The organism is Streptomyces sp. NTD107 (assembly GCF_059510435.1).
In genome coordinates, this window is record NZ_JCAJZV010000001.1 from 169,155 (window position 1) to 282,880 (window position 113,726).

The following is a 113,726-nucleotide window of genomic DNA, read 5'->3' on the forward strand; positions in this document are numbered from 1 at the left end:
GACGGTGCCCCGCCCGGCACGGAGGTGGACCTCACGGCCGGCACCGCCCGGGTCCGCCTCCCGGGCTGACCCCGCGCCGGAAATTCCCCGCGCGCGTGCCGTACGGCCGGTACGGTCGCGGGCATGGCCGCTGACAACGAGGTGGAGTGGGCCCGGATCAACCGGGACAACTGGAACGACCGGGTCGCCGTCCACGCGGCCAGCGCGTACTACGATCTGCCCGGCTTCCGGGACGGCGCCTGCACCCTGCGGGAGTACGAGCGCGCCGAGCTCGGCGAAGTGACCGGCAAGCGGCTGCTGCACCTCCAGTGCCATCTCGGCCTGGACACCCTCTCCTGGGCCCGGTACGGCGCCCACGTCACCGGCCTGGACTTCTCCGCCGAGGCGATCCGTACCGCCCGCTCACTCGCCGCCGACACCGGGCTCGCCGACCGGTCCCGCTTCGTGGTCTCCGATGTGTACGAGGCCCGGGCCGCCCTCGGCGAGGAGACCTACGACATCGTCTACACCGGCATCGGCTCGCTGGTGTGGCTGCCCGATCTGCCGCGCTGGGCCGCCGTGGTCGCCTCGCTGCTGCGCGACGGCGGGCGGCTGTATCTCGTGGAGTTCCATCCGCTCGGCGACACCCTCGGAGCCGACGGCCGGACCCTCACCCACGACTACTTCGCCACCGGCGGCGAGCTCTACGACGAGCCGCACACCTACACCGACGGCCCGCCGCTGACCAGCACCGCGAGCGTGCAGTGGCAGCACCCGCTGGGCAGCGTGATCACCGCTCTCGCCGCCGCCGGGCTGCGGATCGAACTGCTGACGGAGCGCGAGAACATCCTCTTCCGGCGCTATCCGGTGCTGGAGGAGGACGGGCACGGCGGGTACCGCTTCCCGGCCGGCCACCCCCGGCTGCCCCTCATGTACTCGCTGAGAGCCGTGAAGCAGCCGGTGCCCCGCTGACCTCCTCCAGCCGGGCGACCAGCCGGCCCAGCAGCTCGGCCAGCAACTCCCCGTCCCCACCGTCGCCCGGCAGTTCGGGGCCACCGGCGCTCACCAGGCCGTGCAGTTGCCGCCACCGCTCCGTACCGCGCGGGGTCAGCGCGGCCAGCACCCGGCGCCGGTCCAGCGGGTCCACCCGGCGGTGCACCAGGCCGTCGTCCACCAGCTGATCCACCAGCCGGGTCAGCGTGGCCGGCGGCAGCAGGACGCGGTCGGCGATCGCCGTCATGCCGTGGCCCGCGCCGTCCGCCAGCAGCGACAGCACCCGCCAGGCGTCCACCGTGCAGCCGGTGCCCTCCAGTACGGTACGCAGCCGGCGCACCGCGAGCCGTTCGGCACGGGTGAGCAGCGTGGCCAGATCATCAGCGGGCATCTCGCTCCTCGGGCCTGTGGAGCGACCATCCTACAAACCGCGCCATGATGGCCGGGTGACGTACCGGGAACCCCTCACCCCCGCCGCCACCGACACCCTCGGTGTCGCCCTCGTCGTGCCCCGCCAGGGCCCGGCCGGGATCTTCGGCCCCGGCTGCGAACTGTGCGCCGAACTCGCCGCCGAGGAGGTCAACGCGGCCGGCGGAGTCATGGGCCGCGCGCTGCGGCTGATCACCGTGGACGGCGGCGCGCCCCCGCACCGGGTCGCCGCCGAGGTGGGCGCCCTGGTCGGCGCGGGCGCCGTGCAGGGCGTCACCGGCTGGCACATCTCCTCGGTGCGCCAGGCCCTCGCCCCGCTGATCGCCCACCGGGTCCCGTACGTCTACACCGCGCTGTACGAGGGCGGCGAGAACACCACCGGCGTCTACCTCACCAGTGAGACCCCGGGCGGACAACTGCGCCCCGCCATGCGGCTGCTGGCCGCCGAGCACAAGGTGCGCCGCTGGTACGTGGTCGGCAACGACTACGTCTGGCCCCGGCGCACCGCCCGCGCCGCCCACCACTACGCCCGCACCTCGGGCGGGACCATCTGCGGCGAGAGCTATCTCCCGCTGGGTACCGACGACTTCGCCGCCACGCTGCGCCGGATCGAGCACAGCGAGGCGGACGCCGTGCTGATGCTGCTGGTCGGCAGCGACGCGGTCCGCTTCAACCGGGCCTTCGGCGCCGCCGCCCTGGACCAGCGGGCGCTGCGGCTCTCCACCCTCATGGACGAGAACATGCTGGTCGCCTCCGGAGTGGCCGGCACCCGGGGACTGCTGGCCACGGCCGGGTTCTTCGGCGCGCTGGCCACCGCCGACACCCTGGACTTCCACGGCCGGTACGCCGCCCGCTTCGGCCCGGCCGCGCCCGCGCCCAGCTCGCTGGGGGAGTCCTGCTACGAGGGCGTGCTGCTGCTGGCGGCGCTGATCGCCCGGGCCGGGTCCTGGGCGGTGCCGGCCATCGAGGGCACGGCGGACGAGGTCAGTTACGAGGGCGCCCGGGGCATCCTGCGGCTCACCGGCCGGCACGTACAGCAGCGGATCTATCTCGCCGAGGCGGCCGGCCTCGACTTCCGTGTGACGGCCGATCTGGACGCCTGGAGCAACTGACCGCCACCGACCGCGCATTAATACTTCCGGACGGAAGTATTAATGGAGGTGACATTCCCCGGAAACAGCCCCCTCCGAAGCTGTGGCATGCCCTCGCCGGGCGGCGCGGCCCGGCGACACCTTCCTGACCGTGCAGGCCCTGACACCGGGGCCGAGGAGGAACCGCGATGCCGACAGCCCGGGGATACCGCCTGGCCTCATCCGTACTGGCCCTGACCACCGCCGCCGCCCTCAGCGGCTGCGGCGCCCGCACCGGGGAGGAGAACGCGACCGGCCCGGCCACCGCCACCATCGACACCTCCGGCGACACCATCAAGGTCGGCCTGCTCAACTCGCTCTCCGGCACCATGGCCATCAGCGAGGTGACCGTACGCGACGCCCTGCTGCTCGCCATCGAGGAGATCAACGCCGATGGCGGCGTCCTCGGCAAGCGGATCGAGCCCATCGGCGAGGACGGCGCCTCCGACTGGCCCACCTTCGCCGAGAAGGCCGGCAAACTCATCCAGCAGGACCAGGTCGCCGCCGTCTTCGGCTGCTGGACCTCCGCCAGCCGCAAGGCCGTACTCCCGGTCTTCGAGCAGAACGGCTCACTCCTCTTCTACCCCGTGCAGTACGAGGGACTTGAGCAGTCGCCCAACATCTTCTACACCGGCGCCACCACCAACCAGCAGATCGTGCCCGCCCTGGACTATCTGCGCGAACAAGGCGTCGAATCCCTCTACCTCGTCGGCAGCGACTACGTCTTCCCGCGCACCGCCAACAAGATCATCGACGCCTACGCCGAAGCCCACGGCATCGAGATCCTCGGCGAGGACTACGCCCCACTGGGCTCCACCGAGTTCGCCACCATCGCCAACAAGGTCGAGGCGGCCGGCGCCGACGCCGTCTTCAACACCCTCAACGGCGACAGCAACGTCTCCTTCTTCAAGGAGTACGACGCGGCCGGGCTCACCGCCGACACCATGCCCGTGCTGTCCGTCTCCATCGCCGAGGAAGAGGTCAAGGGCATCGGCACCCAGTACCTCACCGGCCAACTGACCTCCTGGAACTACTACCAGACCACCGAAGGCGCCGCCAACGACACCTTCGTGGCCGCCTACCAGGACAAGTACGGCGCCGACAAGCCCACCTCCGACCCGATGGAGGCCGCCTACACCTCCGTGTACCTGTGGAAGGAAATGGTGGAGAAGGCCGGCTCCTTCGAGGTCGCCGACGTCCGCGCCGCCGCCGACGGCATCACCTTCGACGCCCCCGAGGGCACCGTCACCATCGACGGCGCCACCCAGCACCTCCACAAGACCAACCGCATCGGCCGCGTCGAGGCCGACGGCACCATCTCCGAGATCTGGACCTCCGAGCAGCCCATCAAGCCCGACCCCTACCTCAAGGAGTACGACTGGGCCGAGGGCCTGGCCCGATGACCGTCCTCCTCAGCCAGTCCTTCACCGGCATCAGCATCGGCGCCGTGCTGCTGCTGATCGCCCTCGGCCTCTCCCTGACCTTCGGTCAGATGGGGGTCGTCAATATGGCACACGGAGAATTCATCATGATCGGGGCGTATGTCACATACGTCCTGCAACAGCATCTCACCGACGCCGGCCTCTCCCTGCTGCTCGCCCTCCCGGCCGCCTTCGCGGTGGCCGGGGCCATGGGCGCACTCCTCGAATGGGCCCTGATCCGGCGGCTGTACGCCCGGCCGCTCGACACCCTGCTGGTCACCTGGGGCGTCTCGCTGCTGCTCCAGCAACTCGCCCGGGACATCTTCGGCGCCCCCAACGTCCAGACCAGGGCGCCCGAATGGCTCACCGGCCGGATCACCCTGTTCGGCGGCGCGCACCCGCTCACCCTCTCGCACGCCCGGCTGTTCATCCTCACCCTGGCCGTCGCCGCCGTCCTCGCGCTCGCCCTCACCCTGCGGCTCACCCCGCTCGGCCGCCGCATCCGCGCCGTCGTCCAGCACCGCGAACTCGCCGAAGCCTCCGGCATCGCCACCGCCCGCGTCGACCGGCTCACCTTCTTCATCGGCTCCGGCCTCGCCGGAGTCGCCGGCGTGGCGCTCACCCTGATCGGCCCCATCGGCCCCGCCATGGGCACCAACATCATCATCGACGCCTTCCTGGTGGTCGTCGTCGGCGGCATCGGCCGGCTGCGCGGCGCCGTCATCGCCGCCTTCGCCCTCGGCGTGCTGCAAGCGATCGTCGAATACTCCACCACCCTGTCCATCGCCAAGGTCACGGTGCTGATCGCCATCGTCGGCTTCCTCCAGTGGCGGCCCCAGGGCATCGCCACCGTACGCACCCGGAGCCTGGCATGACCGACACCCGAACCCGCCTGCTCACCCTGGCCGGCTTCACGCTCACCGCCGTGCTGCTGTTCGCCGTCGCCCCCGCCGTCCTCACCGACTTCCGGCTCTCCCTCCTCGCCCGCTACCTGTGCTTCGCCATCGTCGCCGTCGGCATCGCGCTGGCCTGGGGCCGCGGCGGCATGCTCACCCTCGGCCAGGGCCTGTTCTTCGGACTCGGCGGCTACGCGATGGCCATGCACCTCAAGCTCGCCGACGCCGGGCCCGGCGGACTCCCCGACTTCATGCTGCTGTACGGCACCGGCGGCGAACTCCCCTGGTGGTGGGAGCCCTTCCGCTCCCCGGTGTTCGCGCTGGCCGCCGTGCTGATCCTGCCCATGACGGTGGCCGCCCTCATCGGCTTCCTCGTCTTCCGCCGCCGGGTGCGCGGCGCCTACTTCGCCATCCTCAGCCAGGCGCTGGCCGCCGCCTTCGCCATCCTCCTGATCGGCCAGCAGGCCACCACCGGCGGCACCAACGGACTCACCAACTTCCAGGGCTTCTTCGGCTTCGCCCTCGCCGACCCGCTCAACAAGCGGATGGTGTACTTCGTCATCGCCGGCACGCTGCTGGCCGTCCTGCTGCTCACCCGCCAGCTGTTCCGGTCGCGATACGGGGAACTCCTGGTCGCGGTACGGGACTCCGAGGAGCGGGTCAGGTTCCTCGGCTACGACCCGGCGCTGGTCAAACTCGCCGCCTATGTCGGGTCCGCCGGACTGGCCGGGCTGGCCGGGGCGCTGTTCGTCCCGGCGGTCGGCATCATCTCCCCGGCGCTGATCGGCATCGTGCCCTCCATCCAGTTCGTCATCGGCGCCGCCATCGGCGGCCGGGCCTCACTCGCCGGGGCCGCGCTCGGCGCCGTCGCCGTGGCCTGGGCCCAGACCACCCTCTCCGAGGAATTCCCCGCCGCCTGGACCTACTTCCAGGCCGGACTGTTCATCCTCGTCATCGCCTTCCTCCCCGGGGGCCTCGCCTCCCTGCGGCACCACCTCACCCGCCGCCGTACCCGCACCCCGGCCCGAACCCCAGCAGCAGCGGAAGGAGCCCCCGCGTGACCGCGCTCACCATCCGGAACCTGCGGGTCACCTTCGACGGCTTCACCGCCGTCGACGGCGTCGACCTCGACATCGAAAGCGGCGATCTGCGCTTCCTCATCGGCCCCAACGGCGCCGGCAAGACCACCCTCGTCGACGCCGTCACCGGCCTCGCCCCCGCCACCGGCTCGGTCCGCTTCGCCGGCCGGGAACTCCTGGGCCGCCCCGTCCACCGCATCGCCCGGCTCGGCATCGGCCGCACCTTCCAGACCGCCACCGTCTTCGAACAGCTCACCGTCCTCCAGAACCTGGACATCGCGGCCGGCGCCACCCGCCCCGTACGCACCCTGCTGCGGCAGCGCCGGCACACCCCGGAGGCGGTGGCCGCCGCCCTGGAGACCACCGGCCTCACCGCCCACCGCGACCGGCCCGCCGGCGCCCTCGCCCACGGCCAGAAACAGTGGCTGGAGATCGGCATGCTGCTCGTCCAGAACGTCCAACTGCTCCTGCTGGACGAGCCGGTGGCCGGCATGAGCCACCCCGAACGCGAGGCCACCGGCGAACTCCTGCGCCGCGTCGCCACCGACCGCACCGTCGTCGTCATCGAACACGACATGGACTTCCTGCGCGCCGTCGCCCGCAGCGTCACCGTGCTGCACGCCGGCCGGGTCCTGAGCCAGGGCACCGTCGCCGAGGTCCAGGCCGACCCGAAGGTCCAAGAGGTCTACCTCGGCGAGCCGGTGGAGGCATGATGCTGCGCATCGACGACATCTCGGCCGGCTACGACCGCAGCCGCGTCCTGCACGGCGTCTCCCTCGACGTCCCGGACGACACGGTGACCGCCGTCCTCGGCCACAACGGGGCCGGCAAATCCACCCTGCTGCGCGCCGCGCTCGGCCTGCTCAAACCCCAGGCCGGCCGGGTGTGGTTCGACGGCGAGGACATCACCCGGCTCCCCGCCCACCAGCGGGTACGGCGTGGCATGGCGTACGTACCGCAGGGCCAGCAGAGCTTCCCGCAGCTGACCGCGCTGGAGAATCTGCGGCTGGTCGCCGACCGCCGCAAGGACGGCCGGGCGGCGCTCGCCGAGGCGCTGGACCTCTTCCCCGCGCTCCGCCCGCTGGCCACCCGCCGGGCCGGCCTGCTCTCCGGCGGCCAGCGCCAGCAACTCGCCATCGCCCGCGCGCTGATCACCCGCCCCCGGCTGCTGCTCCTGGACGAGCCCACGGAGGGCATCCAGCCCTCCGTGGTGGCGGAGATCCAGCGCACCGTCATCGAACTGAGCCGCCGGGGCGGCCTGTCCGTACTGCTGGTGGAGCAGCACATCGGCTTCGCCCTCCGCGCCGCCCACCACTACGCCGTCCTGGAGGCCGGCCGCATCACCTCTTCCGGCACCGGGCGGGACAACGCGGAGCAGACCGTACGGGAGGCCCTGCGGGTATGAGGGGGGTCAGCCCTCACACAGGACCTCGTCGCGCGGCACATACGTCGTCCGGTACGACTCGCGGCCGGCCTCCGTGCCGTCGTTGATGAAGATCCGGTTCACCTCCACGTCGAAGCCCTCCAGCGGGGGCTGCGGGACGCACTCGTCGCCCTCCGCGCCCTCGCGGCTGCCCGGCTCCTTGATGTTGGTGCGCGGGCCGGTCTCCGAACGGACCTCGTCGTAGCGCTTGGTGCCCAGGAAGGTGATGGTCACCGAGGAGTCGGTGGCGGAGGCCAGGATGTAGATGGTGTGGCCGGAGTCGTTGAGGAACCGCAGGTCCAGGCTGCCCCAGGCGACCGTGGCCTCGCGGCCCTCCGGATAGCGCTCGATGTAGAACGAGTGCGCCCCGTACTCCACCGGTTTGACCCCGGCGAAGAACATGGCGTTGAACATGGTGGTGGCCACCGCCGAGACCCCGCCGCCCTGGGCGGTGGTGTACTGGTCGTCGAGGATGATGATCCCCTCGACGAAGCCGTTCTCCTCGGTGCGCTCGCCGACCGTGCGGTTGAAGCTCCACTCCTGATCCGGCGCCACCACCGAGCTGTTGATCAGCTCGGCCGCCCGCCCGATGTTGGTGATGCGGTACGGGGCGGGCTCGAAGTTCACGGTGAAGGAGGACATCTCCTCCACGATCCCCAGGTCCTTGTAGGTGGCCGGGCTGATCGTGGGCCGCACCTCCTCGGTGGCCACCGCCGCCGTACGGGCCGCCTCGCCGGCCGCGAACAGCAGCGGCTCCACGGCCGGGCCGATCGCCTCGCGGTCCACCTTGCTGCCGACGCTGCCGGGGCTGGAAGCCACCACCTGGCCGCCGTCCAGCCGCAGCGTCGCCTCCACCGGCTCCGTCCCGGCGGCAGCCAGCTGCTCGTCGAGCCGCTCGTCCGCGCTCAGTGCGGCCCCGTCGAACTGAGGGGCCAGGGCGCCGCTGTCGTCGGCGGTCAGGGTGAGGTGGTCGCCGATGAGTGCGGTGGAGATGGTGAGGGTGTGCTCCCCGGCGGTCAGCAGCACCGGTCCCGACATCGCCGGCTCGGCGTACTCGCGCAGCGCCCGCTCGATCTCCCGCTCCCCGGTGAGCGGCTCGGCCCGCTCCACGGGCAGCGGCACCGGGTCCGGCTCGGCGCCGTCCGGCGCGGGGTAGCCCTCCCGCAGCCGGCCCAGTGAGCGTTCCACGTCCAGCGCCACCCCGGCGCGCGGTTCGGTGACCTCGGGTTCCCCGCCGGCGAAGGTGATGGCGCCCTCGCGGACGGTGCGGTCGGAGCCGTCCGCCAGTTCGGTGAGCGCCGCACGGCCCGCGTCCTCGTCCTGGTGGACCACCAGCTCGATCTCGCCGCCGCGCCGCCCCATGACGCGGTCCAGCAGCGACGGGTTGCCCGCCCGGGCGACGGTCGCCTCGAAGTCCAGCGACAGCCCGGCGGTGGCCGGATCCAGCTCGTGGACGTCGGCCCCGGCGCCGTCCACGTCCTCGCCGATGACGACGGTCAGCGGGGCGCTGCCCAGCGCCCCCAGCTCACGTTCCAGCTTCTCGCGGGCCTCCTGCGCGGAGAGCCCGCCGATCTCCACGCCCCGTACGGTGGTGCCCTCGGCGATGCCGTCGCCCACCAGCAGATACCCGGTGACCCCGGCCGCCGTCAGCGCCACGAAGGCGACACCGCTGATCAGCACCGGCCGGGGAATGGCCGCGAGCCGCCGCCCGATGCCCCGTCGGTGCACCGTGGGGGGCTGGGCCGGCGGCGGGGGTATGGAGTACGACACGGATCTCCCCGATGGCTGCGCTGACGGGCGCCCCGGATGGGGCCACTGACGCCAGGGACACTAGCAAAACGGCCCGGCCCCGGATCAGGGGGCGATTTCCGCCCAGACCGTACAGCCCGCTCCCTGGTCGGGGGAGATCACGCCCCACCGGGCGGCCATCGCGTCCAGCAGCAGCAGTCCGCGCCCGCCCTCGGCGTCCGGGTCGGCGGGGCCGGAGCGCGGGGTGCCGGCCGCGAGGCCCGGGCCCTGGTCGGCGACCTCGATGCGCAGCTGGCGGCCCCGGCGCTCGACGCGGCACACGATGCGATCGCTGTCGGTGTGCAGCAGGGCGTTGGTGACCAGCTCGGAGATGATCAGGCGCGCGGTGTCGACCAGGTCCCGCTCCACTCCCCAGCCGGTCAGCCGGTGCCGCACCACCTCGCGCGCGGCGGCGACCGAGGCCGGGCGGGACGGCAGCTCGAATCTCTCTCCCGGCGGGTCCGCCGGGGGCGCGGCGGGGGACGGGAGCGAGACCGGGAGCGGCGTCGTGCGGGGGGATGAAAACACGAGCGGATGCGCCTTCCGTGGATCCGAAGCCAGCGTGAGCCGGGTCACGTGTTCACTATGCGCGGTGATGTGCGCAGAGCGCAAGGGGAGTTCTGCGATTCGCAGAACGCGAAGCGATCTCTGTCGATGCCATTACCGCTGTGGCACACTTACGCCCAAAGGACCGGGACCGGTCGCGTTGCGTACAACAACAAGGCGTGGCAAACAGGGCGCTGAAGGAGAACACCGTGGCGGAAGCGCGCTCGGGGCCGACCGTGGGACAGATCGTCCTGGGTCTGCGCCTCCGGGACCTGCGTGAGCGAGCCGGCTGTTCCTTCGGCGACGCCGCCAAGGCGCTGAGCGTCAACACCACCACCGTGCGCCGCATGGAGAAGGCGGAGGTCGGCCTCAAGCCGCTGTACGTCAAGGCCCTGCTGGAGCGGTACGGGGTCGGCGGCGCGGAGGCGGACGCCTTTCTCGTCCTGGTGGAAGAGGCCAACCAGCCCGGCTGGTGGCACAACTTCCGCGATGTGCTGCCCGACTGGTTCAGCCTCTATGTCTCGCTGGAGGGCGAGGCCCGGCTCATCCGCTCCTACGAACCGCACTGTGTCCCCGGCCTGCTGCAAACGCCCGCATATGCCCGCGCGCTGCTGCGGACCGGCTTCCCGCACGGCAGCGAGGAGGAGCTGGACCGCCGGGTCGCGCTGCGCATGGAGCGCGCGGACCTGCTCACCCGGACCAGACCGCCGCTGCTGTGGGCCGTGATGGAGGAGCAGGTACTCCACCGGCGGCTGCCCGACCCCGCCGTGATGCGGGAACAGATCGACCATCTGCTGAAGATCACGTCCCTGCCGAACGTGACCCTCCAGATCATGCCGTTCAGCGCCGGCCCCCACCCCGGCATGTTCGGGCCCTTCCAGCTGTTCCGATTCGAGATCCCGGAGCTGCCGGACATCATCTACACCGAAAGCCTCACCGGCGCGGTGTACCACGATGAACGGCCCGACACCATCGCCTACCTGGAGGTGCTGGACCGCATGGGCGCGCAGGCCGCGTCTGTACAGGACACCGTGGCCATCCTCGGTGAGATTCGCAAGGAGCTGTGACTCATGGGTAAAACGCCCTCTCCTCACCCCCACATCTACAACGGGATGCCCGCCAAGGAGCTCGGCAACGCGGGCTGGCGGAAGCCCTGGAGCGGTACCAACGGCGGCAACTGCGTGGAAGCCATGAAGCTGGCCGACGGCCGGGTGGCGCTGCGCCAGTCCACCGACCCCGAGGGCCCGGCGCTGATCTACACCCCGCACGAGATAGAGACCTTCATCCGCGGCGCGAAGCACGGGGAAGCGGACTTCCTGCTGACCTGACGCGTACGGAACGGGGCGCGGCCGGCCGGCCGCGCCCCGTCGTCCCGGCGGCGGCAGGTGTCACCGCATGACGGAGCCGCCGGCGATGACCAGGGATTCGCCCGTCACATAGCCGCCGTGCACCAGGGCCCACACCCAGTCGGCGATCTCCTCCGGCCGCGCCACCCGCTTGAGCGGGATGCCCTCCGCCACGTGTGCCATCCGCCCGGTGGCCGCGTTGCCCGGGGTGTCCACCCAGCCGGGGGCCACCGCGTTGACCGTGATGTTGTCCGGGGCCAGCTCGATGGCGAGGGACTTGGTCAGCGAGACCACCGCCGCCTTCGACGCGCTGTACAGCAGCTGGCCCGGGGAGACCGCGAAGGCGTCCACCGAGGCGAAGTTCACCACCGCGCCGCCGCCGGCCGCCGCGAGCAGCGGGGTGGTCACCGCCGTCACGTTGAGCGTGCCGAGCACATTGACATCGAAGATCCGCCGGTACAGCTCCTCGGTGAAGTCATCGAGCCGGGTGGGCGGGTAGATGCCGGCCGCGTTCACCACCGCGCGCAGCGGGACGGCGCCCAGGGCGCCGATCAGCCCCTGCTGGAGCCCGGCCCGGTCGGTGACATCGGCGGTCAGCGGGCGGTACGACTCACCCACCTCCCGCGCCCCGGCGGCCAGCGCCGCCGCGTCCCGGTCCACCGCCAGCACCTGCCAGCCGCCGGCGGCGAACCGGCGGGCCACCGACTGCCCCATCCCGCTGGCGGCCCCGGTCACCAGTACGGCCTTGTCCACGGTTGTCTCCTTCATTTCGTTCATGTCGGCGATGTCGTCGCTCATCGGACGGCGCTGCTCTGCTCGGCCGGTGCGGCGATGCCGCGCGCGGCGGCGCCCCGTTCCAGCTCGTCCAGGAACCGGTTCGCCCGCCGCAACTGCTCGGTCCACACCGGCCGCAGGATGTCGATGCGGTCGTCGGCGCCGAACCGGCGCTCCAGTACGTCCGGCAGCGGCCGGGCCAGCCGGCCGCCGAGGCGCTGCGACAGCCCGATCAGCCGGGCGATCAGCTTCGACTGCGCCGAGAACACCGGGAACTGCGGCCCGCGCGGACTGGCGAGGCCGACGAAGTACAGTCCCGGCACCCCGGTCGGCACGGTCAGCGCGGCCGTGCGCGACGGTGCTCCACCCCGCCACTCCAGCAGCCCCTGCGGCAGGAACGGCAGGCTGACCCGGAACCCGGTGGCCCACAGCACCGTGTCGTAGGCGCGGCGGCTGCCGTCCGTGAAGAGCACGGTGCGGCCCTCGATCGCCTCGATGCCGGGGCGGACCGCGATCCGGCCGTGCTGGATCCAGTACAGCAGCAGCTCGTTGACCACCGGCAGTTGCTCGTTGAGGTTCTCGGTGGCCGGGGTGGGCAGCCCGGGGTAGCGGTCGGCGGTGCCCACCGAGATCTTCACCAGGGTGCGGGTCACCCGTTCGGCCAGCCGCCCCGGCAGCCTCGGCACCAGCGGCAGTTCGTTGCGCGGGCGGCCGAAGAAGGTCTTGGGCTGGAAGACATGCCCGTTGCGCACCGAGATGTCGGTGGCCAGCCGGGCGTTGGCGGCGTCCACGGCGAGATCGCAGCCCGAGTTGCCCGAGCCGACCACCAGGACCCGCTCGCCGTCGATGTCGCGGGTGTTGCGGTACTCGCTGGAGTGCAGTGAACGGCCCGCGAAGTCGGCCGCCGCCTTCGGAAGCCTGGGGTCCCAGTGGTGGCCGTTGGCGACCACGACGGCGTCGTACGTACGGTCCGTCCCGTCCGCCGTGCTCACCGTCCACCGCCCGCCGGCCTCGGCCGGCGCCTGCCGTACCCCGGTGATCTCGGTGTCGAGGCTGATGTGCGGGAGCAGCCCCTCGCGCTCGGCGAAGCCCTCCAGATAGTCCCGCACCTGGTCGCGGCTGGGGAAGAGCGGATAGTGGGCGGGCATCGGGGCGCCCTCGAAGCCGGAGCTGTCGCGCGGCGTGATCAGGTGCAGTGCCTCGTAGTCGGTGTGCCAGTGGCCGCCCACACGCCCGGTGCGCTCGAAGCAGTCCACCTCAAGGCCCTCGGCCCGCAGCACCCGCAGGGCCTCAAGCCCGGCGGCCCCGGCGCCGATGACGCACACCCGCTGTCGGTGAATAGTTCCCATGTGCGGAGTATCACGACAGCGTCCACCTCCGGTAAATACTTGATTCACAACACCACCGATAGCCTCAGCCTTGGGCCAGTCCCCGCCTGGCGCGCCGCTGGAGCGCCGCGATGTGCTTGTGCGCGATCTTCATGAACATCCGGGTCGCCGGGGACAGCGCGCCCCCGGACCGGGTGATGAACGCGAAGTGCTCCTCCACCGGCGGATCCAGCTGCGCCCAGTGCAGCCGCCGGGTGTACCCCTGGGAGCGGGCCACCAGATAGGACACGAGCGCGTCGCCGACCCCGTGCGCGGCCAGCTCCACCGCGTGCGTCTGGAACTCCACCTCGGCGTACGGGCGCAGCGTCACCCCGGCTCGCTGGGCCCGCTCGGTCAGCGCCCGGCGCAGCGGGTCCGCGTCCTCCCAGCGGGCCTCCGACAGCACCAGCGGGGCGGCGGCCAGCGCCTCGATGCCGACCGGGACGGCGGCCCGCCGGGGGTCGGCGCTCACGTACACCACGGTGTCGGTGAGCACCGGCTGTCCCACCGACAGTCCGTGGTCCTTGATCGGCAGTTGCACCAGGCCGGCCTCCAGTTCGCCGGCCCGCACCGCGTCGGCGACCTCGGAGGAGTTCAGCCCGACCACCCGCACCTGCACCTGCGGGTACTGCTCGTGGAAGTCGCGGATGAGCGGCGTGAGGAGATACAGGTGCGCGCTGTTGAAGGTGCCGAAGGAGACGGTGCCGCCGGACAGGGTGCGCACCTCCCGGACCGCCTGGCTCAGCTCGCGGACATCGGCGAGGGTGCGTTCGGCGTGCGGCAGCAGCGTACGGCCGGCGTCGGTGAGCTGGAGCCGGCGGTTGGTGCGGGTGAACAGCACGACGCCCAGGGTGTGTTCGAGTCGTCTGATCTGTTCGGACAGGCTCGGCTGGGCGATGTGCAGGGCATCGGCGGCGGCGGAGAAGGAGCCATGGCCGACGGCCGCCAGAAAGTAGCTCAACTGCATCAGGGTCGGCTGTGCCATAGGTGATCCCTTGAGGAAGCGCTGTGGATTGAGACTGTGCCGGGGGCCAGGCTGCCCGTAGCGTACCGGTCTATCAAAGTCACCCCACCCGTTAATTTGTTTGTAACCCACCCCCGGGTGCGGAAAGCGAAAGTGGTGCCTGTTATGAGTACGCAGACCTCCGGGGAACCGGCGACGGCGTCCACCGCGAAACAACCGGGATTCGGCTATGCGGCCTGCTCGGTGCTTATCGTGGTCGCAATACTTCTCGTCGGATCCCTGGGATTCGACGCGGATATCCAGCTGCTGCTGTTCATTTCCATGATCGCGCTGGTTCCGCTGGTGATGAGGCTGGGCCACAGCTTCGAGGAGACCGAGAATTTCGCTTTCCGTGCGATCCGCAGTGTGCTCGGCCTGATCATGATTCTGGTGGCGGTGGGTGCGCTCATCGGCGCCTGGGCGGAATCCGGCACCATCCCCGCTCTCGTTCATCTGGGCCTGTCGGTGCTCTCTCCGCAGCTGTTCCTGCCCACCACCCTGCTGCTCTGTATTCTCGCGTCGATGGCCACCGGCACCTCCTGGGGCACCATCGGCACGGTCGGCGTCGCGATGATGGGCGTGGGGGAGGGGATGGGTTACCCGGTGGCGATGACCGCCGGCGCCATCGTGTGCGGTGCCTACTTCGGCGACAAGATGTCCCCGTTCTCCGACTCCACCAACCTGAACGCCGCTCTGGTGGGCACCGACCTCACCAGCCACATCCGGCATCTGACCTGGACCACCATCCCCACCATCGTGCTGTGCGGCGGCATCTTCACGGTGCTGGGCCTGACCACCTCGCACGGCGCGGGATCCACCGCCGAGGCCGAGGCGATCAACGCCGCGCTCGCGGAGAACTTCCACCTCGGGCTGCCGGCGTTCCTGCCGATCATCGTGGTGCTCGTCCTGCTGCTGATGCGCAAACCGGCCTGGCCCTCGATCTTCATCGGAGCGCTGGCCGGCGCCCTGGTCGCCGTCCTCTACCAGGGCTCCTCGGTCAGCGACACGCTGTCCGTCCTCTACAACGGCTTCGTTCTGGAGACCGGCACCGCGACCGTGGACTCCCTGGTGTCCGGCGGCGGCATCATCTCGATGATGAGCATGGTGGCGCTGTTCCTGTTCGCCATCGGAATGGCCGGGCTGCTCACCGGCTCCGGCATGCTGCTGGCGCTGATCACCCCCGCGCTGCGCTGGATCACCACCCCGCGCCGGCTCATGGTGACCAGCATCTTCCTGGTGCCCGCACTGGTGGCGCTCGGCGGCTCGTTCAGCTTCGCCGCCGTGATGTCCGGCTCGCTGCTGCTGCCGCTGTACCACAGGTTCGGCCTGGACCCGAAGAACCTCTCCCGGATCCTGGAGGACTCCGGCACCGCCAACGACCCGGTGTTCCCCTGGTCCAGCGGCGGGGTCTTCGTCGCCGGGGTGCTGGGGGTGTCCACCCTGAGCTATCTGCCGTTCTACTTCTTCGTCTATCTGTCGATGGCGTTCTCGCTGCTGTACGCCCTCACCGGCTGGAAGGTCGCCCGCGCGGTGCGGACCCCGGCGGAGGAGAACGGCGGCGAGCCGGACGGGCAGCGGACGGCCCCCGCCGTACCCGCCACCGCCACCGCCACCGCCCGCTCCGCCGGCTGATTCCGACCCGGACCGCTTCCTCCCGGCACCCCGTCCGTCAGGAGGAGGCGGTCCCGCCGCCGCTCGGCGCGCTCTGGCTGCCGCGCAGCGCGACCTCCTTGATGAACACGGTGATCACCAGGGCGAGCACCGCCGCCGGGGCGCCGAAGAGGAACACATCCCCGACCCCGTGCCCGTACGCCGTCTCCAGCACCTCCCGCAGCGGATCCGGCAGCAGGCTCAGATCCGGGATTCCGCCGCCGCCGGCCGCCCCGTCGGCCGGGTCGACGCCGAGCCGCGCCATCCCGTCCAGCGTGTAGTGGCTGACCCGGTTGGCGAGCACCGCGCCCAGCGCCGAGACGCCCAGCGCGCCGCCGAAGGAGCGGAAGAAGGTCACCACCGAACTGGCCGCGCCCAGCTCGGCCGGCTGCACCTGGTTCTGCGAGACCAGCACCAGGTTCTGCATCATCATGCCGATGCCGAGCCCCAGCAGTGTCATGTAGAGCGCGACCTGACCGTACGCGGTGTCGTACCGGATGGTGCCAAGCAGCAGCATCCCGGCGCTGATCAGCAGCCCGCCCGCGATCAGCCAGCTCTTCCACCGCCCGGTGCGCGAGATCAGCCGCCCCGAGACGGTGGAGGAGACGGACAGACCCAGGATCATCGGGATCGTCATGATCCCGGACATGGTCGCGGACTCGCCGCGCGCCAGCTGGAAGTACTGGCTGAAGAACACCGTGCCGCTGAACATCGCGATCCCGACGAACAGCGAGGCCAGCGAGGACAGCGTGATCGTCCGGTCCCGGAACAGCCGCAGCGGCATGATCGGGTCACTCGCGCGCGACTCGGTCGCCACGAACAGCAGCGCCAGCACTACCGAGCCGCCGGTCATGACGGCCGTCTGCCACGAGGCCCACGCGTAGGAGTCGCCGGCCAGCGTGATCCAGATCAGCAGCAGCGACACCGCGCCGGAGAGCAGCAGCGCGCCCAGCCAGTCGATGCGCACCTTGCGGCGCACCACCGGCAGCTTGAGGGTGCGCTGGAGCACGACCAGCGCGATCGCCGCTATCGGCACCCCGATGTAGAAGCACCAGCGCCAGCCGAGCGCCGGGGTGTCGGTGATGACCCCGCCGATCAGCGGCCCGGAGACGGTGGCGGCGGCGAAGGTGGCACCGAAGTAGCCGCCGTACCGGCCACGCTCGCGCGGGCTGGTCATGGCCGCCATGATGATCTGCGCCAGCGCGGCGAGCCCGCCGACCCCGATGCCCTGAACCACCCGGACGGAGATCAGCATCGCCGGGTTCTGCGAGAGCCCGGCGATCACCGAGCCGCTGATGTAGATCACCAGGGCCAGCTGGATCAGCAGCTTCTTGTTGAAGAGGTCGGCCAGCTTGCCCCACAGCGGCATCGACGCCGTCATGGCCAGCAGGGTCGCGGTGATCACCCAGGTGTACGCGCTCTGGCCGCCGCCGAGGTCGGCGATGATGTGCGGCAGCGCGTTGGTGACGATGGTGGAGGACAGGATCGCGGCGAACATGCCGAGCAGCAGCCCGGACAGCGCCCGCATGATCTCCCGGTGCGTCATGGCGGCGCCGCCGGGCGCGGCCACGTCCGGGGCGGTGGCGGCGGGGGCGGCGTCGTCGGGACGCGCGGGGGCAGGAGGTGAGGAGGACATAACGCTTCGGGTGCTTCTTCCCTGGTCGGTCAGTCCGCCGGTTGGGAACGGCAGAGGTCAAAGCTCGTCCGCAGGCGGATCAGCAATGCGTTGAGGTGTCCGACGTCGGCGTCGGACCAGTCGGCGAGATAGCGGGTGAGGGCGTTGGTGTAGCGCTGCGACAGCTCGGCCAGCAGCGCCTCGCCGCCGGCGGTGACCCGCAGCAGCCGGGAGCGCTTGTCGTCCGGGTCGGGGGTACGTTCCACCCAGCCGCGCTCCACCGCGTGCGCCACCGAGCGGCTGGCGACCGAGATGTCCACGCCGAGCAGTTCGGCGAGCCCGCCGATGCGCAGTTCGCCCTTGCGGGCCAGGACCGAGATGAGTCCCAGCGTCGCCGGGGGACAGTCGTGCGGCAGGGAGCGCCCCATCTCCCGGTTGATCGCTCCCACGGCCCACAGCTGGCGGGCCAGCTCGCCGTAGGGAGCCGCCGGACGGTGCGGATCACACTCGCGTACCTCGGTCACGGATTCGACCGTACGACAAGTTGCTTGCTACATGTAAATGGTTTGGGAAAAGCTTGACCGGTGCTTCGTCAGCGCTTGGTGCCCAGCGGGGCGCGGACCAGCGCCTCGTCGATGAAGCACCACCGCCAGTCCTCGCCCGGCTGCGCCGACTGGATGATCGGATGATGGGCGCGCGCCGCGTGCGTGCTGGCGTGCCGGTGCGGGGAGTCGTCGCAGCACCCCACATAGCCGCAGGTCATGCACAGCCGCAGCGCCACCCAGTCGCTGCCGCGCGCCACACACTCCGGGCACTCCTCGGCGTCCGTCTCGGTGATCCGGATCTGATCCAGATGCGTACAGGACGTACTGATGGTCTCCTCACGCACGTACGTCCAGTCCCGGCGCAGCAGCCAGTCCGGCATCACCCGCGCCAGATAGCGGGAGTTCGCCGCCAGCAGCGGACTGAGTACCGCCAGCACCAGCACATACAGCGCCACGAACGGGCCGATCCGGGAGTTGAGCCCGGCCGCCAGCGCGAGGGTGGCCAGAATCAGCGAGAACTCGCCGCGCCCCAGCACCGTCAGCCCGATATTCGCCGCCCCACGCTGATTGAAGCCGAACAGCCGGGCGGTCACGACGCCCGCGCTGAGATTGGCCACCACGGTCACCGCGACCGCCACCGCCACCGGCACCACCACCGCCCCCAGATGGCCGGTGTCGATGCTCAGCCCGAACGCCACGAAGAACACCGCCGCGAACACGTCACGCAGCGGCGTCACCAGCCGCTCCACCCGCTCCCGCAGCCGGGTCCTGGACACCACCAGACCCGTCAGCAGCGCCCCGATCGCGTCCGAGACCCCGGCCTTCTGCGAGGTCCCCGCCACCAGCACCACCAGACCGACGGTGACCACGGCCAGCACCTCGTCCTCCCGGGAGTCCAGCAGCCGCCCCACCGCCCGGGCCCCGAACCGCGCCACCAGCAGCAGCGCCGCCAGCATCCCGAAGCTCAGCGCGATGTCCCGGGCGATCCGGCCCGGCGAGTCACCGGCCGACAGCACGGGGGACAGAAGCGCCAGATAGAAGGCGAGAAACAGATCCTCCAGCACGATGATCCCCAGGATCACCGGCGTCTCGGCGTTGGTCAGCCGGTGCAGTTCGATCAGCAGCTTGGTGACGATGGCGGACGAGGAGATGCCCAGCGCACCGGCGATGACCAGCGCCGAGGAGCCGCCCCAGCCCAGCGCGAAGCCGAAGATCAGCCCGGCCGTCATGTTCAGCCCGATGTAGCAGCCCGCCGCCACCACCAGCCGGCGCCCGCCGCCCAGCACCTCGTCCACCGGGAACTCCACGCCCAGATGGAACAGCAGCAGCACCAGGCCGAGCGCCGCCAGCAGCGCCAGATCGGCGGGGTGGGCGATCAGCACCGGGCCGGGCGTACCGGGCCCCAGCGCGATGCCCACCAGCATGTAGCAGGGCACCGACGGCAGTCCGTACCGGCGGGCGAGGCGCGCCAGCAGCCCGGCGATCAGGACGGCGGCGCCAAGACCCAGCAGATCAGCTTCCGGCACCCGTCCGCCGCCTCCTCACGACTCGAAGAAGGTTGCCGACAGCACCGCCCCCACCTTGCGGGCCTGCTCCTCCGTCAGCTCCAGGACGGCGGTCGGATCGGCCGAGCGGGAGGTGAAGACGTACAGATCACGGACCCCGCCGGACCGGATCACCACCGAGACCCGCTCGTCCTCGCGCTCCAGATCGATGTCGTACCGCTTGCCGACCCCTGGCAGATCGGTGACATGCACACCCTGACCCATGCCCGGCCTCCATGGAATTGCCCGGATTGTCCCCCGAGTATGGCCCAGCCGGGCAACCAGGAAGGGGTGTACGGGGTCCCTCCGGGTGATCGGTTAGCGTGGTGGACCCGCCGGCGGAAGGAACCCGTGTGCCCATGACCCCTCGTTGGCCAAGGCGACGCGGGCGGCTGCTCGCGGGCGCGGCGGCCCTCGCCGCGATACTCGTCGGCGCGGGCACCTGGTCGGTCGCCGCCGAGGACAGCGGGCCCGAAGTCCACCGCCAGGACCGCATGGCGCAGATGCCGGCACAGGACGGCACGGCCGTACGGATCGACACCTCGTACTTCACCGCCGGGGACACCGACACCCCCCGCCCCGCGATCCTCCTGGGCCACGGCTTCGGCGGCAGCAAGGACGACGTCCGCGAACAGGCCGAGGCACTGGCCCGCGACGGCTACGCCGTCCTCACCTGGTCGGCCCGCGGCTTCGGCGCCTCCACCGGACACATCGGCCTGAACGACCCCGAGCGCGAGGTCGCCGACGTCAGCCGCCTCATCGACTGGCTCGCGGAGCAGCCCGAGGTCCAGCTCGACGCGGAAGGCGACCCCCGGGTCGGCATCAGCGGCGAATCGTACGGCGGCGCCATCTCCCTGCTGGCCGCCGGGTACGACGAGCGGGTGGACGCCATCGCGCCCCGCATCACCTACTGGAACCTCGCCGACGCGCTCTTCCCGGACGGCGTCTTCAAGAAGCTGTGGGCCGGGATCTTCTTCACCACCGGAACCGGGGAGACCGGTACCCCCGGCTGCGGAAACTTCTCCGCCGAACTGTGCGCCATGTACGAACGCGTCGCCGTCGCCGGCGCACCCGACGCCGAGGCCACCGCACTGCTCGCCGACCGCAGCCCCTCCGCCGTCGCCGACCGCATCGACGTCCCCACCCTCATCGTCCAGGGCCAGCACGACTCGCTCTTCCCGCTGGACCACGCCGACGCCATGGCCACCGCCATCGAGGCCAACGGCGCCCCGGTCGCCGTCGACTGGACCTGGGCCGGCCACGACGGCGGCGTCTCGGAGAGCGGCCGGATCGAGGACCGCGTCACGCGCTGGTTCGACCACTACCTGAAGGGCGACGAGAGCGCCGACACCGGACCCGCGTTCCGCGTCACCCGCATCTCGGGCCTCGACACCACCAACGGCGACACCCTGCTGCGCGGAGCCGAGTCCGGCACATACCCCGGCCTGGCGGGCGACCCGCGACAGGTGGAACTGAGCGGCACCCCCCAGACCTTCAGCAACCCGGCCGGCGGCACACCCCCCTCGATCTCCGCCGTCCCCGGCCTGGGCGCCCTCAGCGGCCTGTCCACCCTGGGCATGGGCCTCGCCCTCGACTTCCCCGGCCAATACGGAAGCTTCGACAGCGCGCCACTCGACGAAACGATCCGGGTCACCGGCTCACCCACCGTCCGGCTGCACATCACCTCGGACGCGCCCGAGGCCGTGCTCTTCCTCAAGGTGTACGACGTCGCCCCGAACGGCACCAGCCAGTCGCTGCCCGCCCAACTGGTCACCCCGGCCCGGGTGACCGGCACGGACGGCGACGGCACCACCGTCGAACTGCCCCTCCCGGCCATCGACCACCCCTTCGAGGCCGGCCACCGCATGCGCCTGGTCGTCTCCACCACGGACCTCGGCTACGCCTCCCCCGACCGGCCCGCCGTCCACACGGTCGCCCTCGCCGGAGACCAGACCCTGACCATCCCCACCGCCCCCGGCGTCACCCTCCTCCCGACCTCCCTCACCTGGTGGACCTGGGCGCTCCCGCTGATCGCGGCGGCCATCGCGGCACTGCTCCTCCTGACCGGCCGCCACAAGCGCCGCGAGCCTGCGGCCGGTGCGCCGACCGAGCCCCCGGCACGGCACACGACCCCCGCGACACCCGCCGCCGGAGGCGGCCGGGAGGCGGTGGCCGACGCTCCGGTCGCGGGCGTGCCGGCGCGGGACGCCGCGCCTGCGGCGCGCGCCTACGAGGCCGGTGATGTCGAGGCCCCGGTCGTCGTTGGCGGTGCTTCGCCCCGGCCGCGTGGGGCTGACGGCCCGATGCCGGTCGGCGGTGGCCGGGAGGCGGTGGCCGATGCTCCGGTCGCGGGTGTGCCGGTGCGGGACGCCGCGCCTGCGGCGCGCGCCCGCCTGACGGGTGAGCTTTCGACGGCCCGTTCCGCCGGGGTCGGCGAGGCCGCAGAGCCGGCCACCGCCGGCCCGGCCGAGGCCGTCGCCGATCGTGCGGGGTCGTCCGCTGCCGGTGCCGGTGCGAGCCGGGAGGACCGTTCCGGGCCGGTCGGCGCACCCGCCGACGCCGCCGGGGACGCTCACGCGCACGACGCGCACGACGCGCACGACGCGCACGACGCGCACGACGCGCACGACGCGCACGACGCGTCGGCCACCGGCCGCCCCGCCCGGCGCGTGCCCGGGCCGATCACCGCCGCCGCCCAGCCGGCCGGCCCCGATCCGCTGAGGATCACCGGGCTCACCAAGCGGTACGCCGGCTCCGCCGACCGCTACGCCGTACGGGACCTCGGCTTCACCGTCGAGCGCGGCCAGGTGCTCGGGCTGCTCGGACCCAACGGGGCCGGGAAGACCACCACCCTGCGGATGCTCATGGGGCTGATCACCCCCGACGCCGGCGAGATCCGCGTCTTCGGACAGCGCATCACCCCCGGCGCCCCCGTACTCTCCCGGGTCGGCGCCTTCGTCGAAGGCGCGGGCTTCCTGCCCCACCTGTCCGGCCGCGCCAATCTGGAGCTGTACTGGCGCGCCACCGGCCGCCCCGCCGCCGACGCACATCTCGACGAGGCCCTGGAGATCGCCGGCCTCGGCGACGCCCTCGCCCGCGCCGTCCGCACCTACTCGCAGGGCATGCGGCAGCGCCTCGCCATCGCGCAGGCCATGCTCGGCCTGCCCGACCTGCTCATCCTCGACGAGCCCACCAACGGCCTCGACCCGCCACAGATCCGCGAGATGCGCGAGGTGATGATCCGCTACGCCGCCCAGGGCCGCACGGTGATCGTCTCCAGCCATCTGCTGGCCGAGGTCGAGCAGACCTGTACGCATCTGGTCGTCATGGACCGTGGCCGTCTGCTCCAGGCCGGCCCGGTCGCCGAGATCGCCGGCACCGGGGACACCCTGCTGGCGACGCTCGCCCATCCCGTTCCCGACACCGTTCTCGACAAGATCGCCGGCCTGCCCGGCGTCGCCGCCGTCGACCGCGCCACCGGCACCGACGAGGACGGCCTCCTGATCCGGCTGGACGGCACCACCCCCGCCGCCCTGCTTCCCGGCCTCGTCGGGCTGGCGGTCCCGGTCGCCACCATCGCCCCGTACCGGCGCCTCGAAGACGCCTTCCTCACCCTGATCGGAGGCGCGGCATGAGCGCTCCGAGTGCCCCGACCCAGACGAGCAACAGCACCGGCACCGGCATCGGCAGCGGCACCGTGGCCCCCGGCTACCGCCCGCGCCGTACCCTCCCGCTGCGGGTGGAGGCCGCCCGCCAGTTGCGCCGCCGCCGTACCCAGGTGGTGGCGGCCGTCCTGATCGCGCTGCCGTTCGTGGTGGCCGCCGCCTTCGCCATCGGCGGCGAGCGGGGCGGCCGGGACAGCGGCCCCAGCCTGATGGACGTGGCCACCGCCTCGGGACTCAACTTCGCCCTCACCTGTCTCTTCCTGTCCGCCGGCTTCCTGCTGGTCGTACCGGTCGCGCTGTTCTGCGGCGACACCGTGGCCTCCGAGGCCGGCTGGTCCTCGCTGCGCTATCTGCTGGCCGCACCCGTGCCCCGTACCCGGCTGCTCACCAGCAAGCTCACGATCGCGCTGGCGTTCAGCGCCGCCGCCATGGCCGTACTGCCGCTGGTCGCGCTCGGCGTCGGCACCGCGGCGTACGGCTGGGGCCCGCTCCAGCTGCCGACCGGCGGCAGTATCGCCGAGGCCGACGCGCTGGGCCGGATCGCGGTGATCACCGGCTACATCTTCGTCAGCCAACTGGTCACCGCGGCCCTCGCCTTCTGGCTGTCCACCCGCACCGACGCGCCGCTGGGCGCGGTCGGCGGCGCCATCGGGCTCACCATCGTCGGCAACATCCTGGACGCCATCACCGCCCTCGGCGACTGGCGCGAATTCCTGCCCGCCCACTGGGCGTTCGCCTGGCTGGACGCCCTCCAGCCGCAGCTGGAGTGGACCGGCATGCTCAAGGGCGCCTCGGTCTCGGTCTCGTTCGCGCTGGTGCTGTTCGCGCTCGCCTTCCGGGGTTTCCGCACCAAGGACATCGTGTCCTGAGCCGCCGGCCGGCTCCCCGCCCCGTCCCGGCTCCGCCCCGGATGCCTTGACGGGGTACGGGGACGCCCCCAGGATGCATTGGGAGCGCTCCCATGCGAGTGCTCTCCACCCCCCACCGATCCGTGGAAGGACAAGAGCCGTGTCCTCAGCACCTTCCGGACGCCGTCGCAGCCGCCGATGGCCCGCCATCGGCGCCGTCACCGCCCTGCTCGCCGGTTCTGTGGTCGCCGTCACCACGACCGCCACCGCCACCGCCACCGCCGCCGACGAGCCGCCCGAACTCATCGTCAACGGCGACTTCTCGGCCGGCACCGCCCCCTGGTGGTGGACCGCCGGGAGCCCCGCCGGCATCGTCGAGGGCCGGCTGTGCGCCGAGGTCCCGGGCGGCACCGTCAATGCCTGGGACGCCATCGTCGGCCAGGACGGCCTCCCGCTGACCGAGGGCGAGAGCTACACCCTCACCTACACCGCCACCGCCACCGTCCCGGTGACCATCCGCACCAACGTCCAGCTGGCCGCCGAGCCCTGGACCACCGAGCTGGCCGCTGCCGACCCGATCGGCACCGGCCCCGACCCCGAGCCGATCAGCCACGTCTTCACCGCCAAGGGCGACTACACCGCCGCCCAGCTCGCCTTCCAGATCGGCGGCAGCCCCGCCCCGTTCACCTTCTGCCTCGGCAATGTCTCACTGCGCGGCGGCGCCACCCCGCCCGTGTACGAGCCGGACACCGGATCGCCGGTACGCGTCAACCAGGTCGGCTATCTCACCGAGGGGCCCAAGCGCGGCACCCTGGTCAGCGACGTCACCTCACCGCTGACCTGGTCCCTGCGCGACGCCGCAGGCACCGAGCGGGCCACCGGCAGCACCACCCCCGGCGGCATCGACCCGACCTCCGCGCAGCACATCCACACCTTTGACCTGGGGGCGTTCGCCGAGCCGGGCGAGGGCTACACCGTGGCCGTGGACGGCGAGGTCAGTACGCCGTTCGCGATCGGCGACGACCTCTACCGCACGCTGCGCACCGACGCGCTGGCGTACTTCTACCACAACCGCAGCGGCATCGAGATCGAGGCGAGTTACGTGGGCCAGCAGTACGCGCGCCCGGCCGGGCATCTCAACGCGGGGGCCAATCAGGGCGACTTCGACGTCCCGTGCCGCCCCGGCCAGTGCGACTACCGGCTGGACGCGCACGGCGGCTGGTACGACGCGGGCGACCACGGCAAGTACGTCGTCAACGGCGGCATCTCGGTGGCCCAGCTGCTGTCCGCCTACGAGCGCACCCTGACCGCCGACGGCGCCGACGGTGACGCGCTCGGCGACGGTTCACTCGCCATCCCCGAGCAGGGCAACGGCGTCCCCGACATCCTGGACGAGGCGCGCTGGCAGCTGGAGTTCCTGCTGCGGATGCAGGTCCCGGCCGGTGAGCCGCTGGCCGGCATGGCGCACCACAAGCTGCACGACCGCGAGTGGACCGGTCTGCCGCTGCGCCCCGACCAGGACCCGCAGCCGAGGGAGCTGGCCCCGCCGTCCACCGCCGCCACCCTGAATCTGGCGGCTGCCGGCGCCCAGTGCGCCCGGCTGTACGCCCCGTACGACGCGGACTTCGCCGACCGGTGCGAGAGCGCCGCCCGCACCGCCTGGGACGCGGCGGTGGCCAACCCGGCGCGCTACGCCTCCCCGGCGGACGGCCAGGGCGGTGGCGCGTACGACGACTCCGATGTGCGGGACGAGTTCTACTGGGCGGCGGCCGAGCTCTTCATCACCACCGGCGAGGACGGCTACCGGCAGGCGCTGCTCGGCTCCGAACTGCATGGTGACATCGAGGCGGTCTTCCCGCGCGGTGGTCTGTCGTGGCAGTCCACGGCCGGTCTGGGCGCGCTGAGCCTGGCCACCGTGCCCAGCACGCTGCCGGCCGGCGAACTGGCGGCGATCCGTGCCCTGCTGTTCGAGGCGGCGGACGGCTTCGCCGCCGACTCGGCGGGTTCGGCGTACGGGGTGCCGTACAACCCGCCGGGCGGCGGCTACTTCTGGGGATCGAACAGTCAGATCCTCAACAACATGGTGGTGCTGGGCACCGCGCACGATCTGAGCGGCGATGTCCGTTACCGGGACGCGGTGCTGCGCGGCTTCGACTATCTGCTCGGTGCCAATCCGCTGAACCTGTCGTACGTCACGGGGTACGGCGAGCGGTACGCGCAGAATCAGCACCACCGGTTCTGGGCGAACCAGCTGAACTCCAGCCTGCCGCACCCGCCGCCCGGCTCGGTGGCGGGCGGTCCCAACCAGGAGCTCCAGGACCCGGTCGCGGCGGAGCGGCTGGCCGGCTGCGCCCCGGCGATGTGTTACATCGACCACATCGAGTCGTACGCCACGAATGAGGTCACCATCAACTGGAACGCCCCGTTGGCCTGGATCGCCTCCTACGCGGACGATCTGACCGCCTGACGGAGCGGGTTCGGGGTACGGGGCCGACGCCGCGTACCCCGAACCCCGGCACCGGGTGCCGGGGGTTACTCCTCGTCGCCGCCGAAGTCGTCGGCGGCCTCGAAGTCGCCGCCGTCGTCCCCGCCGTCCATCATCTCGCCGATGGCGTAGGCGCCGAGGGCGCCCGCCGCGACGCCGGCCGCCGCGCCCGCGATCACTCCGCCCATGCCGGGCCCGGAGCGCTGCGGCTGCTGCCCCGGGTAGCCGCCCTGCCCCGGGAAGCCGCCCTGCTGCGGGTAGCCGCCCTGCGCGAAGCCCGGCCCGCCGCCGTACCCCATGGCCGCCTGGCGCTGCTGCTGGCGGGCGGCCAACTGCTCCACCCAGCCGGTCACCTCGGCGGTCCAGTCACGCTGCTCCGCGTCGGCGTGCGGGGCCCCGAAGCGCAGGACGTCCTGCTGGCCCTGCCCGAAGAATCCGCCGCGCTTGTCGGCGTCCAGGATGACCTCCACGCCACCCGGAGTGGTGAGAATGGTCACCTCGATCTCCCGCATCACGTGCGCGTACTGGGGCGACGGCGTGAGGTGGATCTGCTGGTGGAACGGCAGGCTCTGGGCGCTGCCGGGGATCTGCCCCAACTCCAGGCCGGCGCCCCGGAAGCCGAAGCCGAGGGCGCCGAACGCCGCCAGGACCGCGTCCTGGAGCGGCACCGGCCTGACCCGCAGCGGGTCGAGGTCGCCCTTGTCCTTGCCGCCGGAGACGGACAGTTCGGTACGGACGCCCAGGACGACGCCGAGCGGCTGCCCGTTCAGCTCGGTGACCGGAGTCTCCCAGGGCAGATGGATGGTGAACGGAATGGCCTGTTGTTCCTCCTCGCGGAGCCGGAACCCGCCGCCGACGGTGACCCGGTCGAAGACGACGAAGCCCTCGCTGTCGCGCTCCACGGCGACGGCGCCGGGACCCTGGGCGTCCACCCGGGCGACCAGATGAAGGCTGATGTGGGAGATGTTCGTCTCGGTGGAGCCGCCGCGCAGTTCCACCCGTCCGGTCAGGGCGCCGCCCGGCAGTACGGCGATGCCCTGCGGCCCGCCGTCCAGGACCGTGTCCACCGTGGGGCCGCCCACTCCGAGGGCTCCGAGCAGCTTCTTGAACACCATCTCGGCGTTCTCTCCTTCGTGTTGTTCATGGGGTAGAGCGTTCGCGCCCGGGGGGCCTGCTCAGCCGGGCATGATCACAACTAACCTGCACCGCGTGGTGGTTCCCGTCCGTCCCGGCGCGCGGAAGTTTTCGGCCATGGTGTGTGTTTCCTCGTAGACGCGTGCCGGTTCGCCCACATCGGGGCATCCGGCGCACATAGGGTGCGATCCGCGGGCACGGTACGGTCGCCGGTTTCTCGCTGTGAGCGTCCGATGACCCGTGACGGAGGTCACGGGAAGAAAACCAGACCAAAAAATGGTTTGGTAAGCTAACTATTAACGCTTTCTTGACGCTCACTTGACCGAGACGTCCGGACGCCCAGGAGGAGACATCCACTTGACGACGCCCGCCCGCATCGGCTTCCGCCCGCTCCCGACCGTCACACCCCCCAGGTGACGGCCATGGGACATGCTGACACTCTGCTCGCCATGGGTGGCGCCTTCGTCGCCGCCGCGGTTCTGGCTCGCCTTGGCAGCCGTATCGGATTGCCGACCATTCCGCTTTTCATCCTCGCCGGCATACTCCTCGGACCGAACACCCCCGGCTTTGTCCTGCTCGACGACCCGCACGACCTGGAGATGCTCTCGGCCCTCGGGCTGGTCCTCCTGCTGTTCTACCTCGGCCTTGAGTTCCACATGGACGACCTCAAGACCGGTGGCAAAAAGATGGCCATCGCGGGGTGCACCTATCTCGCCCTGAACGTCGGAGCGGGGCTCGCCTTCGGCTTCATCATGGGCTGGGGCACCTCGGAGGCGTTTGTCTTCGCCGGTGTACTGGGGATCTCCTCCTCGGCGATCGTCACCAAGATCCTCGTGGACCTCGGGCGGATCGGAAACCCCGAGACCAAGCCGATCCTGGGCATCATCGTGGTGGAGGACATCTTCCTCGCCCTGTACCTGGCCGCGCTCCAGCCGATCATCTCCGGCGCCGACAACCTGGCGGAGACCGCCGGGCAGATCGGCAAGGCGTTCGGCTTCCTGCTGCTGCTGGCGCTCGCCGCCCGCTTCGGCACCAAGGTGGTTGGCAAGCTCTTCGCCATCAAGGACAACGAGCTGCTGGTCATCTCGTTCCTCGGCGCCGCCGTGCTGGTGGCGGGTATCTCCGAGAAGTTCGGGGTGGCCGACGCCATCGGCGCCTTCATGGTCGGCCTGATCCTCGGCAACACCGCGTCCGGCAGCCGGATCCGTGACCTGGTGCATCCGCTGCGGGACGCGTTCGCCGCGATCTTCTTCTTCGCCTTCGGTCTGTCCATCGACCCGGGCGACATGGGAGTCGTCATCGTCCCGGTGCTGATCGCGGTCGCCATCACCGTCGTGATGAACCTGATCGCCGGCATCGTCGCGGCCCGGATCTACGGATTCGGACCGCAACCCACGGCCAATGTGGGTACCACGCTGCTCGCCAGAGGAGAGTTCGCGCTCATCCTCGCCACCATGGCGGCGGCGGCGGGGCTGGATTCCCGGCTGGCACCGTTCATCGCCAGCTATGTGCTCATCCTGGCGGTGGTCGCACCCCTGGTGGCCGGCCGTTCGCACTGGGTGGCCCGGATACTGCCCGGCGGTCGCTCGGACCAGGACGAGACCGAGCGACAGCCGGAGCACGTGTCAGCGAGCCGCTGACCCGTGCGCGCGACGCTCAGCGTCTGGCATGGCGCCCCCGGCCATCGGCCGGGGGCGCGGTGCTGTCGGCACCGGCGGCCGGCGCGGCGCCGGCCGCGCGCTTGCCCGCCCGGCGGGCCCGCCAGAACTCGATCGCGATCGGCAGCACCGAGAGCGCGACGATGCCGACCAGCATGAACTCGATGTTGGCCCGTACGAACGCGATCTGCCCCAGCGCGGCCCCCAGCAGGGTGACCCCGGCGCCCCACAGCACACCGCCGATGACGTTGAAGACCACGAAGGTGCGGTACTCCATCTTCGCCACCCCGGCGATGATCGGGGTGAAGGTGCGCACAATCGGTACGAAGCGGGCGAGAATCAGGGATTTGGGGCCGTGCTTGGCGAAGAACTCGCTCGCCTTGGCCACGTTCTCCTGCTTGAACAGTCTGGAATCCGGCCGGTTGAAGAGCGCCGGCCCCACCTTTCTGCCGAAGAGATACCCGACCTGGTCACCGAGTACGGCGGCGATCACGATGAGTGCGCAGACCAGCCACAGCGGGTAATGGAGGTACTGGTCGGTCGCCACCAGCAGTCCAGTGGTGAACAGCAGAGAGTCACCGGGCAGAAAGAACCCGATGAGCAGCCCCGACTCGGCGAAGACGATCGTCAGGATGCCGATGAGGCCGAAGGTCGGGATGAGCCAGTCCGGGTCCAGCCACTGCGGCCCGAGAGCAAGAGAAACCATAGGAAGGAAACCCCTGAGGAGAAGCCCGGACACGACAGTCCAGGCACTCGCCCCAGGCTACCAACGCAATTCGGCAACGACCCGATTGAAGCCCCGCCCCACGGGGAAGGATGGGCGACCCCGTGGGGCGGGAACAGTGGTCAGGCGGTGGTTGGGGCGTTCACCTCGATCGAGAGGTCGTTGTCCACCGTGTAGTACGGGAAGACCCGCTGCCCGGCCACCTGGGTGTGGGGGTGGACGAACACCCTCTTGCGCTCCGCCACATCGTCCAGCAGCCGGGAGATCCGGATCCGGGGCGCGGTGGGGGAGGGGAGCAGGAACAGATCCCAGTACGCGGCGCGCGGCGGGTCCTCCTCCAGCAGATCGGCGAGGTCCACCGTGAACGAGAGCTCGCCCGACTCATCCGTGCGCGGCACCACCCGGTGCTCCGGGCCACCCTTGCCACGGCGGCGCAGCAGCACCTCGGCGTCCCCGTCCGCCGGCACCCCGGCCGTCCGCGCCGTCACCGTCAGTGAGCCGTTCGCGAGCCGCAGTGCGCCGGCCTCCACATGGCCGTCCCGCAGCCACGCCCGCAGTACCAGCCGGCCCTCCTTGTCCGCGTACGGCACCCGCACCGCCAGCGGTCCGGGGCCGGCCGGGGGAGTGCGGTCCACCAGAGCGCGCAGATCCCGGATCCCGGCCACCACCGGCTGCTCCGTGCCGCCGGCCCGCAGCAGCACCTCCCAGTGGCCCTCGGCCAGCACCTGCTCCACCGGCAGCCGCGCCCGTACCCGCCCCGCCGCCCCCGGCACCCCGGCCAGCGGCAGCGCGACCACCGTGGCCGCCGCGCCCGCCTTCGGCCGCAGCCGCAGCAGCAGCTCCGCCGTATCCGGAGCTTCGCCCGCGGACCCCTGGGGCAGATCGAGCGTCACGAGGAAGAGCCCCGCCTCGTCCACCGCGCAGTCCGCCACCGGGTACTCCGCCCCGTCCAGCCCGGTCTCACTCATCACCGCTCCCTCCGTACCGTCTTCAGCGTGGCGGCACCGGCCGCCAGGGTCAGATCCCGCACCGCCCAGCCACCACCGGCCACCGCCGCGCCGAGCCCCCGCAGCCCGCCGCTCCGGTGCCGAGGCGCGCCGGCGCGCTTGGCCGCCACCAGCTCCTCGAACAGTTCCTCTGCGCGCTCCACCACCGGCACCGGGTCGAACCGGGCCGCGTTCTTGAGCGCCTGCTGGCCCATCCGCTGCCGCAGTGCCGGGTCAGCCATCAGCGCCACCAGCCCGCCGGCCAGCGCGGCGGGATCCCCGACCGGCACCAGCCAGCCGTCCTCCCCGTCGTCGATGATCTCGCGCGGGCCGTTGGGGCAGTTGGTCGAGACCACCGGCAGGCCGCACCGCATGGCTTCCACGATGGTCATGCCGAACGACTCGAACTCCGAACTCATCACGGCGATCGACCCCTTGACCCACTCCGCCTCCAGCGGGGTGGCCGGGCCCATCAGAAACACCTGGTTGTGCAGCGCGAGTTCGTCGATCTTGTGCCGCAGCTTGTCGCGCTCCGGGCCGTGCCCGTAGATCCGCAGCTGCCAGTCGGGGAACCCCTCGGCGAGCACGGCCCACGCCTCGATCAGCTGGTCGTAGCGCTTGACCCGGTGCAGCCGCCCGGCCGCGATCACCACCCGGGCGCGCCCGTCGGCCGGCGGCAGCACCGGCTCGGGCACGCTGTTGGGCAGCGCCGCCACCCGTACCCCGGCCAGCCGCATCTTGCGGCGGTAGGAGGCGGCGTCGGCCTCGGTGACGGTGGTGATGCCATCCAGCCGGTGGTAGACGCGGCGCATGGAGTTCCGCATCCTGGCCGGGTGGCTGTCCAGCGTCAGATGTTCCTGGGCGACCTTCACCACCCGGTCGGGGGCCTGGGCCGCGAGATGGATGTTGAGCCCGGCCCGGGTGCCGACCACCACATCGGCGTCCACGCTGTCGAGCGCGGCGCCGATCCGCTCGTCGGTCAGCCGGCTGTACTGGGCGCGCCGCGAGTCCCCGGAGGGGAAGATCCGGGAGGGCTCGCTGTGCCGGGGGTCGTTCTGCTCGGTGGTCAGATCGACCAGGGGGCGCATCCGCACCCGGGGATCGAGCGGGAAGCGCGGCTGCTCCCGGTGCCGCAGCACCGAGATGATCTCGACGTCGTGCCGTGCCGCCAGTGCCTGTGCCAGGTTGAACGTGGTTCTGATGGTCCCTCCGATTCCATAGCCGTTATGGAGGAGGAAAGAGATCTTCATATCTTCAAAGACAGCCTGGACCTGGCAAAATGTTGCGTCCTTGACCAAAACTTGGTGCAAATGGACCGCAGGAACCGCCCGCTCAGGCGATGTCCGTCACCGTGACGGTCACCTTGACCCGGTTCGCCCCACCCTGCCCCAGCACCTCCGCCGCCGCCCCGGCGACCGCCGCCCGTACCGCCCGGGTCACCTCCACGGCCCGGTGCCCACGCTCCGCCGCCAGCTCCACCCGGACCTCCCAGCCGCCCGCCGCCCGGCCCGGCCGCACCCGTACCCCCGCCGGGACCCGGAGCGCCCCGCCCACCCCCGCGCCCCGCAGCACCTCCGCGAGCCCGGGACGCAGGAACGCCACCCCCTCGACCTCGCGCGCCGCCGCCGCGGCGGCCCGCCGCAGCCGGTCCGCGAGTTCACCGTTCACCATGATCCCCGCCCATTCCCGTGCCCGCGTCCGCCGGCCGGCTCCACGAGATCGACCACCACCACGTCCACGGAGTGCACATCGAGCCCCAGCCGTTCATCGGCCGCCCGGGCCACCTCGTCCCGTACGGTCGCCGCGAGCACCGGAATCGTCCACGACATGCCCGCCACCACCTCAAGCCGCACCCGCACCGGACCGCGCGTCGCCGAGTCCCGGCCGCCCGCGCCCAGCGGGGCGATCCGGCAGCTCCCGGCGGTGACCTCCGGCAGCGTGTCCACCACGGACCGGAACACCTTGGCCGCCGCCGCCTCCACGATCCAGCCGTCCTCGTCCGGTTCGCCCAGCGGCAGCGTACGCCCCGGACGCAGCTCCATCCGCACGATGTCCATCACCCGCGAGACCGACAGCTCGCGGCGCGGGGCCGCCGCCTCCGCCTCCCGGGAGCGGGTCACGAAGTCCTCCAGCGCGCGCAGCTCGGCGAGCGCCCCGGCACAGTGCGGGCAGTCCGCCGGGTGCCCGGCAGCCGGCGGTACGGTCCCGCTCTCGCTCCCGGCCTCGGCGTCGTCCCACAGCTCCATCAGCGACCGCCCGCAGGGCAGCAGCTCGTCCTCGGTCTCCTCCCCGGTCCCGTTGTTCAGCGCCATGCCGCCATCGCCTCCGTCAGAGCGCGTCTGGCCCGGAAGATCCGGCCGCGCACCGCCTGCGGGCTGATGCCGACCGCCCGCGCGATGTCCTCGTACGACTGATCGTGAAACTCCCGCAGTACCCAGCATGCCCGCTGCTCGGGCGAGAGGCCGGCCAGCGCGTCACGCAGCGCGTGCACCGCCGCGCCCGTCTCGGCCGCCCGCTCCGGTGAGGCCGTGCGCTCCGGTGCCGCCGGCTCCGCCACCGCCTCCAGCGGGGCGAGGGGCCGGCGGGCGCGCAGCACGTTCAGACAGCGGTTGGTGACGATCCGGTACATCCAACTGCCGAACGCGGCATCGCCCCGGAACTCGGGCAGCCGCCGCCACGCGCTCACCAGCGCCTCCTGAACCGCGTCCTCCGCCTCGGCGGCTCCGCCGAGCAACTGCTCCGCCAGCCGCAGAAGCACCGGACCGTGCCGCCGTACCAGCACCTCAAAGGCATCCTCGTCGCCCTCCCCTGCCCGCACCGCGAGCAGCGCGTCGTCGTGCCGAGCCAGGCCGTCCCCGGACACGCACCGCCCCCTTCCGAAAAAAATCCGCCGCGACCGCGTGACGATTCCGCGCCCGCCGTGTCCAACCAGTTGTCAGCACGACATCACCGCATGACGGGAAGGTACGCCATGGCAGCCAAGACAGGTTCCCCCACCACTGTTCCGGCCCCCGCGACGGAGGACGCGACCGCCGCGAACGCGGCGACGGACGGCGGCACCAGCCTCACCGAGGGCCGTACCGGTACGCAAGAGCCCGCCGCTAACCGCGGCCAGACCTCCATCGCCGGCGGCGTGGTCGAGAAGATCGCCGGCCTCGCCGCCCGCGAGGTCCCCGGGGTGGCCGCCCTGGGCGGCTCGCTCAGCCGCACCCTCGGCGCCGTCCGCGACCGGGTGCCGGGCGGGCGGTCCAGCGTCAGCCGTGGCGTGAAGGTGGAGGTCGGCCAGAAGCAGACCGCCGTCGACCTCGACGTGGTCGTCGAGTACGGCGTGCCGATCACGGATGTCGCGCACGAGGTGCGGGAGAACGTCATCGCGGCGGTGGAGCGGATGACCGGACTCGAAGTCGTCGAGGTCAATCTCTCCATCGTCGATGTGCGGCTGCCCGACGAAGAGGACCCGGAGGGCGAGGCAAGGGTGCGGTGAGCCGCGTCAACCGCCACTGGGCGCAACGGACGTCACCGGCCGTCGGCGTCATCGTGGCCGGGCTCGTGGTCTGGACCCTGCACATGGTCCAGGCGGCGGCCCGGCCCGCGCCGCCCGGCACAGAACAGCCGAGCGGAGGGGTAACCGACGGCCTCTGCGCCGCTGAGCTGGTCCTATCCTGCGTAGGGTGGGCGCTCGGCGTCCTGGTCCAGGCCGTACGACAGGTGGGGTGAACGATGCGAGGAGCAGCACGGATGCGGCGGCTGATCCACTGGCGTCCGCCCAGGGACTGGCGCAAGGCGCTGCGGCGCACCCCGGTGTCGCTGTGGCGCGACGACATCGACCACTGGGCGGCGGCGCTCACGTACTACACCGTGCTCGCCCTCTTCCCGGGGCTGCTGGTCGTGCTGTCGGTGATGAGCCTCACCTGGCCCGGCGCGGCCCCCGAACTGATCGGCCATGTGACCGCCCTGGTACCGGCCAATTCGCGGGCGGATGTGCACGACGCGCTGCGCGACCTGGCCGACCAGCGCAGCGCGGCCTGGCTGCTGATCGTGGTGGCCACGGTCAGCGCCGTATTCTCGGCGTACAACTATCTGAGCGTCTTCCGGCGGGTGCAGCACGCCATGCACGGCGTGGAGGACCACCGGCCGGCCTGGCGGCACATCCACCGCACCCTGCTCACCGCGCTCGGGCTGCTGGGCCTGCTGGTGGTCTCGGCGACCGCGCTGATCCTCACCGGCGGCGCGGTGCGCACCATCGGGCGGGCGCTGGGCACCGGGGAGGCGGTGGCGGCGGGCTGGAGCGCGCTGAAATGGCCGCTGCTGATGATGCTGGTGGCCGGTCTGGTGATGGTCCTCTTCCACACCGGGCCACCCGCCGGACGGGCACCGGGGCGCGGCGTGGCGGGCGGGGTGCTGGCGGTGCTGCTGTGGCTGGTGGCCTCGGCCGGCTTCGCGCTGTACGCCTCGCATGTGAGCACCTACAACCGGCTGTACGGGCCGCTGGCCGGGGTGATCGTCTTCCTGGTGTGGCTGTGGCTGACCAATCTGTCGCTGCTGGCGGGCGCCCAGTTCAACGCGGAACTGGCCCGGCTGCGCCAACCGCCCGAGCCGGGGAGGGCGCCGGGCGGAGCGGTGGTGCCCAGCCGGAAGCCCGGCGACGCGGTGACGGGCTCGCCGCCGGCCGCCCCGGCCCCGGCCTCCGCCCCGGCCGTGTGGGCCGGCCCCGAGAGCAGGGGTGAACGGCCCGCCCCCGTCGTACCGTTGCCCCAGCCGCCGACACCCCCCGTACCCCCCGTACCGCAGGCACCACCGGCGCCCGCACCGCCCAGGGACCCCGCCCCGGTGACGCCCGGGCGGGGCCGCCCGGGCTGACGCCCGCCCGGCCCGCGCCGTCGTCTCAGGCTCCGCTGCCGCCGTCAGCCCGTGGTGCCGCCCCGTGGGGCGCACCCGCAGGGGCCAGGCACTCCCGCAGCAGGGCCAGGGTCTCCTCGTCCGACATCCCCGACTCCCGGGCCAGCGCCACCAGATGGTGTCCCGCCTCCAGCAGCCGGGCCCGGGACCGGGGCGCGGCGACGGTCACCACCGCGCCGCGCCCCGGGCGAAGATCGATCAGCCCCTCCGCCTTGAGCTCCTGATAGCCCTTCAGCACCGTGTGCATATTGATGCCGAGCGACCGGGCCACATCGCGGGCGGCCGGCAGCCGGTCGCCGGTGCGCAGTTCGCCACCGGTCAGGGCCCGCCGGACCGAGGCCGCGATCTGCGCGGACAGCGGCCTGGACGACGCCGGGTCGATACGGATCAGCATCTCAGCCCTTGCGGCCGGCCCGCCGGGCGATCAGATCGCCCAGCAGCGCGGCGGCGGTCCGCGCGTCGTCCACCACCACGACGAACTCCTTGCCCGTGTCGAGTTCCAGCCACAGCCCGTCCCCGGAGCGCACCGCGAAGCCGCGCCGGCCCGCCGTGATCCGGTAGCCCCAGCCGCCCAGGTCCTTCAGCGGGCTGGTGGGCCGCACCGCCACGGCCCGGATCCGGTCCAGGGAGACGCCGAGCCGGGGCACGTTCAGCAGCCTGGGCCGGATGACGAGCCCGAACTCCCCGGCGCTGACCCGCACCGGGTTCATCAGTGCCAGCAGCAGCGCCGGGCCGAGCAGAGCGATGGACGCCGCCCAGCCGGTGCCGTTCAGCACGGTGATCACGGCGGCCACCGCCAGGGCCACCGCCAGGCCGGTCAGCGGCCAGGAGTGGACCGTACGGTGCCACACCGCGCGTTCACCCGGCCGCAGTCCGAGGGTGGTGGTGCGCGGGGTCCTGGCGCCGCCCGCCCGGCCGTCCGCCGACTCCCGGGTGGGCAGCAGTGTGCCCAGCGCGCCGGCGGCGAGCGCGGCGCCGGCCGCGACGGCGAGATGCCACATCGGGAACCGCACCTCGGCGGCCTGGTCGGCGGCGGCGTTGGCCAGCAGCAGCGCGGTGAACAGATAGCCGAGCAGCACCGTGGTGGCCAGCGAACCGGCGTACAGCGCCCGGGCGGAGATGGTGGCGGTACGGGCCAGCCAGGCGTTCAGCGCGCCCCAGCCGGCGAGCAGCGCTATGGACATCGCGACGAGGGCGGCGCGGTGGGTGAAGCCGTCCGGTCCGCCGCCGGTGATGTGGGTGGCGACCTGGTCCGGCAGCCGTGACCACACCGCGGCGGACACGGCGGCGGTCACCACGGCGGCTGCCAGCGCGGGCCCGGCGGCGAGCAGCGGATAGCCGCGCCGGCCGTGGGCGGGAGGGGCCGCGGATGTCAGCGCGCTCATGGTGCCTCCAGGGCGTGGGTGGGACGGCCGAACAAGTTGTTCGCATCATGCTAGAACAAGCAGTCATGGCGCGGGAAGGGGGGTGACGGGTGTCACGCGCAGGACGGTCCGGAAGCGGGGAGAGGACAGATGTCCGGCTCCGGTGCACCGTCGCACCGGACATGAACCCCGAAGGAGAGCACGTGGACCCATCGCACGCGGGGGACCTTCGCGAGAGCGGCCACCGACAACCCGACTTCGCCCTGCTGACGAAGCGTGAGACCGAAGTGCTGACGCTGCTCGCCAGTGGCCGGCCCAACCGGGCGCTCGCCCGGCACCTCGGCATCTCGGAGCGCACCGTACGCGCCCACATCACCAGCCTCACCCGGAAACTGGGCATCCCGACCCGGATCGAAGCCGCGCTGCTCGCCTTCCAGTACCGCGACATCCTGTCCGCCCACTGACCCGGCCCGGACGCAACCCCTCACCCCCCACCCCTCACCCAGGAGGAGACGGCCGCCGTCCCCGGTGGCGGCCGTCTCCCGGCTCCAGCGGCGGCGAGGTGATCGCGCAGTGCGTCCGGCACTGCGGACGGCTCACCGGCGCCCCGCCCGGCAGCGCCACCAGCCTGGCCGGCATCAGCAGCCAGGACGCCACCCCGCCCACCGCCATCAGCCCGGCGCAGATCAACACCGCCTTGCCGAAAGCCGTGTTCACATCCGTCGCCGACCGGTACTGATCGGTGGAGAGCCCGATCGCCAGCGGCAGCGCCGCCACCGCCAGCAACTGCGCCACCCGGGCAGCCGCGTTGTTCACCCCGCTGGCGATCCCCGCCCGCCGTACATCGAGCGAGGCCAGTACGGTCGCCGTCAGCGGCGCCACGAACAGGCTCATCCCAAGACCCTGCACCAGCACCGCGGGAAAGATGTCGTGCCAGTAGCCGCTGCCCGGATGCACCCGGTGCAGCAACAGCAGTCCGCACGCCGCCACCAGCGGTCCCACCGTCAGCGGCACCCGTGGCCCGATCCGCTGCGCCAGCGCCCCGGCCGGCCCCGACAGCGCCGTCAGCAGCAGCGTGATGGGCAGCGTGGCGACCCCGGCCGTGAACGCGTCATAGCCCAGACCGTTCTGCAACTGCACCGGCAGCAGGAAGAACACCCCGCCGATCGCCCCGTACAGACACAGCGTCACCCCATTGGTGGCGGTGAACAGCCGGGAGCGGAAGATACCCAGCGGCAGCATCGGACGCGCCGCACGCCGCTCCCGCACCACGAACGCCACCCCCACCAGCACCCCGCAGGCCGCCACCGCCACCGCCGTACCCGCCCCCGAGGTCGGGGCCGCGATCAGCGCGTACACGATCGCGCCCAGCGCCACCGCCGCGAGCCCCGCGCCCAGCACGTCGAACCGGCCGCTCGCCTCCCAGTCCCGGCTCTCCGGCACCCCCCGGGCCAGCACCAGCACCACCAGCGCCAGCGGCAGATTGATCAGAAAGATCCACCGCCAGCCGGGACCGTCCACCAGCCAGCCGCCCAGAAACGGCCCGAACGCGATCGCCACCCCGCCGAGACCCGACCACAGCCCCACCGCCTTCGCCCGCTCCTGCGGCCGGAAGGAGGACTGGATCAGCGCCAGCGAACCCGGCGTGAGCAGCGCCCCGCCCACCCCCTGGAGGCCGCGCGCCGCCACCAGCGCCGCGCCGTTCGGCGCCAGCCCGCACAGCAGCGAGGCCACCGTGAACCACACCACGCCCCACACGAACACCCGCCGCCGCCCGTACCGGTCACCCAGCCCGCCGCCGAGCAGGATCAGCCCGGCCAGGGTGAGCATGTACGCGTTCAGCGTCCACTGGAGGGTGGCCAGCGGCGCCCCGAGCCCCTCACCGATCCGGGGCAGCGCCACATTCACGATCGTGCCGTCCAGCATCGCCATTCCGGAGCCGAGTACGGCGGCGGCCAGCACCCGCCGCCCGCCCGGGCTCGCCGTGCTCAGCCCTTCCGCTGCCGAGGTCATGCCGGAAGGCTCGCACGGCGAGCGCCGGTACAGGCGCAGGCTGGGGGGTGTCTTGTGGTGGGCTGCCCGGACGCCTCGACGGCTCTGCTTCCAAGGTCGCCCGGAAAAGCGGAGACGGAGCGAAGCGGAGCGCGGCGAGGTTCCGCACCGGGCGTCACGGGCCGGGCGGGATGTGCCGGGCGGGATGTGCCGGACACCCCCTGGGGTCAGTGTCCCCGGGCGATCCACTCCGCGAGCTGTCCGGCCTCGGCGCCGATGGTGGTGGACCCGCCGTGCCCGGTACGCACCGTGGTGCCGGCCGGCAGGGTCAGCAGCCGGTCCCGGATGGAGTCGATCAGGGTCGGGAAGTGGGAGAACGAGCGCCCGGTGGCCCCCGGGCCGCCCGCGAACAGCGTGTCACCGGTGAACACGGTGGCCAGCCCCGGCGCGTACAGACACACCGCGCCCGGCGTGTGCCCCGGCGTGTGCAGTACCGTCAGCTCCGTACCGGCCACCTCGATCCGCTGACCGTCCGTCAGCGTGCCGTCCGGCAGCCGCTCGGGGTGGGTCTGCTTCCACAGCGGAAGATCGTCCCGATGCAGCAGGATCGGCGCCCCGGTGGCGTCGGCCAGCGCGGGGGCGGCGTCGATGTGGTCGTTGTGGGCGTGGGTGCACACGATGGCGCGCAGCGTACGGTCGCCGAGCGCCGCGGTGATGGCGTCCGCGTCGTGGGCGGCGTCGATGACGATCGCCTCGTGATCGTCGCCCACGATCCAGACGTTGTTGTCCACCTCCCAGGTGCCGCCGTCCAGCGTGAAGGTGCCCGCCGTGACCAGGAGTTCGATCCGCGCCGGCATCACAGCACCACCACCGAACGCAGCACATCGCCCGCGTGCATCCGCTCGAACGCCGCCTCGATCCCGTCCAGCGCGATGGTCTCGCTGACGAACGCGTCCAGCGGCAGCCGGCCCTGGAGATGCAGATCGATCAGCGTCGGGAAGTCGCGGGACGGCAGACAGTCCCCGTACCAGGACGACTTGAGCGCGCCGCCCCGCCCGAAGACATCCAGCAGCGGCAGCTCCAGCTTCATCTCGGGGGTGGGCACCCCCACCAGCACCACCGTGCCGGCCAGGTCGCGGGCGTAGAACGCCTGCCGGTACGTCTCCGGGCGGCCCACCGCGTCGATCACCACATCGGCGCCGTGCCCGCCGGTCAGCTCCCGGATCGCCGCCACCGGGTCGCCCTCGCGGGAGTTCACGGTGTGGGTGGCGCCCAGCGTGCGGGCGGTCGCCAGCTTCCGCTCGTCGATGTCCACCGCGATGATCCGGGCCGCGCCCGCCAGCCGGGCGCCGGCCAGCGCCGCGCCGCCCACCCCGCCGCAGCCGATGACGGCGACGCTGTCGCCCCGCCCCACCTGCCCGGTGTTGATCGCGGCCCCGATGCCGGCCATCACCCCGCAGCCGAGCAGCCCGGCGACGGCGGGGGAGACCGCCGGATCCACCTTCGTGCACTGCCCGGCCGCCACCAGCGTCTTCTCGGCGAACGCCCCGATGCCCAGCGCCGGGGACAGCTCGGTGCCATCCGTCAGGGTCATCTTCTGCCGCGCGTTGTGGGTGTCGAAGCAGTACCAGGGCCGGCCGCGCTCACACGCCCGGCACCGCCCGCACACCGCCCGCCAGTTGAGGACGACGAAGTCGCCCGGCGCGACCTCGCTCACCCCGTCGCCGACCGACTCCACCACCCCCGCCGCCTCGTGCCCGAGCAGGAAGGGGAACGCGTCGTTGATGCCGCCCTGCTTGTAGTGCAGGTCGGTGTGACACACCCCGCACGCCCGCACCCGTACCACCGCCTCGCCCGGCCCGGGGTCGGGGATCACGATGGTCTCCACCCGCACCGGCCGGTCCTTGCCCGGTGCGATGACTCCGCGTACTTCCTGCGCCATGTGTGTGGCCCTTTCCGTTCGGCAGACTCGGACGATGGTGCGGATGCAGCGTATGAGAAACGGGACGGTTACGGTTCGCTCCCCGCCAGCTGCGCCGGGCTGAGCAGCGCCGCCAGCCGCTCCGGCGGCAGCAGCCCCCTGGCCAGCACCAGCTCGGCGACGCCGCGCCCGCTGGCCAGCGCCTCCTGCGCGATGGCGGTGGCGGCGGTGTACCCGATGTGCGGATTGAGCGCGGTGACCAGCCCGATGGACTGCTCCACGCTCGCCGCCAGCTTCTCCCGGTTGGCGGTGATCCCGTGCACACAGCGCTCCGCCAGCACCAGGCAGGCCGCCCGCAGCCGGGTGACGCTGCGGTCCAGGGCGTCCCTGATCACCGGCTCGAAGGCGTTGAGCTGCAACTGCCCGGCCTCGGCGGCCATGGTGACGGTCATGTCGTTGCCGACCACCTCGAACGCCACCTGATTGACGACCTCGGGGATCACCGGGTTGACCTTGCCCGGCATGATCGAGGAACCCGCCTGCACCGGCGGCAGATTGATCTCGCCGAGCCCGGCGCGCGGCCCCGAGGACAGCAGCCGCAGATCGTTGCAGCTCTTGGAGAGCTTGACGGCGATCCGCTTGAGCACCCCGGAGACGTGCACGAACACCCCGCAGTCCTGGGTGGCCTCCACCAGATTGCCGGCCGCCACCAGCGGCAGCCCGGTCAGCTCGGCGAGCCGGCGGCGCGCTGCCGCCGGGTAGCCGGGCGGGGCGTTGAGGCCGGTGCCGATGGCGGTGGCGCCGAGGTTGATCTCGTGCAGCAGCGGTACGGCCTCGGCCAGCCGGGCGATGTCCTCCTCCAGCATCACGGAGAACGCGGAGAACTCCTGGCCCAGGGTCATCGGCACCGCGTCCTGGAGCTGGGTACGGCCCATCTTGAGGACGTCGTGGAACTCGGCGGCCTTGGCGGCGAACGCGTCGCGCAGCACCGCCATCGCGTCCAGCAGCCCGGCCACCGCCATGACCAGCGAGATCTTCACGGCGGTGGGATAGACGTCATTGGTGGACTGGCTGAGATTGACGTCCTCGGTGGGGTGCAGATGCTGGTAGGCGCCCTTGGGGTGGCCGAGCAGCTCCAGCGCCCGATTGGCGATCACCTCATTGGCGTTCATATTGGTGGAAGTGCCGGCGCCGCCCTGGATCACATCCACCACGAACTGCTCGTGCAGGGCCCCGCCGCGGATCTCCGTACAGGCGGCGATGATGGCGTCGGCCTTGTGGCCCGGCAGCAGCCCCAGCTCCCGGTGGGCGTACGCGGCGGCCTCCTTGACCGCCGCCAGCGCCTCGATCAGCTGCGGGGAGGAGGAGATCGGCGTCCCGGTGATGGGGAAGTTCTCCACCGCCCGCAGCGTGTGGATGCCCCAGTAGGCGTCGGCCGGGACCTCGCGGTCGCCGAGCAGATCGTGCTCGGTACGGGTGGTGCTCATGACAGTTGTCCTTCCTCGGCGGGCCGCAGCCGGCCGACCACGGCGGTGCCGCCGTACACCGGAGCCTCGGCGAACGGCGCCAGCACCGCGGGATCGATTCCGCAGCGTGCCAGGGCGGCGGCGGTGGCCGGCATCCGGGCCCGGTCCGTACCGTCCGCGATCTTCACGGCCACCGCCCAGCCCTCGGGCAGCGCGGCGATCTGCACACCCTCGAAGCCGTCCTTGGCCAGCAGCCCGGGCACCGCCCCCATCAGGGCGGTCACATCGCGCTCGGGGCCGGCCACCATCTCCGGGTGCGCCCGCATGGCGTCCGTGACCCGCCGCTCCGGCGTACCGGGCGCGGCCGTGACCAGCGCGGCGGCTGCCCGGGCCAGCCCGCGCAGCGAGGTGGCGAACAGCGGGGCGCCACAGCCGTCCGCCGTCACCGCCGCGATCGGCGCCCCGGTCAACCGTTCGGCCTCGGCGGCCAGCGCGCGCTGGAGCGGATGCCCCGGGTCCAGGTAGTCCTCCGTCGACCAGCCGCGCCCCCGCGCGGTCAGCAGCATGGCGGCGTGCTTGCCCGAGCAGTTCTGCGCCAGCCGGGACGGCCCGTGCCCGGCGCGCAGCCACGCCTCGCGCGCCGGCACCCCGTACGGCAGATCCGGCACATTGCGCAGCGCGCCCTCGTCGAAACCGCCCTGCCGAAGGATGTGGCGCGCGGTGGCCAGGTGCGCCGCCTCACCGGAGTGGCTGGCGGCGGCGAGCGCCAGCGGCGCGCCGTCCAGCGGCAGCCCGGCCCGCAGCATGCCCACCGCCTGCACCGGCTTGAACGCCGAGCGCGGATACATCGCCGCCTCGATGTCCCCGGCGGCGTACGCCACCTCGCCGCCCGGATCCAGCACCACCACCGAGCCGTGATGCACCCCCTCGACGATCCCGGCCCGCTCCAGCACCACCAGGGGCACATGCACCGGGACCCGGGTGGGCGCAGCACCGGCTATGGCCGCACTCATGCCTCCTCCTTCCGCAGGGCGGCGACCCGCCCCCGTACCCGGTACCAGCCGGCCACCAGGGCGGCGGCGATCAGCGGCAGGCACAGCACGGTGATCCGCCCGGGGCCGTCGCTGTCGGCCGCCATCAGCACCAGCACCGAGGCCAGGAAGGCCAGCGTGATCAGCTGGGTGTACGGGGCGCCCGGCAGCCGGTAGCCGGGGCGGGTCAGCTCCCCGCGCCGGGTCTTCCGCCAGAACAGCAGATGACAGACCATGATCAGCGCCCAGGTGGCGAGGATGCCGATGGCGGCGAAGTTCAGCACGATCTCGAAGGCGTCCTCGGGCACCACCGCGTTCAGCCACACCCCGAGCACGCAGACGCCCGAGGTCAGCAGGATGCCGCCGTACGGCACCTGGTTGCGGTTCATGACCCCGGTGAAGCGGGGCGCGGAACCGGCCTTGGCCATCGAGCGCAGGATGCGGCCGGTGGAGTACAGACCGGAGTTGAGGGAGGACAGCGCGGCGGTGAGCACCACGAGGTTCATCACGCCGCCGGCCGCCGGGATGCCGATGTTGGACAGCACGGTGACAAAGGGGCTCTCACCCGCCGAGTACGCGTTCCAGGGCAGCAGCATCGCCAGCAGGAGCACCGAGCCGACATAGAACAGGGCGATCCGCCACATGATGGAGTTGATGGCGCGCGGCATCACCTTGTGCGGATCCTTGGTCTCGCCGGCGGTGATGCCGACCATCTCCACCGAGGCATAGGCGAACACGACACCCTGGATGACCAGCAGCATCGGCAGCATGCCGGCCGGGAAGATCCCGCCGTTGCCGGTGATGAGCCCGGGCCCGCCGGTGTGACCGTCCACCTCGTGCCGGGTGGTGAGCAGGAAGATCCCGATCGCCATGAAGGCGACCAGGGCGCCGACCTTGATGATCGCGAACCAGAACTCCAGCTCGCCGAAGATCTTCACCGAGATGAGGTTGATGGACAGCACCACCACGAGCGCGATCAGCGCCAGCGTCCACTGCGGGACATCGGTGAACATGCCCCAGTAGTGGGTGTACAGGGCGACCGCCGTGATGTCGACGATGCCGGTGGTGGCCCAGTTCAGGAAGTACATCCAGCCGGCCACGAAGGCGCCCTTCTCGCCCAGGAACTCCCGGGCGTAGGACACGAAGGCCCCGGAGGACGGCCGGTACAGCACCAGCTCGCCCAGCGCCCGTACCACCATGAAGGCGAACAGCCCGCACACCGCGTACGCGATGGCCAGCGAAGGACCGGCGTCGGCGAGCCGGCCCCCGGCGCCGAGGAAGAGCCCGGTGCCGATGGCGCCGCCGATGGCGATCATGTTGATGTGCCGGGGGGCCAGCGCCTTGCTGTACCCCTCGTCACCGGCATCGACGACCGGCCCGGCCGCCGGCTGGTCCGTACGGACCTCCAGCTGATGTTTCTCACTCACGGTTGGTGCTCGCCTTCATGGGGTGCGGGACGCACGATGGAACTCAGGGAGGTCTCGACCCGGTCGAGATGGTGCGCCATGGCGGCCACGGCGTCGTCGTGGGAGCCGTCGATCAGGGCCTCGACGATCGCCCGGTGCTCCCGGTTGGACTGCTCGCGCCGGCCGCCCAGCTCGTTGAGGAAGGTGGACTGCCGCGCCAGCGCGTCGCGGATCTCCTCGATCACCTTCCGGAAGACCGGATTGCGGGCGGCCTGGGCCACGCCGAGATGGAAGAGGGTGTCCATGGCCACCCAGGCGGTGTTGTCGGACTCGCGCTCCATCCGCTCCAGCAGATGGGTCAGATGATCGAGATCCTCGGCGGTCCGCCGCTGGGCGGCATACCCGGCCACCGGCAGCTCGACATGCCGCCGGACCTCCAGCAGATCGCTGGCGGCGTAGTCACCGAAGGTCGGATCCTCCACCGGCCCCCGGGAGATCACGAAGGTGCCCTTGCCGGTACGCGAGGCGGTCAGCCCCATGACCTGCAACGCCCGCAGCGCCTCCCGCAACACGGACCGGCTGACATCGAGCCGCCGGCACAGCTCGGCCTCCGAGGGCAACTTGTCCCCGACCGCGTACTCACCCCCTTCTATGGCACCCCGCAGATAGGTGAGCACGGCTTCCATGGCCCCGACCCGACGCGGCATGGCCCCGCCTGTCTGGCTGTCTGACAGCTTCACGGAGGGGATCCTGTCAGACAGCCGGACAGGACTGTCAAGAGTCCGGGCAGTATCAATCACTCATGAACACAATGTGTACGCGCCGTGTCACCGACTGCTGCACGGAATCCGGGTGGCCACCGGTGATCGATAATGCCCCGGTGAATGCAGACGGTCCGATACCGCTTTCGGCGGGGGACATACCCGAGGGGGCGCGTGCGTGGCGTTCCCAGGACGGGGAGCGGTGGCTCGCCGTCGAGGTCGCACGGTGGGCGCGGCCGGCATGGGCGGTGCTCGCGCTGGTGGTCACCGCCGTGTGGGCCATCGCCTCCGTACCGGAGCCGCTGTGTACCGAGACAGCGCCCTGCGGGCCCGAATGGTGGGGGTTCGCACTGGCCGGCGCCGGGCTGCTGCTGCTCTACGTACTCGCTCTGCATCCCGGCCCGGCACTCGTGCTGCTGGGGCCGCTGCTCGCCGTGACCCTGCTGGACCCGGCGGCGCTCGGCGATGCCGATGACGTGGCACGGCTGGCCGTCCTGGCGGCCGGGATGTTCGGCTACGCCGGGCTGCACCATCGCCGCGAGGTACGGCGTCGGCAGGGCGCCGTCGCCACCCGGGCGTCCGGCGGGATACGGCACCGGCCGCCGCTCGGCGCCGGGGCACGCGGCGGGGGCCGGATCGCCCTGACCGTGGGGGTGTTGCTGCTCGCGGTGGCCGGCGGCGCGCTGTGGCAGGCGCTGCGCGGCATCGACCGCGACGAGGCCCGGGCCGCCGCCGCCACGTTCGCACGGGTCGAGGTGACCGACCGGGGCGAGGAGAGCATCACCGTCACCCTGCCCGGCGGCGACAGCCGCACCCTCTCCGTCGGCTACCCCGAGGACTATCCCGAGGGCGCCACGATCGGCGTGCTCATCGACGGCGACTGGGCCCGTACCGTCGCCGAACCGTACGACGCCTTCGGCTGGCAGCTGCTCATCCTGGCCACCGCCCTGCCCGGGCTCGGCGCGCTGCTGCACCGCGCCGCCTCCCGCCGCCGGATCGCCGTCCTGATGAGCGGACCGCAGCCGGTGCTGCGGGTCCTGGCCGCCGAAGGGGCGCACGACAGCCGCACCTACGTCTACGCCCACGACGACCGCACGGCCGCACGGCCGCTGCTCAGCTTCTACGGCTGGCCGGAACCGGCCCCCCAGGACGCCGATCCGCAGGCCATGGCGGAGGACCTGAGGGAGGCGCTGCGCGACACCGGCCGGCCGGGGAAGCTGCGCGAAGCCGTGCTGTACGGGGAGCCGCACGCCGGCGCCGGACTCGCCGTGGTGATGGCGGGCGAGCACAGCACCACGGTGGAACGCACCCTCACCGGCGCCCGCCCCGAAGGCGGCCGACGGCGCCCCACCCGGCGAAGGCGCACCGAACAGCGCCGCGCCCCCTCGACCTCCGAGACCGCGGCCGGCATGACCCCCGCGCGGGCCCCGCTGAGCTGGTCGGCGGGCACGGTCTCCCGCGCCGTCGGGCTCTTCCTTCTGCTGTTCAACGGTGGGGCCCTGTGGCTGGTGCTGCACGACGGCTTCGGCCTCAACTGGCTGCTGCTTCTGGGGCTGCCAGGGTCGGTCAATATGACCGTATGTGCACTGAATTGGCGCGTTACCGCCGACCACCACGGCCTGTGGATCACCGGCCCCTGGCGGGTGCACCGGGTCGGCTGGGAACAGCTGAACTCCGTGCGCTGGGAGGGCGACAGCCTCCGTTTCAAAGTCGGCGGCCGACGCGAGATCAACCTGCCCGTCACCGGCTTCCGCGCCCTGGAACACCGCCTGCACGGCACCTCCAGATCCGAACAGGCCCGCGACGAGATCCGCGCCCTGCGCCACCACCCCGAACTCCGCCCGCCCCGCGAAGCCACCGCCAAGGAACAGGGCATCCCCCTCGGCCCGGTCATCACCGTGCTGATCACCACCTGGGCGGTACTGGTCTATCTGCTGTGACAGGCCACGGCCAAATCCATGACTTTATCGACATGTCTTGATACCTCATCCACCGCTGATGCTTGACGCGTTCAGCGGTGGATGAGAGTACGCAGTGGCGCGGCTGGTTGCCGCAGGGTTTTATGTCTCGTTCAGCGGAATCCAGCCGGATGATTCACTGGAGAGCGCTGCGGCTCAGCGGGGAGACTCCGTCTCCTCATGGAGGCTGGGTGCTATGCCCGGAAGATATCAGACCAGGCCAGAGGAATACTCAAATCATCAACCAAATAGGGGATACAGTCTCCGGCCAGTGACAATGATGACATGGCTGAAGAAAATGCTTCTGCCGAGATTCCCAAGGCGATGAAGGCTGAGAAGGCGGCTGCTGCCAGTGTGGCAACAAGCCCTTCGGGTATGACCACGTGCGGCGTCTCCTGAGCTTTGACATATACACGCTATAGCCGCTCTTCGGCGGTGCGCGACGTCCTTGCTGCAAGAAGATCACAAGATATGAGTCAAAGGCAAATCACGGATGGCGAATGCTTTGACCCTGGATTCGAGCTTCCGTCGAATCGTTACGACGACCCTGAGTTGAGCCGCGTGATGATGGCATTGGCCTGGTCATGCAAGATGTGTGCCTCCTCGGGAAGCCCCAGGCATTGCTTCAGGTCTCCCAGCGCTGTGAGAGTTTCCGCCTCTTCGGACGGCGATTGAAGGCGCCTGGCGAGAGAGAGGCTGGAATCCAGATGCTGGGCCGACTCCAGGTAGCGGCCCGTTCGGCATTCGGCCTCGCCGAGTCCTCTCAGCGCCTGTACCTCTTCGTTCGCTGCGCTGATGTGCCGGGCTAGATCGAGTGCGGCCACATGATGGCGCAAGGCTTCCTCACTGCTGCCGGCCAGTTGGAGGGCGCTGCCGAGGCCGTTCAACGAGATGCTCTCCCGTCTCCTGTCTCCGGCCTCGCGAAAGGCGGGGAGAGTCTCCTGATAGAGCTGGATCGCTTGATCGATCTCTCCTATTTTTCGTAGCACCCCGGCGAGGTTCATCTGGAGCGTGGCGTACTCGGCGCGGCTTCCGATGGTGAGAGCGATGGCGGCCGCTTCCTCGTAGGTGCGGCGGGCCTTGTGCAGATGGCCCAGCTTCTCCTGAAGGGCCGCAATGTTGTTGAGGCTTCTGTACTGGCCCCGCAGGTCGGCAGATTCCCGAAACTTGGTGAGAGCGTTGATGAAGACGGTAAGCGCCTGCTGATATTCATCAAGATTCAGCAGGAAAATCCCCATCGTGTTGAGGATTCTTGCTTCCTGGAAGCTGTCTGGATTCCTTGTTCGCAACTCCATGGCCTGACGCATGAGGTGGAGAGCCCGGCGGTCATCGCCCGTGTAGTGCGCGACCAGGGCGAGCTGATGTAGAGCCTCGTTCTTGACATCCGATTCGGAATAATGCCGAGCCGTCCGCAGCGCTTCGGTTGCCGCAGTGCTGGCCTCGGTGTAGTCGCCTTTCCTTGAGCTGAGAATACTTAGGTCAAGGAGGGCGCGGGATTTGGCATGGTGATTGGAAGTCTTTGTCCAGTGACGTGCGGCCCGCCGCATGTATGGCTGGGCTGTTGCTAGGTAGCCTTCGGTGTCGAGGAATCCGGCGAGTACATGGGAAAGGAGCGCCGAGGTGCGGGCGTCCCCATGGCTGCTGACGTGCTCCATCACGGCCAGAAGATTGGCGGCTTCGGTGATGAACCACTTGCTGTGTCCAACGTCGTCGAGCCAAGCCTGTGCCAGCCGCCGAATCCCGGCCGGGGCGAGATCGATGCGGACCCGGTGGGGATAGGCTCGTCGGTCTGCGAGATCGGCGGTGTGCAGATAAAGTTCCAACAGTCGTTCCACTGACTCCCGGGCGATTCCGCTCTCCATCTCCTCTGCAGAGAGGGCCCGCGCATAGTCGCGCAGGAGGTCATGAAGTCGGAATCGGTGAGAGGAGGTTTCCTGGAGGAGATGGACGTTCAGCAAATCTTCCAGAGCCCGTTCGGTATCGTCCAGCGACATTCCTGTCAGTGCCGCAGCAGCATATGTGCCGAACTGTATGCCGATATGCAGGCCCAGGCGCCGGAAAGTCATCCGCAGTATCGGAGAGAGCGCCTGATAGGAGACGTCGAACACGTTCCTTATTTCGCCGGAATCGTTTCGGATCTCCTTGAGGCGGCTGTTGTCACGCATCAATCGAACCACGAGATCCTGTGCACTCCATGCCGGCCGGGACAGAAGTCGGCTGGCCGCGATTTCAATCGCCAATGGAAGATACCCGCACATCCTGACGATCTCCGCCGCGTTCGCTGCTGTGGTTACGCGCTCACTGCCCATCCGCTGCTGGAAGAGCGTGATGGCTTCGGACGGGGGCAGTGCGTCGAGCGAGATCGGCCGTACCCCTGGGAGGCTGGTGAGCCGACGGCGGCTGGTCATGATGATCAAGGCTGGGGAAGAGCCTGGCAGCAGCGGACGCACTTGGTCCGGCCCGGCCGCGTTGTCCAGGATGATCAGAGCCCTGCGGTCGCTCATTGTGGTGCGCCATACGGCGATGAGCTGATCGTGCTCCTGTGGGATCTGGTGTGCCGGGGTGCCCATGAGACGGAGGAGTTCAGTGAGGGCGGCATCGGCGTCCAAAGGCGTCTGCGCGGCAGAGTGGGCACGCAGATCCAGGATGAGACGCCCGTCCGGGAATCGACTTCGGAGCTGATGTGCCGCATGGACGGCAAGCGCTGTTTTACCCACGCCCGCCATGCCGTCAATAGCCTCAATGGCGACCGGAGGAGGTGCGTTCTCAGGGCTCTCGCTCAGGCTGTGGGTAAGCCGGTGCAACTCCGAGGAGCGGCCTACCCACGTGACGTCGCGGGGCAGATTGTCCGGCACCGGGGCAGCCGGGGCAGTTGTTCCGCCGGCTCCTGCTATACCCCCTGACATCAGCAGCTCCGCCACCGGTACACGATTGATCATCCCCCGCTGAAGATGCCGCAACGGTTCCCCGATGTCACTGCCCAACTCCCGGATCAGGTGATGCCTGATGCGCTGAAGCACCCGGTGCGCCTCGGCCATCCGCCCGCAGCCGTAGAGCGCGAGCAGGAGATGCTCGGCCAGTGTTTCGTCCGCCGGGTGCTGCTCGGCCAGCGGGGCCAGGTCGGAGACGGTATCCGCGAAGCGCCCCAGGCGGAGCGTGAGGCGGGCACGCAGGGTGGCCGCCGCGAGTACCTTGTCCGTGAGGATGTTGCGGATGCTGGCAGCCCAGGTGCCGGGCAGCCCCGCCAGCGGCTCGCCGCGCCACAATCGGGCGGCGTCATCAAGGGACTTCAGAGCGTCGGGGAGTCTGCCACGGTCGCTGAGGACCTCCGCCTGCTGGCTGAGGCTGAGATACCGGTGCAGGTCGATGACTTCCGGGTCAGCCTCAAGCCGGTACGCATGAGTCTGCACACACAGTTGGGGTGCTTGATCTCCGGCGACTTCCAGCATGGCCCCGCGGATCCGCGATATGTAGACATGGAGGCTGAGCCGCGGTTTGGGAGGAGGGTCGTCCCAGATGCGCTGGATCAATGTCTCGATGCTGACCGATCGGCCCGAATCCCAGGCCAGAGCAGCAAGGGTGAGTGCCTGCTTGGGTGAGCCGGGAGTGCTGTGCCGGCTTCCTGAGCGGATCTCGACGTTCCCAAGGATGAGTATCTGGAAATTCATCAGCATCCTCCCGCCAGTATGTACTTATTGATCTGGCGAGCATGGCATATGCTCAACTATTTGGCCTACGGGATGATTTGGCTACGACCGAAATGAACCCATGCTGCGATCCAGACATCGGACACGGTCGGATGTGGGTAGCTCTCACCGGTGAAGGGGCACGTGGGGGCTGCGCTGTGCTGATGCCCACGCCTGGACGCCGCGGCACGGAGAGGGCGTGAGGGATCGCATGCCGGAGGGCAGGCTGGCTCATGAGCTCATATCAGCCATGATTCAATCCAGTGATGGTGCGAAGGCTGAGGCAAGAAAGAACCTCGGAAAGATCATCGACTTGGCCGGAGTGAACGATTCCGAGTTGGCTGCCGCCTGGTCGGACAGCACCACAAGCATGGGCCAGGGCCAGGTGCGGGACTTTGTCCACATGCTCTTGCGGCGGGCGGCGGAGAACAGGGAGCTGAGCGGACTGCTTGATCACTGGCTCCATGAGAGCACCTTGATGCAACCGGCGGAGTCCGAGCGGGCTTCCGCACACCATAATGTGGTGGACGGCGACTCATCGATCTCGGGAACCGTCCTCCAAGCACGGACGGTGCATGGTGGAATTCACCTTCATCACCATCCCTCACCTCATGTTCCGGTACCACGCCAGTTGCCTGTAGTCTCAGCTCATTTCGTCGGCCGGAAGAATGATCTTGGCGATCTGGATCGTCGCCGAGAGGCTCATGAGCGCTTCACGCCTCAGCTTATTGTGATCCATGGTCAGGCCGGAGTCGGCAAAACGACGCTGGCTTCCCGCTGGCTCAGAGGGCTCGCCGGTCAGTTTCCCCATGGCCAACTGTACGTGGATCTTGGCGGATACGGCTCGTCCGGCCCCACACGGCTGAGCGATGTGCTTGAGCATTTTCTCAGGTCACTGGGCGCGGCGACGGTTCCCGCTCAGTTGTCCGAGAAAGTCGCGCTGTGGCGGTCGCTCACGGCCGACATCAGCATCGCCGTCCTGCTCGACAATGCCTTCACCGCGGCGCAAGTCCGCCCACTCATTCCCAGTAACCCCGACAGCCTGGTGGTTGTCACAAGCCGCCGACAGCTCGCCGCGTTGGTGATGGACGGTGCGGTTCTGCAACGACTGGGTGTGCTCGATTCCTTCGCAGCCCTGGAATTGCTCAGCAAGGGCGGCGGCGGCACCCGCGTCGCCGGAAACCTGGAAGCGGCCCGAAACGTGGTCAGCCTCTGCGCCTACCTGCCGCTCGCTGTGTCGCTGGCGGCCGCCCAGTTGGCCGCGCGCCCCCAGCAGCCCGTTTCGGCGATGGCCAGCGCGCTGGCCCGCGGCCAAGGGCCCCTGGAAACCCTCCAACTGGAGGGAGAGGCGGCGATCCGAGTGGCGCTGGACGAGTCGTACAACACGTTGTCGGAGGCGGCGGCCCACGCCTATCGGAGTATGGGGATCCTGCCCGTCACGCGATTCAGTACGGAGATGGTCGCGGCATGCTGCCGGATCTCGCACGATGAGGCAGACCAGGTGCTCAACACCATGGTCGAGGCGAACCTGCTGGAGGAAGACCCCGGAACCGGCGCTTACCGCTTCCACGATCTGGTGCGACTCCACGCCGAACGGCGGGGTGCGGGCGAGGACACCGAGTGGCGCACCACCACGATGCGGAGATTCGCGGACTGGTGCCTGTTCACCACCACCCAGGCGGAAGCTCTGCTGTCCCCCAGCCACCGGACCCTGGCCCGCCACTACCGGTTTCGGCCGGCCACCCCTGTGTCCTTCCAGTCTCAGGGCGAAGCTCTCACCTGGCTTGCCACACACCGTGTCGCCTTGATGGCAGCGGTACGCCACAGCGCGGCCGTCGGCTGGGACGACACCTGCTGGCAACTTGTCGACGCGATGTGGCCGCTGTTTCTCCGGCACCGGCCGGCGGAGCTTTGGGTCGAATCCCACCAGATCGGTCTGGCTGCCGCCCAGCGAGTCGGAAACCGGAGGGCGCAGAGTCGCATGCTCACCTCCGGCGGCAACGGATGGCGCAATGCCCACCGTGCACAGGAAGCAGTGACCTGGTATCAGCAGGCGCTCGATCACGCCAGGGAGGACAACGACCCACGCGAGCAGGCACAGGCACTCATCGGCCTGGGCAGCGCCTGCCTCATGATCGGGCACCTTGACCGGGCCGAGGAGTACTTCCGCGCCTCACTCACCCTGAGAGAGTCGATCGGGTATCGACGGGGAGCCGCACTCGCCCGGCTGTGTCTCGGCGAGCTGGAGCTGACCCGGAACCACCACGATGTAGCGGCTGACCATCTCACACGTGCCCACAGTGAGCTGGCGGCCGAGGGAGATCACTATGACGCGGCTCGCGCACTCGCCCTCCTGGGACGGGCCAACGCCGCGGGCGGCGACCTGCAGACGGGTGTCAGCCGCCTCCGGGAGGCATACGCCGGATTCTTGGAGACAGGATCACAGCACTGGCAGGCACGGACACTGGAGTTGCTCGGTCAGGTGGCCCAGGAACAGGGTGCGGACGAAGCGGCGCGGCAGTGGTACGAGCAGGCCCGATCCCTCTACCAGTCGCTCAGCCCACGCGACGCCGGACGCCTGGAAGGCCGGATCCGGGACCTGTGACCCGGCAACCGGCCTTCGAGGAAGGGAAGCTCACCCACGTGTCAGCCGGATGTCCGCCACTGCGGACGGCACCGTCAGGCGGGCTTTGTGAAGGGCGTCCACCGGCTGTTTCGTGATCAGCCACGCGTACAGGAACGAGGTGATCGCCGGCCAGCACCCCGTCAGCGAGGAAGCCTCGTTGACGGGCAGCACCAGCAGCCGGAGGCCCCCGCGCATCCCCAGGAGACACCCGCTGGATCCCGCCAGCGGAATCGACGCGAGGAGACACCCGGGGTAGGCCTGGAGCGTATCGGTGAGGAAGCCGCAGGCGGCGCCTCCCACCGCGGGCGCCGAGGAAGTCAGGACATCCGCGTACTCGGCCCACGGAGTGGAGCGGTGCTCAGCGGTGTCCAGTCTCAGATGCACATCCCAGGCCCAGCGGACGCGAGAGCGCGGACGCAGGCCGACATCGGCGGCGTCATCAGCGGAGGCCGGCCACTGATGAGCGCCGGCGTAGACCGTTCCCACCCAACTGCCCGTCCGGCAGTGGATTCCGATCCGCTGGCCCGCCGCGGACTGCCCCCGGCCGGAAGGAGCAGGCATCCCCTCCGCCCCGGCCGAATGGACCACGGACACCATTCCGCTGATCGGAAGACGAAAGGCGGTCATACGGCCACGTCCGTCCGAGGCCGTATCCAACCGTCCAGCGAAGGCGGCAGGGGCGCCAGCTCGGGCGCCGAAGGCACCGCCAGCTCGCCCAGCCTCAGCTTCCGGTACACCAGCGACCGCATCAGCTGGTTGAACCGTCCAGGCTCGGATGTGAGCACATCGGAGATCTTCCGGTACTCCCGCGGATCACGTTGCTCGGCCGCATACCGCAGCTGCTCCGCCAACGGATGCATCGGAGACAGCGCGGGTACGGTGCGGGCCAGCAGCGCGGCCGGAGAATCGGGGGAGACCTCAGCCTCTGGATAGCTGGCCAGAATGATCGAGGCATCGGTCAACGTGCCGTACACCGTGACGGAGCCATGGTCACCGATGATCCAGTCCGACGCGGTCAACAAGGGCCGCCAGTCGGCCTCCGGCGGGATCAGCGCCACTCCGTGCTCCCGGCACGTCATCATCCACGCATGAATCTGCCATCTGCCATGTCCGGCCCAGACATTGGGATGGACCAGAACCGCTGTCCGGTACATGTCCTTCGGCAGTTCACTGACCAGCCGAGGCAGAAGTGTGCCGAAGCGTCCGAAGGACGACGATGCGCCCCAGGTTGACGTGGCGAGCACCAGACGCTGATTCTCCCGCAGTCCCAGGGCATGCCGATAGGCTGCCCGCCGGGACAGTCCTGCGGTGATCGTGTCGTAGTCCGGGTCGCCGACCACGGAAGCCACCGGAAGGGCCTGCGGACACGACTTGGCCAGCACTCCGAGGTCCATGCTGTGTGAAAGTGCCAGCGCGGCGGGCACCACCCGCCCATCCCGCATCAGGTACTGACGGCTGAGCATCCCCGCCGTGCGCTGCTCAATGTTCGCGGCCCCCTCGGCCTCCCTGAGCAGTTTGATGTGCCCGGCACCGTGCGACATGCGGATCAGCGGCGCCTTGATGAGGTCCGTACCGCGAGATCCCGCCGCCAGCGCCAGGTCGAACTCCGTGCGCACGGCTTCTTTCCAGGGGATCACCGTGATCCCGAGCCCCCGTAGGTAGGGCAGGACACCTTCGCCGAATGCGTGCGGCGCTACGGTGAAAACCACCTGAATCCGGAGATCCGACTCCAGCAGTGAGATCACCTGCCGCAGTCGCTGCGCGTACGTCATCGTGTGCACGATGACGAGTACGGTTTTGCAACCGGGCACGGTGAGCCACTGTCCCCGCTGAACCAGTGCAGGCGCTGCCGACCTGCCCCCACCTGACATAGCGTCCCCCTTGATGACGTAATCGCGTGCCTCTTTCGTGGCGGGTATGCCCACCACGGAGTGAGGCTTTCTTGCAGAACCCTTGCAGCGGCCGAGTGCCCTGGAGTGCCCACGGGTGAGGCGCTTCCGGGTGCATGCATTCGGATGACGGGAAGGAGGGCCCTCCGCCGCAGAAGTAAGTTCCGCGCGTCGCGGTGAGTTCCCGCGGTTGTGGTGGTCAACCCTGTGGAGGGTTCATCAGCACACCGGAAAGGCAGGGCGTGTCATGGCGCGGCAGAAGATCACCACGTGTCTCTGGTTCGAGAGGGAGGCGGAGGAGGCCGTGCGGCACTATGTCTCCGTCTTCGGCGGGGATTCCCGGGTGCTGGAGACCCAGCGGTACACCGACTCCGGGCCGGGGGAGCCCGGATCGGTGCTCACGCAGACGTTCCAGGTGGCGGGTCAGCAGTTCATCGCGCTCAACGGGGGGCCGCACGACACGTTCAACGACGCCGTCTCGCTCTCCGTGGACTGCGCCGACCAGGCCGAGGTCGACCGGCTGTGGGCCGCGCTGTCCGAGGGCGGGGAAGAACGGGACTGCGGCTGGCTCAAGGACAGGTACGGGGTGTCCTGGCAGATCGTGCCCAGCGTCCTCGTCGAGTTGATCGCCGACCCGGACCCGGCCGTCGCCGACCGGGTGATCCGGGCCATGCTCACCATGAAGAAGCTCGACATCCAGGCGCTGCGCGACGCGCACGCCGGGCGGTAGCCGGGCGTCCCGCATCGCGGGCGCCGTCTTCTGCGAACGGGGGAGTCCGCCTATGCTCCGTGGGATGGCGGACTCCCTCGACCTCGTACATCTGCGCAGCTTCGTCGCGATCGCCGACTGCGGCGGCTTCAGCCGGGCCGCCGCCGCGCTGCATCTGGGGCAGTCCACCGTCAGCCAGCACGTGCGGCTGCTGGAGAAGCGCCTCGGCAGCGAGCTGGTGCGCAAGGAAGGGCGGCGCACCCAGTTCACCGACGCAGGGGAGCGGCTGCTGGTCGAGGCACGGCGGATTCTGTCCGTGCACGATCAGGCGCTGGAACGGCTGGCCGGCGGCGTACAGCAGTCCCGCCTGGTGATCGGCTCCACCGAGACCGCCGCCGAGCAGATCCTGCCCGGGCTGCTCGCCGCGCTGCGCGACGCCTACCCCCAGCACGGGGTGCGCTTCCACATCGACCGCTCCACCCGGATGACCGAGGACATCACCAAGGGCACCATCGATCTGGCGGTGATGCTCGGCCTCGACGCCGACACCCCCGGACGGCGCATCGGTTCGCTGCCGCTGACCTGGTACGCGGCCCCCGGATGGCAGCCGCCGGCGCGCGGCGCCGGCTGGCCGCTGGTCGCCTATGTCGAACCCTGCGGGATGCGGCAGCGCGCCCTGCACGAACTGGCCGAGGCCGGCCACACCGTGGAGGTCACCGCCGAATCCACCAGCCTCGAAGGCGTGATGGCGGCGGCCCGTGCCGGGCTGGGCATCGCCGTGCTGCCCTCCGCCGGGCGCCGGCCCGACGGCCTGGTCGAACGCACGGACCTCCCGCCGCTGGGCCCCATCGGCGTGCACCTCGCCGCCCGGCGCGGCCTGGACATCGATCTGGAGGCCGCCGCGCTCGCCGCGATCGAGACCTTCTTCGACCGGCTCGCGCTGCGCGACCCGGCGGTCGGCCTGACCCATCGCCACAGGTGATCGTTATCCATCACACAACATCATTGGACGCCGCGCGCCGGTCCGTTCTAGGTTTCCCGGTATGACCAGGAGCGAAGGACACCCCGTGCCGCTCCCCGCCGCGCCCGCCGCCGGCGCGCGATGTTGTCCCACGGCGTGCCGGGTCCGCTGATCCACCGCCGCTGACGGATTCCCCCGCCGTTCCCACCGGCCCGCGCCCGCCGCCCCGCCGTACCCCCGGTCCCGCCGCGCCTTCTTCGCGGCTGCCCGCCGACCCCCTACCGCGTCCTTCGAGGGAGCGAACCCATGCCCGTACAGTTCATCAGCGCCGGCTACGTCAACGACTCCACCGAACTCCACCCGCGCCCCGGCCAGGGCATCGACCCCGCATTCGTGGCCCGCTACGCCCGCACCCTGGACGACTACGGCTTCGACTACACGCTGCTGCCCTACGGTTCGGGCGGCTTCGACCCCTTCACGGTCGGCGCCGTCGTCGCCCAGCACACCGAACGGCTGCGCCCGCTCATCGCGCTGCGCCCCAACACCCTCTACCCGACCGTCGCCGCCAAGGCGCTGGCCACCCTCGACCAGCTCAGCGGCGGCCGGGCCACCGTCCACATCATCTCCGGCGGCAACACCCGGGAGCAGGCCCGCGAGGGCGACCGGCTCGGCAAGGCGGAGCGGTACGCGCGCTCCGCCGAGTACATCGGGATCCTGCGCGAGGCGTGGGCCTCCGAGCGGCCGTTCGACCACGCCGGTACGTACTACTCCTTCGAGGACTTCCGCGCCGAGTTCCGCCCGGCGGCCGGCCGCATCCCGGTCTCGGTCGGCGGATCGTCGGCCGACGCCTACCGGGTCGGCGGCGCCCTCGGCGACATCTTCGGGCTGTGGGGCGAGCCACTGGCCGAGACCCGGCAGCAGATCGACGCCGTGTACGAGCAGGCCCGGCTCGCCGGCCGCACCGACCGGCCCCGGATCTGGGTGACGTTCCGGCCGATCATCGCCCCGACCGAGACGCTGGCCTGGGAGAAGGCCCACCAGGTGCTCGGCGCGCTGCGCGGCCCGGTGACCGACGCCAAGGCCGCCCGCTGGCCCGGCGGGCGCCCCGAGAACACCGGCTCCCGGCGGCTGCTGGACATCGCCGACCGCGGCGAACTCCACGACCGCGCTCTGTGGACCCCGGTCGCCACCGCCACCAACGCGCGCGGCGCCTCCACCGCGCTGGTCGGCACCCCCGAGACGGTGGCCGCCGCGATCCTCGACTACATCGACCTCGGCGCCGAACTCATCTCCATCCGCGGCTACGACAACCTCAACGACGCCATCGACTACGGCCGTCACCTGCTGCCGCTGGTCCGAGCGGAGCTGGCCCACCGCGCGGCCGGCCACCCCCGCACCGACCACGGCCCGGCCCTCCCACCGCCCGGCTCCCCGTACGCCGTGGCCGCCGCCTGAGCCGGCCGGCCGACCAGACCACCCTCAGGGGCCCGCTGTGACACCGTCCCCCGCCGCCATGGCCGCGCTGCTCGGCGCCCTCACCCCGGGCACCGTGACCGACGCCCCCGACCAGCTGCGGCGCGCCGCCACCGACCGCTCGGGCGCCGTCCCCAACGGGCTGCCGTTCGCCGTGGTACGGGCGGCCTCGGCCCAGGACGTGGCCGCCGCGCTCGCCTGGGCCCACCGGCACCGCACCCCGGTGGTCCCGCGCGGCGCCGGCACCGGGCTGGCCGGCGGGGCCACGGCGGGGGAGGGCACCCTGGTCCTGGACCTGTCAGGGCTGAACGCCATCCTCGACATCCGGCCGCACGACGGCCTCGCCGTCGTCCAGCCCGGCGTCATCACCGCCGACCTCGACCGCGCCGCCCGCGCCCACGGCCTGCGCTACGCCCCCGACCCGGCCAGCCTCGCCATCTCCACCATCGGCGGCAACATCGCCACCAACGCGGGCGGTCTGCGCTGCGTGAAGTACGGCGTCACCCGGGACGCCGTCCTCGGCCTCGACGTGGTGCTCGCCGACGGCACCCGGCTGCGCACCGGCCGGGAGACCGTCAAGGGGGTCAGCGGATACGACCTCACCTCCCTCATCGTCGGCTCCGAGGGCACCTTGGCGGTCGTCGTCGCCGCCACCGTGCGGCTGCTGCCGGTGCCGCCCGCCACCGGGACCCTCGCCGCGTTCTTCGACTCGGTCACGGACGCGGCAGCGGCCTGCGCCGCCGTCATCGACGCCGGACTGCGCCCGAGCACCCTCGAACTGCTGGACGGGGCCACCCTCGCGGCCATCGACGCCGCGCACGGCACCCACTACCGCTCCCGGGGCGCGGCGTTCGTCCTCGCCCAGACCGACGGCTTCGCCGCCGGCGCCGAGATCCGGGAGCTGGAACGGGTGGTGCGCCGTACCACCGGCGAGCGTGCCGCCCGCACCGAGGTCACCGACGACCCGCGGACCGCCCAACGGCTCATCGCCGCCCGCCGCCAGGCACTGCCGGCCGTCGAACGCCTGGGCCGGGTGCTCATCGAGGACATCGCCGTACCCCGCTCCCGGCTGGCCCGGGCGGTGGCGGGCATCGCCGCCATCTCCGCCCGTACGGGGGTGCCGGTCTTCACCCTCGCGCACGCCGGGGACAGCAATCTGCACCCCCTGGTGGTGGACGGCCCGGCCGCCGGGCGCGCGGTCGCCGACATCTTCCGGCTGGCCCTCGACCTCGGCGGCACCGTCTCCGGCGAGCACGGCATCGGGCTGCTCAAGCGGCCCTGGCTGGCCGGCGAACACGGCGCCGCCGCGCTCGCCGTGCAGCGCCGGATCAAGGACGCCCTCGACCCGGCGGGCATCCTCAACCCCGGCAAGGCGATCTGAGGGGCGCGCAGCCGGCGCCGCCTCAGCCGCGCGCCGCCAGCCGGTCGTACTCCGCCTGGGTCACCGGCAGCACCGTCCCATGACGCGGCGAGGCCGGCAGCTGATAGTCGCGGGAGACCGTCCACCGCCCCGACGCCAGATCGGTGGTCTCGAAGGGGACATAGCCGCGCCCGCCGAACTCGTCGATGAACAGATACCACTTCTCCTCGGTGTTGGACTTGACCACCGTGGGCCCCTCACCCCGCGAGATCGCCGCGCTGCCGATGCACTCGGCGACGAACTCCCACGAGGTGGCGCGCAGATCCCGGGACCGCTCCGCCACGATGAACTTGCCGCACGGGTTGGCGGCGCTCGCGTCCCGCTCGTCCTTGGTGAAGCGGTAGTACGTGCCGGCGTGCTCGATGACGGTGGAGTCGATCACCGAGTGCCCCGGATCGCTCCACACCTGCGGCTCGCCGAAGCTCACGAAGTCCTTCGTCGTCGCGTACAGCATCCGGTGGTGGGTGTCGCCGGTGTGCCCGGGGTCGTCGGCCGCGTACAGCTTCGACGCCCAGAACACCACGAACTCGCCGCGCCCCGCGTCCCAGTACGCCTCGGGCGCCCAGGTGTTGCCGGCCGTGCCGTGGGCCACCCGCACCGCGCGCTGCGCCGACCAGTTCACCAGGTCGGCCGACTCCCACACCATGATGTCCAGGCTGCCGTGCCGCTGCGCGCGGTCCCAGTCGCCGTTGCCGTAGATCCGCAGATCGGTCGCGATGAGATAGAACCGGTCGCCGCTCGGGTCCCGGATGATGAACGGATCGCGCACCCCGCGCTCACCGAGCGTCGAGGTGAGGACGGGCCGGCCGCCGTTCAGCTCGCGCCAGTGCAGCGGGTCGTTCCCCCGGCTGAGCGCCAGCCGGATCTGCTCACCGTCGGCGCTGCCCTCGCCGGTGAAGTAGACGAACAGGTAGCCCGCGTACTCCGCGCGCGCCGCACCACCGGCCGGCCCGGTGAACACCCCTGCCAGCAACGCCACCACTCCGATCAGTACGCCCGCCATCCGCCGCATGCGCCCACCTCTCCATCGAGATGTTTACGTAAACGTCAGCCGATCAGCAGTATGACGGCCCGCGCCGTGCGGTCAATCCCGCACGTACGCCGCACCTACGCAGCGCGGATACGCCCCAGATGTGCCGCGCGTCACACCGGCCGCCCGGAACTCCGCGCCACCGGCACCCGACTGCTTCACTGTCCCCCGCGCACCGAGGAGCCTTGGATGTCCGCCGAACCCCAGACCTGGTCGGCCCTGCGCCCGCTGGTGCTGCGACTGCACTTCTACGCGGGCGTGTTCATCGCCCCCTTCCTCCTGGTGGCCGCCGTCTCCGGGCTGCTGTACGCCGGCTCCTTCCAGGCCGAGAAGATCGTCTACGCCGACCAACTGCGGGTGCCCGCAGGGGACACCGAACTGCCCATCACCGAGCAAATAGCCGCCGCCCGCGCCGCGCACCCCGCGGGCGAACTGAGCGCGGTACGCCCCTCCCCGGAGTCCGGCGCCACCACCCGGGTCCTGCTCTCCGGGGTGGCCGGGGTCGCCGACGGCCACACCCTGGCCGTGTTCGTCGACCCGTACACCGGCGAGATACGCGGCGCCCTCGAACAGTACGGCTCCACCGGCGCCCTGCCCCTGCGCACCTGGATCGACGAACTCCACCGCGATCTGCACCTGGGCGAACCGGGGCGGCTGTACGGCGAACTGGCCGCCAGCTGGCTGTGGTTGATCGCCGGCGCCGGACTGGTGCTGTGGTTCACCCGCCGCCGCGCCCGGCGCACCGTACGCGGCACCACCGGCCGGCGCCGGGCGCTCGGGCTGCACGGCACGATCGGGGCCTGGGTGGCGGTCGGGCTGATCTTCCTGTCCGCGACCGGCCTGACCTGGTCCACCTACGCGGGCGAGAACATCACGGAACTGCGCACCGCCCTCGGCCAGCAGACCCCGGCGGTCAACGCCGGGGCGGCGGGCGGCGGCGACCACGCCGAGCACCAGCAGCACGAGCACGAGCACGACCACGGCGGCGACGGGGCCACCCCCGGCGGCGTGGACCTGGACACGGTGTTGAGCGCGGCACGCGCCGAGGGCCTGTCCAACCCGGTGGAGATCCTGCCGCCCGCCGACGCCGAATCCGCCTACGTCGTACGGCAGATCCAGCGCAGCTGGCCGGAGAAGCAGGACGCCGTCGCCATCGACCCGGCCACCGGAGCGGTCACCGACGTGCTGCGGTTCGCCGACTTCCCGGTGCTGGCCAAGCTGTCGCGCTGGGGCATCGACCTGCACACCGGGATTCTCTTCGGACTGGCCAACCAGATCCTGCTGGCCGCGCTCGCCCTCTCCCTCATCTTCCTGATCCTGTGGGGCTACCGCATGTGGTGGCTGCGCGGCCGGGACACGGCGTTCGGCCGCCCCCTGCCGCGCGGCGCCTGGCGCGCCGTGCCGCCCGCGATCGGCGTCCCGCTGGTCGCGGTGATCGCCCTCGTGGGCTGGTTCGTGCCGCTGCTGGGCATCTCCCTGGTGGCCTTCCTGCTCACCGACGCCATCATCGGCGCCCTCACCCGCCGCCGCGCCGGGGCGGCGGATCGCGGGTAAGGAGCGGCCGGGCACCGGAGGTTACGGCGCGGCGCACCCCGGGCCTGCCGTCATCCCGTAGCGGGCGGTGATCAGTGGCCAGGTCTCGGCGGCCATCTCGGCCGGGGTGCGCGGGCAGCCGCGCTGAAGCCAGTCGGCGGCCACTCCCAGCAGCGCCCCGGCGGTGAACGCGGCGCCCACATCGTGCGGGATGGACTGCGGCGGGTGCGCGTCCGGCCCGCACTCCCGCCCTGCGGTGTGTACGGCGACGGCGAGCCGGCCCCGTACATGGTCGATCACCCGTGCGCTGCCCTGCGGCCCCAGCAGGCTGCGGTACAGCCCGGCGTGCGCGGCGAGATTGCCGAAGAAGGCCCGCAGCGACTCGGTCGGATCCTGCGGCGGCGCCGCCGCCGCGCGCAGCTCCGGCAGTGAGCCGATCAGCTCGTCGATCATCGCGGTGCAGGCCGCCTCGGCCAGCTCGTGCACGTCCCGGTAGTGGTCGTAGAAGGTGGAGCGGCTCACCCCGGCCCGGCCGGCGACATCCGCCACCGAGAGCTGCGCGGGCTCACGCTCCTCGACCAGTTGGAGCAGCGCGCCGCGCAGCGCGCTCTGCGTACGCCGTACGCGTCGGTCGGGTGAGGTGCTGGCCATGGCTGCCAGTCTACCCGCTCCCTACACCTGTAGGTTTTCGTACAGCTGTAGGTTAACGTGGCATGAGATCCGCACACCCAGCCACGGGAGACCCGCCCCATGACCACCACACTCGGACTCATCGGCGCCGGCATGATCGGCGGCAACCTCGCCCGGCTCGCCGTCGCCGCCGGCCTGGACGTCGTCCTCAGCAACTCCCGCGACCCGCGGACCCTCGAACCCCTGATCACCGAACTCGGCGCCCACGCCCGCGCCGCCACCCCCGCCGAGGCCGCCCGCGCCGGCGACCTGGTGGTGGCGACCATCCCGCTCCACGCCTACGAGCGGCTCTCCGCCACCGAACTGGCGGGCAAAACCGTGCTCGACACCATGAACTACTACCCGGAGCGCGACAGCCGGATCGCCGCGCTGGACCGCGACGAACTGACCTCCAGCGCCCTGGTCCAGCGCCGGCTGCCCGACTCGCGCGTCGTCAAGGCGTTCAACAACATCGCCTTCTTCAACCTCCGCAACGCCGCCCGCCCGGCCGGCGCCGCCGACCGCAGCGCCCTGCCCATCGCGGGAGACGACCCGGCCGCCAAGACCGAGGTGGCCGCCCTGCTGGACACCCTCGGCTTCGACGCGGTGGACATCGGCACCCTGGCGGACAGCTGGCGCAGCGAACCGGGCACGCCCGTCTATGTGGAGCCGTACTCCCCGGGCCGCCCGCCGGAGGGCCTCGGCCGCGAAGAGACGTTCGGCTGGCTGCTGAGCACCCCCGGCGTCCCGGTGCCCGCCGCCCGGGTACGGGAGCTGACCGCCACCGCCGTACGCGGGCAGGCCGGCGGCGAACTTCCGTAGCCACGGCCGGGGCACGTCTGGCATCGTCGTGCCGGTCGCGGCGGCCGGGTCCGCGGACCGCCCAGGGACACAAGGAGCGACGGTGCCACTCGATCCCTTCCTCGCCGGGAAACTGCACCTGCTCGACGGCCTCAGCCGGTCGGACCAGGAGGCGGACCCGGAGGTGACACGGCGCTTCGAGGAGTTCTTCCGCGACCCGGTCCCGTGGCACATACCCGAGACCGTCGGCACCGAGGACCGCACCGTCCCCGGCCCGCACGGGCCCGTCCCGGTCCGCGTCTACGGGCCCCGCCACCGGCCCGCGGGCCCCGCGCTGCTGTGGCTGCACGGCGGCGGATTCTCCGCCGGTGACCTCGACATGCCCGAGGCCCACCTGGTCTCCGCCGAACTCGCCGCCCGCGCCGGGGCGCTGGTGGTCTCCGTCGGCTACCGGCTCGCGGCGGACGGCGTCCGCTACCCCGTCCCGGTCGACGACGCGTACGCCGCCTGGCAGTGGCTGACCGGGGCCGGTGGCCGCGCCGGCCGGCCAACGTACACCGGCCGGCCGGCCCTCGGCGGCGCCAGCGCGGGCGCCGCCCTCGCCCTGTCCACCGCGATCCGCCTCCGCGACCGGGGCGAGCCGCTTCCCGCCGCGCTGCTGCTCGCGTACCCGTTCGCGCACTTCCCGACCCCGGCGCTGGACGACGCGACCGCGGCGCGGATGCGCGAACTGCCGTCCATCCTGCGCTTCACCACCGAGTCGATCGAGAACATGGTGCGTACCTACGTGGGCCGGCTCACCGCACTGCCCGCTCCCGCACTGCCCGGTGCGGCCGACCTCACCGGCCTGCCGCCGACCGGCATCGTGCTGTCCGAGTACGACGACCTGCGGCCCTCCGGCGAACTGCTCGCCCGGCAGCTGACCGAGTCCGCCGTCCCCACCCGCACCCAGCCGGCGGCGGGCATGCTCCACGGGCATCTCAACCGCGCCCCGTCCTTGCCCGAAGTCGACCGCTCCCTGGACTTCTTCGCGACCGTACTCACCGGCGGCCCCGTCGCGTAGCGCCGAGATGCGGCCCCGTCCGCCTTCACCCGGCGCCGGTGATCCGGGCGATGGCCTCGACGGTCAGCGCGCGGTCGTGCGGCTCCCGCGCCAGCGCACGGTGCAGCGTCAGCCCCTCGATGAGCGCGTCGAGCTGGCGGGCGGTGGCCGGGTCGAAGTGCTTCTCCAGATGAACCCGGCTGCCGCGCATCCACGCCTGGGTCAGCTCCCGGTAGCCGGGCTCCCGCGCGGCCAGGGTGTACAGCTCCTGGGTTAGTACGAGGTCGCGCTGGCTGTCGTCGGACAGGGCGTGCACCAGATCGGCCACCGCCGCCCGTGCCTGCTCGCGGTCGGCCGGGGCGGCGAGATGGGCGTCGAACCGCGCGACCATGTGCTCGGTGAAGTGCCCGAACGCCTCCCGCAGCAGTTGCTCGATGCCGCTGAAGTGGTACGTCATCGAGCCCAGCGGAACGCCCGCGCGGGCGGCGATCCGCCGGTGCGAGACGCGGGCGATGCCCTCTTCGGCGATGAGGTCCAGGGTCGCCGCGATGATGCGTTCGCGCCGCCGCGGGTCGATGTGTCCGGTGGCCATGGCGGTGGCGGGCTCACAGATCCCGCACGGGGCGGGCGGGGTTGCCGACCGCGACCACGTTGGCGGGGATGTCCTTGGTCACGACCGCGCCGGCCCCGATGACGGAGTTGTCGCCGATGGTCACCCCGGGCAGCACGATGACGCCGCCGCCCAGCCACACGTTGTCGCCGATGGTGATCGGGCGGGCGGCCTCCAGCTTGTCGCGGCGGGGCTGCGGCTCCAGCGGGTGGGTGGGGGTGAGCAGTTGGACGTTCGGCCCGAGCTGGCAGTCCTCGCCGATGGTGATCGCGGCCACATCGAGCGCGGTCAGATTGAAGTTGACGAAGGTACGCGCCCCGATCGTGATGTTGCTGCCGTAGTCGACGTGCAGCGGCGGGGTCACATGCGCCTCGGCGCCGAGTGAGCCGATCAGCTCCTCCAGCACCGGCCGGGCGGCTTCGACATCCTCGACGTAGGCGGCCTGGTAGCGGGCGGCGAGCCGCACGGCGCGCTGATGCCGGTGGGCGATCTCGGGGTCGTCGGCGATGTAGAGGTCGCCCGCCAGCATGCGTTCGTAGTTGCTGCGGGGGTCCCCAGCGAAGTAGTCCTGGTCCATGCGTACGATCGTACGCTCCTGGTCGTGGCCGTTCACCCCGGGGTGTGGCCGAACAGGCCCATGACCTCGGTCAACCGCTCCCGCGCCCAGTCGTACTGGCGGGAGTCGGGGTGACCGCGATAGACGGTCTCGATCACCATGACGAGCATCAGATGCAGGCAGTACAGCCGGCGGCGGACGGTCTCGCCGCCGCTCAGCCCGGGCCGCCCGTAGCCGCGCAGGAACGCCGTGGAATCCCCGAAAGCGGCCAGCTGCGTACCGGTGAAACCCGCCTCGATCAGCGGATCGCCGTAGAACGCCCGCTCATGATCGATGACACACACGATCTCGCCGTCGCGGACCATGACATTGCCCGGCCACAGATCCCACTCCACCAGCCGTGGCTCGGTCACCTCGTCGAGCGCGCCGGCGTGCTCGGCGAGCACCGTACGCACGAGGTCGTAGTCCCAGCCGAGATCGACCTTCCGCCGCTCCCCGTCGCGCAGCACATCCTCGACCATGCCGGTGAACACCCGCCGCCAGCTGGGATCCCCCGGACCGGCCAGCGGACCGAAGGCGGCGCCCCGGATGCTGTTCAGCTCCCGGTTGACCGCGCCCAACCGTTCCCCGTACGCGTCCCGCTCGGCGGCGGACAGCTCGCCGGCGACGGCGGCGAGCGCGTCGGCGTGGACGAACGGCATGAAGAAGTAGTCCGCGTCGCACAGCTCATGGCTGCGGTCCGCGAAGTCCACCACCGGGACCGGCACCCCGGTGTGCTTGCGGATGAGCTCCAGCGCCGCGAGCTCGATCCCCATCGCGCCGCGCTCGTAGGTCATCACCTCCACCCCGGGCGGCGGAGCGATCTTCAGGACCACCTCGGCCCCGTCCCGCAGCCGGATCCGATAGGCGACGTTGAACCACCCGTCGCCCAGCTCACTCACCCACTCCGTCTCCGCCGCGCCCTGCGGGACCTGCGAGACCTGCGAGACCTGCGGGACCTGCCCGGGACCGTAAGCCCGCTCAACCATGGCCCGCAGCACGGCGGGCGGCTGACGGTTCTTGGTGATGCTGTCCATCCGCCGATTCTCACCGCCGCACCCCGGCCGGCACCAGACACCGGCGCCGGGCTGTCCGGGCAGCCGAGCCGGCGCGCTCCGGGGCGGCGGAACGCGCACCGACCAGCTTCCGCTGGAGTGGTCCAGGGGCCGGTGTGGTGGACCCCCGTCGAGTCACCACACCCACCGCGTCACCCGAAGGGGCTGCCCCGCGGGGTCAGACCAGCCGGCGGGCCAGGGCCGGGTCCGGTGCGGGGGCGGTGCCCGGGTGGAAGATGCCGGCCAGCGCCTCGACCCCGTCGACCAGTCGCGGGCCGGGGCGGGCGAATGAGGCGTTGGCGTCCACCGCCCACAGCGGCAGCCCCGCCGGCAGCCGGTCCGCGACCCGCTCGGCGAGCCGTACCGACTCCTCCAGACCGAAGCCGCACGGCGCGCACACCACCACCTCGGCGCCCGCCCCGGTCACCTCCGCCCAGCCGGTACGGAACGAACGCTGCCCCGAACCGCCCAGCACACAGGTCCCGCCGGCCGCCTCCACCATGTCCGGGACCCAGTGCCCCGGCGCGAACGGCGGCTCGGTCCACTCCAGCACCAGCGCCGGCACCCGCCGCCGGCCGGCCACCCGCTCCCGTACCGCCGCCAGCCGGCCGGTCAGCGCCGCGACCAGCCGCCCGGCACGCTCCCCGGTGCCGGTGGCGGCGCCGATCGTGAGCACCGACTCCAGCACCTGCGGCAGCGTGTGCGGATCCACCGTCAACACCTCGGCGCGGCAGGACAGATACTCCAGGGCGTCGTGCACCGTGGCGACATCCACGGCACACACCGCGCACAGATCCTGGGTGACCACCAGATCGGCGTCCAGGGCGGCCAGCGCACCCCGGTCCAGGTGGTACAAGTCCTCGCCGGCCGCCATCCGTTCACTCACCACCCGGTCGATCTCCGCGGGCGGGAGCCCTTCCGGCAGCGCGCTGGTGGACACCACGCGCCGCTCCCGGGCCCGTGGCGGATGGTCACACTCGAAGGTCACACCGACGACATCGTCACCGGCGCCGACCGCGAACAGGATTTCCGTCGCCGACGGAAGAAGGGAGACGATCCGCACCCCTCCACCGTAAGCCCCCGGACGGCGGCCTCAGAGCGGCAGCCGGCCCGCCCGGTGCAGGGTCGCTACGGCCTTCACCGTGGCGTAGCCGCGCCACTCCAGGGTGGCGGCCGGGGAGAAGCCGGCGAAGTCGACCTGCCAGCCGCCGTCCGGCTGCTGCTGTTCGGCCAGCCGGTCCAGTTCGGCCTCGATCACCCCGGGGCGCAGCAGCGCGCCCGCCGGGCTGCCCGGCAGCGGGGCGAAGTCGAGCGCGCGCAGGGTCTCGCCCTCGCTGCCGCCCTCGACCGGGAGCAGGCCGCTGTCCGGTACGTACGCCCCGAGCCGCGCCAGCAGGCCCGCCGCCTCCGGAACGCGCTCGTGCGCGGCGTCCAGGAAGCGGACGGCGAACGACAGCGCGATCGCGTGCGGCCGGGCGTCCAGGGCGGCGATGGTGTCCAGGCAGTACCTCGTGGCCCGCGCCAGCCACGGGTGCCCGGCGACGGCCGGATCGTGCGCGGCGACCCGGTGTGCCGCCCCGGCGGCGAACGCGGTGCTCTGCAAGGCGGAGACCGTCGGGTCGGCCTGCGCCCAGAACGGCGCGCACGCCGTGGCGTCGGCGACCGGCAGCGCGAACGGCAGCCCACCGTCCGGCAGCGTCACCGAGCCGAGCCAGTCGCACAACTCGACGGCACGCGGGGTCGTCACGGGCGCGATGTCCTCGAACGCCTCGAAGGCGTGCAGGGCGCCGCCCGGCTGGCTCTCGGGGGCGCGCAGATCCGGTTCCAGCCCCCAGCCGTATCCGCCGTCCGGGTTGCGGTAGCCGTCCACGGCGGCCAGCACCGCCGCCGGGCCCACCCGCCCGGCCAGCAGTTCGAAGCGGCGGCGGTCAAGTACGCGCCCGTGCGCGGCCAGAAACGCCGCCGCGCCGGAAAGGTCGATGATCATGGGCCCAGCATGCCGCGTTCCGGTACGGGGAGTCTTGAACGGATCGGACGTGTTCGGGGCTACGTGCGACGGCGCGGCGTGCCCGGCAGCAGCGCCACCGCCAGCGCCGGTACGGCGGCCAGCACCAGCCACGGCACGGCGGGCGGCAGCCCCAGCTGGAGCAGGGCGCCGGTCGCCGAACTGCCCACCAGGACCAGCAGCCCGGACACCGACGACAGCGCGCCCATGTACAGCCCCAGCCGCCCGTCCGCCGCGAAGTCGGGCACCCAGGCGCGGGCCGCGGGCACGATCAGCATCTGGCCGACGGTGAGCAGCACCACGAACCCGGCGGCCGGCAGCAGCCCCGTCCAGCCCGTCCACCCCGCCGGGCGCGCCGCCGCCACGACCGCGAACCCGGCCGCCACCAGCAGCAGCCCGGCGGCCATCGAACGCCGCAGATCCAGCCGGTCACCCGCCCAGCGGCTGACCGGCAGCTGGACGAACACCACCAGCAGCGAGGACAGCGCGAACAGCCAGGACAGCGGCGCCTGCGAGCCCGCCGCCCGTTCCACCTCCTGCGGCAGCGCGAGATACAGCTGGTTGTAGGCGAGCAGATAGCTGCCGTACGCGCAGCACAGCGCGAGAAAGCGCCGGTCGCGCAGCAGGACGGCCACTCCGCCCCGCTCCCGGGTACGTTCCCGGCCGGGGATGTGCTGCGGCATCAGCCGCGCGTGCCCGGCGAGCACGACCACGAAGACCCCGGCCCCGCACAGGCAGGCGGTGCGGAAGTCGACGGCCAGCAGCAGACCGCCGAGCAGCGGGCCGATGAACGCACCGGCCTGTCCGGCCGCGGAGAACAGGGCCAGTACGCGGGTACGCGGGCCGTTCCCCTCCGCCTCCCACACCACCGCCTGCCGGGCCACCTCCGATTCCACGGCCGGGGAGAACAGCGCGGCGGCGAAGCCGATCAGCAGTACCGCGCCGATCACCGACCAGGTCTCCGCCGCGAACCCCAGCCAGCCGAAGCCGGCGATCCGCAGCGCGCAGCCCACCAGGACGACCGGCCGGACCCCGTACCGGTCCACCAGCCAGCCCCCGGCCATGAAGAGCCCCTGCTGGCTGAAGGTCCGCAGCCCCAGGACGAACCCGACCAGCCAGCCCGCCATCCCGATCGCCGTGCCGAGATGCTCGGCGAGGAACGGCAGCACGGCGAAGAAGCCGATGTTGAAGGCGAACTGGGTCCCGATCAGCAGCCGCAGCAGCGACGGCAGCCGGCTCCACAGCCGCTCACGCTCGCGTTCCGGCTTCGCGCCGGTGCCCGCGTACACCTCGCTCATCGCGGCACCCCGGGCGCGGCCGGAACGGCGGATGCGGCGGATGCGGCGGATGCGGCGGGTTCGGCCGGTGCGCGGCGCCGCGCACCGGCCCACGGCAGCCGCACCCCGCCCGCCGCCGTCACCGCGAACGCGCCGAGCAGCGCCAGTACGCCGGCCGGCGCCAGCACCGTCCACGGGGCGCGTTCGACGTACGGCTGGTTCTCCGCCAGCAGCAGCCCCCACTCGGGCGAAGGCGGCTGGGCACCAAGACCGAGGAAGCCCAGCGCGGCCAGGCTCAGGGCGATGCCGGGCAGCCGGATCAGGGCGTGCCGGACCACCGGCGGGAGCACGGCCGGCAGCAGCACCCGGCGCAGCAGATAGCGCGGCCCGGCGCCCAGCGCCCGGGTCGCGGTCACATGCAGGGCCGCCCGCTCCTGCCGCAGCAGCGCGGCGGTGTGCGCGGCCAGCGGCGTCCACGCCACGGCCGCCACCGCCAGCGCGGGGGTCCACGGCCCGCCGCCCAGCACGCCGGTGACCAGCAGCGCGGCCAGCACCGGCGGTACGGCGTTGACCGTGTCCACCAACGGCTCCGACAGCCGGGGCAGCAGCCCCAGCAGCACCCCGGCCAGCAGCGCGACGGCGCTCACCGCCAGCGCGGTGCCGAGCGTACTGAGCGCGCCGTGCGCGACCCGGGCCAGCAGATCCCGGCCGAGCGCGTCGGTGCCGAACGGCTGCGCCCAGGACGGCGCCCGCAGCCGGGCCCCGGTGTCCAGCGCGAGCGGGTCGCGGGGCAGGCCGAGCCCGATGACGGCGGCGAGCCCCAGTCCGTACCACAGCGGTGCGACACGCGGCCCGGTCCTGGCCGGCCGGTACGCGGAGTGCAGCGCGCCGTCGCGCAGCGCGGGACCGATCAGCCGCCGCGCGCCGAACCGGGCCAGCGCGCCGGTCGCCGCCGCCAGCAGGACCAGCGCGAGCGCCCCGGTCTGGAGTACGGGCAGGTCCTGGGCCACGGCGGCCCGCAGCGTGAGGCGGCCGAGCCCCGGGATGTCGAAGATCTGCTCGACGGCCACCGCACCGCCGGTCAGGCCGACCACGAACAGCCCCAGATTGGGCAGCAGCCCGGGCACACAGCGGCGCAGCGCGTGCCGGGCCACGGCACCCGGCGGGATGCCGCGCGCGACGGCGGCCGGCAGCCACGCCTCGCCGAACGCGGCGGGCAGCCGGTCGGCCAGCAGCCGCCCGAGCACCGCGCCGGCGGGCAGGCCCAGCGCGAGCGAGGGCAGCACCATCCACCGCGGGCCGTACCAGCCCAGCGCCGGCAGCCACCCCAGTTGTACGCCGATGACGGACGCCAGCACGGAGGCGACCAGGAACTCGGGCAGCGCGGCCAGCATCGCCGCCCCGGTGCCGCCGCCGCGCCGCCCGCCGGGCCGGTGCCGGGCGCCGTGCCGCAGCGGACCGGCGCAGATCGCCGCGGCCGTGGCCAGGGCGACGAGCAGCGCCCCGGCCATCAGCAGCAGGGACACCCCCAGCGCCTGCGTCACGGCGGGCAGTACGTCGCCGCCCGACACCCACGAGCGGCCCGCGTCGCCGTGCGCCAGCCCGCTCAGCCAGTTGCCGAGCAGGGTGAGCGGGCCGTCGTCCAGGCCGAGTTCGTCCCGGATGGCGCGCAGCGTCTCCGGGGTCGGGGCGCGTTCGGCGGCGCGGGCCTTGAGCACGGTCAGCGCGGGGTCGGTGCGGGACAGCCACGGCAGCAGGCCGATCGCGCCGATCAGCGCCGCCAGGAGCACCGTGCGCCACAGCAGGGCGCGGCCCCGCAAGGTTGCGGTCATGGACGTCAGCGCCGGGTTCCGGTGCCGACGATCACCCGCTCGTACGGGTCGAGGACCGCGCCCGTGACCCCCGGACCGATGCCGGCCACGACCTTCAGGTGCACCAGCGGGATCTCCGCGTCGGTGCCCAGGATCGCGGCCTCCGCCCGCATCGCGGCGTCCTGCCGCGCGGCCGGGTCGGACTCGGCGCGGGCGGCGGCGATCAGGCCGTCGATGTGCTCGTCGCACAGGCCGGACAGATTGAAGCTGCCGTCGCAGGCGTAGCCGCTGGCCAGGACGGTGACCGGATCGCCGGTGTCCAGCATCACATTGCGGGAGACCACGGCGGCGTCGAACTCCCCGGCCAGCAGGTCGCTTTCCAGCCGCGCGTAGGTGCGTACCTCAAGGCGTACGGTGAACCCGGCGCGCTCCAGCTGCTGCTGGACGACCTGGGCGGCCTCCGGCAGTTCGGGGCGGTCGCTGTAGGTGGCGATCGTGATGCTCCGGCCGCCGGGGTCGGTGGCCAAAGCCCGCCCGACCGGGGCGCCGCGCTTGCCGGCCGGCCAGGTCAGGGCGGGGCCGTACAGCCCCTGGGCCGGCTCCGCGTACCCCTCGTAGACGCCCTCGGCGACGGCGGAGGTGTCGATCGCCTCGCGGGCGGCGGCCCGCAGTCCCGGGTCCTCGAAGACCCCGCCCCGGGTGTTGAGGAACAGACTCGTGTTGCGGGCGGTGTTCACCTCGTGCACGGTGCCCGGGTCCAGTGCGGCGACCTGCGCGACCGGGACCGCCTCGGCGATGTCCACCTCGCCGGTGCGCAGGGCGTTGGCCCGGGCGGTGCCGTCCGATATGTACCGCGCGTCGATCCCGGCCGCCTGGGCGCGACCGCCCCAGTAGGCGTCGAAACGGTCCAGGGTGGCCGCCGTGTCCCCGGTGATGCCGGTGAGTTCGAAGGGGCCGGTGGCGGTGCCGACCGGATCCACCGTGCCGTCCGCGCCGTACGCCGCGGGGGCGAACACCGCCAGGCTCGGATTGGACAGCCGCAGCGGCAGCACCGGATCGGGCTCGGCGGTGCCCACCCGTACCTGCCGGTCGCCCACCGCCTCGGCGGTCAGCCGCACCCCTGAGAGCGCGGACGGGGCGGGTTCGGCAGCCGCGGCGTGGCCGAGGGCGGCGGCGACGGCCTGCGCGGTGACCTCACTGCCGTCCTGGAACGTCGCCTCGCGCAGGGTGAAGAGCCAGCTCCTGCCGTCCTGCTCGCCGCTCCACGACGCGGCGAGCGCGGGTACGGCCGTGCCGTTGGCGTCCAGCGCCGTCAGCCCCTCGACGACCCCGAGCCGGGACAGGTCGTAGGCGTCCATCCCGTACGGGGAGTAGTTCTCGGCCGGCGGGAAGGCGAGCGCGACGCGCAGCCGCCCGCCGTCGTCCGTACCCGCGGAGCCGGCGGCCGGGGAACCGCCCCCGGAGGAGGCGAAGCAGCCGGCGAGCAGGGGGACGAGCAGCAGCCCGGCTATCAGCCGCGGGCGGGGAGTTCTCATGGTCCTCGTTCTGGCTTCCCTAGGCCGACTGGCCGGTTGACGGTCAGATCAGGGGTATCTCGAAGTGCACGACGTCGCTGCCGGCGCCGGGCGGCCCCGCGCTCTCGCCCTTCGCGCCGCGTCCGTCCCGCTCGTCGCACACGATCTTGCCCAGCGACTGCCACAGGCCCAGCGCCCCGGGGGAGTGGGCATAGGTGTGCAGATACACCGACCGGTAACCGCCGTCGGCCCGCGCGAAGTCCAGCAGCCCGGCCACCAGCCACCCGGCGAGCCCGCGCCGCCGGTGCTGGGGGCGTACGTACACCCGCCGCAGCTGGGCCGTCTCGCCCGAGGGGTACCGCTCGGCCAGCCAGCGGGGGTTGGGCGGGTGCGCCGGGCCGCGCGCGTCGAGCGCGGCGGTGCCGGCCACCGACCCGTCCGCCTCGTCCACCGCGACCAGCAGGGTGTGCCGGGGCGGGAGCAGATAGAACGACTCCGGGTCGATGATGTCGGCGTGCCACGGCGGCACGTACCCGGTGCCGAAGTCGCGGTACACGGTGTCGAGCATCACCCCGCGCGCCTCGTCGAGGTCGGCGGCGGTGGCCGTTCTGATGCGGTACTCATGCACCTGCGAATAATAAGCAGAAGCATGCGAACGGAAGAAGGCCGGATCCCGGCGCCCGGGTGTGACGCGCGTGACGTACGCGTCAGGCCCAGCACGCGTGGGCGAGCGTGGTGGCCAGGTAGGCGGTGCCGAGCCCGGCGACGACGCTGACCACCGCGTTGACCGCGGCGAAGAACCGGGCCCCGGTCTCGGCCAGTCGCAGCGTCTCGAAGGAGAACGTGGAGTAGGTGCTCAGCGTCGCGCACAGCCCGGGTCCGACGAGGTGCTGGAGCGCCTGCGGGACGGTGGTGGCCGTGGCCGCCCCGGTGAGGAACCCGAGCCCGGCGCAGGCGGCGATGTTGACCCCGAAGGTGCCCCAGGGGAAGACGGTGTCGTGGCGGGCCTGCACGGCGCGGTCGGCGAGATAGCGCAACGGGGCCCCGACGATCGCGCCGGCGATGACCATCAGCCAGTTCATGCCGCCTGACCCCGTTCCGCCGCCGGGGGACGGGGCAGGACCAGCAGCCGGGTGAGCCCGGCCGCCGCCCAGACCGCGGCCAGCGCGGCGCTGAGCGTGGCCGCGGCATAGAGCAGTCCGCTGCCGGGGTGACCGCCGTCCAGGAGCCGCTGGGTGTCGACGGTGGCGGTGGAGAAGGTGGTGTAGCCGCCGAGCACCCCGGTGCCCAGGAACGGCCGCACCAGGGGATGGACGGTGGCGCGCTCGGTGATCAGCACCATGAGGACGCCCATGGCGGCACAGCCGGTGACATTGATCCAGAACGTCGTCCAGGGAAAGGCGGCCGGGCCGGTGGGCCAGATCAGGGTGGCGCCGTAGCGGGCACAGGCCCCGATCACGCCGCCGGCGGCGACCGCGGCGAGCACCGCGGCCCGCCGGGGCGCCTTGTGCTGGTCGTCCATACCGGTTCTGGACTCCCTGGTGCGGGGGGTTGGGTCCTCCCCATTATCGGGGTGGGGACAGCCGGCCGGTGTCACTCCGGGTGTCGGGGCGCAGCCGCAGGACGACCACCACCAGGGCCAGGGTGAGGGCGAGCAGGCCGGCCCAGATGATCCAGCGTTCGGGCCAGACGCCGGGCGAGGAGCCGCCGAGGTCGTCGGGGTCCCGGCCGCCGTCGGCCCCGGTCACGATGACGGCCAGCAGCCCCAGGGCGGTGCCGATCACCACGAGGCGGCCGGCCAGCCGTACGGTCAGCGGGAGCGGCCGGCCGCCCAGCCGCAGGCGCTCGCGGGGGCGGGCCGGGGCCATCAGCCGGGCGAGCAGCAGTCCCGCGATCGGCAGTTGGAGGGCCCACACCAGGGTGCGGAACGAGCCGTCGAACCAGACGTTGGTGCCGTACAGCAGCGTGTGCCACACGCTGAGCACGTACACCACGATCACGAACCGGTGCAGCGCCACCCACATCCTGCTGCCGGTGCGGTGCCGCAGATAGAACGCCAGGCTCAGCGGGATCGCCAGATACAGGGCCAGCAGCCCCAGCAGGATGGCGACCCGGCCGGTGCCGGTGGCGTACCCGCCCGGCACGAACACATCCACGAACGCCGTCCACAGACTCCGGCCGGCCCCCCAGCGGGTCAGGTTGTCCCGCAGCTGGTCGCCGAAGAAGAACACCGCGTGCATGAACATCAGCCCGATGGTGGTGAGGCTGGTGGTGCGGTGCCACTTCTCCAGCCGGGTCACCGGCAGCCCTCGCAGGCGCGGGCGCGGCCCGGAGCGCAGCAGCCCGAAGACCACGGTGAGGTACGCCCACAGCAGCCCGGACCAGCCGAACGCCTGGCACATCCAGTACATCCACAGCTCACCGGGATCATCCAGGTGCGGCATGATCGTGACCGTCGCCGACGTGCCGTTGGCCACCCGCGCGTACAGCAGCCAGTAGATGAGACCGGTGGCGATGAGCGCCAGCGACGCGTCCGGTATCGCGCCGCGCAGATCCGCCCGCAGGCCCTGCCAGTCGAAACGCCCGCGAACGCGCGGATTCCGTGCGGAGGGCGACACCGTTTCGGAGACTTCTGCCATTCCCAGTACACCGCTTTCCTGCGACACGACAAGGTATTGGCCCCGCGCTCCCAGCGTGGACAGTAACGGCGTTCCCGCCGCCGTGGAAGACGCTGTTCCGGAGTTGGCCAATGGCCGCCGGGCGGGGAACTTTCCCGGCCCGGCGACCGACCCCCGGCAGGGGTGAAAGCGCCTCAACCGGCTTTCGGACGGCCCCTTTTGCGCGCGATCACCGCTCCGGGACGTACGGCGGGCCGGCACCACCGGTGACCCACCGAGTCGGTTTCGGTGCCCGGCCACCACGCGCCGAGAGCACCGGCGCCCCGCAGAACGGGTCGGCCCGCACGCCGGGAAAGCCACCGGAGGCCCGGCGCCGGGCCTCCGGGGCCGGATGTCCGCGCTCAGCAGCCGGCCGGCGCGGCGGCGGGCCGCCGCGAGTGGCGTTCGGCCTCCACCAGCAGGGCGAGCAGGCCGGCCCGCGCCCGCGCCACCCGGGACCGCACGGTGCCGATCGGACAGCCCAGCCGGCGGGCCGCCTCCTCGTAGGGCAGCCCGAGGACCTGTGTCAGTACGAAGGCGCTGCGGCGCTCGTACGGCAGGGCCGCCAGCAGTTGGGTCAGCGCGATCCCGTCCTCGAAGCCCGGCAGACCACGCGGCTGGGCCCGTTCGACGGCGGTCTGCCAGTCCTCCCAGTGGGCGAGCCTGGGTCTCGCGGAGGCCCGCCGCACACTGTCGGCGACGGTGTGCCGGGCTATGGACAGCATCCAGGTACGGGCGGAGGAGCGGCCCTCGAACCCGTGCAGGCTGCGCAGTGCCCGCACAAACGTGTCCTGCACGAGGTCTTCGGCCAGCCGCGGATCGCCGGCGAGATGGGCCACGAAACGGCGCACATCGCGGTACAGAGCGCGGACGAAGGCGTCCACGGCCACCGGATCACCGCAGCGGGCGGCCAGCGCGAGCCGGGTGACGGGATCGTCGGCGGCGGCCATGGGGGGTCGCGGGTGGGGCACAGCCAGGGCAGGCATCATCGGTACACCAGTCATTCGTGTCACCGGACGCGGACGCGCGAAGGACGTACGAAGGACGCGCGGGAGGGGAGGGGGGACCGCGCCCGTGGGGGGCCGGCCCGTTGGGTGACGGGCCGGGTGCCGCCGCCGGAGGATCGTTCCGGCAACCGAACCGGCTGTCAGCTGCTGGAAGTCAGTTGACAGCGGACCCGGCCGGCGGCCCCCGGGTGGTCACGATGTGCGGCGCCGGGCCACGCCGCCGCCGACGGGGCCGGGCCACGCCCACCGGGCAGGGCCGCCGGGCCGGGAGCGGCGGGCGGCGCAGCAGCCGCAGCGGGGCCAGCAGCCAGCCGCCCATGGCCCGGGTGATCCGGAAGAAGGCGCGCTCCCCGTGGGCCAGCCAGAGGCCGGACGCCAGCGCCGCGGCGAGGTGGGCGCCGGCCATGCCGGACCCGGCCGCCCCGGGCTCCGGATGCTCGACGTGCGCCGCGGGATGGGCGCCGCTCGCCGTCGTCGTGAGGGAGAAGGCCAGGTGCAGCGCCACCTGGGCGGCCACCGTGGCACTCAGCACGGCCGGTACGCCCCGTTCCTTCCCGGTCAGAAACCAGGTCGCGCCCCAGACCGCCGGCAGCGCGGCGGCCAGCGCCCACCACGGCAGCGGTGCCCCGGAGGCGTGCACATGACCGGCGGCGGCGAGCAGCACGCACAGGGCCGCGAACATCGCGGCCCTCACTACCCTGCTCGGTCGGCTCCCGGCTGTGCCCATGGCGGTTCATCCTCGCATCGGCGGCCCCGCTGGGGGAGGGTGCGCGAGCGGAACAATGTGCCGGTTTCCCGGAGCCGGGTCCCCGAAAGGAAAACCGGTAACCCGCTGATGAGTCGGCTGTGGAGGGCCATTGGTTCCCGGCAAAAGCCGGCCGATCGTGCCGATTTCTCAAGGGTTTTGCCCAGGGAGCCCAGGGGCACCATGGAACTGCTTATCGGGTCGCATTTCTCATGGTGTCCGAAGCGGGTGACGGCGACATGCAATGGTACGAGGACGAGGCATTCTGGGCGGACTTCTCAAGCACCATGTTTTCAACCCGAAGACGGGACGAAATGGCCCGCCTGGTGGACACCTCACCCCTCCTCTCCTTCGGGCCCGGGGAGCGAGTGCTCGACCTGTGCTGCGGACCCGGGATATTCCTCGTGCCGCTCGCCCGCCGCGGAACCGCCGTGACCGGGCTGGACCTGAGCCCGCGGCTGCTGGACCGGGCCCGCGAGGCCGCCGCCGAAGCCGGCGTACGGGCCCGGCTGATCCACGGGGACATGCTGACCCACCGCGAGCCCGCGACCTACCACGCCGTGCTCAACCTCTTCACCTCCTTCGGCTACTTCGAGCGGCACGAGGACAACACCCGGGTGCTGCGCAACGCCTTCGACTCCCTCGTCCCCGGCGGCCGGCTGCTGATCGACGTCATGGGCAAGGAGGTGCTGGCCGGCTGGATCGGCCGGCCCCAGCTCGTCCAGCTGGACGACGGATACGTGATCCAGCGCGACACCGTGCTCGACAACTGGCGGCGGCTGCGCACCGACTGGACCCTGGTGCGCGACGGCACCGCCCGCGAGGCGTCCATCAGGTGCTGGCTCTACAGCGCGGCGGAACTGTGCGCGATGTTCGAGGAGGCCGGCTTCACCGGCGTCGAATGCTTCGGCGGCTTCGACGCCACCCCGTACGACCAGCACGCCGGGCGGCTCATCGTACGCGGCACCCGCCCCCCGGCCCGGTGACCGCCATGGACCCGCGACGGAACAGCCCGCCCACCCCCGTCCACGAACACATCACCGACGCCGTCAAGACCCCCGCCCTGATCCGGCTGGCACCGCACACCCTGCTGGCCCGCTTCGAGACCCTCAAGGTGTACGCCGCGCTCGGCGCCGTCCGCACCCTGCTGGAGCGCGGCACGATCACCCCAGGACAGACCCTGATCGACAGTTCGAGCGGCATCTACGCGCTGGCCCTGGCGATGGCCTGCCACCGCTACCGGCTGCGCTGCCACATCGTCGCCTCCACGACCGTCGACACCACCCTGCGTACCCAGCTGGAGATCCTCGGCGCCACCGTCGACCAGATGCCGCCCGCCCAGGACCTGCGGCTGGACCAGGAACGCCGGGTGCGACGAGTACGCGAACTCCTCACCAGCCACCCGGACATGCACTGGATGCGGCAGTACCACGACGCCATCCACTACACCGGCTACCGCGAATTCGCCGACCTGGTCGGCGCCGCGCTGCCCGGCCCCCAGCTGACCGTCATCGGCGCGGTGGGCACCGGCGCCTCCACCGCCGGACTCGTGCTGCCGCTGCGCCAACGCGGCATCTCCGTACGGCTGGTGGGCCTTCAGCCGTTCGGCAGCGTCACCTTCGGCAGCGACCGCTTCCAGGACCCCGAGGCGATCATCGCCGGGATCGGCAGCGCCATCCCGTTCGGCAACGTACGGCACGAGCTGTACGACACGCTGCACTGGATCGACTTCCGGCACGCCACCGCCGGGGCCGTCGCGCTGCTGCGCGACCACGCGGTCTTCGCCGGCCTGTCCACCGGCGCCGCCTACCTCACCGCCGGCTGGGAGGCCGCCCGGCACCCGGAACAGACCTACCTGGTCATCGGCCCCGACACCGGCCACCGCTACACCGAGCGCGCCTTCGCCCGCCACCGGGAGGCCCCCGACCCGCGCACCCTGAAACCCCATCAGATCACCGGCCTGGCCGACCTCGTACCACCCTGGTCGGTCATGGAGTGGCGGCGCCGCCCCCACCACCAGGAGAACCCGCCATGACCATCGCCGCACTTGAGCTGCTCACCTTCGGCCTCGGCCGCCAGATCCGGGCCGCGGCCCAGGCCGGCCACCGGCTGTGCCTGCTCACCAGGGACCGTACCGTCTACCGCCACGAACTCGCCCAACTTCCCCCTGACGCACTGGACATCATCGACATCGACACGCTGGACACGGCCGCCTGCGCCAACACCCTGCGCCATCTGCCCGACCTCCGGGGGCTGATCAACTCGACCGACACCTTCAGCGTCACCGGGGCCGACCTCGCCGCCGCACTCGGACTGCCGGGCCCCGACCCCGCCGCCGTCCGGCTGATCCGCGACAAACACCGCGTGCGCACCCTCCTGAACGACCGCGGCCTGAGCCGGCTGCGCTCCCAACGGATCGACCCCACCCCCGCCGCCGCCCCCAACATCCTGCGCTCCACCGGACTGCCGGCGGTCCTCAAGGACACCGCGGGCACCTCCTCCCGCGCCGTATGGCCGGTACGCGACGAGCCGGCCCTCCTGGCCGCCCTCACCGCGGCCTCCCACACCCCGCTGAAGGGCCAACTCCTCGCCGAACCCCTGCTGTCCGGCCCGCTCTACAGCGCGGAAACCCTCAGCTGGGCCGGCCGCACCACGCTCCTGGGGGTGTGCAGCCGCCACCTGTCACCCGAACCCGCTGTCCGCGAGGAGGCCGCCGCCTTCCCCGTCGCGTTCCCCGACCCCGAGCACGCGCGGATCGAGACCTGGGTGGCCGGCCTGCTGGCCGCCGTGGGCCATGACCGGGGCTTCGCCCACGTGGAGTTCGTGCTCACCACCGACGGCCCCGAACTCGTCGAGATCAACCGCCGCATCGGTGGCGCGCTGGTCGGCGAGGCGCTCTGCCGCCGACTGGGCACCAACGTCTACGCCGCCGAGATCGACATCGCCCTCGGCCGCCGCCCGCCCCTGCTCGACCCACCCCCGGCCACCGGCCCCGCCACCGCCTTCGTCCTCGTTTACGCCCCGCACCCCGGAACGCTCACCGGCTGGAGGGGACTCGACGCCCTGCCCGCCTACCCGGGCACCCCGCACTGGTACCCCACCATGGCGCCGAACGACCGCGTCGAGCACCTCACCGACCAACGCGCCTGCACCGGAATCCTCCTCACCGAGGCCCCCACCGCCGAACTCGCCCTCCACCGCGCCCACAGCGCGGCCGCCCCCGTCCACCCGATCCTCACCCCCCAGCCCCCGCCTCCCTGAGCCATGGGCCGGCCGGCGGGCCGTCCGTCCGTCCACCGGGACCTTAGTTTTGCATATGCGTCGACTTTCCGATCGTCATGGATGAGAATGCTCGACGTGGTCCTGACCGGTGTGTTCCTGGGGGCGTCGGCCATCGGCGTGGCCCTGGTGTGGTTACGCAAACATCTCATAGTGGTCAGCGTCGACGGCGCGAGCATGGCGCCCACGCTGACCCACGGTGATCGGGTACTGGTGCGGCGCCGGCGACTTCGCCAGGTACGGGTCGGCGATGTCGTCGTGCTGGAGGCCCCGGCCGCCGGGCCCTTCCCCAGCGCCGCCCCGGCAGCGGCCGACGGGCGGGTCTGGAATCTGAAGCGGGTCGCCGCCCTGCCCGGGGATCCGCTGCCGCCCGGGGTGCCCGGCGACGGCCCGGTGGCGCCCGGAGCCCTCGCGGTGCTCGGCGACAACGGCCCCCAGAGCATCGATTCCCGGCACCGGGGCCCGTACCCGGCCGAGCGGCTGATGGGGGTCGTGGTCCGCAGGCTCTCCCCACGATGAGGTTCCGGCTTCTCGGCCCGCTGGAGATCCAGGCCGACGGCCGGCAGATCCGGGTCGCCGCGGACAAGCAGCGCGTCATCATCGCCGCCCTGCTGACCTCGCCCGGCCGCGTGGTCACGGTGCCGACCCTGATCAGCGAGATCTGGGGCGAACGGGTACCGGCCTCCGCCGTGGCCAACCTCCGCACCTATGTCCTGCGATTACGGCGCAGCGATCAGGCGCTCGCCGGACGGCTGACGACCTCGCCGTCCGGCTACGCGCTGGCGGTGGAGCCCGGCGAACTGGATGTGGGCACCTTCGAGGAGGCCGCCGTGCTGGGCCGCAAGGCGCTGGCCAAGGGGGACATGGCCGCCGCCGCCGCCGCGTTCGACCTGGCGCTGGCCCAGTGGCGCGGACAACCCTTGCAGGACATCCCCTTGGGACCCGCCCTGAACGACATCGCACAGACCCTCGGTGAACACCACGCCCAAACGATCGAGGACCGCGCCGAGGCGGGCCTGGCGCTCGGGGAGCACCGGGCGATGGCGGACCGGCTGCGTTCGTTCATCGACCACCACCCGCTGCGGGAGCGCGCCAACGGCCAGCTGATGCTGGCCCTCTACCGCAGCGGAGACATCCAGGGCACGGTACGGGTGTTCCAGCGGGTGCGTGACGCACTGCGCGAGGAGCTGGGTGTCGCGCCGGGCCATGAACTGTCCCACCTCTACCGGACGATCCTGGCCCGCGATCCTGCGCTCGACGCCCGGCCGCGGGACCCCGCACCCCGCCCGCCCACCATCCCCCGGCCGCTGCCCCGGCAACTGCCTCCCCGGCCGGGCGTCTTCGTCGGGCGGACCGCCGAACGCGACCACATCACCCAGGCATTGCGCAAGAACCCCGGCCCCGTGGTGGTCGCCATCCACGGACTGGGCGGCATCGGCACCTCGGCCCTCGGACTGTGCGCCGCCCACGACAGCGCGGACCACTACCCCGACGGCCAGCTGTACGTCGATCTCCAAGGGGCCGGGCCCCGGCAGCCACCGTTGCCGCCCGGCGAAGTACTCGGCCGGCTCCTGCGCGCCCTGGGCGTCGAACCGCACCACCTCCCGCCCGCCGGCGCCGACGCCGAGGCCGCCGCGCTCCTCCAGTCCCTGCTCGCCGAACGCCGGATACTGATCCTCCTGGACAACGCGGTCGACGCCGCACAGGTCAGGCCGCTGCTGCCGGCCGGCCGCGGCTGCGCCACCGTCATCACTGGCCGGAAGGTGCTGTCCACCCTCGACGCCGAACAGATCGCCCTCGGCGAACTCACCCAGCCGGAGGCCCTGGCGGCGCTGGCGCTGCACGCGGGCGAGGCCAGGGTCGCCGCGGACCCCGAACCCGAGGCGGTCCGCGCGGTCGCGCGAGCCTGCGGCGGCCTCCCGCTGGCCGTACGGATCGCGGGCGCGCGGATCGCGGCCCGCCCCGAACTGCCGTTCAGCTGGCTGCGGGAGCGCCTGGAGCGGCGCGGTCTCACCGAGTGGTCCGCGGGCGATCTCGACCTGCGCGCCTGCTTCGCCGCCGGTTACACCACGCTGCCCGACGCCACCGCGGCCAGGCTGTTCCGGCTGCTCGGCACGGTGCGCTCCGTCCATCTGACGGCCGGCATCATCACGGCGCTGCTGGGCTGCGACGCCGCGAGCGCGGAGACCGCGCTGGATCAGCTGGTGCAGGCCCGGCTCCTGGAGACGGCCGGGCGGGGCCGCTTCCGCATGCACCAGCTGATCCGCCGGTACGCGGCCGAGTTGCGGTGCGCGGAGCCGGGCGAGGAAGGCGGGGCCAAGCGGTCTCGCCGTGGTGTATGAGCCGGTGTACGAACCGGTGTACGAGCGCCTCCTACGCTCGGCGGAGTCCGCCAACCGGAGAAAGGAACGCGCATGGTCGCTTTCATGGACAGGGTGCTGGAGCGCCTGGTGCCGAAGGCCACCGCAAGTGCCGACACCTCGTACTACGAGTGGTGCAGCGCCTGCGGCTGGATCGACGTGTTCAAGAACTACGCACGCCCCAGGAGACTGTGTCACGTCGTGGGCGGGACCAGTGGCTGCGGCCCCTGCAACGAATTCGTCATCTGCAAGCCCTGACAGATGTCCTACCTGTTTCTCGGCTGCCGCGCGCTGCTGCTCGTGGTCTTCCTCGCCGCCACGGCGGGGAAGATCCGCAGCCGCGCGGCATTCGCCGAGTTCTCGTCCTCGATCCGAGCCCTCCGGCTGCTGCCCCGGCGGCTCGCCGGCCCGGTCGCGGTGGCCGTCGTGGCCGCCGAGATCACCGCCGTGGCACTGCTCGTGGTCCCCGCCACCGTGCTCGGCGGCCTGGCCGTGGCGACCGGACTGCTGGTGGTGTTCACCACGGGCATCGTCCTGGCGCTGCGCGGCGGCCGGGCGGCCCCGTGCCGCTGCTTCGGCGCCTCGGCCACCCCGCTGGGCCTGGTCCACGTCGCACGCAACGCGGCCCTCACCGTCATCGGCTGCGCCGGCCTGGCCGTGGGGCTCACGGACACCACGGCCCGCTGGCCACCGGACCCGGCCGGAGCCGCCGTCACTCTCGCCGTCGCGCTGGTGGGTTCACTCCTGGTGGTCCGCCTGGACGACCTGGCCTTCCTGTTCACCGAACCGAACCGAGGCTCCCTGTCATGATCTTCCTTGTCATCGCGGTCGTCCTGGTCGGCCTGCTCTGCGTGCTCGACCTGCTGCTCACCCTCGCCGTACTGCGCAGACTCCGCGAACACACCGCCGAACTGGGCGAGCTGAGCGCCCGGCCGACGTTCCGGGCGTACGATCCGACGATCCTCGTCGGTACCACGTCCGCCGAACTCGCCGGTGCGTCGGGCACCCGGCTGGTGGGGTTCTTCGACGCGAACTGCGACGCGTGCCACGAACACGCCCCGGAGTTCGCCGGCCCCCTCGCCCGCGCCCACGACGATGTCCTGGCGATCGTCTCCGGCTCGGGGCGCTCCGCCGAGGAACTCATCACCGCGCTGGGGCCCGGCATACCCCTGATACGCGGCGAGGAGTCCCGGACGCTGGTCCAGCGCATCGGCCTGAAGGCATTCCCCACCTTCCTGCTCGTCCGGCCCGACGGAAGGATCCTCCGGGCGGTCACCGAACCCGGGGACCTGGCCCAGCCGGCCCCGGCCGCGTGAGCCGCCGGTACGGGACGGCACGTTCGGCGGGGATCGCCGTCAGCCTGTGCTGGCGGGCGGGGCGTGGCCGTTTCCTGGTGTACCTCGCGGCCACCGTCATCGGCGGGCTGCTGCCCACCGGCACGGCGTGGATCACCAAGTTCGTGATCGACGACCTCACCTCCCACCAGGCGGCGGGCGCCCTGCGCTGGTCCTTCGCCCTGGCCGGCGTGGGTCTTGCCTCCGGGCTGCTGCCGTACGTCACGGGCTTTCTGCGCAACGAGATGGACCGGCGGCTCGATCACCTCATGCAGGACCGGCTGTACACGGCGCTCAACGCGCTCCAGGGCCTGGCACGGTTCGAGGACCCCCGGTTCCGCAACGAGCTGACCATGGCGTCGAACGCGTCGGGCAGCGCGATGGGGGCCACCGCCGCCGGCCTGTTCGACATCGCGCGCAACCTCATCACCGTGGTCAGCCTGCTGGCGACGCTGTCCGCCCTGAGCCCGACCATGGCGGCCCTGGTGGCCGCCGCCGCGATCCCCGCCCTGCTGGGTCATCTGACGCTGTCCCGCCAGCGGGTCTCCATGCTCGCCACGATCTCCCCGGCGACCCGGCGGCAGGTCTTCTACTCGTCGCTGATCACCGACCTCACGGCGGTGAAGGAGACCCGGCTGTTCGGCCTCGGGGACTTCCTCAAGGGCCGCATGCTCGACGAACTGGCCACCCGGCACGCCGGCGAGCGCCGCGTGGACCGGCGGGAGATCCGCGTCCACGGACTGCTCACACTGCTGTCCTGCGCGCTGTCCGGGGGCGGGCTGGTGTGGGCCGTCCTCGCCGCCACCGACGGCACCCTCAGCGTCGGTTCCGTCATGGCCTTCGTGGCCGCCGTGGCCGGCGCCCAGGCCGCACTGATCAGCCTGGCGTCCGGTCTCGCCGGCACCCACCAGTCCCTCATGCTGTTCGGCTACCACCGGCGGGTCACCGCCACGCCCCAGGAACTGCGGCCCGCCACGGCCACGACGCTCCCGGCGCTGCGCCGGGGGATCGAACTGCGCGACGTGTGGTTCCGCTACGACGACAGCCACCCCTGGGTGCTGCGCGGCCTGGACCTCACCATCCCGTACGGCTCCTCGGTCGCGCTCGTCGGCCTCAACGGGGCCGGCAAGAGCACCCTGATCAAGCTGCTCTGCCGGTTCTACGACCCCACCCGGGGCACGATCCTGTGGGACGGCGTCGACATCGCGACCATCCCGCCCGACCAACTGCGCCGCAGGCTGGGCGTGCTGTTCCAGGACTTCATGTGTTACGACCTCACCGCCGCCGAGAACATCGGCATCGGCGACCTGCCCCTGCTGACCGACCTGCCGGCCGTCACGGCGGCCGCCCGGCTCGCGGACATCGACACCACCCTCGGCGAACTCCCACAGGGCTACGACACCCTGCTGAGCCGCATCTTCTTCGAGAACACCGACCAGAACGACCCGCGCACCGGTGTGATGCTCTCCGGCGGCCAGTGGCAGCGCGTCGCGCTGGCCCGCACCCTCCTGCGCCGGAACACCGACCTGCTGATCCTCGACGAACCGAGCGCCGGCCTCGACGCCGACGCGGAACACGAGATCCACCACCGCCTGCGCGCTCACCGGGCGGGCCGTACCAGCCTGCTGGTCTCCCACCGCCTGGGAGCGGTCCGGGACTCGGACCTCATCATCGTCCTGCGGGAGGGCCGACTGGCCGAACAGGGAACCCACGACGAACTCATCGCCGTACAGGGTGAATACGCCCGACTGTTTGCCCTCCAAGCCGAGGGTTATCGGGCCTGTGCTGTGGTGTCCGAGGGGGGACTTGAACCCCCACGCCCATAAGAGGGCACTAGCACCTCAAGCTAGCGCGTCTGCCATTCCGCCACCCGGACGGGGTGTGTCGCTGTGACGGGGAAACCATAGCAAAGTCCGGGCCTTGGTGATCTCCGGGGGGTGTGGGGGAGGATGGTGGGATTCCATCGTGTGAGGAGCGCAGCGTGAGCGAGTCGGACTCCAGCGGGCAGCGGGCGGAGCGGGAGGTCGTGGACCTGTGCCGGGACCTGATCCGTATCGACACCAGCAACTACGGCGATCACTCGGGACCGGGGGAGCGGGCCGCCGCCGAGTATGTCGCCGGGCAGTTGGCCGAGGTCGGTCTCGACCCGCAGATCATCGAGTCGCATCCGGGGCGGGCCTCCGTCGTGGCGCGGATCGAGGGGGAGAACCCGTCGCGGCCCGCGCTGCTCATTCACGGGCACACCGATGTGGTGCCGGCCAACGCCGAGGACTGGACGCATCATCCGTTCTCCGGCGAGATCGCCGACGGCTGTGTGTGGGGGCGCGGCGCGGTCGACATGAAGGACATGGACGCGATGACCCTCGCGGTGGTGCGGGAGCGGATGCGCAGCGGCCGCAAGCCGCCCCGGGACATCGTGCTGGCGTTTCTCGCCGACGAGGAGGCCGGGGGTGTGTACGGGGCCCGGCATCTGGTGGACAACCACCGGGATCTCTTCGACGGGGTCACCGAGGCGATCGGCGAGGTCGGCGGGTTCTCCTTCACGGTGAACGAGAAGCTGCGGCTGTATCTGGTGGAGACCGCCCAGAAGGGGATCCACTGGATGCGGCTCACCGTGGACGGCACCGCCGGGCACGGGTCGATGACCAACAACGACAACGCCATCACCGAACTGTGCGAGGCGGTCGGCCGGCTCGGCCGGCACAAGTTCCCGGTGCGGGTCACCAAGACGGTGCGGTCCTTCCTGGACGAGTTGTCGGACGCCCTGGGCACCGAGCTGGACCCGGAGAACATGGACGAGACCCTGGCCAAGCTGGGCGGCATCGCCAAGATCATCGGGGCCACGCTCCAGAACACCGCCGCCCCCACCCAGCTGGGCGCCGGCTACAAGGTCAATGTGATCCCCGGCCAGGCCACCGCCCATGTCGACGGGCGCTTCCTGCCCGGCTACGAGGAGGAGTTCCTCGCCGATCTGGACCGGATCCTGGGCCCGCGCGTCAAGCGTGAGGACGTGCACGCCGACAAGGCGGTGGAGACGTCCTTCGACGGCGCGCTGGTGGATGCCATGCAGAGCGCGCTCCAGGCACACGACCCGATCGCGCGGGCCGTGCCGTACATGCTTTCGGGCGGTACGGACGCGAAGTCCTTCGACGATCTGGGCATCCGCTGCTTCGGTTTCGCGCCGCTGAAGCTGCCCCCGGAGCTGGACTTCGCCGGGATGTTCCACGGGGTGGACGAGCGAGTGCCGGTGGAGGGGCTCCAGTTCGGGGTACGCGTTCTCGATCGTTTTCTGGACGAATGCTGATCGCTTCCGTGTGCGACGTTAGTCGGGATGGGTGAATATCCCGTCACCCTCGTAGCCTTGTTCTCGCCTCCTCGTTACTCGTGGTGCGGCCCTGCTGGGTCCGCATTGTCCACAAGGAGGAAGCATGATCAAGAAGGTCGTCGCCACCGCGGCTGCCACCGGCAGCCTGGTGCTCGCGGGTGCGGGCATGGCCGTCGCCAGCTCCGGCGCCCAGGGTGCGGCCGTGGGTTCCCCCGGTGTCATCTCCGGCAACGTCATCCAGGTGCCGATCCACATCCCGCTCAACCTGTGTGGCAACACCGTTGACATCATCGGGCTGCTGAACCCCACGTTCGGCAACACCTGCATCGCCAAGTGACGTTCGGCCCCACTCCATGAGGGCCTGACACCAGGCGGTCCCGGAGCGCGCATCCCGTGCTCCGGGACCGCCGGGGTCTTTACGCAGGGCGCGGGATGCCCTCAGCCCCCACCCCGCGCCTCCATGAGGGAACAAGGCAGGGGAAACACCATGCGACAGGTCACCAGAAAGGGCCTGCTCTCCGTAGCCGCCGCCGGCGGGATGCTGGCCATGGCGGGCGGTACGGCGCACGCCGACGCCGACGCCCATGGCGGCGCCGTCAATTCACCGGGCGTGGCTTCGGGCAACAACATCCAGGCGCCGATCAATGTGCCGATCAATGTCTGCGGCAACACGATCAATGTGATCGGCGTGCTGAACCCCGCGTTCGGGAACACCTGCCAGAGCGGCACTCCCGGCGGCGGCAAGCACAACCCCGGCCATGAGGCCGGACAGGGCGGGGCCCAGGCGGAGGGCGGCGCCGTGGACTCGCCCGGCGTCGGCTCCGGCAACAGCATCCAGGTGCCCGTCGATGTCCCGGTCAATGCCTGTGGCAACAGCATCGACGTGGTGGGCGTACTGAACCCGGTCTTCGGCAACGAGTGCTACATCGATGCCCCGCCGGTCGAGCACCCCGAGCCCGAGCACCCCGGGGAGCCTGAGTACCCCGAGCCCGAGCAGCCGGGCGGTTCCGGTGGTTCCGGCGGTTCGGGCGGTTCCGGCGGCTCCGGCGGTTCCGGTGGCTCCGGCGGCGGTGACTCCGAGGAGCCCGGCGGTCCCGGTGGCTCGGGCGGCTCCGGCAGCTCCGGCGGTTCGAGCGGCTCCGGCGGCGGTGGCTCGGAGACCCCCGCCGAGGAGAAGCCCGGCAACGAGCCCGGGGAGCAGCTCGGCGGCGGCGAACTGGCCGAGACCGGCAGCAGCGGCCCCGGCCTGGGCGTGATGCTTCCCCTCGGCGCGGGCCTGATGGTCGGCGGCGTGGTGCTGTACCGGCGTGGCCGGGCGGCGCGGCAGTCCTGACGATCCGCACCGCGTTCCACCGTGGGCCCCGCGTTCTCGCGGGGCCCACGCGTGGTGTCGGAGGGCTACCAGGTCGGGCGCAGTTGGCGGATGATCCGCCGTCTCAGCCGCACCCGGCGGCTGCCGTCCGGATACAGCCGCAGCCGGGCCAGCTCCCACTGCCCGTACTCGGCATGGTCGGTCAGCAGCCGCGTGGTCGCGGCGCGGGAGACCCCGCGGGGTACATACACATCACGAAACTCATATTCCGGCATCGAATCCATTGTGCGTCCAGGGCCCGGATGCCGATACCGTCTGCACCATGTCTGATGCTGTGCAGCCGACCGCTGCCGAAGTCCGCGCCGCCGCCGACGCGCTGAAGAACGCGATCGACCGGCACCTGGAAGCCATTGAACGGCGCGCCACCGGACAGGGCGCCGACACCGACGCGGAGTCCGAGGTCTACACCGCGTTCAATGAGATGGCCGCCGCCGGTGAGGTGTACGACGAGCTGCTGTACGACGTCTACGACGAGGTGACGCCCTTCGAGATCCCGGCGACCGAGGGCGGCACCGGCTACGCCGGGCCGGAACGGCCGGAGTATCTGAGCGTCTTCATGCGGCGCGACTATGTCGTGGTGGATCCCCGGCGGCTGCGCGGCCAGGCGCAGCGCGTCACCGAGCTCGACCCGGAGACCACCGGGGAGGAGGCCGCCGACGCCCGCGAGGCGGCCGGCGGCAGTCTGCATGCCGCGCTCGGGGTGATCTTCGGCGAGTTCGACCCGGACGAGATCGCCACCCGGCACAAGGAGTTCGGTCTGGAGGAGGGCGACGCCACGCTGTGGGTGTCCGCCGGGGACGAGCCGGTGGAGCCGGGGGAATGGCTCGCCGCCCCCTTCGAGACCGTCGACCCGGAGCGGGTGATCTGCCGCTTCGACATCAGCGACGCCTTCGACGAGGAGGACCTGGGCTCCCTGCGGTAGGCCGTCTCGTTCGGATCTTCGCGGGGCCGCGCCGCCGGCTACGGAGCCTCGCCGCCGAACGAGACCGCCTGGCTCCCCGGCCGCCCTCAGCCGCCCGGAACCGGCTGGGGGCGCAGCAGCGCCGCCAGCCGGGTGGAGCGGGTGGTGCGCGGGGGCGCGGCGACCGCCTGGGCCAGTGCGGGGCCGACCCCCTGGACCACCGACAGATGGCGCTCGGCCCGGCTGAAGGCGGTGTAGATCCAGGACCGGTCCAGCGCCGGGACCGCGTCGCCGGGCAGCACCACGACCACACCCGGCCAGCGCGCCCCGGCCGCCTGGTGCGCGGTGATCGCCCAGCCGTGCCGTACGGTCCCGGGTACCCGTTCCCGGGGGACGGTGAGCGGCCCGTCCGGGCACTCCAGCCGCAGCCCCGCCGCGTCGGCCCCGGTGACAGTGGCCGGCCGGCTGTGACCGGGAGCGGGGGAGTACATCACCCGATCGCCCGGATCGAAGCCGCCGAACCGCCCTGGGCCCGGGTTCAGCCGCTCCTTCAGCGCCGCGTTCAGCACCCGGGTGCCCGCCGCGCCGCCGTGGCCGACCGTGATCACCCGCACCTCGGCGACCGGCACCCCCACGGCGCGCGGAATGGAGTCGGTGACCAGCTGAACCGTACGGTGCACCGCCTCGCCGGCGTCGGCGGCCGGCACGATCACCACTTCTTTGCCGGGCGCCGCGACCTGGTACAGCTCGCCGATCGCGATGCCGGAGACCAGTTCGCCCACCGGGCCGGTGTCCGGCGTCCGGGAGGTGAGGTGCGGTACGCCGCCGCCGGCCGCCACGTCCGCCAGCACCTGGCCGGGGCCGGCCGCGCCCAGCACCGCCGGGTCGCCGCTGAGCACCAGCCGGGCGCCGTCCGGCAGCGACTCCACCAGGGTGGCCGCCGTCTCCACGGTCAGCTGCGGCGCGTCCAGCACGGCCAGCAGATCCAGCGCCAGTGCCCCGTCCGGGTCCCGCCCGGGGCCTTCGGTACCGCTCAGCAGCCCGGTCACGGTGATCGCCGCGTCCGCGTGCTCCGCGGGCAGCAGCCGGGCCAGCCGCTGCCGGCCGTCCTGGCCGTGCGCCGCCGCGAAGGCCCGCAGCCCCAGCTGCCGCGCCGCCGCCACCAGCACGGCCGGCTCCGTCCGCGCGGCCTCGCCGCCGCTGTGCGCCACCACCGGGTGTACGGCCACGGCCCTGATCAGCTCGGCGGCCGAGGGGGTCGGCGCCCCGGTGGCGGCCTGCTCCCATCCCTCGGCGCTCTCCTCGCCCCCGGCCGGGGCCGAGCCGCGCAGCCTGGCCAGGCCGTCCGCCAGGCTCTCCTCGGCCAGCGCGCAGCGGTCCAGGCCGAACAGCACCCGCACGGGTGGTTCTTCGCCGCCCTCTCCCTCGCCCTGGCCCCCGCTCGTGCCCCCGCCGCTGGCCGCCGGCACCGCGTCCTGGAACACCAGCACCGCGCCCTCCTCGACGGCCGCGCGCAGCGTCTCCTCGGGGTCCCGCACCTGCTGCCCGGCCAGCCCCTTCGCCAGCGCCCCGGCCTCCAACGCGGTGTGCCCCGCCAGCGCCGCCCGCTCCAGCAGCCATACCGTCAGCGCCACTCCCCGGCGGGCGTCCTGCGGATCGCACTCGGTGCCCAGCAGCGCCCGCGCGAAGCCGTCCGCCTGACCCGGCAGCATCCCGGGCACCGCCAGCAGCCGCCAGGGGTCGGCGGCCAGCTCGCCCGCCGCGCCCTCACCCAGCGCCCCGGCCACCCGGTCGGCCAGCTCCCCGGGCGCCCCGCCGCGCTCCAACAACTCCACCAGCTCCGGTGGTACGGCCACCGGCGGCCCGCCGGCCGCCGGCTCCGCCCCCGTACGCGCCGGCGGCGCGGTGGCCGGTCGTGGCGCCGGTTCGGGCTGGGCGAAGAAGGCCGCGGCCGGCCGCTCACCGCTCTCCACCGCTCGTACGGCGGCCCGCAGTTCGGCCGCCAGGCCCCCCGCGGGGGCGCCCTTCGCCGGCTGCGGTGACTGCGGCGGCTGGTTCCCGTCGGTCACAGCGAACTCCACTCATGATCCGGGTAGTGGTGCACCGGTGCCGAAATGTCATCCAGCGCCCGGCAGATCTCGTCAGGAAGCCTAAGGTCCTCCACTGACAACACCTCTCCCAGCTGGCGCGCCGTGCGGGCCCCCACGATCGGGGCGGTCACCCCGGGCCGGTCCCGTATCCAGGCCAGCGCCACCTGCGCCGGGGTGACGGCCAGGCCGTCGGCGGCGGTGGCCACCGCGTCCACCACCCGCCGTCCCGGCTCGTCCAGATACGGGGCGACGAACCCGGCCAGTGCCGAGGAGGCGCCGCGCGATCCTGGCGGGGTGCCGTGCCGGTACTTTCCCGTCAGCACGCCACGGCCCAGCGGCGAGGACGGCAGCAGCCCCACCCCCAGGTCGAGCGCGGCCGGCAGCACCTCGCGTTCCACCCCGCGCTGGAGCAGTGAGTACTCCATCTGGGTGCTCGCCAGCCGGGTACGGCCCCCCGGTGTGCCCAACTGCCAGGTCGCGGCCTTCGCCAGCTGCCAGCCGCAGAAGTTGGAGACACCGGCGTACCGTACGCGTCCGCTGCTGACCGCGATGTCCAGGGCCTGGAGGGTCTCGTCCAGCGGCGTCATCGGATCGAAGGCATGCACCTGCCACAGATCCACGTAGTCGGTGCCCAGCCGTTCCAGCGAGGCGTCGAGTGCCGCCAGCAGATGGCCGCGCGAGGCGTCGAAGCGCCGGTCCGGATCGGGCACGCTGCCCGCTTTGGTGGCGATCACCAGTTCGGATCTGGGGACCAGGGAGTCCAGCAGCCGTCCCAGCAGATACTCCGCCCCGCCGTCCGCGTACACATCCGCCGTGTCCAGCAGGGTGCCGCCCGCCTCCCAGAACATCTTCAGCAACTCCGCCGCGTCCTGCTCCTCCGTATCCCTCGCCCACGTCAACGTGCCGAGCCCGATCCGGGATACGCGCAGGCCGGTGTGGCCCAGATGCCGAAGATCCATGGCCGTTGAGCGTACTGGCGCCGCGGGGTACAGTCGCTCGGAAGGGCAGGTTACCGACGAGTAGAGGCGGTTGTATGCGGCTCGGAATCAACCTCGGTTACTGGGGCGCCGGAATGGACGCCGACAACCTCGCCGTCGCCAAGGAAGCCGACCGGCTGGGCTACGCCGTGTGCTGGGCGGCCGAGGCGTACGGCTCCGACGCGCCCACCGTGCTGGCCTGGGTCGCCGCCCACACCGAGCGCATCGACGTCGGCGCCGCGATCCTCCAGATCCCGGCCCGCGCCCCCGCCATGACCGCCATGACCGCCGCCACCCTCGACTCGCTGTCCGGCGGCCGGTTCCGGCTCGGCCTCGGCGTCTCGGGGCCGCAGGTCTCCGAAGGCTGGTACGGCGTCAAGTTCGACAAGCCGCTCGCCCGCACCCGCGAGTACGTGCAGATCGTACGCACCGCCATGTCCCGGCAGCGGCTCACCCACCAGGGCGAGCACTGGACCCTCCCGCTGCCCGGCGGCCCCGGCAAGCCGATCAAGCTCACCGTGCACCCGGTGCGCGAGCGCATCCCGCTCTACATCGCCGCCATCGGCCCCAAGAACCTCCGCCAGACCGGCGAGATCGCCGACGGCGCGCTGCTCATCCTCTTCTCGCCCGAACACGCCGAAGCCACCACCCTGGGCGCCCTGCGCGAGGGCCGGGCGGCCATCGGCGCCGATCTGACCGGCTTCGACATCGCGCCCACCGTCCCGCTCGCCGTCGGGGACGATCTGGACGCGCTCGCCGACCACTTCCGCCCGTACACCGCCCTGTACGTCGGCGGCATGGGCAGCCGCGAACAGAACTTCTACAACCGCCTCGCCCGCCGCATGGGGTACGAGAAGGAGGCCGCCGAGATCCAGGACCACTACCTGGCCGGCGACAAGGCCGCCGCAGCCGCCGCCGTACCCCGCTCCCTCATCGACTCCACCACCCTCATCGGCTCCGTCGACCGCATCGCCGACCGGATGCGCGCCTACGCCGAGGCCGGTGTCACCACCCTCTCCCTCGCCCCCGCCGGGCTGACCCTCGACGAGCGGGTCGGCGCGCTGCGGGCCGGCGCCGAGGCCCTGGAACGCGCCGGGCTGGGCTGAACCCGGCCGGACGCACGGCCCGTGGTGGGGCCCCGCCCCACCACGGACCCCGCGGTCCTACCCTGGCGGCATGCCCACCATGCTGCTGCTGCGCCACGGCAGAACCACCGCCAACGCCGCCGGAGTGCTCGCCGGCCGCGCCCCCGGCACCGCCCTCGACGACCACGGCCACCGGCAGGCCGCCGCACTCCCCGGCCGGCTCGCCGGGGTGCCGCTGGCCGCCGCCGTGCACAGCCCCCTCCAGCGCTGCGTGGAGACCCTCGCCCCGCTGCGCGCCGCCCGCCCGGAACTGCCGGTGTACGCCGAGGAGCGGGTCATCGAGTGCGACTACGGCGAATGGACCGGCCGTACGCTCCGCGAACTCGCCGAGCAGCCCCTCATGGCCACCGTACGCACCCGGCCCTCCGCCGTCCGCTTCCCCGGCGGCGAGACCCTGCGCGCCATGGCCGAGCGGGTGGCCGCCGCCGCGGCCGACTGGGACGCCCGCGTCGCGCGCGAGCACGGCCCCGACGCCGTGTGGCTGCTGTGCACCCACGGCGACAACATCAAGGCCCTGGTCGCCGACGCCCTCGGTCTCCATCTCGACCACTTCCAGCGCATCGCACCGCACCCCGCCTCCGTCACCGCCATCCGGTACGGCGAACACCCCCTGCTGCTGCGGTTCGGCGACACCGGCGAGCTGAGCGAATTCGCGCCGCACACCCCGGCCGGCGAACGCGATCTCACCGCCGAGACCGACGCCCCGGTCGGGGGCGGTGCCTAGGCACCGCGATCTCGATGCGCAGTAGGGTGCCAGTGTCGCCGGACAACAGTCCACCGCCATCGACCCAACGGAGCAGTACGTGTCCCGTCAGGTGTTCCTCTACGACCCTCCGGAACGATTCGTCGCCGGGACGGTCGGACTGCCTGGCCGGCGAAGCTTCTTCCTCCAGGCGACGGCCGGCCCCCGTACCACCAGCGTCGCCCTGGAGAAGGCCCAGGTCGAGGCGCTCGCCCAGCGCATCGACGAACTGCTGGACGAGGTGGTGCGCCGCTCCGGGGGTTCCACCTCCGTGCCCGCCGTCGCCCCCACCGAACTCGCCGACACCGGGCCGCTCCAGGTGCCCGTGGAGGAGGAGTTCCGGGTCGGCACCATGGCTCTGGCCTGGGACGGCGAGAACGAGCGGATGATCGTGGAGGCCCAGGCCCTGGTGGAACTGGAGGCCGATTCCGAGGAGGAGTTCGCCGAGGCCGAGGAACGGCTGCTGCGGGACGACGAGAACGGCCCGCCCATGCTGCGGGTGCGGCTGTCGGGCACCATGGCCCGGGCCTTCGCCAAGCGCGCCCTGGAGGTGGTGGGCGCCGGCCGCCCGCCGTGCCCGCTGTGCAGCCTGCCGCTCGACCCGGAGGGACACGTATGCCCGCGCCAGAACGGGTACCGGCGCAGCCGGGCATGACACCCCCTCGGGAAACCGGGACCGGGGCGGAGGCTGAGGCCGGGACCCGGATCGCCGAGATCCTCGCGCACGGCCGGCTCACCGTCCTCGGACAGATCCCGGACGCCTCCAACGCGGTGCTGTACGCCACCGCCGAACTCGACGGCCGGCAACTGCCCTGCGTGTGCAAGCCGGTGGCCGGTGAACGCCCGCTGTGGGACTTCCCCGACGGCAATCTGGCCCGCCGTGAGGTGGCCGCGTACGAAGTGTGCCGCGCGCTCGGCTGGGACCTGGTGCCGCCCACCGTGCTGCGCGACGGGCCGCACGGCGAGACCATGTGCCAGCTGTGGGTGGGACCCGACCCGCTGGCGCCGGACACGGGTGACACGGCGGAGCAGGAGCCGCCCGGCGGGGAACTGCTCGCCCTCACCGAGGGCACCGCCGCCGAGCCCGGCTGGCGGGCGATCGGCCAGGTGGAGACCGCCGACGGCACCCCCGCCCTGCTGGTGCACGCGGACGACGAACGGCTGCGCCGGCTCGCCGTCCTGGACGCCGTCATCAACAACGGCGACCGCAAGGGCGGCCACCTGCTGCCGCAGCGCGACGGCCGGCTGTACGGCATCGACCACGGAGTGACCTTCCACACCGAGGACAAGCTGCGCACCCTGCTGTGGGGCTGGGCCGGCGAGCCGCTGCCGGAGGGCGCCCGGCGCGCCCTGCGTACCCTGTCCGACGCGCTGGCCGACCCCGGCAGCCCGCCGGCCGCCCGGCTCGCCGAGCTGATCAGCCGCCCCGAGTACGCCGCGCTGCGCGAGCGGGTCGCCGAGCTGCTGCGCACCGGCCGCCACCCCCGCCCGGGCGGCGAATGGCCCGCCATCCCCTGGCCGCTCATCTGACCGCGCGCCGGCGTACGCCGTCCCCGGGGCCCGCCGTGTAACCGGGAGCCGGTGCGGATAGGCTCGTGGCATGTATGCCTGGCCCGCCTCCGAGGTCCCCGCGCTGCCTGGTCAGGGCCGCGACCTCAGGATTCACGACACCGCCACCGGGAGCCGGGTGACCCTCACCCCCGGGCCCGTGGCCCGGCTCTATGTCTGCGGAATCACCCCCTACGACGCCACCCACCTGGGACACGCGGCCACCTACACCGCGTTCGACCTGGTGCAGCGGGTCTGGTTGGACAACGGGCGGCAGGTGCACTACGTACAGAACGTCACCGACATCGACGACCCGCTGCTGGAGCGGGCGGTGGCCACCGGCGAGGACTGGACCGCGCTGGCGCTGCGTGAGACCGAGCTGTTCCGCGAGGACATGACCGCGCTGCGGATGCTGCCGCCGGCCCACTACATCGGGGCGGTGGAGGCCATACCGGGCATCGTGCCGCTGGTGGAGCGGCTGCGCGAGCAGGGCGCCGCGTACGAACTCGACGGCGACATCTACTACTCGGTGGCTTCCGACGAGCACTTCGGACAGGTGTCCGGGCTCGACGCGGCGACCATGCGCGCGCTGTCCGCCGAACGCGGCGGCGACCCGGACCGGCCGGGCAAGAAGAACCCGCTGGACCCGATGCTGTGGCTGGCAGCCCGCCCCGGCGAGCCGTCCTGGGACGGCGGCAGCCTGGGCCCCGGCCGCCCCGGCTGGCACATCGAGTGCGTGGCCATCGCCCTGGAACACCTGGGCATGGGCTTCGACGTGCAGGGCGGCGGCTCCGATCTGGCCTTCCCGCACCACGAGATGGGCGCCTCGCACGCCCAGACGCTCACCGGGGAGTACCCGTTCGCGGCCAGCTATGTGCACGCCGGGATGGTCGGCTACCGGGGCGAGAAGATGTCCAAGTCGCTGGGCAACCTGGTCTTCGTCTCCCAGCTGCGGCGCGACGGCGTCGACCCGGCCGCCATCCGGCTGGCCCTGCTGTCGCGGCACTACCGCAGCGACTGGGAGTGGACGGACGAGGTGCTGGCGCAGGCCCAGGAGCGGCTCGGCCGCTGGCGGGCCGCCGTCTCCCGCCCGGACGGGCCGTCGGCGCTCGCCCTGGTCGAGGAGGTCAGGGACGCGCTGGCCGACGACCTGAACGCCCCGGCGGCGCTGGCTGCGGTGGACCGCTGGGCCGCCGCCCAGCAGACGGACGGCGGCCAGGACACCGGCGCCCCCGGGATCGTCTCCCGTACGGTGGACGCGCTGCTGGGCGTCGCCCTGTAGCTGCCCGCCGATCCACCCGGCGCCGGGGCTCTCCCAAGCCTTCGGCGGGAAGAGCCCAGGCGCCGGGCACGACCGAACAACCACGACGAGACAGATGCGGCCCGGAACGCATCCCCGGCCGTATCGCCCGGCAGGCAGCGCCCTGGCCCGGGCCCGTACACGGACCACGAAAGCCGCCGCCGCCTCCTCCCCCCGGCTCGCGACACGACCCCGACCCTGGGGCCCCGACACTTCCGGCCGACGGCCCCCATTGGGCAGTGCCCCGGGCCGGGCCGACGCGCGGGCTGCGATGCCGGTCCGCAACCTTCGGCCCGGCGCCGTCCGTCGGTCAGCGCCCTGGCCCGGGTCGGTGTGTGGGTTACGAGGCCGCGCCCGCAGGACGTCCGCCGGCGAGGTTCCGAGCCCCACCGTGAAGGTGACCGCCGCCGTCCCGAACACGATCGCCGTCACCATCGCCGCCGCCCGCGCGGGCCGCGCCGGCGGCCGGACCAGCCCCAGCGCCACCGGCCGGGGCAGCACCGACGGCATCCCCGCACGGCCGGAGCGTTCGGCCCGGGCGGCGTTCCTGGCCGGTGGTGTCCGTCGGGCAGCGCCCTGGCCCTGACGCGTACGCGGGTCACGAAAACCCGCAGCCCCCGGCTCGGGATACGTCCCGAGCGTTTGACCTGCCGAGTTCCTGCCCGGCGGCGTCCGTCGGGCAGCGGTCTGGCCCGGACCGGTGCGTGGGCTGCGGGGTCGGCGTCTTCGGTTGGTGATGCGGGCCCAGCCGTTGGCGCGGCGGTGCCTGTTGGGCCGGGGTGGTGCGTCGCTTGCGGGGTCGGCCCTCCGGCTCGTGGTGCGGCCCCGGCCTTCGGCCGGGCGGCGCGCCCCGGGCCGGGCCCGTACGTACCACGTACGGGCCCGGTCTAACGCGCGTAAACCGGGCGGTTACTCGCTCGGGTCGGCCGTGTTGCCGCCGCCGTCCGCCGCCGGTGGCGGCCCGGCGTCGCCCTCCGGCTTGCGGCGCCGCCGCGGCCGGGCCCGCCCGCTGCTCGGATCCTTCAGAAACGGCCCCGGCCCCCCGCCCGGCTCCCCGGTTCCGGTTCCGGCCCCGGGTGCCGGCTCCGCCGACCCGTCCCGGCGCCGCAGATAGCGCTCAAACTCCTTGGCGATCGCCTCGCCCGACGCCTCCGGCAGCTCCGCCGTGTCCCTGGCCTGTTCAAGCGACTGGACGTACTCCGCCACCTCGCTGTCCTCGGCGGCCAGTTGATCCACCCCCAGTTGCCAGGCGCGGGCGTCCTCGGGCAGCTCGCCCAGCGGAATGCCCATCCCCAGCAGATCCTCCAGGGCGTTCAGCAGCGCCAGCGACGCCTTCGGGTTGGGCGGCTGCGAGACATAGTGCGGCACGGACGCCCACAGGCTGACCGCCGGGAACCCGGCGTGGGCGCACGCCTCCTGGAAGATCCCCACGATGCCGGTGGGCCCCTCGTACCGGGATTCCTCCAGGTCCAGCGAACGCGCCAGCTCCTCGTCGGAGGTGACGCTGGTGACCGGCACCGGCCGGGTGTGCGGGGTGTCGCCCAGCAGCGCGCCGAGCACCACCACCATCTCCACCCCCAGCTCGTGGGCGAAGCCCAGCAGCTCGTTGCAGAACGACCGCCACCGCATGCTCGGCTCGATGCCGCGCACCAGCACCAGATCGCGCCGTCTGCCGGAGGTGCCGGGCGCGCCGCCGCGGATCACGGACAGGCGCGTGGTCGGCCAGGTGATCCGGCGCACGCCGTCATCCAGCCAGATCAGCGGGCGATTGACCTGGAAGTCGTAGTAGTCCTCGGCGTCCAGCGCCGCGAACACCTCGCCCTTCCACTCCCGCTCCAGGTGCGCGACCGCGGCGGAGGCGGCGTCGCCGGCATCATTCCAGCCTTCGAACGCGGCCACCATGACCGGGTCGACCAGCTCGGGAACTCCCTCGAGCTCGATCACCCAGCGCCTCCTTCCGGCCGGGTCGGGGCGGTATGCCCGGCCCGGCTGCCGTTTGTCTTCCGTGCGGCCCAGCCTACGGCGTCACCGTGCCCAGACCATGGCCTTCGTACGCATCGGATCGCGGCCGGGGAGCCCCGGAAGACAACGGCACCGGCCCGGCCTCAGCCGTCCCGGCGGCCGAGCAGCGCGGCCACCCGCTCCCGTACCGGCTCGGTGTCCAGGCCGCGGATGGTGACGGTGGTACGGCGGCGCAGCACGTCGTCCACGGTCTGGGCCCACTCGTGGTCGCGGGCGTACACCACCTGTGCCCAGATCTCGGGGCCGTCGGGGTGGATGCGCTCGCCGAGCGCCGGGTCGCGGCGGACGAGATCCGCGATCTCCAGGGCGAGCGAGCCGTAGTGGGTGGCCAGATGACGCGCGGTCAGCGGGTCCATCCGGGCGCCGGGGTCGCGGTCCACCAGCAGCCGGTGGGCGACCGCGTTGGGGTTGGCGACCCCGGGCAGCGGTGCGCGGCGCACCAGCTCCCGCACCGGTTCCATGTCCTCGGCGATGCCCAGGCCGGGCAGCTTGGCGAGCTTGGCCAGCACCGTACGCCCGATGTGCCGGTACGTGGTCCACTTGCCGCCGGCCACCGACAGCATGCCGCCGCGACCCTCGGTGACCACGGTCTCGCGCTTGGCGGACTCCACGCCGCCGGGGCCGCCGGGCAGTACCCGCAGGCCGGCGAAGGCATAGGTGAGCAGCTCGCGGTCCAGCTGGGCGTCGGTCACCGACAGCGCGGCCTCTTCCAGGATCTGCTGGATGTCGGCCTCGGTGGCGCGCACCTCGCCGGGGTCGCCCTCGTACGGTTCGTCGGTGGTGCCGAGCAGCAACTGGTCCTCCCACGGGAGGGCGAAGGTGATGCGGTACTTGTCGACCGGGGTGGCGAGCGCGGCGCGCCAGGGGGCGGTGCGGCGCAGCACGATATGGGCGCCCTTGGAGAGCCGGACGCTGGGCGCGGCGCCGGGGTGTTCCAGGCGCCGCAGGTGGTCGACCCAGGGGCCGGTGGCGTTGAGGACGAGGCGGGCGTCGACCCCGAACTCGGTGCCGTCGATGCGGTCGCGGACCTCGGCGCCGGTGACCCGGCCGTGGGTGAAGCGCAGCCCGGTGACCTCGGCGTGGTTGAGGACGGCGGCCCCGGCGGAGACGGCGGCGCGGACGGTGAGGACGGCGACCCGGGCGTCGTTCATCTGGTGGTCGCCGTAGACCGCCACCGCCTTGAGGTTGTCGGTGCGCAGCGCCGGGTTGACAGCGGCGGCCTTGGCGGGGGAGATGATCCGGCCCACCCCGTCGCCGAAGGCGGACAGCGCCGAGTAGGCGAAGACGCCGGCGCCGAGCTTGGCGGCGCCGTGCGGGCCGTCCTTGTAGACGGGGAGGTGGAAGGTGAGGGGGTTGACCAGGTGCGGGGCCACGTCCTTGGCGAGCACCCGGCGCTCGTGGTGGTTCTCGGCGACGAGTTTGACGGCGCCGGTCTGGAGGTAGCGCAGTCCGCCGTGCACCAGTTTGGAGGAGGCGGAGGAGGTGGCGCCGGCGAAGTCGCCGGCGTCCACCATCGCCACCCGCAGCCCCGACTGTGCGGCGTGCCAGGCCACCGAGGTGCCCAGGATGCCGCCGCCGATCACCAGCAGATCGTAGGCGGAGCCGGCCAGCCGCTCCCGGGTCTCGGCGCGGCCGGCGGCCGGGGCCGCGGATATCGCGGACCCGGTGGCGTCCGTGGTGTGCTGCGGGGTGTTCATGGTGTTCTCAGTCCTCCTCGTCGAGCCAGCCCATGGTCCGCTGTACGGCCTTGAGCCAGAGTTTGTACTCGCGGTCGCGCTCGGCCGCGTCCATCTGGGGGGTCCACTCGGCTGCCCGGCGCCAGTTGGCGCGCAGTTCGCTGACGTCGGTCCAGAAGCCGACGGCGAGCCCGGCCGCGTAGGCGGCGCCCAGGCAGGTGGTCTCGGAGACCATGGGACGCACCACGGGCGCGTCCAGGAAGTCCGAGATGTTCTGCATCAGCAGGTTGTTGGAGGTCATGCCCCCGTCGACCCGCAGTGAGGTCAGGTCGACGCCGGAGTCCTTCTTCATGGCGTCGACGATTTCGCGGGTCTGCCAGGCGGTGGCCTCCAGCACGGCGCGTGCGATGTGTGCCTTGGTGACATAGCGGGTCAGCCCGGCGATGATGCCGCGCGCGTCCGAGCGCCAGTAGGGGGCGAAGAGCCCGGAGAACGCCGGTACGAAGTAGGCGCCACCGTTGTCCTCCACCGTTCTGGCCAGGGTCTCGATCTCGGCCGCCGAGTGGATGATGCCCATCTGGTCGCGCATCCACTGCACCAGGGCGCCGGTGATCGCGATCGAGCCCTCCAGCGCGTACACCGTGGGCTGGTCGCCGATGCGGTAGCCGACGGTGGTCAGCAGCCCGGCGTACGAGTTGACGGCCTCGGTGCCGGTGTTCATCAGCAGGAACGTGCCGGTGCCGTAGGTGGACTTGGCCTCGCCGACCTCGTAACAGGTCTGCCCGAACAGCGCGGCCTGCTGGTCGCCGAGCGCGGACGCCACCGGCACCCCGTTCAGCGGGCCGCCCTTGGCGTGCCCGTAGACCTCGGCCGAGGAGCGGATCTGTGGCAGTACGGCGGCGGGCACCTGCATCGAGGCGAGGATCCGCTCGTCCCAGTCCATGGTGCGCAGATTCATCAGCATGGTGCGGGAGGCGTTGGTGACGTCGGTGACGTGCACTCCGCCGTCGACGCCGCCGGTGAGGTTCCAGATCACCCAGGAGTCCATGGTGCCGAACAGCAGATCGCCGCGCTCGGCGCGCTCGCGCAGCCCCTCGACGTTGTCCAGCAGCCAGCGGATCTTGGGCCCGGCGAAGTAGGCGGACAGCGGCAGCCCGGTCTCGCGGCGGAACCGGTCCTGGCCGACGTTGCGGCCCAGCTCCCGGCAGAGCGCGTCGGTGCGGGTGTCCTGCCAGACGATGGCGTTGTGCACCGGCTCACCGGTGTGCCGGTCCCACAGCAGGGTGGTCTCGCGCTGGTTGGTGATGCCGATGGCCTTGACGTGGTCCTTGGTGATCTGCGCCTTGTCGAGAGCGCCGGCGACCACCTCCTGGACGTTGGTCCAGATCTCGGCGGCGTTGTGCTCCACCCAGCCGGGCTTGGGGAAGATCTGTTCGTGTTCTTTCTGGTCGACCGAGACGATGCGTCCGTCGTGGTCGAAGACGATGCACCGCGAGGAGGTGGTGCCCTGGTCGATGGCGGCGATGTACTCGCGCTGCGTGGCGGAGGGGTCGGGGTCGTGCGTGCTGCTCATGCGTCGGCTCCTGATCGTTCGGTACGGGGCGGTACGGGGCGGTCGGCGGGTCAGAACACCAACTGGTGGATGCCGGCCGCGGCGGCGCCGCCGAGCAGCGGGCCGACCACCGGGACCCAGGCGTAGGACCAGTCGGAGCCGCCCTTGTTGGGCAGCGGGAGCAGCGCGTGGATGATGCGCGGGCCCAGGTCACGGGCCGGGTTGATGGCGTATCCGGTCGGCCCGCCGAGGGAGAGACCGATGCCGAGCACGGTGAGGGCGACCAGGAGTCCGCCGAGCGCGGTGACCTGGAGGGCGCTGTTGATGCCGGTGGCCAGCACGACGGAGACCAGGACGAAGGTGCCCAGGATCTCGGTGGCCACGTTCTGCCAGTAGACGCGGATCTCGGGGGCGGTGGAGAAGATGCCCAGCACCGGGCCCGGCTCGCCGCGGGCGGCGGTGCGGCGCTCGCGGGTCGGCTTGGGCTCGGCGAAGGCGCGGACCCCGGGGGTCTTGGAGCCGCCCTCCTCCTCGTGATCGGCCAGATGGGCGTGGAAGTGGCCGTAGTACGCGATCCACACGCCGATCGCACCGAGCATCGCGCCGGTGAACTGTCCGAGCACGTACACCCAGAACTGGCCCCACCCGCCGTGCACGATCATGATGCCGAGGGTGACGGCCGGGTTGAGGTGCGCCCCGGAGATCTGGGTGGAGACGTAGACGCCGGCGAGCACGGCGATCCCCCACCCGAAGGTGATGGCGACCCAGCCGGCGCCGAACGCCTTGGACTTCTTCAGTACGACGCCGGCGACGACGCCGGCACCGAGCAGGATCAGAACGGCGGTGCCGAGCACTTCGCCGTAGAAGATTTCGGAGTTGGACACCCGTGACTCCTTTGTCCTATGTCCAGCGGACCAGGTAGAGCTCCGTCCGGTGTTCGACAATGTCGACCACTGACCGCGAGTTTTCTCTTCGGTGCGGCTGCCGTCAAGGGATGTGATGCAAGGAACGGCAGAGAACTGCCGAATGTCCGCATTGTTCTAGAATCGACCGGATCCGAGGTCGCGCGACACGGACCGGGCACAGTCTCGTACCGCCGCGATCAGCCGGGGCCGCAGCTCGCCGTCCTCCTGCATCCGCTCCACGGCCCCCGTGATGCCCACCGCGCCCACCGGCATCCGCCGCCGGTCCAGGATCGGGGCGGCCACCGAGGCCACCCCGTCCCAGGTCTCGCCCACATCACTGGCCCAGCCCCGGGCCCGCACCAGGTCGAGCTCGCGGTCGAAGCCGGCCGGATCCACCACGGTCAGCCGGGTGATCGGGGCGAAGCCCGCCTCCAGCGCCTCGCTGTGGGCCACCGGGTCGAAGGCCGCCAGCACCTTGCCCAGCGCGGTGCTGTGCAGGGGCTGCATCGCACCCACCTCCAGCACCTGCCGCGAGTCGTCGGGCCGGAAGACGTGGTGCACGATCAGCACCCCGCGCTGGTGCAGCACCCCCACATAGGCGCTCTCGCCACTGGAGCGGGCCAGATCGTCGGTCCACACCAGCGCCCGGGCGCGCAGCTCGTGCACATCCAGATAGCTGTTGCCGAGCCGCAGCAGCTCGGCGCCCAGCTGATACTTGCCCGAGGCCGCGTCCTGCTCCACGAAGCCCTCCTGCTGAAGGGTGCGCAGCAGGCCGTGCGCGGTGGCCTTGGCCAGACCGATGGACGAGGCGATGTCGGAAAGCCCGAGCCGCCGCTCGCCGCCGGCCAGCAGCCGCAGCACCGCCGCGGCCCGCTCCAGTGACTGAATCGTCCGCGCCATGAGACCGCCTCCCGCCGTTCACACCCCCCAGCGGGCCCGTCGCCTGCTCATACCATTCGACAATGCCGAACATCATCGGGTGATGTCGATAGCCCGGGGGTGGGCACGAGTCTAGGCCGTCCCACCCGGATCCTCGTGGGCGAGGCCGCGGCGCCGGACGCGGTGCGCCGCAAGCCGCCGGATCGCGCGTACCGGGCGTACCCGGGCGATCCGGCAACGCGGCGAGGCTCCCCGGCGGGCCCCCGACAGCCGGCTTCGCGGCCCCGTGAGGACCCGGACGAGACGCCCCGGGACCGTCCACGGAGCGGAAGGCTCCAGGAAACCTCCGGCGGTACGGATACGCTGAGCGAGTGCCTCCCGCGCGGAGCGCATAGCCGACAGCCGTCGCACACCATGGAGCACCTTTATGGACTCGCCCACCCTGTCCCCGCGCACCCCGGCCGAACGAGTCGCCGCCCTGCGCCAGGCATTCGCCTCCCGCGTCGTCGTCGCCGACGGCGGCATGGGCACCATGCTCCAGGCCCAGGACCCCTCCCTGGACGACTTCCAGCAACTGGAAGGCTGCAACGAGGTCCTGAACGTCACCCGCCCCGACATCGTGCGCTCCGTCCACCAGGAGTACTTCGACGCCGGCGTGGACTGCGTGGAGACCAACACCTTCGGCGCCAACCTCGCCGCCCTCGGCGAGTACGACATCCCCGAGCGCATCGCCGAACTCTCCGAGGCCGGCGCCCGCATCGCCCGCGAGACTGCCGACAGCTACGCCGCCCGCGACGGACGCCAGCGCTGGGTCCTGGGCTCCATCGGCCCCGGTACCAAGCTGCCCACCCTGGGCCACATCCGCTACGCCGAGCTGCGCGACGCGTACCAGCGCAACGCCGAGGGCCTGATCACCGGCGGCGCCGACGCCCTGCTGGTGGAGACCGCCCAGGACCTGCTCCAGACCAAGGCCGCCGTGCTCGGCGCCCGCCGCGCCGTCAACGCCACCGGCGCCGCCCTCCCGATCCTCGTCCAGGTCACCGTCGAGACCACCGGCACCATGCTGCTCGGCTCCGAGATCGGCGCGGCGCTCACCGCCCTGGAGCCACTGGGCATCGACATGATCGGCCTCAACTGCGCCACCGGCCCCGCCGAGATGAGCGAGCATCTGCGCTACCTCTCCCAGCACTCCACCGTCCCGGTGTCCTGCATGCCCAACGCCGGGCTGCCGGTCCTGGGCAAGGACGGCGCCCACTATCCGCTGGGCCCGGGCGAACTGGCCGACGCCCACGAGACGTTCATCGGTGAATTCGGGCTCTCCCTGATCGGCGGCTGCTGCGGAACCACCCCCGAGCATCTGCGGCAGGTCGTCGAGCGGGTCCGCGGACTGACCCCCGCCGCCCGCGACCCGCGCCCCGAGCCGGGCGCCGCCTCGCTCTACCAGACCGTGCCCTTCCGCCAGGACGCCTCCTACCTCGCCATCGGCGAGCGCACCAACGCGAACGGCTCCAAGAAGTTCCGCGAGGCCATGCTGGAAGGCCGCTGGGAGGACTGCGTCGAGCTGGCCCGCGAGCAGATCCGCGAGGGCGCCCATCTGCTCGACCTGTGCGTGGACTACGTCGGCCGGGACGGCGCCGCCGACATGTCCGAGCTGGCCGGCCGGCTCGCCACCGCCTCCACCCTGCCCATCGTGCTGGACTCCACCGAGCCCGCCGTCCTGGAAGCCGGCCTCGAACGCCTCGGCGGGCGGGCCGTCATCAACTCGGTGAACTACGAGGACGGCGACGGCCCCGACTCCCGGTTCGCCAAGGTCACCCGGATGGCCGTGGAACACGGCGCCGCCCTGATGGCCCTCACCATCGACGAACGCGGCCAGGCCCGCACCCCGCAGGACAAGGTCGCCATCGCCGAGCGGATCATCGCCGACCTCACCGGCAACTGGGGCGTGGCCGAGTCCGACATCATCATCGACTGCCTCACCTTCACCATCTGTACCGGCCAGGAGGAGTCCCGCCGGGACGGGGTGCACACCATCGAGGCCATCCGGGAGCTGAAGCGGCGCCACCCCGACGTCCAGACCACCCTGGGCCTGTCCAACATCTCCTTCGGCCTCAACCCCGCCGCCCGGCTCGTCCTCAACTCCGTCTTCCTCGACGAGTGCGTCAAGGCCGGCCTGGACTCCGCCATCGTGCACGCCGCCAAGATCCTGCCGATCGCCCGGATCGAGGAGGAGCAGGTCCAGGTCGCCCTCGACCTCATCCACGACCGCCGCCGCGAGGGCTACGACCCGCTCCAGCGCTTCCTCGAACTCTTCGAGGGCGTGGACGCCAAGTCCATGCGGGCCGGCAAGACCGAGGAACTGCTCGCCCTCCCCCTGGAGGAGCGGCTGCGCCGCCGCATCGTCGACGGCGAACGCAAGGGCCTGGAGGACGACCTGGACGAGGCGCTCACCACCCGCCCCGCCCTGGACATCGTCAACGACACCCTGCTCGCCGGGATGAAGACGGTCGGCGAACTCTTCGGCTCAGGACAGATGCAGCTGCCGTTCGTCCTCCAGTCCGCCGAGGTCATGAAGAACGCCGTCGCCCACCTCGAACCGCACATGGAGAAGTCCGACGACGAGGGCAAGGGCACCATCGTGCTGGCCACCGTACGCGGCGACGTCCACGACATCGGCAAGAACCTGGTCGACATCATCCTGTCCAACAACGGCTACAACGTCGTCAACCTCGGCATCAAACAGCCGGTGACCGCCATCCTGGACGCCGCCGAGGAACACCGCGCCGACGTCATCGGGATGTCCGGGCTGCTGGTGAAGTCCACGGTGATCATGAAAGAGAACCTGGAGGAGCTCAACCAGCGCGGCATGGCCGCCGACTACCCCGTCATCCTCGGCGGCGCCGCCCTCACCCGCGCCTACGTCGAACAGGACCTGCACGAGATCTACCAGGGCGAGGTTCGCTACGCCCGCGACGCCTTCGAGGGGCTGCGGCTCATGGACGCGCTGATCGCGGTCAAGCGCGGGGTGCCCGGCGCCACTCTCCCCGAGCTGAAGAAGCGCCGGGTCGCCGCCCGCCCCGCCGCCGCCCTCCAGGTGGCGGAGGCCGAACAGCCGGTGGCCCGCTCCGCCACCGCCACCGACGTCACCGTGCCCACCGCCCCCTTCACCGGCACCCGTGTCATCAAGGGCATCCCGCTCAAGGACTACGCCGCCTGGCTGGATGAGGACGCCCTGTTCAAGGGCCAGTGGGGACTGAAGGGCAGCCGCAGCGGCGAAGGGCCCGACTACGAGGAACTGCTGGAGACCGAGGGCCGCCCCCGGCTGCGCGGCTGGCTGGACCGGCTGCACACCGACAACCTGCTGGAGGCGGCCGTCGTCTACGGCTACTTCCCCTGCCACGCCGAGGGCCAGGACCTGGTGATCCTGGACGAGGACGGCAAGGAGCGCACCCGCTTCACCTTCCCGCGCCAGCGCCGGGGCCGCCGGCTGTGCCTGGCCGACTTCTTCCGCCCGGCCGAGAGCGGCGAGACGGACGTGGTCGCCCTCCAGGCCGTCACCGTGGGCTCCCGGGTCTCCGGCGCCACCGCCGAACTCTTCGCCGCCGACGCCTACCGCGACTATCTGGAGCTGCACGGCCTGTCCGTCCAGCTCGCCGAAGCACTCGCCGAGTTCTGGCACGCCCGGGTCCGCGCGGAGCTGGGCATCGGCGGCGGCGACCCGGCCGCCCTGGCCGGCATGTTCCGCACCGAGTACCAGGGCTGCCGGTACTCCCTGGGCTACCCGGCCTGCCCCGACCTGGAGGACCGCGCCAAGATCGCCGAACTGCTCCAGCCCGAACGGATCGGCGTCACCCTCTCCGAGGAGTTCCAACTGCACCCCGAACAGTCCACCGACGCGATCATCCTGCACCACCCCGAGGCCAACTACTTCAACGCCCGCTGACCCCCGGCCCGGGCCGAACGGGTGATTCCCCGGGCGAACCACCCCGCACCCCCGTAGAATGATCTGTCCGGTACGCGGCCGGTCGTCCCTTTCCACCGCCGGAGAGGTGACGACCGGCCGTCCTGCTCCCCGAAGGGACCGCGGATGACCAGTTCCCCGCCCGTCACCGACACCGCCACCGTCACGGGTCCGCTGCCGCAGGCCGTACTGCTGGACATGGACGGCACCCTGGTGGACACCGAGGGATTCTGGTGGGACGCCGAGGTCGAGGTCTTCGCCGGCCTGGGCCACACTCTCCCCGAGGAGTACCGCGCGGTCGTGGTGGGCGGCCCGATGTCCCGCAGCGCCGGCTTCCTCATCGAGGCCACCGGCGCCGACATCACCCTGGACGAACTGCGCGACGTACTCAACGCCGCCTTTCTGCGCCGCCTGGACCAGGGCGTCGCGCTGATGCCCGGCGCCCACCGGCTGCTCACCGCGCTGGCCGCCCACCGGGTGCCCACCGCCCTGGTCTCCGCCTCGCACCGCACCGTCATCGACCGCATGCTGGGCTCCATCGGAGCCCACCACTTCGCGCTCACCGTCGCCGGCGACGACGTGACCCGCACCAAGCCGCACCCCGACCCGTACCTCACCGCCGCCGCCCGGCTCGGCGCCGACCCGGCGCGCTGCGTGGCCGTGGAGGACACCCTCACCGGAGTCGCCTCGGCCGAGGCCGCCGGCTGCCAGGTCATCGCGGTGCCCTCGGTGGCCCCCGTGCCCCCCGCCCCGGGGCGCACCGTGGTCGCCTCCCTGGAGGAGATCAGCGTCCCCTTCCTGCGCACCCTGCACGGAGCCCGCTCCACGGCCGCCCCGGTACGAGCCGCCGGCCCCGTGTAGCCGGCGCTCAGTTGCCGGGCCGCACCAAGCCGCTCTCGTACGCGTAGACCGCGGCCTGGACCCGGTCGCGCAGCTGGAGCTTGGTCAGCACATGCCCCACATGCGTCTTCACCGTGGTCTCGCTGACGAACAGATCCGCCGCGATCTCCGCGTTGGACAGCCCCCGCGCCACCAGCTTCAGCACCTCCACCTCACGCTCGGTGAGCGTGTGCAGCGCGTCCGGCACCGAGTCCTCGCCCGAGGGCAGCTTGCCCGCGTACTTGTCCAGCAGCCGCCTGGTCACGCTCGGCGCCAGCGTCGCCTCGCCCGCCGCCACCACCCGGATGGCCTGCACCAGCTCGGCCGCCGGGGCGTCCTTGAGCAGAAAGCCACTGGCCCCCGCCCGCAGCGCCTCGATCACATACTCGTCCAGATCGAACGTGGTCAGCACCAGCACCTTCGCCGGGCCGTCCCGCTGCGGCCCGGTGATCCGGCGGGTGGCCTCCACCCCGTCCATCCGGGGCATCCGGATGTCCATCAGCACCACATCGGGCTGCAACGCCCGCACCTGGTCCAGGGCCTGGAGCCCGTCACCGGCCTCCCCGACCACCGCCACATCCCCCTCGGCCTCCAGGATCATCCGGAAACCGGTACGCAGCAGCGGCTGATCGTCGACCAGCAGTACGCGGATGGGCATGGACCAACCCCTCGATCAGACGGCAGGCGGCACCATTCTCGCCCACGCCCGCGCCGGTCAGCTCTCCGGGACGCCCCCGGCCGCGTCCTCGGCGTCCCCCGCGCGCGGCCCGGGCACCTCCAGTGGCAGCGCCGGCTGGATGGCCAGCGGATACGGCGGGGGAGTGCCCCCGAACTCCGGGCAGCGCGACTGGTGGTCGCACCAGCCGCACAGCCGGCCCGGCTTCGGCCGCCAGTCCCCGCTCTCCGTGGCCCGCCGGATCGCCTCCCACAGCGCCAGCAGCTTGCGCTCCACCGCCGCCAGATCACTCTCCACCGGGTCCAGGGTGAGCACATCGCCGCTGCCCAGATACACCAGCTGAAGCCGGGTGGGCACCTCACCGCGCAGCCGCCACAGCACCAGCGCGTAGAACTTCATCTGGAACAGCGCGTCCGCCGCGTACTCCGCGCGCGGCGCCTTCCCCGTCTTGTAGTCGACGATCCGCACCTCGCCGGTCGGCGCGATGTCCACCCGGTCGATCACCCCGCGCAGCCGGAGCCCCGACTCCAGCTTGGTCTCCACCCACAGCTCCCGCTCGGCCGGCTGCAACCGGGTGGGATCCTCCAGCGAGAACCAGCGCTCCACCAAAGCCTCGGCCTCCGCCAGCCAGCGCGCCAGCCGCTCCTGGTCCAGCGCACCCGGCTCCGCCTCCTGCGACTCGTCCAGAAACAGCTGCGCCAGCTCCGGACGCTTCTTCAGCAGCCGCTGCCACTCCCGCACCACCAGCGCCTTCGCCCGTGGCACACTGCGCTGCCCGGCGGGCGCGTCGAACACCCGCTCAAGGACGGCATGGACAACCGTTCCCCTGGTGGCCGCCGCGCTCGGCGCCTCGGGCAGCTTGTCGATCACCCGGAAGCGGTAGAGCAGCGGGCACTGCATGAAGTCGGCGGCCCGGGACGGGGACAGGGACGAAGTACGCGCGGTGGCTGACGCTTCCATGTCCGGAACCCTACGGGGCGTCACTGACAGCGGGGCGCTTACCATCGACTCCATACCCGCCTCTCACGCGAGGTCACACCCAGCAAGGGGAATTGGTGGCAGACTCCGACAGCGACCGGACACCGCGGCCCGGCAGCCCGGTTGGCCAGGAGACCGCGGGCGGCAAGCCCGGCGGACCCAAGGAGGCCGGCGGCGGCCTGCTCATGGGGCGCGTCTTCGGCGTACCGATCTATGTCGCGCCCAGCTGGTTCCTGGTAGCGGCCCTGATCACCTGGTTCTTCGGCAACCAGCTCGACCGGGTGCTGCCCGACCTCGGCGCCGGCCGCTATCTCGTCTCCCTCTTCTTCGCGGTCGCCTTCTACGCCTCCGTCCTGGTGCACGAACTCGCCCACACCTATGCGGCGATCCGCTTCGACCTCCCGGTGCGCCGCATCCAGCTCCAGTTCTTCGGCGGCGTCTCCGAGATCGAGAAGGAATCCCAGACCCCCGGCCGCGAGTTCGTGCTGGCCGGTGTCGGCCCGCTGCTCTCGCTCGTGCTCGGCGGCGTCTTCTGGGCCGGCATGCTCACCGTCGACCGCGGTACCGTCCCCGGCGTCCTGCTGGCCGGGCTGATGATCTCCAACGTCATCGTCGCCGCCTTCAACCTGCTGCCCGGTCTCCCCCTGGACGGCGGCCGGATGCTGCGCGCCGTGGTGTGGCGGCTCAGCGGCAGCCCCATGACCGGCACCGTGGCCGCCGCCTGGACCGGCCGGGTGCTCGCCGTGGTGGTGCTGATCGGCTTCCCGCTGACCACCCATCTGACCGGCGTCACCAGCCGCGACTCGTACACCGGTCTCGACTCCCTCACCGACGCCCTGCTGGCCGCCATCCTCGCCGCCATCATCTGGACCGGCGCCGGCAAC

General features: G+C 72.0%; 104 protein-coding genes, 1 tRNA gene and 1 pseudogene (2 of these 106 cut by a window edge). 49 read left to right on the plus strand and 57 right to left on the minus strand.

The genetic code is table 11. The features are described from left to right. A protein-coding gene (locus AC5WRL_RS00785; RefSeq protein ID WP_496086241.1) for a DUF6191 domain-containing protein crosses the window boundary here: on the plus strand, positions 1–69 show its final stretch. The gene continues 240 nt to the left of window position 1, outside the view; only the last 69 of its 309 coding nucleotides appear in the window; its start codon lies off the left edge, out of view; the stop codon is at positions 67–69. Positions 70–123: 54 nt separating this feature from the next. Further along, positions 124–951: a class I SAM-dependent methyltransferase gene (locus AC5WRL_RS00790; protein ID WP_496086242.1), complete on the plus strand. Its 828-nt coding sequence runs from the start codon at positions 124–126 to the stop codon at positions 949–951. On the opposite strand, the gene AC5WRL_RS00795 is transcribed toward AC5WRL_RS00790, so the two are convergent. After that, the gene (locus tag AC5WRL_RS00795; protein ID WP_496086243.1) at positions 908–1,363 is read right to left on the minus strand and encodes a MarR family winged helix-turn-helix transcriptional regulator; all 456 of its coding nucleotides are present in this window, start codon (positions 1,361–1,363) and stop codon (positions 908–910) included. The two genes, AC5WRL_RS00790 and AC5WRL_RS00795, sit on opposite strands and share 44 nt — an antisense overlap. A 55-nt stretch (positions 1,364–1,418) precedes the next feature. Between AC5WRL_RS00795 and AC5WRL_RS00800 the strand changes: the two genes are divergently transcribed. The 6 genes from AC5WRL_RS00800 to urtE all read left to right on the plus strand — a co-directional run bounded on the left by AC5WRL_RS00800 (position 1,419) and on the right by urtE (position 7,332). Then, positions 1,419–2,513 (plus strand): substrate-binding domain-containing protein, encoded by a 1,095-nt coding sequence (locus tag AC5WRL_RS00800; RefSeq protein ID WP_496086244.1) that lies wholly within the window; start codon positions 1,419–1,421, stop codon positions 2,511–2,513. Between the two features lie 167 nt (positions 2,514–2,680). After that, on the plus strand, positions 2,681–3,934 hold the full coding sequence (gene urtA / locus AC5WRL_RS00805; RefSeq protein WP_496086245.1) for an urea ABC transporter substrate-binding protein: 1,254 nt from the start codon (positions 2,681–2,683) through the stop codon (positions 3,932–3,934). Then, entirely contained in the window at positions 3,931–4,827 is an 897-nt protein-coding gene (gene urtB / locus AC5WRL_RS00810; protein WP_496086246.1) for an urea ABC transporter permease subunit UrtB, read from the plus strand. The genes urtA and urtB overlap by 4 nt, the downstream gene beginning before the upstream one ends. Continuing rightward, the gene (gene urtC, locus AC5WRL_RS00815; RefSeq protein WP_496086247.1) at positions 4,824–5,909 is read left to right on the plus strand and encodes an urea ABC transporter permease subunit UrtC; all 1,086 of its coding nucleotides are present in this window, start codon (positions 4,824–4,826) and stop codon (positions 5,907–5,909) included. The genes urtB and urtC overlap by 4 nt, the downstream gene beginning before the upstream one ends. Continuing rightward, a complete protein-coding gene (gene urtD, locus AC5WRL_RS00820) occupies positions 5,906–6,640 on the plus strand; it encodes an urea ABC transporter ATP-binding protein UrtD (RefSeq protein ID WP_496086248.1) in 735 nt (244 codons plus the stop codon). The genes urtC and urtD overlap by 4 nt, the downstream gene beginning before the upstream one ends. After that, positions 6,640–7,332, plus strand: coding sequence for an urea ABC transporter ATP-binding subunit UrtE (gene urtE, locus AC5WRL_RS00825; protein WP_496086784.1), 693 nt, complete (start codon positions 6,640–6,642; stop codon positions 7,330–7,332). The genes urtD and urtE overlap by 1 nt, the downstream gene beginning before the upstream one ends. A 6-nt stretch (positions 7,333–7,338) precedes the next feature. Here urtE and AC5WRL_RS00830 read toward each other — a convergent pair whose 3' ends face one another. Beyond that, a complete protein-coding gene (locus tag AC5WRL_RS00830) occupies positions 7,339–9,120 on the minus strand; it encodes a VanW family protein (RefSeq protein WP_496086249.1) in 1,782 nt (593 codons plus the stop codon). 84 nt (positions 9,121–9,204) lie between these two features. Next, complete coding sequence (locus tag AC5WRL_RS00835; protein ID WP_496086250.1) at positions 9,205–9,666, minus strand: ATP-binding protein; 462 nt, start codon at positions 9,664–9,666, stop codon at positions 9,205–9,207. Between the two features lie 227 nt (positions 9,667–9,893). Here AC5WRL_RS00835 and AC5WRL_RS00840 point away from each other — a divergent pair, with 227 nt between their 5' ends. Together AC5WRL_RS00840 and AC5WRL_RS00845 are read left to right on the plus strand one after the other, a co-directional pair. Then, positions 9,894–10,751, plus strand: a complete 858-nt coding sequence (locus tag AC5WRL_RS00840; RefSeq protein WP_496086251.1) for a Sco1979 family transcriptional regulator — start codon at positions 9,894–9,896, stop codon at positions 10,749–10,751. Positions 10,752–10,754: 3 nt separating this feature from the next. Further along, positions 10,755–11,012: a DUF397 domain-containing protein gene (locus AC5WRL_RS00845; RefSeq protein WP_496086252.1), complete on the plus strand. Its 258-nt coding sequence runs from the start codon at positions 10,755–10,757 to the stop codon at positions 11,010–11,012. Between the two features lie 60 nt (positions 11,013–11,072). Here AC5WRL_RS00845 and AC5WRL_RS00850 read toward each other — a convergent pair whose 3' ends face one another. The 3 genes from AC5WRL_RS00850 to AC5WRL_RS00860 form a co-directional block, all read right to left on the minus strand. Next, positions 11,073–11,828, minus strand: coding sequence for an SDR family NAD(P)-dependent oxidoreductase (locus AC5WRL_RS00850; RefSeq protein ID WP_496086253.1), 756 nt, complete (start codon positions 11,826–11,828; stop codon positions 11,073–11,075). Then, a complete protein-coding gene (locus tag AC5WRL_RS00855) occupies positions 11,825–13,153 on the minus strand; it encodes a flavin-containing monooxygenase (RefSeq protein ID WP_496086254.1) in 1,329 nt (442 codons plus the stop codon). Before AC5WRL_RS00855 ends, AC5WRL_RS00850 begins: the two co-directional genes overlap by 4 nt. 64 nt (positions 13,154–13,217) lie before the next feature. Next, complete coding sequence (locus tag AC5WRL_RS00860) at positions 13,218–14,156, minus strand: LysR family transcriptional regulator (protein ID WP_496086255.1); 939 nt, start codon at positions 14,154–14,156, stop codon at positions 13,218–13,220. Positions 14,157–14,387: 231 nt separating this feature from the next. Between AC5WRL_RS00860 and nhaC the strand changes: the two genes are divergently transcribed. Next, positions 14,388–15,806, plus strand: a complete 1,419-nt coding sequence (gene nhaC / locus AC5WRL_RS00865; RefSeq protein ID WP_496086256.1) for a Na+/H+ antiporter NhaC — start codon at positions 14,388–14,390, stop codon at positions 15,804–15,806. A gap of 37 nt (positions 15,807–15,843) precedes the next feature. Here nhaC and AC5WRL_RS00870 read toward each other — a convergent pair whose 3' ends face one another. The 4 genes from AC5WRL_RS00870 to AC5WRL_RS00885 form a co-directional block, all read right to left on the minus strand. Next, positions 15,844–17,370, minus strand: coding sequence for an MDR family MFS transporter (locus AC5WRL_RS00870; protein WP_496086785.1), 1,527 nt, complete (start codon positions 17,368–17,370; stop codon positions 15,844–15,846). A 119-nt stretch (positions 17,371–17,489) separates the two neighbouring features. After that, a complete protein-coding gene (locus tag AC5WRL_RS00875; RefSeq protein ID WP_496086257.1) occupies positions 17,490–17,963 on the minus strand; it encodes a MarR family winged helix-turn-helix transcriptional regulator in 474 nt (157 codons plus the stop codon). Positions 17,964–18,031: 68 nt separating this feature from the next. Beyond that, positions 18,032–19,510 (minus strand): cation:proton antiporter domain-containing protein, encoded by a 1,479-nt coding sequence (locus tag AC5WRL_RS00880; RefSeq protein ID WP_496086258.1) that lies wholly within the window; start codon positions 19,508–19,510, stop codon positions 18,032–18,034. Between the two features lie 15 nt (positions 19,511–19,525). Further along, on the minus strand, positions 19,526–19,753 hold the full coding sequence (locus AC5WRL_RS00885; protein ID WP_496086259.1) for a cation:proton antiporter regulatory subunit: 228 nt from the start codon (positions 19,751–19,753) through the stop codon (positions 19,526–19,528). 134 nt (positions 19,754–19,887) lie between these two features. On the opposite strand from AC5WRL_RS00885, the gene AC5WRL_RS00890 reads away from it, so the two are divergent. The 3 genes from AC5WRL_RS00890 (at position 19,888) to AC5WRL_RS00900 (ending at position 26,508) form a co-directional block, all read left to right on the plus strand. Further along, positions 19,888–23,163 carry an alpha/beta fold hydrolase gene (locus tag AC5WRL_RS00890; RefSeq protein WP_496086260.1) on the plus strand — a complete coding sequence of 1,092 codons (3,276 nt, stop codon included), beginning with the start codon at positions 19,888–19,890 and terminating at the stop codon, positions 23,161–23,163. Then, positions 23,160–24,062, plus strand: coding sequence for an ABC transporter permease (locus AC5WRL_RS00895; RefSeq protein WP_496086261.1), 903 nt, complete (start codon positions 23,160–23,162; stop codon positions 24,060–24,062). The genes AC5WRL_RS00890 and AC5WRL_RS00895 overlap by 4 nt, the downstream gene beginning before the upstream one ends. A 73-nt stretch (positions 24,063–24,135) precedes the next feature. After that, the gene (locus AC5WRL_RS00900; RefSeq protein WP_496086262.1) at positions 24,136–26,508 is read left to right on the plus strand and encodes a glycoside hydrolase family 9 protein; all 2,373 of its coding nucleotides are present in this window, start codon (positions 24,136–24,138) and stop codon (positions 26,506–26,508) included. 65 nt (positions 26,509–26,573) lie between these two features. Here the strand turns inward: AC5WRL_RS00900 and AC5WRL_RS00905 are convergent, their stop codons facing one another. Next, a complete protein-coding gene (locus tag AC5WRL_RS00905) occupies positions 26,574–27,641 on the minus strand; it encodes a sporulation protein (protein WP_496086263.1) in 1,068 nt (355 codons plus the stop codon). A 468-nt stretch (positions 27,642–28,109) separates the two neighbouring features. On the opposite strand from AC5WRL_RS00905, the gene AC5WRL_RS00910 reads away from it, so the two are divergent. Then, positions 28,110–29,300, plus strand: a complete 1,191-nt coding sequence (locus AC5WRL_RS00910; protein ID WP_496086786.1) for a cation:proton antiporter — start codon at positions 28,110–28,112, stop codon at positions 29,298–29,300. A gap of 16 nt (positions 29,301–29,316) precedes the next feature. Here AC5WRL_RS00910 and AC5WRL_RS00915 read toward each other — a convergent pair whose 3' ends face one another. The 6 genes from AC5WRL_RS00915 to AC5WRL_RS00940 form a co-directional block, all read right to left on the minus strand. Continuing rightward, a complete protein-coding gene (locus AC5WRL_RS00915; RefSeq protein ID WP_496086264.1) occupies positions 29,317–30,024 on the minus strand; it encodes a DedA family protein in 708 nt (235 codons plus the stop codon). A 140-nt stretch (positions 30,025–30,164) separates the two neighbouring features. Next, positions 30,165–31,010, minus strand: coding sequence for a hypothetical protein (locus AC5WRL_RS00920; protein WP_496086265.1), 846 nt, complete (start codon positions 31,008–31,010; stop codon positions 30,165–30,167). Next, positions 31,010–32,278, minus strand: coding sequence for a glycosyltransferase family 4 protein (locus AC5WRL_RS00925; protein ID WP_496086266.1), 1,269 nt, complete (start codon positions 32,276–32,278; stop codon positions 31,010–31,012). Before AC5WRL_RS00925 ends, AC5WRL_RS00920 begins: the two co-directional genes overlap by 1 nt. Positions 32,279–32,360: 82 nt before the next feature. Beyond that, a complete protein-coding gene (locus AC5WRL_RS00930; RefSeq protein ID WP_496086267.1) occupies positions 32,361–32,699 on the minus strand; it encodes an Asp23/Gls24 family envelope stress response protein in 339 nt (112 codons plus the stop codon). Beyond that, a complete protein-coding gene (locus AC5WRL_RS00935) occupies positions 32,693–33,340 on the minus strand; it encodes a hypothetical protein (RefSeq protein ID WP_496086268.1) in 648 nt (215 codons plus the stop codon). Before AC5WRL_RS00935 ends, AC5WRL_RS00930 begins: the two co-directional genes overlap by 7 nt. Continuing rightward, positions 33,331–33,891, minus strand: a complete 561-nt coding sequence (locus AC5WRL_RS00940; protein WP_496086269.1) for an RNA polymerase sigma factor — start codon at positions 33,889–33,891, stop codon at positions 33,331–33,333. The genes AC5WRL_RS00935 and AC5WRL_RS00940 overlap by 10 nt, the downstream gene beginning before the upstream one ends. Positions 33,892–33,999: 108 nt before the next feature. Between AC5WRL_RS00940 and AC5WRL_RS00945 the strand changes: the two genes are divergently transcribed. Continuing rightward, positions 34,000–34,512 (plus strand): Asp23/Gls24 family envelope stress response protein, encoded by a 513-nt coding sequence (locus AC5WRL_RS00945; RefSeq protein ID WP_496086270.1) that lies wholly within the window; start codon positions 34,000–34,002, stop codon positions 34,510–34,512. A 236-nt stretch (positions 34,513–34,748) separates the two neighbouring features. Next, entirely contained in the window at positions 34,749–35,888 is a 1,140-nt protein-coding gene (locus AC5WRL_RS00950; protein WP_496086271.1) for a YihY/virulence factor BrkB family protein, read from the plus strand. A 25-nt stretch (positions 35,889–35,913) separates the two neighbouring features. On the opposite strand, the gene AC5WRL_RS00955 is transcribed toward AC5WRL_RS00950, so the two are convergent. Together AC5WRL_RS00955 and AC5WRL_RS00960 are read right to left on the minus strand one after the other, a co-directional pair. Beyond that, positions 35,914–36,321, minus strand: a complete 408-nt coding sequence (locus AC5WRL_RS00955) for a GntR family transcriptional regulator (RefSeq protein ID WP_496086272.1) — start codon at positions 36,319–36,321, stop codon at positions 35,914–35,916. Position 36,322: 1 nt separating this feature from the next. Then, complete coding sequence (locus AC5WRL_RS00960) at positions 36,323–37,312, minus strand: DUF1648 domain-containing protein (protein WP_496086273.1); 990 nt, start codon at positions 37,310–37,312, stop codon at positions 36,323–36,325. A 182-nt stretch (positions 37,313–37,494) separates the two neighbouring features. On the opposite strand from AC5WRL_RS00960, the gene AC5WRL_RS00965 reads away from it, so the two are divergent. Continuing rightward, the gene (locus tag AC5WRL_RS00965) at positions 37,495–37,755 is read left to right on the plus strand and encodes a response regulator transcription factor (protein WP_496086274.1); all 261 of its coding nucleotides are present in this window, start codon (positions 37,495–37,497) and stop codon (positions 37,753–37,755) included. Positions 37,756–37,789: 34 nt separating this feature from the next. Here AC5WRL_RS00965 and AC5WRL_RS00970 read toward each other — a convergent pair whose 3' ends face one another. From AC5WRL_RS00970 to AC5WRL_RS01000, 7 genes are all read right to left on the minus strand, one after another. After that, positions 37,790–39,304 carry an MFS transporter gene (locus AC5WRL_RS00970; protein ID WP_496086275.1) on the minus strand — a complete coding sequence of 505 codons (1,515 nt, stop codon included), beginning with the start codon at positions 39,302–39,304 and terminating at the stop codon, positions 37,790–37,792. Positions 39,305–39,510: 206 nt separating this feature from the next. Continuing rightward, on the minus strand, positions 39,511–40,140 hold the full coding sequence (locus AC5WRL_RS00975) for an MBL fold metallo-hydrolase (protein WP_496086276.1): 630 nt from the start codon (positions 40,138–40,140) through the stop codon (positions 39,511–39,513). Continuing rightward, complete coding sequence (locus AC5WRL_RS00980) at positions 40,140–41,225, minus strand: S-(hydroxymethyl)mycothiol dehydrogenase (RefSeq protein WP_496086277.1); 1,086 nt, start codon at positions 41,223–41,225, stop codon at positions 40,140–40,142. The genes AC5WRL_RS00975 and AC5WRL_RS00980 overlap by 1 nt, the downstream gene beginning before the upstream one ends. Positions 41,226–41,293: 68 nt before the next feature. Next, on the minus strand, positions 41,294–42,691 hold the full coding sequence (aspA, locus tag AC5WRL_RS00985; protein WP_496086278.1) for an aspartate ammonia-lyase: 1,398 nt from the start codon (positions 42,689–42,691) through the stop codon (positions 41,294–41,296). Then, positions 42,688–43,683 carry an asparaginase gene (locus tag AC5WRL_RS00990; protein WP_496086279.1) on the minus strand — a complete coding sequence of 332 codons (996 nt, stop codon included), beginning with the start codon at positions 43,681–43,683 and terminating at the stop codon, positions 42,688–42,690. Before AC5WRL_RS00990 ends, aspA begins: the two co-directional genes overlap by 4 nt. Next, positions 43,680–45,128 carry an amino acid permease gene (locus AC5WRL_RS00995; RefSeq protein ID WP_496086280.1) on the minus strand — a complete coding sequence of 483 codons (1,449 nt, stop codon included), beginning with the start codon at positions 45,126–45,128 and terminating at the stop codon, positions 43,680–43,682. The genes AC5WRL_RS00990 and AC5WRL_RS00995 overlap by 4 nt, the downstream gene beginning before the upstream one ends. Then, on the minus strand, positions 45,125–45,847 hold the full coding sequence (locus tag AC5WRL_RS01000) for a FadR/GntR family transcriptional regulator (RefSeq protein WP_496086281.1): 723 nt from the start codon (positions 45,845–45,847) through the stop codon (positions 45,125–45,127). The genes AC5WRL_RS00995 and AC5WRL_RS01000 overlap by 4 nt, the downstream gene beginning before the upstream one ends. Before the next feature lie 140 nt (positions 45,848–45,987). Here AC5WRL_RS01000 and AC5WRL_RS01005 point away from each other — a divergent pair, with 140 nt between their 5' ends. Beyond that, complete coding sequence (locus AC5WRL_RS01005; RefSeq protein WP_496086282.1) at positions 45,988–47,808, plus strand: hypothetical protein; 1,821 nt, start codon at positions 45,988–45,990, stop codon at positions 47,806–47,808. A 212-nt stretch (positions 47,809–48,020) separates the two neighbouring features. Here AC5WRL_RS01005 and AC5WRL_RS01010 read toward each other — a convergent pair whose 3' ends face one another. After that, entirely contained in the window at positions 48,021–48,209 is a 189-nt protein-coding gene (locus AC5WRL_RS01010) for a hypothetical protein (RefSeq protein WP_496086283.1), read from the minus strand. 153 nt (positions 48,210–48,362) lie between these two features. Continuing rightward, complete coding sequence (locus tag AC5WRL_RS01015) at positions 48,363–51,500, minus strand: AfsR/SARP family transcriptional regulator (RefSeq protein WP_496086284.1); 3,138 nt, start codon at positions 51,498–51,500, stop codon at positions 48,363–48,365. 211 nt (positions 51,501–51,711) lie between these two features. Between AC5WRL_RS01015 and AC5WRL_RS01020 the strand changes: the two genes are divergently transcribed. Continuing rightward, entirely contained in the window at positions 51,712–54,117 is a 2,406-nt protein-coding gene (locus tag AC5WRL_RS01020; protein ID WP_496086285.1) for a tetratricopeptide repeat protein, read from the plus strand. A 30-nt stretch (positions 54,118–54,147) separates the two neighbouring features. Here the strand turns inward: AC5WRL_RS01020 and AC5WRL_RS01025 are convergent, their stop codons facing one another. Together AC5WRL_RS01025 and AC5WRL_RS01030 are read right to left on the minus strand one after the other, a co-directional pair. After that, positions 54,148–54,765, minus strand: coding sequence for a hypothetical protein (locus AC5WRL_RS01025; RefSeq protein ID WP_496086286.1), 618 nt, complete (start codon positions 54,763–54,765; stop codon positions 54,148–54,150). After that, positions 54,762–55,910, minus strand: a complete 1,149-nt coding sequence (locus AC5WRL_RS01030) for a hypothetical protein (protein ID WP_496086287.1) — start codon at positions 55,908–55,910, stop codon at positions 54,762–54,764. The genes AC5WRL_RS01025 and AC5WRL_RS01030 overlap by 4 nt, the downstream gene beginning before the upstream one ends. Positions 55,911–56,274: 364 nt before the next feature. Between AC5WRL_RS01030 and AC5WRL_RS01035 the strand changes: the two genes are divergently transcribed. The 4 genes from AC5WRL_RS01035 to AC5WRL_RS01050 all read left to right on the plus strand — a co-directional run bounded on the left by AC5WRL_RS01035 (position 56,275) and on the right by AC5WRL_RS01050 (position 60,551). After that, complete coding sequence (locus AC5WRL_RS01035) at positions 56,275–56,757, plus strand: VOC family protein (RefSeq protein WP_496086288.1); 483 nt, start codon at positions 56,275–56,277, stop codon at positions 56,755–56,757. Positions 56,758–56,821: 64 nt separating this feature from the next. Beyond that, positions 56,822–57,718: a LysR family transcriptional regulator gene (locus AC5WRL_RS01040; protein WP_496086289.1), complete on the plus strand. Its 897-nt coding sequence runs from the start codon at positions 56,822–56,824 to the stop codon at positions 57,716–57,718. Between the two features lie 285 nt (positions 57,719–58,003). Further along, entirely contained in the window at positions 58,004–59,152 is a 1,149-nt protein-coding gene (locus AC5WRL_RS01045) for an LLM class flavin-dependent oxidoreductase (RefSeq protein WP_496086290.1), read from the plus strand. A 37-nt stretch (positions 59,153–59,189) separates the two neighbouring features. Further along, a complete protein-coding gene (locus AC5WRL_RS01050) occupies positions 59,190–60,551 on the plus strand; it encodes an FAD-binding oxidoreductase (RefSeq protein ID WP_496086291.1) in 1,362 nt (453 codons plus the stop codon). A 31-nt stretch (positions 60,552–60,582) separates the two neighbouring features. Here the strand turns inward: AC5WRL_RS01050 and AC5WRL_RS01055 are convergent. Continuing rightward, positions 60,583–61,602: pseudogene (locus tag AC5WRL_RS01055) on the minus strand (glycoside hydrolase family 43 protein); the annotation flags it as partial. A 207-nt stretch (positions 61,603–61,809) separates the two neighbouring features. Here AC5WRL_RS01055 and AC5WRL_RS01060 point away from each other — a divergent pair. After that, positions 61,810–63,174, plus strand: coding sequence for a PepSY-associated TM helix domain-containing protein (locus AC5WRL_RS01060; protein ID WP_496086292.1), 1,365 nt, complete (start codon positions 61,810–61,812; stop codon positions 63,172–63,174). Positions 63,175–63,195: 21 nt separating this feature from the next. On the opposite strand, the gene AC5WRL_RS01065 is transcribed toward AC5WRL_RS01060, so the two are convergent. Continuing rightward, complete coding sequence (locus tag AC5WRL_RS01065) at positions 63,196–63,804, minus strand: TetR/AcrR family transcriptional regulator (RefSeq protein ID WP_496086293.1); 609 nt, start codon at positions 63,802–63,804, stop codon at positions 63,196–63,198. 99 nt (positions 63,805–63,903) lie between these two features. Between AC5WRL_RS01065 and AC5WRL_RS01070 the strand changes: the two genes are divergently transcribed. Together AC5WRL_RS01070 and AC5WRL_RS01075 are read left to right on the plus strand one after the other, a co-directional pair. Then, the gene (locus AC5WRL_RS01070; protein ID WP_496086294.1) at positions 63,904–64,644 is read left to right on the plus strand and encodes an NADPH-dependent F420 reductase; all 741 of its coding nucleotides are present in this window, start codon (positions 63,904–63,906) and stop codon (positions 64,642–64,644) included. Between the two features lie 82 nt (positions 64,645–64,726). After that, a complete protein-coding gene (locus tag AC5WRL_RS01075; protein WP_496086295.1) occupies positions 64,727–65,686 on the plus strand; it encodes an alpha/beta hydrolase fold domain-containing protein in 960 nt (319 codons plus the stop codon). A 25-nt stretch (positions 65,687–65,711) separates the two neighbouring features. On the opposite strand, the gene AC5WRL_RS01080 is transcribed toward AC5WRL_RS01075, so the two are convergent. The 14 genes from AC5WRL_RS01080 to AC5WRL_RS01145 all read right to left on the minus strand — a co-directional run bounded on the left by AC5WRL_RS01080 (position 65,712) and on the right by AC5WRL_RS01145 (position 78,878). Next, positions 65,712–66,257, minus strand: a complete 546-nt coding sequence (locus tag AC5WRL_RS01080) for a TetR/AcrR family transcriptional regulator (protein ID WP_496086296.1) — start codon at positions 66,255–66,257, stop codon at positions 65,712–65,714. 13 nt (positions 66,258–66,270) lie between these two features. Then, positions 66,271–66,852 (minus strand): sugar O-acetyltransferase, encoded by a 582-nt coding sequence (locus AC5WRL_RS01085; protein WP_496086297.1) that lies wholly within the window; start codon positions 66,850–66,852, stop codon positions 66,271–66,273. Between the two features lie 32 nt (positions 66,853–66,884). Then, positions 66,885–67,907 carry a phosphotransferase family protein gene (locus tag AC5WRL_RS01090; RefSeq protein WP_496086298.1) on the minus strand — a complete coding sequence of 341 codons (1,023 nt, stop codon included), beginning with the start codon at positions 67,905–67,907 and terminating at the stop codon, positions 66,885–66,887. 196 nt (positions 67,908–68,103) lie between these two features. After that, positions 68,104–68,988 (minus strand): ABC transporter substrate-binding protein, encoded by an 885-nt coding sequence (locus AC5WRL_RS01095; RefSeq protein WP_496086299.1) that lies wholly within the window; start codon positions 68,986–68,988, stop codon positions 68,104–68,106. 30 nt (positions 68,989–69,018) lie between these two features. After that, a complete protein-coding gene (locus AC5WRL_RS01100; RefSeq protein ID WP_496086300.1) occupies positions 69,019–69,912 on the minus strand; it encodes a hypothetical protein in 894 nt (297 codons plus the stop codon). Between the two features lie 59 nt (positions 69,913–69,971). Beyond that, positions 69,972–71,228 carry an MDR family MFS transporter gene (locus AC5WRL_RS01105; RefSeq protein ID WP_496086301.1) on the minus strand — a complete coding sequence of 419 codons (1,257 nt, stop codon included), beginning with the start codon at positions 71,226–71,228 and terminating at the stop codon, positions 69,972–69,974. After that, entirely contained in the window at positions 71,225–73,039 is a 1,815-nt protein-coding gene (locus AC5WRL_RS01110; protein ID WP_496086302.1) for an ABC transporter permease subunit, read from the minus strand. Before AC5WRL_RS01110 ends, AC5WRL_RS01105 begins: the two co-directional genes overlap by 4 nt. A 5-nt stretch (positions 73,040–73,044) precedes the next feature. Next, the gene (locus AC5WRL_RS01115; protein WP_496086303.1) at positions 73,045–74,553 is read right to left on the minus strand and encodes an ABC transporter substrate-binding protein; all 1,509 of its coding nucleotides are present in this window, start codon (positions 74,551–74,553) and stop codon (positions 73,045–73,047) included. A gap of 43 nt (positions 74,554–74,596) precedes the next feature. After that, positions 74,597–75,160, minus strand: coding sequence for a GNAT family N-acetyltransferase (locus tag AC5WRL_RS01120; protein WP_496086304.1), 564 nt, complete (start codon positions 75,158–75,160; stop codon positions 74,597–74,599). A gap of 79 nt (positions 75,161–75,239) precedes the next feature. Next, a complete protein-coding gene (locus tag AC5WRL_RS01125; RefSeq protein WP_496086305.1) occupies positions 75,240–75,614 on the minus strand; it encodes a fluoride efflux transporter FluC in 375 nt (124 codons plus the stop codon). Continuing rightward, positions 75,611–76,054 (minus strand): fluoride efflux transporter FluC, encoded by a 444-nt coding sequence (locus AC5WRL_RS01130; RefSeq protein WP_496086306.1) that lies wholly within the window; start codon positions 76,052–76,054, stop codon positions 75,611–75,613. Before AC5WRL_RS01130 ends, AC5WRL_RS01125 begins: the two co-directional genes overlap by 4 nt. A gap of 43 nt (positions 76,055–76,097) precedes the next feature. Further along, entirely contained in the window at positions 76,098–77,171 is a 1,074-nt protein-coding gene (locus AC5WRL_RS01135) for a ferric reductase-like transmembrane domain-containing protein (protein ID WP_496086307.1), read from the minus strand. 380 nt (positions 77,172–77,551) lie between these two features. Further along, positions 77,552–78,139: a sigma-70 family RNA polymerase sigma factor gene (locus tag AC5WRL_RS01140; protein WP_496086308.1), complete on the minus strand. Its 588-nt coding sequence runs from the start codon at positions 78,137–78,139 to the stop codon at positions 77,552–77,554. Between the two features lie 211 nt (positions 78,140–78,350). Then, on the minus strand, positions 78,351–78,878 hold the full coding sequence (locus tag AC5WRL_RS01145; RefSeq protein WP_496086309.1) for a hypothetical protein: 528 nt from the start codon (positions 78,876–78,878) through the stop codon (positions 78,351–78,353). Between the two features lie 302 nt (positions 78,879–79,180). Here AC5WRL_RS01145 and AC5WRL_RS01150 point away from each other — a divergent pair, with 302 nt between their 5' ends. The 9 genes from AC5WRL_RS01150 (at position 79,181) to AC5WRL_RS01190 (ending at position 87,740) form a co-directional block, all read left to right on the plus strand. Continuing rightward, entirely contained in the window at positions 79,181–79,927 is a 747-nt protein-coding gene (locus AC5WRL_RS01150) for a class I SAM-dependent methyltransferase (RefSeq protein ID WP_496086787.1), read from the plus strand. Between the two features lie 5 nt (positions 79,928–79,932). Further along, positions 79,933–80,976 (plus strand): pyridoxal-phosphate dependent enzyme, encoded by a 1,044-nt coding sequence (locus AC5WRL_RS01155; protein ID WP_496086310.1) that lies wholly within the window; start codon positions 79,933–79,935, stop codon positions 80,974–80,976. Continuing rightward, positions 80,973–82,202 (plus strand): ATP-grasp domain-containing protein, encoded by a 1,230-nt coding sequence (locus tag AC5WRL_RS01160; RefSeq protein WP_496086311.1) that lies wholly within the window; start codon positions 80,973–80,975, stop codon positions 82,200–82,202. The genes AC5WRL_RS01155 and AC5WRL_RS01160 overlap by 4 nt, the downstream gene beginning before the upstream one ends. A gap of 81 nt (positions 82,203–82,283) precedes the next feature. Continuing rightward, positions 82,284–82,739, plus strand: coding sequence for a S26 family signal peptidase (locus AC5WRL_RS01165; RefSeq protein WP_496086312.1), 456 nt, complete (start codon positions 82,284–82,286; stop codon positions 82,737–82,739). Further along, positions 82,736–84,562, plus strand: coding sequence for an AfsR/SARP family transcriptional regulator (locus AC5WRL_RS01170; protein WP_496086313.1), 1,827 nt, complete (start codon positions 82,736–82,738; stop codon positions 84,560–84,562). The genes AC5WRL_RS01165 and AC5WRL_RS01170 overlap by 4 nt, the downstream gene beginning before the upstream one ends. An 84-nt stretch (positions 84,563–84,646) precedes the next feature. Continuing rightward, positions 84,647–84,838 carry a hypothetical protein gene (locus AC5WRL_RS01175; protein ID WP_496086314.1) on the plus strand — a complete coding sequence of 64 codons (192 nt, stop codon included), beginning with the start codon at positions 84,647–84,649 and terminating at the stop codon, positions 84,836–84,838. A gap of 3 nt (positions 84,839–84,841) precedes the next feature. Beyond that, the gene (locus tag AC5WRL_RS01180) at positions 84,842–85,390 is read left to right on the plus strand and encodes a MauE/DoxX family redox-associated membrane protein (protein WP_496086315.1); all 549 of its coding nucleotides are present in this window, start codon (positions 84,842–84,844) and stop codon (positions 85,388–85,390) included. Continuing rightward, positions 85,387–85,896, plus strand: coding sequence for a peroxiredoxin family protein (locus AC5WRL_RS01185; RefSeq protein WP_496086316.1), 510 nt, complete (start codon positions 85,387–85,389; stop codon positions 85,894–85,896). The genes AC5WRL_RS01180 and AC5WRL_RS01185 overlap by 4 nt, the downstream gene beginning before the upstream one ends. Then, positions 85,893–87,740: an ABC transporter ATP-binding protein gene (locus AC5WRL_RS01190; protein ID WP_496086317.1), complete on the plus strand. Its 1,848-nt coding sequence runs from the start codon at positions 85,893–85,895 to the stop codon at positions 87,738–87,740. Before AC5WRL_RS01185 ends, AC5WRL_RS01190 begins: the two co-directional genes overlap by 4 nt. Here AC5WRL_RS01190 and AC5WRL_RS01195 read toward each other — a convergent pair. Next, positions 87,703–87,790: transfer RNA gene (locus tag AC5WRL_RS01195), tRNA-Leu, on the minus strand. The two genes, AC5WRL_RS01190 and AC5WRL_RS01195, sit on opposite strands and share 38 nt — an antisense overlap. Positions 87,791–87,895: 105 nt before the next feature. Between AC5WRL_RS01195 and AC5WRL_RS01200 the strand changes: the two genes are divergently transcribed. From AC5WRL_RS01200 to AC5WRL_RS01210, 3 genes are all read left to right on the plus strand, one after another. After that, positions 87,896–89,218, plus strand: coding sequence for a M20/M25/M40 family metallo-hydrolase (locus tag AC5WRL_RS01200; RefSeq protein ID WP_496086318.1), 1,323 nt, complete (start codon positions 87,896–87,898; stop codon positions 89,216–89,218). A gap of 124 nt (positions 89,219–89,342) precedes the next feature. After that, on the plus strand, positions 89,343–89,576 hold the full coding sequence (locus tag AC5WRL_RS01205) for a chaplin (RefSeq protein WP_496086319.1): 234 nt from the start codon (positions 89,343–89,345) through the stop codon (positions 89,574–89,576). A gap of 150 nt (positions 89,577–89,726) precedes the next feature. Next, a complete protein-coding gene (locus AC5WRL_RS01210; RefSeq protein ID WP_496086320.1) occupies positions 89,727–90,572 on the plus strand; it encodes a chaplin in 846 nt (281 codons plus the stop codon). 65 nt (positions 90,573–90,637) lie between these two features. On the opposite strand, the gene AC5WRL_RS01215 is transcribed toward AC5WRL_RS01210, so the two are convergent. After that, positions 90,638–90,826 carry a DUF5703 family protein gene (locus tag AC5WRL_RS01215; RefSeq protein WP_496086321.1) on the minus strand — a complete coding sequence of 63 codons (189 nt, stop codon included), beginning with the start codon at positions 90,824–90,826 and terminating at the stop codon, positions 90,638–90,640. A 47-nt stretch (positions 90,827–90,873) separates the two neighbouring features. On the opposite strand from AC5WRL_RS01215, the gene AC5WRL_RS01220 reads away from it, so the two are divergent. Beyond that, positions 90,874–91,533 carry a hypothetical protein gene (locus AC5WRL_RS01220; protein ID WP_496086322.1) on the plus strand — a complete coding sequence of 220 codons (660 nt, stop codon included), beginning with the start codon at positions 90,874–90,876 and terminating at the stop codon, positions 91,531–91,533. A gap of 86 nt (positions 91,534–91,619) precedes the next feature. On the opposite strand, the gene AC5WRL_RS01225 is transcribed toward AC5WRL_RS01220, so the two are convergent. Both AC5WRL_RS01225 and AC5WRL_RS01230 read right to left on the minus strand, forming a co-directional pair. Beyond that, positions 91,620–93,581 carry an ATP-binding domain-containing protein gene (locus AC5WRL_RS01225; protein ID WP_496086323.1) on the minus strand — a complete coding sequence of 654 codons (1,962 nt, stop codon included), beginning with the start codon at positions 93,579–93,581 and terminating at the stop codon, positions 91,620–91,622. Continuing rightward, a complete protein-coding gene (locus tag AC5WRL_RS01230) occupies positions 93,578–94,561 on the minus strand; it encodes an aldo/keto reductase (protein WP_496086324.1) in 984 nt (327 codons plus the stop codon). The genes AC5WRL_RS01225 and AC5WRL_RS01230 overlap by 4 nt, the downstream gene beginning before the upstream one ends. Before the next feature lie 74 nt (positions 94,562–94,635). Here AC5WRL_RS01230 and AC5WRL_RS01235 point away from each other — a divergent pair, with 74 nt between their 5' ends. From AC5WRL_RS01235 to AC5WRL_RS01260, 6 genes are all read left to right on the plus strand, one after another. Then, entirely contained in the window at positions 94,636–95,685 is a 1,050-nt protein-coding gene (locus tag AC5WRL_RS01235) for an LLM class F420-dependent oxidoreductase (RefSeq protein WP_496086325.1), read from the plus strand. 70 nt (positions 95,686–95,755) lie between these two features. Next, entirely contained in the window at positions 95,756–96,448 is a 693-nt protein-coding gene (locus AC5WRL_RS01240) for an MSMEG_4193 family putative phosphomutase (protein ID WP_496086326.1), read from the plus strand. A gap of 79 nt (positions 96,449–96,527) precedes the next feature. Further along, entirely contained in the window at positions 96,528–97,121 is a 594-nt protein-coding gene (locus tag AC5WRL_RS01245; protein ID WP_496086327.1) for a DUF3090 domain-containing protein, read from the plus strand. Further along, the gene (locus AC5WRL_RS01250) at positions 97,082–97,996 is read left to right on the plus strand and encodes an SCO1664 family protein (RefSeq protein ID WP_496086328.1); all 915 of its coding nucleotides are present in this window, start codon (positions 97,082–97,084) and stop codon (positions 97,994–97,996) included. The genes AC5WRL_RS01245 and AC5WRL_RS01250 overlap by 40 nt, the downstream gene beginning before the upstream one ends. A 70-nt stretch (positions 97,997–98,066) precedes the next feature. Next, positions 98,067–99,296, plus strand: a complete 1,230-nt coding sequence (mshC, locus tag AC5WRL_RS01255) for a cysteine--1-D-myo-inosityl 2-amino-2-deoxy-alpha-D-glucopyranoside ligase (protein ID WP_496086329.1) — start codon at positions 98,067–98,069, stop codon at positions 99,294–99,296. 409 nt (positions 99,297–99,705) lie between these two features. Then, positions 99,706–99,900, plus strand: a complete 195-nt coding sequence (locus AC5WRL_RS01260; RefSeq protein WP_496086330.1) for a hypothetical protein — start codon at positions 99,706–99,708, stop codon at positions 99,898–99,900. A gap of 323 nt (positions 99,901–100,223) precedes the next feature. Here AC5WRL_RS01260 and AC5WRL_RS01265 read toward each other — a convergent pair whose 3' ends face one another. From AC5WRL_RS01265 to AC5WRL_RS01285, 5 genes are all read right to left on the minus strand, one after another. Further along, positions 100,224–101,258, minus strand: coding sequence for a PAC2 family protein (locus AC5WRL_RS01265; RefSeq protein ID WP_496086331.1), 1,035 nt, complete (start codon positions 101,256–101,258; stop codon positions 100,224–100,226). Positions 101,259–101,419: 161 nt separating this feature from the next. After that, complete coding sequence (locus tag AC5WRL_RS01270; RefSeq protein ID WP_496086332.1) at positions 101,420–103,033, minus strand: glycerol-3-phosphate dehydrogenase/oxidase; 1,614 nt, start codon at positions 103,031–103,033, stop codon at positions 101,420–101,422. A 7-nt stretch (positions 103,034–103,040) separates the two neighbouring features. Continuing rightward, positions 103,041–104,585, minus strand: a complete 1,545-nt coding sequence (gene glpK, locus AC5WRL_RS01275; protein ID WP_496086333.1) for a glycerol kinase GlpK — start codon at positions 104,583–104,585, stop codon at positions 103,041–103,043. Positions 104,586–104,635: 50 nt separating this feature from the next. After that, the gene (locus tag AC5WRL_RS01280; RefSeq protein WP_496086334.1) at positions 104,636–105,448 is read right to left on the minus strand and encodes an MIP/aquaporin family protein; all 813 of its coding nucleotides are present in this window, start codon (positions 105,446–105,448) and stop codon (positions 104,636–104,638) included. 156 nt (positions 105,449–105,604) lie between these two features. Next, positions 105,605–106,369 carry an IclR family transcriptional regulator gene (locus AC5WRL_RS01285; RefSeq protein WP_496086335.1) on the minus strand — a complete coding sequence of 255 codons (765 nt, stop codon included), beginning with the start codon at positions 106,367–106,369 and terminating at the stop codon, positions 105,605–105,607. Between the two features lie 406 nt (positions 106,370–106,775). On the opposite strand from AC5WRL_RS01285, the gene metH reads away from it, so the two are divergent. Continuing rightward, positions 106,776–110,291 carry a methionine synthase gene (metH, locus tag AC5WRL_RS01290; RefSeq protein ID WP_496086336.1) on the plus strand — a complete coding sequence of 1,172 codons (3,516 nt, stop codon included), beginning with the start codon at positions 106,776–106,778 and terminating at the stop codon, positions 110,289–110,291. Positions 110,292–110,435: 144 nt separating this feature from the next. After that, on the plus strand, positions 110,436–111,170 hold the full coding sequence (locus AC5WRL_RS01295; RefSeq protein ID WP_496086337.1) for an HAD family hydrolase: 735 nt from the start codon (positions 110,436–110,438) through the stop codon (positions 111,168–111,170). Positions 111,171–111,177: 7 nt separating this feature from the next. Here AC5WRL_RS01295 and AC5WRL_RS01300 read toward each other — a convergent pair whose 3' ends face one another. Beyond that, a complete protein-coding gene (locus AC5WRL_RS01300) occupies positions 111,178–111,846 on the minus strand; it encodes a response regulator (protein ID WP_496086338.1) in 669 nt (222 codons plus the stop codon). 57 nt (positions 111,847–111,903) lie between these two features. Further along, positions 111,904–112,824 (minus strand): RecB family exonuclease, encoded by a 921-nt coding sequence (locus AC5WRL_RS01305; protein ID WP_496086339.1) that lies wholly within the window; start codon positions 112,822–112,824, stop codon positions 111,904–111,906. Positions 112,825–112,919: 95 nt separating this feature from the next. On the opposite strand from AC5WRL_RS01305, the gene AC5WRL_RS01310 reads away from it, so the two are divergent. After that, positions 112,920–113,726 carry the 5' portion of a site-2 protease family protein gene (locus tag AC5WRL_RS01310; protein WP_496086340.1) on the plus strand. 438 nt of this gene lie beyond the right edge of the window, so 807 of the gene's 1,245 nt are visible here — the first part of the coding sequence; the start codon lies at positions 112,920–112,922; the stop codon falls past the right edge of the window.

Coding starts and splice junctions, on each gene's coding strand:
- AC5WRL_RS00980 (WP_496086277.1), bottom strand. CDS start 41,225: ATGGCGCAGGAAGTACGCGGAGTCATCGCACCGGGCAAGGACCGGCCG.
- AC5WRL_RS01170 (WP_496086313.1), top strand. CDS start 82,736: ATGAGGTTCCGGCTTCTCGGCCCGCTGGAGATCCAGGCCGACGGCCGG.
- AC5WRL_RS01150 (WP_496086787.1), top strand. CDS start 79,181: ATGCAATGGTACGAGGACGAGGCATTCTGGGCGGACTTCTCAAGCACC.
- AC5WRL_RS00910 (WP_496086786.1), top strand. CDS start 28,110: ATGGGTGGCGCCTTCGTCGCCGCCGCGGTTCTGGCTCGCCTTGGCAGC.
- AC5WRL_RS00790 (WP_496086242.1), top strand. CDS start 124: ATGGCCGCTGACAACGAGGTGGAGTGGGCCCGGATCAACCGGGACAAC.
- AC5WRL_RS01160 (WP_496086311.1), top strand. CDS start 80,973: ATGACCATCGCCGCACTTGAGCTGCTCACCTTCGGCCTCGGCCGCCAG.
- AC5WRL_RS01030 (WP_496086287.1), bottom strand. CDS start 55,910: ATGACGTACGCGCAGCGACTGCGGCAGGTGATCTCACTGCTGGAGTCG.
- metH (WP_496086336.1), top strand. CDS start 106,776: ATGGACTCGCCCACCCTGTCCCCGCGCACCCCGGCCGAACGAGTCGCC.
- urtB (WP_496086246.1), top strand. CDS start 3,931: ATGACCGTCCTCCTCAGCCAGTCCTTCACCGGCATCAGCATCGGCGCC.
- AC5WRL_RS01155 (WP_496086310.1), top strand. CDS start 79,933: ATGGACCCGCGACGGAACAGCCCGCCCACCCCCGTCCACGAACACATC.
- AC5WRL_RS00935 (WP_496086268.1), bottom strand. CDS start 33,340: ATGGCGCTGAACAACGGGACCGGGGAGGAGACCGAGGACGAGCTGCTG.
- AC5WRL_RS01205 (WP_496086319.1), top strand. CDS start 89,343: ATGATCAAGAAGGTCGTCGCCACCGCGGCTGCCACCGGCAGCCTGGTG.
- AC5WRL_RS01220 (WP_496086322.1), top strand. CDS start 90,874: ATGTCTGATGCTGTGCAGCCGACCGCTGCCGAAGTCCGCGCCGCCGCC.
- AC5WRL_RS01175 (WP_496086314.1), top strand. CDS start 84,647: ATGGACAGGGTGCTGGAGCGCCTGGTGCCGAAGGCCACCGCAAGTGCC.
- AC5WRL_RS00795 (WP_496086243.1), bottom strand. CDS start 1,363: ATGCCCGCTGATGATCTGGCCACGCTGCTCACCCGTGCCGAACGGCTC.
- AC5WRL_RS01025 (WP_496086286.1), bottom strand. CDS start 54,765: ATGACCGCCTTTCGTCTTCCGATCAGCGGAATGGTGTCCGTGGTCCAT.
- AC5WRL_RS01165 (WP_496086312.1), top strand. CDS start 82,284: ATGAGAATGCTCGACGTGGTCCTGACCGGTGTGTTCCTGGGGGCGTCG.
- AC5WRL_RS01185 (WP_496086316.1), top strand. CDS start 85,387: ATGATCTTCCTTGTCATCGCGGTCGTCCTGGTCGGCCTGCTCTGCGTG.
- AC5WRL_RS01250 (WP_496086328.1), top strand. CDS start 97,082: ATGCCCGCGCCAGAACGGGTACCGGCGCAGCCGGGCATGACACCCCCT.
- AC5WRL_RS00925 (WP_496086266.1), bottom strand. CDS start 32,278: ATGAAGATCTCTTTCCTCCTCCATAACGGCTATGGAATCGGAGGGACC.
- AC5WRL_RS01040 (WP_496086289.1), top strand. CDS start 56,822: ATGGCGGACTCCCTCGACCTCGTACATCTGCGCAGCTTCGTCGCGATC.
- AC5WRL_RS00950 (WP_496086271.1), top strand. CDS start 34,749: ATGCGAGGAGCAGCACGGATGCGGCGGCTGATCCACTGGCGTCCGCCC.
- AC5WRL_RS00930 (WP_496086267.1), bottom strand. CDS start 32,699: ATGGTGAACGGTGAACTCGCGGACCGGCTGCGGCGGGCCGCCGCGGCG.
- AC5WRL_RS01285 (WP_496086335.1), bottom strand. CDS start 106,369: ATGGCGCGGACGATTCAGTCACTGGAGCGGGCCGCGGCGGTGCTGCGG.
- AC5WRL_RS01235 (WP_496086325.1), top strand. CDS start 94,636: ATGCGGCTCGGAATCAACCTCGGTTACTGGGGCGCCGGAATGGACGCC.
- urtE (WP_496086784.1), top strand. CDS start 6,640: ATGCTGCGCATCGACGACATCTCGGCCGGCTACGACCGCAGCCGCGTC.
- AC5WRL_RS00975 (WP_496086276.1), bottom strand. CDS start 40,140: ATGCCGGCGCGGATCGAACTCCTGGTCACGGCGGGCACCTTCACGCTG.
- AC5WRL_RS00990 (WP_496086279.1), bottom strand. CDS start 43,683: ATGAGTGCGGCCATAGCCGGTGCTGCGCCCACCCGGGTCCCGGTGCAT.
- AC5WRL_RS00885 (WP_496086259.1), bottom strand. CDS start 19,753: ATGGGTCAGGGTGTGCATGTCACCGATCTGCCAGGGGTCGGCAAGCGG.
- AC5WRL_RS01070 (WP_496086294.1), top strand. CDS start 63,904: ATGACCACCACACTCGGACTCATCGGCGCCGGCATGATCGGCGGCAAC.
- AC5WRL_RS01135 (WP_496086307.1), bottom strand. CDS start 77,171: ATGGCAGAAGTCTCCGAAACGGTGTCGCCCTCCGCACGGAATCCGCGC.
- AC5WRL_RS01065 (WP_496086293.1), bottom strand. CDS start 63,804: ATGGCCAGCACCTCACCCGACCGACGCGTACGGCGTACGCAGAGCGCG.
- AC5WRL_RS01015 (WP_496086284.1), bottom strand. CDS start 51,500: ATGCTGATGAATTTCCAGATACTCATCCTTGGGAACGTCGAGATCCGC.
- AC5WRL_RS00870 (WP_496086785.1), bottom strand. CDS start 17,370: ATGACGCACCGGGAGATCATGCGGGCGCTGTCCGGGCTGCTGCTCGGC.
- aspA (WP_496086278.1), bottom strand. CDS start 42,691: ATGAGCACCACCCGTACCGAGCACGATCTGCTCGGCGACCGCGAGGTC.
- AC5WRL_RS01060 (WP_496086292.1), top strand. CDS start 61,810: ATGTCCGCCGAACCCCAGACCTGGTCGGCCCTGCGCCCGCTGGTGCTG.
- AC5WRL_RS01105 (WP_496086301.1), bottom strand. CDS start 71,228: ATGAGCGAGGTGTACGCGGGCACCGGCGCGAAGCCGGAACGCGAGCGT.
- AC5WRL_RS01115 (WP_496086303.1), bottom strand. CDS start 74,553: ATGAGAACTCCCCGCCCGCGGCTGATAGCCGGGCTGCTGCTCGTCCCC.
- AC5WRL_RS01080 (WP_496086296.1), bottom strand. CDS start 66,257: ATGGCCACCGGACACATCGACCCGCGGCGGCGCGAACGCATCATCGCG.
- AC5WRL_RS01180 (WP_496086315.1), top strand. CDS start 84,842: ATGTCCTACCTGTTTCTCGGCTGCCGCGCGCTGCTGCTCGTGGTCTTC.
- mshC (WP_496086329.1), top strand. CDS start 98,067: ATGTATGCCTGGCCCGCCTCCGAGGTCCCCGCGCTGCCTGGTCAGGGC.
- AC5WRL_RS01145 (WP_496086309.1), bottom strand. CDS start 78,878: ATGTTCGCGGCCCTGTGCGTGCTGCTCGCCGCCGCCGGTCATGTGCAC.
- AC5WRL_RS01215 (WP_496086321.1), bottom strand. CDS start 90,826: ATGCCGGAATATGAGTTTCGTGATGTGTATGTACCCCGCGGGGTCTCC.
- AC5WRL_RS01140 (WP_496086308.1), bottom strand. CDS start 78,139: ATGGCCGCCGCCGACGATCCCGTCACCCGGCTCGCGCTGGCCGCCCGC.
- AC5WRL_RS01110 (WP_496086302.1), bottom strand. CDS start 73,039: ATGACCGCAACCTTGCGGGGCCGCGCCCTGCTGTGGCGCACGGTGCTC.
- AC5WRL_RS00955 (WP_496086272.1), bottom strand. CDS start 36,321: ATGCTGATCCGTATCGACCCGGCGTCGTCCAGGCCGCTGTCCGCGCAG.
- AC5WRL_RS00895 (WP_496086261.1), top strand. CDS start 23,160: ATGAGCGCTCCGAGTGCCCCGACCCAGACGAGCAACAGCACCGGCACC.
- AC5WRL_RS00960 (WP_496086273.1), bottom strand. CDS start 37,312: ATGAGCGCGCTGACATCCGCGGCCCCTCCCGCCCACGGCCGGCGCGGC.
- AC5WRL_RS00970 (WP_496086275.1), bottom strand. CDS start 39,304: ATGACCTCGGCAGCGGAAGGGCTGAGCACGGCGAGCCCGGGCGGGCGG.
- AC5WRL_RS00905 (WP_496086263.1), bottom strand. CDS start 27,641: ATGGTGTTCAAGAAGCTGCTCGGAGCCCTCGGAGTGGGCGGCCCCACG.
- AC5WRL_RS01090 (WP_496086298.1), bottom strand. CDS start 67,907: ATGGACAGCATCACCAAGAACCGTCAGCCGCCCGCCGTGCTGCGGGCC.
- AC5WRL_RS00850 (WP_496086253.1), bottom strand. CDS start 11,828: ATGAGCGACGACATCGCCGACATGAACGAAATGAAGGAGACAACCGTG.
- AC5WRL_RS01270 (WP_496086332.1), bottom strand. CDS start 103,033: ATGAACACCCCGCAGCACACCACGGACGCCACCGGGTCCGCGATATCC.
- AC5WRL_RS01100 (WP_496086300.1), bottom strand. CDS start 69,912: ATGATCATCGACCTTTCCGGCGCGGCGGCGTTTCTGGCCGCGCACGGG.
- AC5WRL_RS01300 (WP_496086338.1), bottom strand. CDS start 111,846: ATGCCCATCCGCGTACTGCTGGTCGACGATCAGCCGCTGCTGCGTACC.
- AC5WRL_RS00900 (WP_496086262.1), top strand. CDS start 24,136: ATGCATTGGGAGCGCTCCCATGCGAGTGCTCTCCACCCCCCACCGATC.
- AC5WRL_RS00915 (WP_496086264.1), bottom strand. CDS start 30,024: ATGGTTTCTCTTGCTCTCGGGCCGCAGTGGCTGGACCCGGACTGGCTC.
- AC5WRL_RS00920 (WP_496086265.1), bottom strand. CDS start 31,010: ATGAGTGAGACCGGGCTGGACGGGGCGGAGTACCCGGTGGCGGACTGC.
- AC5WRL_RS00845 (WP_496086252.1), top strand. CDS start 10,755: ATGGGTAAAACGCCCTCTCCTCACCCCCACATCTACAACGGGATGCCC.
- AC5WRL_RS01085 (WP_496086297.1), bottom strand. CDS start 66,852: ATGGACCAGGACTACTTCGCTGGGGACCCCCGCAGCAACTACGAACGC.
- AC5WRL_RS01305 (WP_496086339.1), bottom strand. CDS start 112,824: ATGGAAGCGTCAGCCACCGCGCGTACTTCGTCCCTGTCCCCGTCCCGG.
- urtC (WP_496086247.1), top strand. CDS start 4,824: ATGACCGACACCCGAACCCGCCTGCTCACCCTGGCCGGCTTCACGCTC.
- AC5WRL_RS00855 (WP_496086254.1), bottom strand. CDS start 13,153: ATGGGAACTATTCACCGACAGCGGGTGTGCGTCATCGGCGCCGGGGCC.
- AC5WRL_RS01045 (WP_496086290.1), top strand. CDS start 58,004: ATGCCCGTACAGTTCATCAGCGCCGGCTACGTCAACGACTCCACCGAA.
- glpK (WP_496086333.1), bottom strand. CDS start 104,585: ATGAGCAGCACGCACGACCCCGACCCCTCCGCCACGCAGCGCGAGTAC.
- AC5WRL_RS01035 (WP_496086288.1), top strand. CDS start 56,275: ATGGCGCGGCAGAAGATCACCACGTGTCTCTGGTTCGAGAGGGAGGCG.
- AC5WRL_RS00860 (WP_496086255.1), bottom strand. CDS start 14,156: ATGGCACAGCCGACCCTGATGCAGTTGAGCTACTTTCTGGCGGCCGTC.
- AC5WRL_RS01240 (WP_496086326.1), top strand. CDS start 95,756: ATGCCCACCATGCTGCTGCTGCGCCACGGCAGAACCACCGCCAACGCC.
- urtA (WP_496086245.1), top strand. CDS start 2,681: ATGCCGACAGCCCGGGGATACCGCCTGGCCTCATCCGTACTGGCCCTG.
- AC5WRL_RS00945 (WP_496086270.1), top strand. CDS start 34,000: ATGGCAGCCAAGACAGGTTCCCCCACCACTGTTCCGGCCCCCGCGACG.
- AC5WRL_RS01130 (WP_496086306.1), bottom strand. CDS start 76,054: ATGGACGACCAGCACAAGGCGCCCCGGCGGGCCGCGGTGCTCGCCGCG.
- AC5WRL_RS00890 (WP_496086260.1), top strand. CDS start 19,888: ATGACCCCTCGTTGGCCAAGGCGACGCGGGCGGCTGCTCGCGGGCGCG.
- AC5WRL_RS01210 (WP_496086320.1), top strand. CDS start 89,727: ATGCGACAGGTCACCAGAAAGGGCCTGCTCTCCGTAGCCGCCGCCGGC.
- AC5WRL_RS01230 (WP_496086324.1), bottom strand. CDS start 94,561: ATGGATCTTCGGCATCTGGGCCACACCGGCCTGCGCGTATCCCGGATC.
- AC5WRL_RS01295 (WP_496086337.1), top strand. CDS start 110,436: ATGACCAGTTCCCCGCCCGTCACCGACACCGCCACCGTCACGGGTCCG.
- AC5WRL_RS01125 (WP_496086305.1), bottom strand. CDS start 75,614: ATGAACTGGCTGATGGTCATCGCCGGCGCGATCGTCGGGGCCCCGTTG.